General features: G+C 62.5%; 106 protein-coding genes, 1 other RNA gene and 4 pseudogenes. 64 read left to right on the top strand and 47 right to left on the bottom strand.

Annotated elements, in window-relative coordinates:
• The first annotated feature begins 317 nt into the window (after positions 1 to 317).
• From H3221_RS20280 to H3221_RS20270, 3 genes are all read left to right on the top strand, one after another.
• On the top strand, positions 318 to 866 hold the full coding sequence (locus H3221_RS20280) for a cupin domain-containing protein (protein ID WP_004423167.1): 549 nt from the start codon (positions 318 to 320) through the stop codon (positions 864 to 866).
• A gap of 113 nt (positions 867 to 979) precedes the next feature.
• Positions 980 to 1402: a c-type cytochrome gene (locus H3221_RS20275; RefSeq protein ID WP_196475118.1), complete on the top strand. Its 423-nt coding sequence runs from the start codon at positions 980 to 982 to the stop codon at positions 1400 to 1402.
• Positions 1403 to 1527: 125 nt separating this feature from the next.
• Positions 1528 to 3660, top strand: coding sequence for an acetyl-CoA hydrolase/transferase family protein (locus H3221_RS20270; RefSeq protein WP_196475119.1), 2133 nt, complete (start codon positions 1528 to 1530; stop codon positions 3658 to 3660).
• Here the strand turns inward: H3221_RS20270 and H3221_RS20265 are convergent.
• The 3 genes from H3221_RS20265 to rep form a co-directional block, all read right to left on the bottom strand.
• Entirely contained in the window at positions 3657 to 4229 is a 573-nt protein-coding gene (locus H3221_RS20265) for a xanthine phosphoribosyltransferase (protein ID WP_072423583.1), read from the bottom strand. The genes H3221_RS20270 and H3221_RS20265 overlap by 4 nt on opposite strands.
• A 166-nt stretch (positions 4230 to 4395) precedes the next feature.
• The gene (locus H3221_RS20260; protein ID WP_196475120.1) at positions 4396 to 4878 is read right to left on the bottom strand and encodes a UPF0158 family protein; all 483 of its coding nucleotides are present in this window, start codon (positions 4876 to 4878) and stop codon (positions 4396 to 4398) included.
• 151 nt (positions 4879 to 5029) lie between these two features.
• Positions 5030 to 7039 (bottom strand): DNA helicase Rep, encoded by a 2010-nt coding sequence (rep, locus tag H3221_RS20255; protein ID WP_196475121.1) that lies wholly within the window; start codon positions 7037 to 7039, stop codon positions 5030 to 5032.
• 271 nt (positions 7040 to 7310) lie between these two features.
• Between rep and H3221_RS20250 the strand changes: the two genes are divergently transcribed.
• Positions 7311 to 8978 (top strand): putative bifunctional diguanylate cyclase/phosphodiesterase, encoded by a 1668-nt coding sequence (locus H3221_RS20250; RefSeq protein WP_196475122.1) that lies wholly within the window; start codon positions 7311 to 7313, stop codon positions 8976 to 8978.
• 58 nt (positions 8979 to 9036) lie between these two features.
• On the opposite strand, the gene H3221_RS20245 is transcribed toward H3221_RS20250, so the two are convergent.
• Positions 9037 to 10422, bottom strand: coding sequence for a NorM family multidrug efflux MATE transporter (locus H3221_RS20245; protein ID WP_196475123.1), 1386 nt, complete (start codon positions 10420 to 10422; stop codon positions 9037 to 9039).
• A 139-nt stretch (positions 10423 to 10561) separates the two neighbouring features.
• On the opposite strand from H3221_RS20245, the gene H3221_RS20240 reads away from it, so the two are divergent.
• The 3 genes and pseudogenes from H3221_RS20240 to H3221_RS25920 all read left to right on the top strand — a co-directional run bounded on the left by H3221_RS20240 (position 10562) and on the right by H3221_RS25920 (position 13765).
• Positions 10562 to 11482 carry a LysR substrate-binding domain-containing protein gene (locus tag H3221_RS20240; protein ID WP_196475124.1) on the top strand — a complete coding sequence of 307 codons (921 nt, stop codon included), beginning with the start codon at positions 10562 to 10564 and terminating at the stop codon, positions 11480 to 11482.
• Positions 11483 to 11788: 306 nt separating this feature from the next.
• Positions 11789 to 12907, top strand: a pseudogene (locus H3221_RS25925) (Cache 3/Cache 2 fusion domain-containing protein); the annotation flags it as partial.
• Positions 12905 to 13765: a methyl-accepting chemotaxis protein gene (locus tag H3221_RS25920; protein ID WP_397428102.1), complete on the top strand. Its 861-nt coding sequence runs from the start codon at positions 12905 to 12907 to the stop codon at positions 13763 to 13765. The pseudogene H3221_RS25925 and the gene H3221_RS25920, both read left to right, overlap by 3 nt.
• 1 nt (position 13766) lies before the next feature.
• Here H3221_RS25920 and H3221_RS20230 read toward each other — a convergent pair whose 3' ends face one another.
• Both H3221_RS20230 and H3221_RS20225 read right to left on the bottom strand, forming a co-directional pair.
• Positions 13767 to 15260, bottom strand: a complete 1494-nt coding sequence (locus H3221_RS20230) for a YifB family Mg chelatase-like AAA ATPase (protein ID WP_196475126.1) — start codon at positions 15258 to 15260, stop codon at positions 13767 to 13769.
• A 103-nt stretch (positions 15261 to 15363) separates the two neighbouring features.
• A complete protein-coding gene (locus tag H3221_RS20225; RefSeq protein WP_160016860.1) occupies positions 15364 to 15624 on the bottom strand; it encodes an accessory factor UbiK family protein in 261 nt (86 codons plus the stop codon).
• A 409-nt stretch (positions 15625 to 16033) separates the two neighbouring features.
• On the opposite strand from H3221_RS20225, the gene glnK reads away from it, so the two are divergent.
• From glnK to sutA, 4 genes are all read left to right on the top strand, one after another.
• A complete protein-coding gene (gene glnK, locus H3221_RS20220) occupies positions 16034 to 16372 on the top strand; it encodes a P-II family nitrogen regulator (RefSeq protein ID WP_003096476.1) in 339 nt (112 codons plus the stop codon).
• Positions 16373 to 16706: 334 nt separating this feature from the next.
• Complete coding sequence (locus tag H3221_RS20215; protein WP_160016859.1) at positions 16707 to 17957, top strand: ammonium transporter; 1251 nt, start codon at positions 16707 to 16709, stop codon at positions 17955 to 17957.
• A gap of 98 nt (positions 17958 to 18055) precedes the next feature.
• Positions 18056 to 18481, top strand: a complete 426-nt coding sequence (locus H3221_RS20210) for a secondary thiamine-phosphate synthase enzyme YjbQ (protein WP_196475127.1) — start codon at positions 18056 to 18058, stop codon at positions 18479 to 18481.
• 77 nt (positions 18482 to 18558) lie between these two features.
• Complete coding sequence (gene sutA / locus H3221_RS20205) at positions 18559 to 18882, top strand: transcriptional regulator SutA (RefSeq protein WP_192983954.1); 324 nt, start codon at positions 18559 to 18561, stop codon at positions 18880 to 18882.
• A 259-nt stretch (positions 18883 to 19141) separates the two neighbouring features.
• Here sutA and H3221_RS20200 read toward each other — a convergent pair whose 3' ends face one another.
• The 6 genes from H3221_RS20200 to lptM are packed head-to-tail and all read right to left on the bottom strand — an operon-like array spanning position 19142 to position 23721.
• On the bottom strand, positions 19142 to 19840 hold the full coding sequence (locus H3221_RS20200) for an HAD family hydrolase (protein ID WP_196475128.1): 699 nt from the start codon (positions 19838 to 19840) through the stop codon (positions 19142 to 19144).
• A complete protein-coding gene (xerC, locus tag H3221_RS20195; RefSeq protein WP_196475129.1) occupies positions 19837 to 20784 on the bottom strand; it encodes a tyrosine recombinase XerC in 948 nt (315 codons plus the stop codon). The genes H3221_RS20200 and xerC overlap by 4 nt, the downstream gene beginning before the upstream one ends.
• 14 nt (positions 20785 to 20798) lie before the next feature.
• A complete protein-coding gene (locus H3221_RS20190) occupies positions 20799 to 21497 on the bottom strand; it encodes a DUF484 family protein (protein WP_017678301.1) in 699 nt (232 codons plus the stop codon).
• Positions 21494 to 22324, bottom strand: a complete 831-nt coding sequence (gene dapF / locus H3221_RS20185) for a diaminopimelate epimerase (protein ID WP_192983960.1) — start codon at positions 22322 to 22324, stop codon at positions 21494 to 21496. Before dapF ends, H3221_RS20190 begins: the two co-directional genes overlap by 4 nt.
• 10 nt (positions 22325 to 22334) lie before the next feature.
• On the bottom strand, positions 22335 to 23582 hold the full coding sequence (lysA, locus tag H3221_RS20180; protein ID WP_196475130.1) for a diaminopimelate decarboxylase: 1248 nt from the start codon (positions 23580 to 23582) through the stop codon (positions 22335 to 22337).
• Between the two features lie 13 nt (positions 23583 to 23595).
• Positions 23596 to 23721, bottom strand: a complete 126-nt coding sequence (gene lptM / locus H3221_RS20175) for an LPS translocon maturation chaperone LptM (protein ID WP_017361215.1) — start codon at positions 23719 to 23721, stop codon at positions 23596 to 23598.
• A 169-nt stretch (positions 23722 to 23890) separates the two neighbouring features.
• Between lptM and H3221_RS20170 the strand changes: the two genes are divergently transcribed.
• The 4 genes from H3221_RS20170 to rnk all read left to right on the top strand — a co-directional run bounded on the left by H3221_RS20170 (position 23891) and on the right by rnk (position 26186).
• Positions 23891 to 24928 carry an AraC family transcriptional regulator gene (locus tag H3221_RS20170; protein ID WP_196475131.1) on the top strand — a complete coding sequence of 346 codons (1038 nt, stop codon included), beginning with the start codon at positions 23891 to 23893 and terminating at the stop codon, positions 24926 to 24928.
• A 68-nt stretch (positions 24929 to 24996) separates the two neighbouring features.
• Entirely contained in the window at positions 24997 to 25329 is a 333-nt protein-coding gene (cyaY, locus tag H3221_RS20165) for an iron donor protein CyaY (RefSeq protein WP_017678304.1), read from the top strand.
• Positions 25319 to 25516 (top strand): DUF1289 domain-containing protein, encoded by a 198-nt coding sequence (locus tag H3221_RS20160; protein ID WP_196475132.1) that lies wholly within the window; start codon positions 25319 to 25321, stop codon positions 25514 to 25516. The genes cyaY and H3221_RS20160 overlap by 11 nt, the downstream gene beginning before the upstream one ends.
• A 262-nt stretch (positions 25517 to 25778) precedes the next feature.
• Positions 25779 to 26186: a nucleoside diphosphate kinase regulator gene (gene rnk, locus H3221_RS20155; protein ID WP_196475133.1), complete on the top strand. Its 408-nt coding sequence runs from the start codon at positions 25779 to 25781 to the stop codon at positions 26184 to 26186.
• 123 nt (positions 26187 to 26309) lie between these two features.
• On the opposite strand, the gene H3221_RS20150 is transcribed toward rnk, so the two are convergent.
• The 8 genes from H3221_RS20150 to argH form a co-directional block, all read right to left on the bottom strand.
• Positions 26310 to 29168 carry a class I adenylate cyclase gene (locus H3221_RS20150; protein WP_196475134.1) on the bottom strand — a complete coding sequence of 953 codons (2859 nt, stop codon included), beginning with the start codon at positions 29166 to 29168 and terminating at the stop codon, positions 26310 to 26312.
• 119 nt (positions 29169 to 29287) lie between these two features.
• On the bottom strand, positions 29288 to 29542 hold the full coding sequence (locus H3221_RS20145; protein WP_021487644.1) for a TIGR02647 family protein: 255 nt from the start codon (positions 29540 to 29542) through the stop codon (positions 29288 to 29290).
• Positions 29539 to 30357: a substrate-binding periplasmic protein gene (locus H3221_RS20140; RefSeq protein WP_224490701.1), complete on the bottom strand. Its 819-nt coding sequence runs from the start codon at positions 30355 to 30357 to the stop codon at positions 29539 to 29541. Before H3221_RS20140 ends, H3221_RS20145 begins: the two co-directional genes overlap by 4 nt.
• 86 nt (positions 30358 to 30443) lie before the next feature.
• Positions 30444 to 30719, bottom strand: coding sequence for a hypothetical protein (locus H3221_RS20135; protein ID WP_017678311.1), 276 nt, complete (start codon positions 30717 to 30719; stop codon positions 30444 to 30446).
• A 26-nt stretch (positions 30720 to 30745) separates the two neighbouring features.
• A complete protein-coding gene (locus H3221_RS20130) occupies positions 30746 to 31498 on the bottom strand; it encodes an endo alpha-1,4 polygalactosaminidase (protein WP_224490699.1) in 753 nt (250 codons plus the stop codon).
• Between the two features lie 71 nt (positions 31499 to 31569).
• Positions 31570 to 32049: a GNAT family N-acetyltransferase gene (locus H3221_RS20125; protein WP_196475135.1), complete on the bottom strand. Its 480-nt coding sequence runs from the start codon at positions 32047 to 32049 to the stop codon at positions 31570 to 31572.
• 21 nt (positions 32050 to 32070) lie between these two features.
• Complete coding sequence (locus H3221_RS20120) at positions 32071 to 32313, bottom strand: hypothetical protein (RefSeq protein WP_196475136.1); 243 nt, start codon at positions 32311 to 32313, stop codon at positions 32071 to 32073.
• A gap of 35 nt (positions 32314 to 32348) precedes the next feature.
• Entirely contained in the window at positions 32349 to 33743 is a 1395-nt protein-coding gene (argH, locus tag H3221_RS20115; protein ID WP_196475137.1) for an argininosuccinate lyase, read from the bottom strand.
• Positions 33744 to 33975: 232 nt separating this feature from the next.
• Here argH and H3221_RS20110 point away from each other — a divergent pair, with 232 nt between their 5' ends.
• The 8 genes from H3221_RS20110 (at position 33976) to H3221_RS20075 (ending at position 41339) form a co-directional block, all read left to right on the top strand.
• Complete coding sequence (locus H3221_RS20110) at positions 33976 to 35058, top strand: sensor histidine kinase (protein WP_074677844.1); 1083 nt, start codon at positions 33976 to 33978, stop codon at positions 35056 to 35058.
• A complete protein-coding gene (locus tag H3221_RS20105) occupies positions 35055 to 35801 on the top strand; it encodes a LytR/AlgR family response regulator transcription factor (protein WP_074677846.1) in 747 nt (248 codons plus the stop codon). The genes H3221_RS20110 and H3221_RS20105 overlap by 4 nt, the downstream gene beginning before the upstream one ends.
• Positions 35802 to 35893: 92 nt before the next feature.
• Positions 35894 to 36832 (top strand): hydroxymethylbilane synthase, encoded by a 939-nt coding sequence (gene hemC / locus H3221_RS20100; protein ID WP_196475138.1) that lies wholly within the window; start codon positions 35894 to 35896, stop codon positions 36830 to 36832.
• On the top strand, positions 36829 to 37599 hold the full coding sequence (locus H3221_RS20095; protein ID WP_074677850.1) for a uroporphyrinogen-III synthase: 771 nt from the start codon (positions 36829 to 36831) through the stop codon (positions 37597 to 37599). The genes hemC and H3221_RS20095 overlap by 4 nt, the downstream gene beginning before the upstream one ends.
• Before the next feature lie 12 nt (positions 37600 to 37611).
• Complete coding sequence (locus H3221_RS20090; RefSeq protein WP_196475139.1) at positions 37612 to 38742, top strand: uroporphyrinogen-III C-methyltransferase; 1131 nt, start codon at positions 37612 to 37614, stop codon at positions 38740 to 38742.
• Positions 38739 to 39986 (top strand): heme biosynthesis HemY N-terminal domain-containing protein, encoded by a 1248-nt coding sequence (locus H3221_RS20085; RefSeq protein ID WP_074677854.1) that lies wholly within the window; start codon positions 38739 to 38741, stop codon positions 39984 to 39986. The genes H3221_RS20090 and H3221_RS20085 overlap by 4 nt, the downstream gene beginning before the upstream one ends.
• A 151-nt stretch (positions 39987 to 40137) precedes the next feature.
• Positions 40138 to 40629, top strand: a complete 492-nt coding sequence (locus tag H3221_RS20080) for a disulfide bond formation protein B (protein WP_074677856.1) — start codon at positions 40138 to 40140, stop codon at positions 40627 to 40629.
• 236 nt (positions 40630 to 40865) lie between these two features.
• Positions 40866 to 41339: an Rsd/AlgQ family anti-sigma factor gene (locus H3221_RS20075; protein ID WP_074677857.1), complete on the top strand. Its 474-nt coding sequence runs from the start codon at positions 40866 to 40868 to the stop codon at positions 41337 to 41339.
• A 207-nt stretch (positions 41340 to 41546) separates the two neighbouring features.
• Here H3221_RS20075 and H3221_RS20070 read toward each other — a convergent pair whose 3' ends face one another.
• Positions 41547 to 42194, bottom strand: a complete 648-nt coding sequence (locus H3221_RS20070) for an FKBP-type peptidyl-prolyl cis-trans isomerase (RefSeq protein WP_196475140.1) — start codon at positions 42192 to 42194, stop codon at positions 41547 to 41549.
• 136 nt (positions 42195 to 42330) lie between these two features.
• Between H3221_RS20070 and H3221_RS20065 the strand changes: the two genes are divergently transcribed.
• On the top strand, positions 42331 to 43314 hold the full coding sequence (locus tag H3221_RS20065; RefSeq protein WP_196475141.1) for an AlgP family protein: 984 nt from the start codon (positions 42331 to 42333) through the stop codon (positions 43312 to 43314).
• On the opposite strand, the gene H3221_RS20060 is transcribed toward H3221_RS20065, so the two are convergent.
• Positions 43311 to 43754, bottom strand: coding sequence for a TIGR02444 family protein (locus H3221_RS20060; RefSeq protein WP_196475142.1), 444 nt, complete (start codon positions 43752 to 43754; stop codon positions 43311 to 43313). The genes H3221_RS20065 and H3221_RS20060 overlap by 4 nt on opposite strands.
• 38 nt (positions 43755 to 43792) lie before the next feature.
• On the opposite strand from H3221_RS20060, the gene H3221_RS20055 reads away from it, so the two are divergent.
• The 6 genes from H3221_RS20055 (at position 43793) to H3221_RS20030 (ending at position 50059) form a co-directional block, all read left to right on the top strand.
• Positions 43793 to 45706, top strand: a complete 1914-nt coding sequence (locus tag H3221_RS20055) for an ATP-binding cassette domain-containing protein (RefSeq protein ID WP_196475143.1) — start codon at positions 43793 to 43795, stop codon at positions 45704 to 45706.
• The gene (locus H3221_RS20050; protein ID WP_196475144.1) at positions 45706 to 46245 is read left to right on the top strand and encodes a mechanosensitive ion channel family protein; all 540 of its coding nucleotides are present in this window, start codon (positions 45706 to 45708) and stop codon (positions 46243 to 46245) included. The genes H3221_RS20055 and H3221_RS20050 overlap by 1 nt, the downstream gene beginning before the upstream one ends.
• Positions 46246 to 46321: 76 nt before the next feature.
• The gene (locus H3221_RS20045) at positions 46322 to 46954 is read left to right on the top strand and encodes a LysE family transporter (protein WP_196475145.1); all 633 of its coding nucleotides are present in this window, start codon (positions 46322 to 46324) and stop codon (positions 46952 to 46954) included.
• A 250-nt stretch (positions 46955 to 47204) separates the two neighbouring features.
• Positions 47205 to 49094 carry an FTR1 family protein gene (locus H3221_RS20040; RefSeq protein ID WP_196475146.1) on the top strand — a complete coding sequence of 630 codons (1890 nt, stop codon included), beginning with the start codon at positions 47205 to 47207 and terminating at the stop codon, positions 49092 to 49094.
• Between the two features lie 127 nt (positions 49095 to 49221).
• Positions 49222 to 49557, top strand: a complete 336-nt coding sequence (locus tag H3221_RS20035) for an enhanced serine sensitivity protein SseB C-terminal domain-containing protein (RefSeq protein ID WP_196475147.1) — start codon at positions 49222 to 49224, stop codon at positions 49555 to 49557.
• A gap of 52 nt (positions 49558 to 49609) precedes the next feature.
• A complete protein-coding gene (locus H3221_RS20030; protein WP_004373364.1) occupies positions 49610 to 50059 on the top strand; it encodes a YaiI/YqxD family protein in 450 nt (149 codons plus the stop codon).
• Positions 50060 to 50149: 90 nt separating this feature from the next.
• Here H3221_RS20030 and H3221_RS20025 read toward each other — a convergent pair whose 3' ends face one another.
• Together H3221_RS20025 and elbB are read right to left on the bottom strand one after the other, a co-directional pair.
• Positions 50150 to 50617, bottom strand: a complete 468-nt coding sequence (locus H3221_RS20025) for a thioesterase family protein (RefSeq protein WP_196475148.1) — start codon at positions 50615 to 50617, stop codon at positions 50150 to 50152.
• A gap of 228 nt (positions 50618 to 50845) precedes the next feature.
• Positions 50846 to 51505 (bottom strand): isoprenoid biosynthesis glyoxalase ElbB, encoded by a 660-nt coding sequence (gene elbB, locus H3221_RS20020; protein WP_196475149.1) that lies wholly within the window; start codon positions 51503 to 51505, stop codon positions 50846 to 50848.
• A gap of 164 nt (positions 51506 to 51669) precedes the next feature.
• Between elbB and H3221_RS20015 the strand changes: the two genes are divergently transcribed.
• Complete coding sequence (locus H3221_RS20015) at positions 51670 to 52950, top strand: sterol desaturase family protein (RefSeq protein WP_196475150.1); 1281 nt, start codon at positions 51670 to 51672, stop codon at positions 52948 to 52950.
• A 59-nt stretch (positions 52951 to 53009) separates the two neighbouring features.
• Here the strand turns inward: H3221_RS20015 and H3221_RS20010 are convergent, their stop codons facing one another.
• The gene (locus tag H3221_RS20010) at positions 53010 to 53564 is read right to left on the bottom strand and encodes a DedA family protein (RefSeq protein WP_196475151.1); all 555 of its coding nucleotides are present in this window, start codon (positions 53562 to 53564) and stop codon (positions 53010 to 53012) included.
• 334 nt (positions 53565 to 53898) lie between these two features.
• Here H3221_RS20010 and hemB point away from each other — a divergent pair, with 334 nt between their 5' ends.
• Complete coding sequence (gene hemB / locus H3221_RS20005) at positions 53899 to 54912, top strand: porphobilinogen synthase (protein WP_192984010.1); 1014 nt, start codon at positions 53899 to 53901, stop codon at positions 54910 to 54912.
• Between the two features lie 19 nt (positions 54913 to 54931).
• Entirely contained in the window at positions 54932 to 57115 is a 2184-nt protein-coding gene (ppk1, locus tag H3221_RS20000) for a polyphosphate kinase 1 (protein ID WP_196475152.1), read from the top strand.
• A gap of 151 nt (positions 57116 to 57266) precedes the next feature.
• On the opposite strand, the gene ppx is transcribed toward ppk1, so the two are convergent.
• The 7 genes from ppx to H3221_RS25915 all read right to left on the bottom strand — a co-directional run bounded on the left by ppx (position 57267) and on the right by H3221_RS25915 (position 62499).
• Entirely contained in the window at positions 57267 to 58769 is a 1503-nt protein-coding gene (gene ppx / locus H3221_RS19995) for an exopolyphosphatase (RefSeq protein WP_192984015.1), read from the bottom strand.
• A gap of 86 nt (positions 58770 to 58855) precedes the next feature.
• Positions 58856 to 59377, bottom strand: coding sequence for an ureidoglycolate lyase (locus H3221_RS19990; RefSeq protein WP_196475153.1), 522 nt, complete (start codon positions 59375 to 59377; stop codon positions 58856 to 58858).
• Complete coding sequence (locus H3221_RS19985) at positions 59374 to 60105, bottom strand: amino acid ABC transporter ATP-binding protein (RefSeq protein ID WP_196475154.1); 732 nt, start codon at positions 60103 to 60105, stop codon at positions 59374 to 59376. The genes H3221_RS19990 and H3221_RS19985 overlap by 4 nt, the downstream gene beginning before the upstream one ends.
• On the bottom strand, positions 60092 to 60742 hold the full coding sequence (locus H3221_RS19980) for an amino acid ABC transporter permease (protein WP_178094578.1): 651 nt from the start codon (positions 60740 to 60742) through the stop codon (positions 60092 to 60094). Before H3221_RS19980 ends, H3221_RS19985 begins: the two co-directional genes overlap by 14 nt.
• On the bottom strand, positions 60739 to 61404 hold the full coding sequence (locus H3221_RS19975) for an amino acid ABC transporter permease (RefSeq protein WP_160016819.1): 666 nt from the start codon (positions 61402 to 61404) through the stop codon (positions 60739 to 60741). Before H3221_RS19975 ends, H3221_RS19980 begins: the two co-directional genes overlap by 4 nt.
• A 20-nt stretch (positions 61405 to 61424) precedes the next feature.
• Positions 61425 to 62210 carry a transporter substrate-binding domain-containing protein gene (locus tag H3221_RS19970; RefSeq protein ID WP_196475155.1) on the bottom strand — a complete coding sequence of 262 codons (786 nt, stop codon included), beginning with the start codon at positions 62208 to 62210 and terminating at the stop codon, positions 61425 to 61427.
• 121 nt (positions 62211 to 62331) lie between these two features.
• Positions 62332 to 62499, bottom strand: coding sequence for a hypothetical protein (locus tag H3221_RS25915; protein ID WP_196475156.1), 168 nt, complete (start codon positions 62497 to 62499; stop codon positions 62332 to 62334).
• On the opposite strand from H3221_RS25915, the gene H3221_RS19960 reads away from it, so the two are divergent.
• From H3221_RS19960 to H3221_RS19895, 14 genes and pseudogenes are all read left to right on the top strand, one after another.
• On the top strand, positions 62498 to 63202 hold the full coding sequence (locus H3221_RS19960; protein ID WP_196475157.1) for a FadR/GntR family transcriptional regulator: 705 nt from the start codon (positions 62498 to 62500) through the stop codon (positions 63200 to 63202). The two genes, H3221_RS25915 and H3221_RS19960, sit on opposite strands and share 2 nt — an antisense overlap.
• 109 nt (positions 63203 to 63311) lie before the next feature.
• A complete protein-coding gene (gene trxA, locus H3221_RS19955; protein WP_003458627.1) occupies positions 63312 to 63638 on the top strand; it encodes a thioredoxin TrxA in 327 nt (108 codons plus the stop codon).
• Between the two features lie 309 nt (positions 63639 to 63947).
• Positions 63948 to 65207: a transcription termination factor Rho gene (gene rho, locus H3221_RS19950; protein ID WP_196475158.1), complete on the top strand. Its 1260-nt coding sequence runs from the start codon at positions 63948 to 63950 to the stop codon at positions 65205 to 65207.
• A gap of 133 nt (positions 65208 to 65340) precedes the next feature.
• The gene (ubiD, locus tag H3221_RS19945) at positions 65341 to 66807 is read left to right on the top strand and encodes a 4-hydroxy-3-polyprenylbenzoate decarboxylase (RefSeq protein WP_196475159.1); all 1467 of its coding nucleotides are present in this window, start codon (positions 65341 to 65343) and stop codon (positions 66805 to 66807) included.
• Positions 66807 to 67772, top strand: a complete 966-nt coding sequence (locus H3221_RS19940; protein ID WP_196475160.1) for a CDP-6-deoxy-delta-3,4-glucoseen reductase — start codon at positions 66807 to 66809, stop codon at positions 67770 to 67772. The genes ubiD and H3221_RS19940 overlap by 1 nt, the downstream gene beginning before the upstream one ends.
• 636 nt (positions 67773 to 68408) lie before the next feature.
• Positions 68409 to 70061: pseudogene (locus H3221_RS19935) on the top strand (ShlB/FhaC/HecB family hemolysin secretion/activation protein).
• Between the two features lie 33 nt (positions 70062 to 70094).
• Complete coding sequence (locus H3221_RS19930; RefSeq protein WP_196475161.1) at positions 70095 to 76436, top strand: two-partner secretion domain-containing protein; 6342 nt, start codon at positions 70095 to 70097, stop codon at positions 76434 to 76436.
• Positions 76437 to 76631 (top strand): hypothetical protein, encoded by a 195-nt coding sequence (locus tag H3221_RS19925; RefSeq protein WP_196475162.1) that lies wholly within the window; start codon positions 76437 to 76439, stop codon positions 76629 to 76631.
• Between the two features lie 291 nt (positions 76632 to 76922).
• The gene (locus H3221_RS19920; RefSeq protein ID WP_196475163.1) at positions 76923 to 77129 is read left to right on the top strand and encodes a hypothetical protein; all 207 of its coding nucleotides are present in this window, start codon (positions 76923 to 76925) and stop codon (positions 77127 to 77129) included.
• A 9-nt stretch (positions 77130 to 77138) separates the two neighbouring features.
• Positions 77139 to 77546: a hypothetical protein gene (locus tag H3221_RS19915; protein ID WP_196475164.1), complete on the top strand. Its 408-nt coding sequence runs from the start codon at positions 77139 to 77141 to the stop codon at positions 77544 to 77546.
• 105 nt (positions 77547 to 77651) lie between these two features.
• Positions 77652 to 79985, top strand: a complete 2334-nt coding sequence (locus H3221_RS19910; RefSeq protein WP_318011465.1) for a DUF637 domain-containing protein — start codon at positions 77652 to 77654, stop codon at positions 79983 to 79985.
• Between the two features lie 14 nt (positions 79986 to 79999).
• Positions 80000 to 80266: a hypothetical protein gene (locus H3221_RS19905; protein ID WP_196475166.1), complete on the top strand. Its 267-nt coding sequence runs from the start codon at positions 80000 to 80002 to the stop codon at positions 80264 to 80266.
• A gap of 229 nt (positions 80267 to 80495) precedes the next feature.
• Positions 80496 to 80879, top strand: a pseudogene (locus H3221_RS19900) (integrase core domain-containing protein); the annotation flags it as partial.
• Between the two features lie 198 nt (positions 80880 to 81077).
• Positions 81078 to 81464, top strand: coding sequence for a hypothetical protein (locus H3221_RS19895; RefSeq protein WP_196475167.1), 387 nt, complete (start codon positions 81078 to 81080; stop codon positions 81462 to 81464).
• A 257-nt stretch (positions 81465 to 81721) separates the two neighbouring features.
• Here H3221_RS19895 and H3221_RS19890 read toward each other — a convergent pair whose 3' ends face one another.
• Positions 81722 to 82702: an NADPH:quinone oxidoreductase family protein gene (locus H3221_RS19890; RefSeq protein WP_196475168.1), complete on the bottom strand. Its 981-nt coding sequence runs from the start codon at positions 82700 to 82702 to the stop codon at positions 81722 to 81724.
• Positions 82703 to 82857: 155 nt separating this feature from the next.
• On the opposite strand from H3221_RS19890, the gene H3221_RS19885 reads away from it, so the two are divergent.
• Positions 82858 to 83262, top strand: coding sequence for a flagellar basal body-associated FliL family protein (locus H3221_RS19885; RefSeq protein ID WP_196475169.1), 405 nt, complete (start codon positions 82858 to 82860; stop codon positions 83260 to 83262).
• Between the two features lie 81 nt (positions 83263 to 83343).
• Here the strand turns inward: H3221_RS19885 and H3221_RS19880 are convergent, their stop codons facing one another.
• The 5 genes from H3221_RS19880 to H3221_RS19860 are packed head-to-tail and all read right to left on the bottom strand — an operon-like array spanning position 83344 to position 90660.
• Positions 83344 to 84468: an ABC transporter permease gene (locus H3221_RS19880; RefSeq protein WP_196475170.1), complete on the bottom strand. Its 1125-nt coding sequence runs from the start codon at positions 84466 to 84468 to the stop codon at positions 83344 to 83346.
• Positions 84468 to 87173: a ribosome-associated ATPase/putative transporter RbbA gene (gene rbbA / locus H3221_RS19875; RefSeq protein ID WP_196475171.1), complete on the bottom strand. Its 2706-nt coding sequence runs from the start codon at positions 87171 to 87173 to the stop codon at positions 84468 to 84470. Before rbbA ends, H3221_RS19880 begins: the two co-directional genes overlap by 1 nt.
• A complete protein-coding gene (locus H3221_RS19870) occupies positions 87170 to 88261 on the bottom strand; it encodes an HlyD family secretion protein (protein WP_196475172.1) in 1092 nt (363 codons plus the stop codon). Before H3221_RS19870 ends, rbbA begins: the two co-directional genes overlap by 4 nt.
• 44 nt (positions 88262 to 88305) lie before the next feature.
• On the bottom strand, positions 88306 to 90162 hold the full coding sequence (locus H3221_RS19865) for a sensor domain-containing diguanylate cyclase (protein WP_196475173.1): 1857 nt from the start codon (positions 90160 to 90162) through the stop codon (positions 88306 to 88308).
• Positions 90163 to 90210: 48 nt separating this feature from the next.
• A complete protein-coding gene (locus tag H3221_RS19860; RefSeq protein WP_196475174.1) occupies positions 90211 to 90660 on the bottom strand; it encodes an EVE domain-containing protein in 450 nt (149 codons plus the stop codon).
• Between the two features lie 193 nt (positions 90661 to 90853).
• On the opposite strand from H3221_RS19860, the gene H3221_RS25660 reads away from it, so the two are divergent.
• Positions 90854 to 90985, top strand: a complete 132-nt coding sequence (locus H3221_RS25660) for a hypothetical protein (RefSeq protein ID WP_256667014.1) — start codon at positions 90854 to 90856, stop codon at positions 90983 to 90985.
• Positions 90986 to 91039: 54 nt separating this feature from the next.
• On the opposite strand, the gene H3221_RS19855 is transcribed toward H3221_RS25660, so the two are convergent.
• The 4 genes from H3221_RS19855 to H3221_RS19840 all read right to left on the bottom strand — a co-directional run bounded on the left by H3221_RS19855 (position 91040) and on the right by H3221_RS19840 (position 92449).
• On the bottom strand, positions 91040 to 91636 hold the full coding sequence (locus tag H3221_RS19855) for a 5-formyltetrahydrofolate cyclo-ligase (RefSeq protein WP_196475175.1): 597 nt from the start codon (positions 91634 to 91636) through the stop codon (positions 91040 to 91042).
• 55 nt (positions 91637 to 91691) lie between these two features.
• Positions 91692 to 91870, bottom strand: a non-coding RNA gene (gene ssrS / locus H3221_RS19850) — 6S RNA.
• Positions 91871 to 91937: 67 nt separating this feature from the next.
• Positions 91938 to 92243: a cell division protein ZapA gene (locus H3221_RS19845; protein WP_196475176.1), complete on the bottom strand. Its 306-nt coding sequence runs from the start codon at positions 92241 to 92243 to the stop codon at positions 91938 to 91940.
• Positions 92240 to 92449, bottom strand: coding sequence for a TIGR02449 family protein (locus H3221_RS19840; protein ID WP_003458652.1), 210 nt, complete (start codon positions 92447 to 92449; stop codon positions 92240 to 92242). Before H3221_RS19840 ends, H3221_RS19845 begins: the two co-directional genes overlap by 4 nt.
• Positions 92450 to 92639: 190 nt before the next feature.
• Here H3221_RS19840 and H3221_RS19835 point away from each other — a divergent pair, with 190 nt between their 5' ends.
• The 13 genes from H3221_RS19835 to H3221_RS19775 all read left to right on the top strand — a co-directional run bounded on the left by H3221_RS19835 (position 92640) and on the right by H3221_RS19775 (position 104736).
• Positions 92640 to 93194, top strand: a complete 555-nt coding sequence (locus H3221_RS19835; protein WP_192984077.1) for a YecA/YgfB family protein — start codon at positions 92640 to 92642, stop codon at positions 93192 to 93194.
• Positions 93195 to 93213: 19 nt separating this feature from the next.
• Entirely contained in the window at positions 93214 to 94548 is a 1335-nt protein-coding gene (gene pepP / locus H3221_RS19830; RefSeq protein WP_196475177.1) for a Xaa-Pro aminopeptidase, read from the top strand.
• 4 nt (positions 94549 to 94552) lie between these two features.
• A complete protein-coding gene (ubiH, locus tag H3221_RS19825; RefSeq protein ID WP_196475178.1) occupies positions 94553 to 95737 on the top strand; it encodes a 2-octaprenyl-6-methoxyphenyl hydroxylase in 1185 nt (394 codons plus the stop codon).
• A gap of 93 nt (positions 95738 to 95830) precedes the next feature.
• Complete coding sequence (locus H3221_RS19820) at positions 95831 to 97048, top strand: 2-octaprenyl-3-methyl-6-methoxy-1,4-benzoquinol hydroxylase (RefSeq protein ID WP_196475179.1); 1218 nt, start codon at positions 95831 to 95833, stop codon at positions 97046 to 97048.
• Between the two features lie 111 nt (positions 97049 to 97159).
• The gene (locus H3221_RS19815; protein ID WP_196475180.1) at positions 97160 to 98161 is read left to right on the top strand and encodes an extracellular solute-binding protein; all 1002 of its coding nucleotides are present in this window, start codon (positions 97160 to 97162) and stop codon (positions 98159 to 98161) included.
• 201 nt (positions 98162 to 98362) lie between these two features.
• A complete protein-coding gene (locus H3221_RS19810) occupies positions 98363 to 99979 on the top strand; it encodes an ABC transporter permease (RefSeq protein ID WP_196475181.1) in 1617 nt (538 codons plus the stop codon).
• Positions 99980 to 100351: 372 nt separating this feature from the next.
• Positions 100352 to 101449 (top strand): glycine cleavage system aminomethyltransferase GcvT, encoded by a 1098-nt coding sequence (gene gcvT / locus H3221_RS19805; protein ID WP_196475182.1) that lies wholly within the window; start codon positions 100352 to 100354, stop codon positions 101447 to 101449.
• Between the two features lie 94 nt (positions 101450 to 101543).
• Entirely contained in the window at positions 101544 to 101933 is a 390-nt protein-coding gene (gene gcvH / locus H3221_RS19800) for a glycine cleavage system protein GcvH (RefSeq protein WP_072423510.1), read from the top strand.
• 325 nt (positions 101934 to 102258) lie between these two features.
• Positions 102259 to 102573 (top strand): metalloregulator ArsR/SmtB family transcription factor, encoded by a 315-nt coding sequence (locus tag H3221_RS19795; RefSeq protein ID WP_196475183.1) that lies wholly within the window; start codon positions 102259 to 102261, stop codon positions 102571 to 102573.
• Positions 102570 to 103004, top strand: coding sequence for a YeeE/YedE family protein (locus H3221_RS19790; protein WP_196475184.1), 435 nt, complete (start codon positions 102570 to 102572; stop codon positions 103002 to 103004). Before H3221_RS19795 ends, H3221_RS19790 begins: the two co-directional genes overlap by 4 nt.
• 2 nt (positions 103005 to 103006) lie before the next feature.
• Positions 103007 to 103426, top strand: coding sequence for a DUF6691 family protein (locus tag H3221_RS19785; protein WP_196475185.1), 420 nt, complete (start codon positions 103007 to 103009; stop codon positions 103424 to 103426).
• A 14-nt stretch (positions 103427 to 103440) separates the two neighbouring features.
• Complete coding sequence (locus tag H3221_RS19780) at positions 103441 to 103629, top strand: YgaP family membrane protein (RefSeq protein WP_196475186.1); 189 nt, start codon at positions 103441 to 103443, stop codon at positions 103627 to 103629.
• Between the two features lie 117 nt (positions 103630 to 103746).
• Entirely contained in the window at positions 103747 to 104736 is a 990-nt protein-coding gene (locus tag H3221_RS19775; RefSeq protein ID WP_196475187.1) for a cytochrome-c peroxidase, read from the top strand.
• Between the two features lie 157 nt (positions 104737 to 104893).
• Here the strand turns inward: H3221_RS19775 and aguA are convergent, their stop codons facing one another.
• The 5 genes from aguA to H3221_RS19750 form a co-directional block, all read right to left on the bottom strand.
• Positions 104894 to 105991 (bottom strand): agmatine deiminase, encoded by a 1098-nt coding sequence (gene aguA, locus H3221_RS19770; protein ID WP_196475188.1) that lies wholly within the window; start codon positions 105989 to 105991, stop codon positions 104894 to 104896.
• Positions 105992 to 106061: 70 nt separating this feature from the next.
• Positions 106062 to 106946 carry an N-carbamoylputrescine amidase gene (gene aguB / locus H3221_RS19765; protein ID WP_196475189.1) on the bottom strand — a complete coding sequence of 295 codons (885 nt, stop codon included), beginning with the start codon at positions 106944 to 106946 and terminating at the stop codon, positions 106062 to 106064.
• A gap of 221 nt (positions 106947 to 107167) precedes the next feature.
• On the bottom strand, positions 107168 to 107809 hold the full coding sequence (locus H3221_RS19760; RefSeq protein ID WP_196475190.1) for a TetR/AcrR family transcriptional regulator: 642 nt from the start codon (positions 107807 to 107809) through the stop codon (positions 107168 to 107170).
• 71 nt (positions 107810 to 107880) lie between these two features.
• Positions 107881 to 108939 (bottom strand): polyamine ABC transporter substrate-binding protein, encoded by a 1059-nt coding sequence (locus tag H3221_RS19755; protein WP_196475191.1) that lies wholly within the window; start codon positions 108937 to 108939, stop codon positions 107881 to 107883.
• A gap of 161 nt (positions 108940 to 109100) precedes the next feature.
• Positions 109101 to 110480, bottom strand: coding sequence for a glutamine synthetase family protein (locus tag H3221_RS19750; protein WP_047591612.1), 1380 nt, complete (start codon positions 110478 to 110480; stop codon positions 109101 to 109103).
• A 795-nt stretch (positions 110481 to 111275) separates the two neighbouring features.
• Here H3221_RS19750 and H3221_RS19745 point away from each other — a divergent pair.
• Together H3221_RS19745 and H3221_RS19740 are read left to right on the top strand one after the other, a co-directional pair.
• On the top strand, positions 111276 to 112634 hold the full coding sequence (locus H3221_RS19745) for a glutamine synthetase family protein (RefSeq protein WP_160016789.1): 1359 nt from the start codon (positions 111276 to 111278) through the stop codon (positions 112632 to 112634).
• A gap of 126 nt (positions 112635 to 112760) precedes the next feature.
• A pseudogene (locus tag H3221_RS19740) lies at positions 112761 to 112952 on the top strand (aspartate aminotransferase family protein); the annotation flags it as partial.

The raw sequence follows: 112952 nt of genomic DNA, 5'->3' as shown, positions 1-112952 counted from the left end.
GACTGCTGCGCGTCGGTCCTGCTGCGTTTAAAAAAGGCTGGTTCGCCAGCCCGGTGCATTGCTCATGTACAGTTCGTACAGTCGAGCGCGACTCCGACCGATCCTCTCCTATGTGATTCGCCGGCGCCCTCCCTTCGGGCCAGCCTTCGGCTGTTGCTCCCGTGGGGCATCGCGCCTTGCATGGCTCTAGCTCGGGGCCTTCTGGCGGGTTCTGTGGAAGGGTGTAAGCGAAGGGTGAACGCAAGTGTTGTAAATTCCGAACGCTATGCCATGATACGGACACTTTCTTGTCTCTTGTCCCAAGGGGGATTCCAGCATTGGACGTCGGCGTTCGACTGCAATCGATTCGTAAGCTCAAAGGCCTATCCCAGCGTGAACTCGCCAAGCGGGCGGGCGTCACCAACAGCACCATTTCCATGATCGAGAAGAACAGCGTCAGCCCCTCGATCAGTTCGCTGAAAAAGGTGCTCGGCGGCATTCCCATGTCGCTGGTGGAATTCTTCTCGCTCGACATGGAGCAGGAGAACCAGACCCAGGTGGTCTATCGTGCCGCCGAACTGACCGATATCTGCAGTGGCGCCATCACCATGAAGCTGATTGGCAAGGCCCACCCGAGTCGCGCCATTTCCTTCCTCGACGAAACCTACCCGGCCGGCACCGACACCGGTGACGAAATGTACGCCCACGAAGGCGAAGAGGCTGGCATGCTGGTCGAGGGCAAGCTGGAGCTGACCGTTGGCAACGAGGTGTTCATCCTCGAGCCGGGCGACAGCTATTACTTCGAAAGCAGCAAGCCGCATCGCTTCCGCAATCCGTTCGATGTACCGGCGCGTTTGATCAGTGCCACCACGCCAGCGAACTTCTGATCAATAACCCTGCGACAATATGGGTTGTTTCGGCCAGGCCCGCTTGCCGTTATACTGTCGCCCGCTCGCGAAACCGTGGCCGCGGGCGTGACTAGCCACGAAGAGGGTGTACCGTGAATCTGATGAAGAAAATGCTGGCAGTACCGGCTGCCGTATTGGCCCTGTGGGCAGTGACTGCTCAGGCCACGACTGATGAAGCCATCGCCGAGCGTCTCAAGCCTGTAGGCGACGTGTGCATCATGGGCGAAGAGTGCAAGGGCGTCGAAACCGTCGCCGCATCCGCCGGTGGTGGTGCACGTACCGCTGACGATATCATCGCCAAGCATTGCAATGCCTGTCACGCCACCGGTGTGCTGAATGCGCCGAAAATTGGCGACACCGCTGCCTGGAAAGAGCGTGCCGACCACCAGGGTGGTCTCGACGGCATCCTGGCCAAGGCCATCTCCGGCATCAACGCCATGCCGCCGAAAGGCACCTGCGCTGATTGCTCGGACGACGAACTGCGCGAAGCGATCAAGAAGATGTCCGGTCTGTAAGACCCGTCTCTTCCCTGAAAAACCGCCCTCCGGGCGGTTTTTTCGTTTCTGCCAGCGGCACGCAACCATGCCGGCGGCCATATAGTCCAAACTCCATTCGTCATGGATGTCGCGAGGAGCGTCAGATGCCGCATACCTGTACCCTCGAACAAGCCGTCGACCGCGTATTGAGCGAGATCGCCGGGCCGATTCATTTGGGTTTACCGCTCGGTCTGGGCAAGCCCAATCGCTGGGTCAACGCGCTGTATGCACGGGTGCGGGAGATGCCCGAGCGACAACTGACCATCTACACCGCGCTGTGCCTGGCGCGTCCGCGTGCCGCCCAGGACTTGCAGCGACGCTTTCTCGAACCTTTCGTTGATCGGGTCTACGGCAATTATCCCGAGCTGGATTTTCTCGCCGACTTGCACGGTGGCAAGCTGCCGGCCAACGTGCGCGTCGAGCAGTTCTTCTTCCAGCCGGGCAGCCTGCTCGACTGCGAGCCGGCGCAGCAGGACTACATCAGCAGCAACTACAGCCATGTCGCCCGTGACCTCAATGCCAAGGGCCTGAATCTGGTCGCCCAGCTGGTGGCCGTCGACGCCGCGCAGCCCGAGCATTTCAGCCTGAGCTGCAACCCGGACGTCACCCTCGATCTGCTGCCACTGCTGGACAAGCGCCGCAAGGCTGGCGAGACCGTGCTCAGCGTCGCTCAGATCCACAGCGACCTGCCCTACATGGCTGGTGATGCCCAGGTGCCGCGCGATACCTTCGATATCCATATCGACGAGGACGAACGCACCACGCTGTTCTCCACACCGAACATGCCGGTGACCCTGCAGGATCATTGCATCGGCCTGTTCGCCAGCACCCTGGTGCGCGATGGTGGCACCCTGCAGATCGGCATCGGTGCGATGGGTGATGCCCTGACTGCTGCAATGATCGCCAGGCAGGACGACAATGCCCGTTACCGCGCGCTGTTGCAGGCGCTGCGTGCCGATGAGTGGGCGGGTGAAATCGCCGCCCATGGCGGTCTCAAGCCGCTCGATCATGGCCTCTATGGCTGCAGCGAAATGTTCGTCAACGGCTTGCTGGCACTGGCCGAGGCTGGTCTGCTGCGGCGTCGGGTCTACCCGGATCTGCGCCTGCAGCGTCTGGCGTTTAGTGGTGCGTTGGATGAACAAGGTCGCCCGCATAGCGTTCAGGCACTGGTCGACGCGGGGCTGCCGACGAAGTTGCAGCCGAGCGATCTGGCCTGGCTGCGCGATAGCGGTCTGCTGCAGGGCGATATGCAACTGGAGGAGGGCGAGTTGCGGTGGCTTGACGGTAGCCGCGTCGCAGCGGATCTCGGTGATCCCCGGACCCAGGCCCGCCTGCAATCCTGTCTCGGCAGCGCGCAGGGCGGCGTGGTGCTGCATGGCGGTTTCTTCCTTGGCCCGGAAAGCTTCTACCGGCGTCTGCGTGAGCTGGATGACGGCGAACGGCAACGCTTTGCCATGACCGGCATCCGCTACATCAACGAGCTGTACGGCCAAGAGGAACTCAAGCGTCTGCAGCGCCGTGATGCACGCTTCATCAATACGGCTTTCACCATGACCCTGCTCGGCGCGGGTGTGGCCGATCAACTGGAGGACGGCCGGGTACTCAGCGGCGTGGGCGGGCAATACAACTTCGTCGCCCAGGCCCATGCGCTGGAGGATGCGCGCTCGATCCTGCTGCTGCGCAGCTGGCGCGAGTCAGGCGGTGAGGTGAATTCGAACATTGTCTGGGACTATGGCCACGCCACCATCCCCCGGCACCTGCGCGATATCGTGGTGACCGAATACGGCATCGCCGATCTACGCGGCAAGACCGACGCGCAGGTGATCGAGGCGCTGCTCAAGATCAGCGATTCACGCTTCCAGAACGGGTTGATCGAGCAGGCCCTGCAGGCCGGTAAGCTGCCGACGGATTTCCGTCTCGATGAGCGCTTCGGCAACAACCTGCCCGAGCGCCTGCAAGCGCTGCGCACTGAGCATTCGTCGCTGTTCGCCGAATATCCGCTAGGCAGCGACTTCAGCAAGGTGGAGCAGGATCTGCTGCGGGCGCTGAGCTGGCTCAAGAGCAAGCTGCGCCTGACCGAGGTGCTGGAGCTGGGCAAGGCCACGCTCGATGCGCCGGAGCCGGCCGCCTATACCGAACATCTGCGGCGCATGAGCCTGGAGGCGCCGGACGGGATGCGTGAAGCCCTCTGCCAGCGCTTGCTGCTGGCGGGGCTGCAAGCCACTCGCGGGGCTTAATCGAGGAAGCGCACCTGGCCGTTTTCCAGCGCGGCAACACGGGCCAGCGACTCGACGCGGTAGCCTTCGCTCTCCAGCAGGTTGCGGCCGTCCTGGAAGGACTTCTCGATGACGATGCCGATACCGGCGATCTGAGCGCCGGCCTGCTGAATCAGGTCGATCAGCGCCTTGGCGGCGTGGCCGTTGGCGAGGAAGTCGTCGATCACCAGCACGCGGTCCGCGGCGGTCAGGTGACGGGCGGAAATGGCGATGGTGCTTTCGGTCTGCTTGGTGAAGGAGAACACCTTGGAGATCAGCAGGTCGTCCTTGAGCGTCAGCGACTGGAACTTGCGCGCGAAAATCACCGGAATGCCCAGCTCCAGGCCCGCCATCACTGCCGGGGCGATGCCCGAGGCCTCGATGGTGACGATCTTGGTGATGCCCTGGCCGGCGAAACGCTGGGCGAACTCGTGGCCGATCTCCTGCATCAGGCGCGGATCGATCTGGTGGTTGAGAAAGGCGTCCACCTTGAGTACATGCTCGGACAGCACGATGCCTTCGCTGCGAATCTTCTGTTTCAACGACTCCACGGTCGATCCTCTGGTTGAGCAGAAAAGCTGCGGATTTTCGCTCAAAACACCCTGCATTGTGTAGTGAAACTGCAGCCTGCCCGACAGTCGTAGCCAATTGACCGGTTAGACAGGTTGTTGGCCGCGGCCAGCTGTGGCCAGGATGCAATCCGGGGGCGTGCTCCGCTCAGGCGCTTTTGGTCAGGCGGCGCAGGATGTCCCTGGGGATTCCACGCGTATCCAGCGGCAGCTTGTCCGGTGCGGGTTCCAGACCCAGCTCGTGGAGCCAGTTGAGCGTGTACTCGCGCAGTTGCTTGAGCTCGTAGGCCTGCCACTGTTCGCGAATCACCGCAAAGGCCTCGATTTCGTAGTCGAATGCACGCAGCGGCCTGCGCCCGGTCAGCGCGGCACTGAGCAGAGGGTGGGCGTGCAGGTCGTCGAGGGTGAACAGGAAGGACTCACGCATGGCCACTCGCTGTGGAATGTCGAGGTTGGGTATCTGGCTGTAGCGCTCGGGATCGAGTTCGATTTGCTGGCGCTCGTCGCTGTAGTGATCTTCCGCAGGCAGGGTCAGGACGGTACCGCTTTCCAGATCCAGCCAGTGTTCCTGCTGTTCACGGCCATTGATCAGCTGAATCAGGGCATCGATGTCGAGCGTGAATGTGCGCATGGTTCCAGCCCCTGTGTCTGAGCGGTATCTTCTTTCTGACTGGCAAATATGGCGACGGTGCCAGTGGCATTGAAGTGGTGGGCTGAAGCGGATCGCCGCCCGGCCCACCCTACACCGCTGAAGAGGATCGCCAGACAGCAAGGCCTGGTTTTCAGCGCTTGAGCAGCGCCCGCATATTGGCCAGGGCGTCGTTGCCGCGTGCCGCCTTGACCTCCACCGGCGCCTCTTCCAGCCCTTCCCACACCAGGTCTTCCGGCGGTAGCTCGTCGAGGAAGCGGCTCGGCGAGCAGTCGATCACCTCGCCATACTGCTTGCGCTTGGCGGCGAAGGTCAGCGCCAGGTTGCGCTTGGCGCGGGTGATGCCGACGTAGGCCAGGCGCCGCTCCTCCTCGATGGTGTCAGCCTCGATGCTGGAACGGTGAGGGAGAATCTCTTCCTCGAAACCGATGATGTATACCGACGGAAACTCCAGACCCTTGGAGGCGTGCATGGTCATCATCTGCACGCCCTCGGCGCCTTCTTCCTCTTCCTGCTGGCGTTCTAGCATGTCGCGCAGCACCAGTTTGCCGATGGCGTCTTCGATGGTCATGTCTCCGTCTTCATCGCGCTCCAGCGTGCTCTTCAATGCGTCGACGAGGAACCAGACGTTGCCCATGCGCGCGTCGGCCACCTTGTCGCTGGAGGCGTTCTGCCGCAGCCAGTTCTCGTAGTCGATGTCCATGACCATGCTGCGGATAGCGGCGATCGGATCGTTCTGCGCGCATTCCTGGCGTACCCGGTCCATCCAGCGGGTGAAGCGCTGCAGGCGCTCGGTGAAGCGCGCGTCGAGATGCTCGCCGAGGCCGATCTCGCCAGCGGCCGCGTACATGCTGATCTTGCGCTCGTTGGCGTAGTTGCCGAGTTTTTCCAGAGTGGCGGAGCCGATCTCCCGGCGCGGCACGTTGATCACCCGCAGGAAGGCGTTGTCATCGTCCGGGTTGACCAGCAGGCGGAAGTAGCTCATCAGGTCCTTCACCTCCTGGCGGGCGAAGAAGCTGGTGCCGCCAGACAGGCGATAGGGAATCTGGTGGTGCTGCAGTTTCAGCTCCATCAGCTTGGCCTGGTAGTTGCCGCGATAGAGGATGGCGAAGTCGCTGTAGGGGCGCTGGGTGCGCAGGTGTTCGGTGAGGATTTCCAGCGCCACCCGTTCGCACTCGGCGTCTTCGTTGCGGGTGCGAATCACGCGAATCTCGTCGCCCATGCCCATCTCCGACCACAGCTGCTTCTCGAAGGCGTGGGGGTTGTTGGCGATGAGGGTGTTGGCGCACTTGAGAATGCGGCTGGTGGAGCGGTAGTTCTGCTCCAGCATCACTACCTTCAGCGAGGGATAATCCTCTTTGAGCAGCATCAGGTTTTCCGGCCGTGCGCCGCGCCAGGCGTAGATCGACTGGTCGTCGTCGCCGACCACGGTGATCTGGTTGCGCATGCCCACCAGCAGTTTCACCAGCAGGTACTGGCTGGAGTTGGTGTCCTGGTATTCGTCGACCAGCAGGTAGCGGATGCGGTTCTGCCATTTCTCCAGGATGTCGGCGTGCTCCTGAAAGAGTTTGACCGGCAGCAGGATCAGGTCGTTGAAGTCCACTGCGTTGTAGGCCTTGAGCGTGCGCTGGTAGTGCAGGTAGACGATGGCGGCAGTCTGTTCCTTGGGATTGCGCGCCTTGGCCAGGGCTTCGTCGGGCAGGATCAGGTCGTTCTTCCAGCTGTCGATGAGATTCTTCACCTCGTCGGCACCGTCGTCGCCGGAATACTCCTTCTGCATGATGTCGCTGAGCAGCGCCTTGATGTCGCCGTCGTCGAAGATCGAGAAGCCGGGCTTGTAGCCCAGGCGCGCGTATTCCTTGCGGATGATGTTCATACCCAGATTGTGGAAGGTGGACACGGTCAGGCCGCGCGCCTCGCTGCCCTTGAGCAGGGTGCCGACGCGCTCCTTCATCTCGCGCGCGGCCTTGTTGGTGAAGGTCATGGCGACGATGTGCTGGGCGCGGATGCCGCAGTTCTGCACCAGGTGGGCGATCTTGCGCGTGATCACGCTGGTCTTGCCGGAACCTGCACCGGCGAGCACCAGAAGCGGGCCGCCGACGTAGTTCACGGCCTCTTGTTGCCGGGGGTTCAGTCGGGACATGGGGTCGTTCGCAGAAAAAGGGCCGCGCATTTTAACAGGCCTGGCGACTTCTGCCGCGACCGTCTGGAACTGTGGCCTAGCGCACGAAATTGCATAGCCATGCACTTGGTTAATCACTTTATTCCAGTACTCTGGTTCCACTTGTCGGTTTACTGGCTATACCTCAGGATGTGCACCACCTTTCGCACGGATGTGATTGATTAGACGCCGATTACGGCGCGTTCAGGCGATGCGATTCGCCATCATTCTTGCGGTCATTGGGGGAGGTTGCTTGTCCACGCTCGTCGAACCCTTGCGGTTGGTTCTGTTGGCTGAAACGCCGGACTGGGCCGAATTGTTGCGCGAGCAGTTGAGCGCCCTGGGCAGCCCATCCCCGCTGATTACCGCGCCGTCCTGGGAGGCGGCCAGCAATCTGTTCGATGATCACGCCAGTGGTCTGTTGCTGAGTACCCCGGATCGCCTTCCCGAACCCCGTCAGTGCCCTTTGCCCATCGTCCTGCTGCTCGACGAGGAACCCGTCGAAGAGCCTGCCGGTGTCAGCGACTGGCTGGTGCGCGGCAGCCTCAACCTTGACGTGCTGCGCCGTTGCCTGCGCTACGTGCGCGAACAGGGCAACCTCAAGCACACCCTGCAGCGCCTGGCCGAACAGGACCCGTTGACCGGCATCGCCAATCGCCAGGGCTTCCAGACCCTGCTCGCCGCGCGCCTGGCCGAGTGTGGCGGTCGTGGCCTGGTGCTGGGGCATCTCGATCTGGACAACTTCCGTCATGCCAACGATGCCCTCGGCTACCAAGCCGGAGACCGCCTGATTCTGCAGGTGGTGGCGCGGCTCAAGGGGCTGCTGCAGCCGTGCGATCAGCTCGCGCGTCTGGGCAGCGACGAATTCGCTCTGTTGCTCGACGCACGCCGCGATCCGCAGCGCGTGGAGCGCCTCGCCGAGCGTGTCACCGAGGTATTGGGCGAGCCTTACTGGGTGGACGGTGAGAGTCTGCTGATCGGCTGCAGCCTTGGCCTGGCGCATGCCCGCACGGGCGAGGGCGCCGATCCGCTGCTGTGGCACGCGCATATCGCCATGCAGCAGGCCAAGAATCAGCAAGGCTGCGTGTTTCATGTCTATGACGAACGCCTGAACCGCAGCGCACGCAGCCAGGCCGATCTGGAAAGCGAGCTGCGCCGTGCGCTACGCCGCGACGAACTGGAGCTGCATTACCAGCCCCGTCTGTGCCTGAAGAGCGGGCGCATCGTCGGCCTGGAGGCCTTGGTGCGCTGGCAGCACAGCGAGCGTGGGCTGCTCTCGCCCAATGAATTCGTACCGTTGGCCGAAGAAACCGGGCTGATCGTGCCGCTCGGCTACTGGGTCATCTCCCGTGCTCTGCGCGATATGCAGTGGCTGCGTGGGCGCGGCTTGCCGGCATTGCACATGGCGGTCAACCTGTCATTCCGCCAGTTTCAGGACAGCCAGTTGCTGTCGACCCTCAGCCGCCTGATCGAAGAACGTGGCGTCGATGCGCAGTGGCTGGAGTTCGAGTTGACCGAAACTGCGGTGATGCGCCGCAGCGATCAGGTGCAGCAGACCATGCTGGAGCTTGGGCGGCTCGGCGTGCGTTTCTCGCTGGACGACTTCGGCACCGGCTTTTCGTCTTTCGTCCATCTCAACAACCTGCCGATCACCCTGTTGAAGATCGACAAGAGCTTTGTCGGTGGTATGGGCGAGCGTGCCGAGAACCGCCAATTGGTGCGGGCGATGATCAATCTGGCGCACAACCTCAATCTCGAGGTAGTGGCCGAAGGGGTGGAGAACATCGAGCAGCTCGACATGCTGCGCCAGTTTGGCTGTGATCAGGTACAGGGTTACCTCATCAGCAAGGCCATACCTCTGGCGGAGCTGGCACGCTTTCTGGTGTTCGGCCTGCGCCAGCCGCTGCTCGGCGGCGGCTGATCCTGGCCCGGATGCAAGCCGGGGAAAATGCGGTACACGATGCCGGCTTGCATCCGGGCTACGACAGGCAGGTCTCGCCTCCCACCGCAGGTGGTCGCTGCAGGCGCGCAGTCTTCCATTGGAAGCCCAGCACCAGGCCGCTTGCCGTTACCGCCAGGCCGGCAGCCAGACCCCACCAGACGCCTTGTGCACCCCAGCCAAGGGCGAAGGCGAACAGCCAGACCAGCGGTGCGCCCACGCACCAGTAACCGGTGAGGCCGATCAGCAGGGTGGTGCGGCCGTCGTTCAGCCCGCGGATCGCGCCCATGGCGATGCTCTGCAAACCATCGAACAGCTCGAACCAGGCGGCGATCGCCAGCAGGCTGACCGCGAGGGTGACGATATCGGCGAAAGCCGGATCGTGACGGTCGAGGAACAGGCCGATGATCCACTCCGGTAGCAGCCAGAACAGCAGGGCGAACAGCAGCATCAACGCCGCTCCCAGGGCCATGCCCAGATGGCCGCTGAGGCGCGACAGGTGCAGGTGCCCGGCACCGTAGTGCAGGCCGACGCGGAAGGTCACCGCATAGGACAGCCCTTGCGGCACGATGAACGCCAGCGCCACCGTCTGCATGGCGATCTGATGTGCCGCCAGTTGCACACTGCCAAGCGCGCCCATGCATAGGGTGGCGAAGGTGAACAGCCCCTGCTCGGCGGCGTAGGTGCCACCAATGGGCAGGCCCAGGCGCAGCAGTGCGCGTATTTCCGCCCGTTGTGGGCGGCCCATGCCGCTGCGCAGTTTGTAGCGGTGATAGGTCGGCGAGAGCAGGATGTACAGCGCCAATGCCAGGGCCATGGCGCTGCTGACCAGCGCAGTGGTCATGCCGATGCCACTCAGGCCCAGGTTGGGCAGGCCGAACCAGCCTTTGATCAGCGCGTAGTTGATGACGAAATTGGCAGCGGTACCGGCGATGCTGATGGCCATCACCGGGCCGGGATGACCAATGGCACTGGTGAAGCCGCGCAGCGCCATGAAGCACAGGTAGCCAGGCAGGGCCAGCGATAGCGGGCGCAGGAAATCCATGGCCTGGCTGGCCGCGCCTGGGTCCTGACCCAGATGCGGCAGCAGCGGGCCCAGGCCGTTGAGACACAGCGCGCTGACGATACCCAACAGCATGGCCAGCCACAGGCCGTTCCGGATCAGGCGCGTGATACCTGCCCGATCGCCCGCACCATGGCGAATGGCGATCAGGCTGCCCACCGCGGCGATCACCCCGGTGCAGAAGATCGAGAAGATGAAATAGCACGTGGCGCCCAGTGCTCCTCCGGCCAACTGCTGCGGGCCGAGCATGGCCATCATCAGCGTGTCGGTGAAAATCATCAGCGCGTGGGCCAACTGTGCGGAGATCAGCGGGCCCGCCAGGCGCAACAGCGCACCCAACTCGTGACCAAGGGAATTCTTCATGATGAGTAAAACTTCGGCAGGGTAAGCACCCCCAGGCTGTCGGGGGATGAGCAATGACCGCTATTCTGTGGTTCCTTTCGATTGCTCACAAAAGGAAAATAGCCATGCCAGGCATGATTAAGACTCATGGTTCGATGCAGTGACGCGTCGTCTTCCTCCGCTTTACGCCCTGCGCGCCTTCGAGGCAGCAGCCCGGCATGCCTCCTTTACCCGCGCCGCCGAAGAGCTGGCGATCACGCAGAGCGCGGTGAGTCGGCATATCCGTACACTCGAGGACTACTTCGCCTGCCGTCTGTTCGAGCGCCGTGGCCGTAGCCTGCACCTGACTGATCCGGCCCGTGCCCTGCTACCGGGGCTGAGCGAGGGCTTCGATGCGCTGGAGCGCGCCAGCGCTGTCTTGCACGCCGACGACGAGGTGCTGCGCCTGAAGGCACCGTCGACCCTGACCATGCGCTGGCTGTTGGCGCGCCTGTCGCACTTTCGTCTGGCCAACCCGGACAGCGAAGTACAGCTCACCAGCGCCTGGATGGATGTGGACAAGGTCGACTTCCGCCATGAGCCCTTCGACTGCGCCGTGCTGCTGTCCGATGGCCAATTTCCAGATGAGTGGGAGAGCGTCCTGCTATTCGAGGAGTGGCTGATTCCGGTGTGCGCTGCCGGCGATTCTGAGGCCGGCCCCTGGTCACTGGCGCGGCTGCGTGCAGCTGAGCAACTGCACCCGACGCCGGATCGTCGCGACTGGCGGCGATGGTTGCAGGCTACAGGCCTGGGTGAGCATGTGCCGCTGAAGGCCGGACAGCTGTTCGACATGCTCGAACTGGGCATCGTTGCGGCGGCACGCGGCTATGGCGTGTCCATTGGGGACCTGCTGATGGTGGCCGAGGATGTGAACGCCGGTCGGCTCGGTGTGCCCTGGCCGACGGCGGTATTCAGTGGTGAAAGCTACTACCTGGTGTGGCCGCGTGGACATCGTGCGCAGACACGTCTGCGGCGTTTGCGTGACTACTTGCTGGCAGAGGTCGCCGCGCTGGCACTGCCCGAGGTTGAACGTTTGCGCTGAACGATCATGGCCAGCGCTCAGGGCTCTGACTGCCATCAAAGACCGGGCAGGTCGACTGTAGTGTGGCTAGGCTGCTCTCTGCAGGCATGAGTGCCATCATCTATTGAATGATCGATAAAACCTATCGACCATCGCTCTGTAACGCTATTTTGATAATAAATGACGACCGTATGGCGCTTTGATATTGACCGAGCTGAACGCTCAAGTATCCTCGCGCCTTTTCGCCGAGTCATATGACGACTGGGTGGTGCCGAAATTGTCTGAGTCATCTGCCCATATGCTCATGGGCGTACACCTGGAGCCCTCATGAATCCTCCTCGCTCTCGTATAGCCCTGCAACTGGCTGCCATGCTGGCTTTGGTGCTGGTGCTGCTGATCAGCGTCAGCACTCTGTTTGCCCTGCGTTCACTCAACGAGGCCAATCTGGTCACTCGCGAAAAGCACCTGGGCAGCGAGGCGGGGCTGCTGGCCGACCAGCTCGAAACCTTCCATGGCAGCCTGCGTGATAGTACGCAGCGCCTGGCCGGACTCTTCGAGCAGCGCTTCAGCAGTGGCTTGCAGGTGCGCAACGACGAGCGTGTCACGGTCGGTAGCCTGCAGACCCCGGCCCTGTATCTGGGCGCGACTCGACTCAACAACGACTTCAGTGAAGTTGACGACTTCACTCGTATGACCGCAGGCGTTGCCACGGTTTTCGTCCGCGACGGTGAAGAGTTCGTGCGCATCACCACCTCGCTGACCAAGCAGGACGGAAGCCGCGCGCTGGGCACCGTCCTCGATCATCAGCATCCGGCCTATCAGCGACTGCTGGCGGGGCAGAACTATGTTGGTCGTGCGCTGCTGTTCGATCGCTACTACATGACTCAGTACACCCCTGTGCGTGACACCGGCGGGCGGGTGATAGCGGTGCTGTTCGTCGGTTTTGATTACACCGATGCGCAGAACCTGCAGATGCGCAACCTCAATGATTTCCGTATTGGTAGCACCGGTTCGCTGGCGCTGCTCGACGAGCAGGGCAAGTGGCTGGTGGCGCCGGCCGGCGCAGCAGCGATGAGCAGCCTGCCCGAATCGCTCAGCACGCTGGTCGCCAACAGCGGCAGAGGCGGTTTCTGGTCCGATGGTCAGGATGAGTTCTACAGCGTCGCCATGCCCTTTGCTGGCGGACCCTGGATGGTGCTGGCGAACATGCCGCGCGAGGAAATTCAGGCCGTCACCTGGCGTGTCGGTACCCAGTTGGCCATCGGCAGCGCACTGACGCTGCTGCTGGCGGTCATTGCCGTGGTCTGGCTGCTGCGACGCAAACTGCGCCCGCTGGGAGACCTGGTACAGCAGGCACAGGCGCTTGGCGCCGGTGATCTTGGCGCGCGTATGGCGCAATCCAGCGATGACGAAATCGGCGAGCTGGCGCGCAGCTTCAACCGCATGGGCGAAGCGCTGGCGAGTATGGTGGCGGGTATTCGCAGCGCTGCCCAGGATGTCAGCGCGCGCTCGCAGGCGATGTCCACGCTGTCGCGCGATGCCTATCAAGGGATCGATCAGCAATCCGGCGAGATCAGCAGCATGGCCGGCGCGGTGGAGGAGTTCAGCGCCACCTCGCAGAACATCGCCGACAACATGCGCAGCACCGAGCGCCTGGCGAGCGACAACGCCCAGCAGACCCGCATCGGGCGCACCTCGATGGATCAGGCTTCCGAAGCGCTGGTGCAGATCGCCGAAGCACTTGAGCAAACCTCCAAGGCGATCAACGGCCTCGGTCAGCGCTCCCAGGAGATCGGCGGTATCGTCAGTGTCATCACCGCGATCGCCGACCAGACCAACCTGCTGGCGCTCAACGCTGCCATCGAAGCAGCGCGGGCCGGCGAGCAGGGGCGTGGTTTTGCCGTCGTCGCCGATGAGGTGCGCAGCTTGGCTGGACGCACCCGCGAGGCGACCAACGAGATTTCCACGATGATCGGCAGCATCCAGAGCGAGACCAGCAGTGCCATCGCCACCATGGAGCAGGGCCGACAGCTGATGCAGGATGGCCTGGAGCGTAACGCCAAGGTGGCGGCGGCACTGGCGCAGATCAGTGAGCAGAGCGCCGAGGCCGGCGAGCAATTCGCCGCCATCACCACCGCTACCAGCGAGCAGAGCAGCACCGCGACCGTACTCAGTGCCAACCTGCAGAGCATCGCCCAGGCCAACGGTGAGCAGCGTGAAGTGGTGGCCAACCTGGCCGATACCGCACGCGAGCTGGATCGCCTTGCCGCTCAGTTGCGTCAGGAGGTCGAGCGCTTCCGCTGATTCATCCTGCGGCGGGGCGATATTGCAGCGCCTCGGCCAGATGCTCCCGGCTGATCTGCTGCTGCTCCGCCAGATCAGCCAGCGTGCGCGCCACCTTGAGCACACGGTGCGCGGCGCGTAGCGACAGGCCGAGACGTTCACAGGCACTTTCCAGCCACTGGCGATCCGCGTCGCTCAGCGCGCAGTGCTGACGCAGGCCGGGCAAGTCGAGAAAGGCATTGGCCACCCCCTGGCGTTGCAGCTGTCGCTCACGAGCCCGTGCTACCTTCGATGCTGCTTGTGCCGTGCTTTCGCCATCTTGCGGCGGGGCCTTCAATATCGTCGTTTCGCGGGCGACCGTCAGGTGCAGGTCGATGCGGTCGAGCAATGGCCCGGACAACTTGGCGCGGTAGCGCTGGATCTGCTCCGGTGTGCAACGACAGCGGTTGCTCGGGTCACCCAGATAGCCGCAAGGGCAGGGGTTCATGGCGGCAACGAGCTGAAAACGCGCAGGAAAACGCACCTTGTCCCGCGCTCGGGCAATGACGATGTGACCGCTTTCCAGCGGTTCACGCAGCACTTCCAGCACTTTTCTATCGAATTCCGGCAGCTCATCGAGGAACAGGATGCCCATATGGGCCAAGGTTATTTCGCCAGGCTGCGGGCGACTGCCACCTCCCACCAATGCCGGCCCGGAGGCGCTGTGGTGTGGCGTGCGAAAGGGGCGCTGCGGCCAGTGCTGCAACGGCAGATGGCTGGCTACTGAATGTATTGCGGCAACCTGCAGTGCCTCGCTCTCGTCCAGCGGCGGCAGCAAACCGGGCAGGCGGCTGGCCAGCAGCGTCTTGCCGGTACCGGGTGGGCCGCTGAGCAGCAAGTTATGTGATCCAGCGGCGGCCACCAGCAATGCACGCTTGGCGGCCAACTGGCCCTGCACTTCGGCCAGATCCGGATAGGGCAGACTCTGCCTGAGCAGACCCTGGGCGGCGTAGGGTTCGAGAGGTGCACTGCCGTTGAGGTGCGCGGCGATCTGCAGCAGATGTTCGACTGCGATTACCTTCAGCCCCGATGCCAGGCTGGCTTCTTCGGCATTGGCCTGTGGCACCAAGAGGGTGCGTCCGGCTGCGCGCGCGGCGAGGGCGGCCGGCAATACGCCCTGCACAGGACGTACCGCACCGGATAGCGCCAGTTCGCCCAGGCATTCGCATTCATCCAGAGAGTGAGCCGGTACCTGGCCGCTGGCCGCGAGAATCCCCAGGGCGATGGCGAGATCGAAGCGGCCGCCATCCTTGGGCAGGTCGGCGGGCGCCAGATTCAAGGTAATGCGTTTACTGGGAAACTCGAAGGCGGCGTTGAGAATGGCGCTGCGTACGCGATCCTTGCTCTCCTTGACCGCAGTTTCCGGCAGCCCCACCAGCGTCAGGGAAGGCAGGCCATTGGCCAGGTGCGCTTCGACGGTGACGGCCGGTGCTTCGACGCCGACCTGGGCGCGGCTGTGGACGATGGCCAGGGACATGATCACTCCTTGATCAGGCCCGCCTGGGCGGCCATTGAAAACGCTCTGCATTGGCGACAAGGGGTTAAACCGTCGTCGCCTGCGTTTTCAACGTTCCGTCGGTTCAGTCGGCGGGCGGGTTCAGCTTGGCTTCCAGTTCGGCGACCTTGGCTTCCAGCGCTTCGAGGCGAGCGCGGGTGCGGGCCAGGACCACCATCTGGCTGTCGAATTCATCACGGCTGACCAGATCGAGCTTGCTGAAACCGCTCTGCAGCAGGGCTTTGAACTGCGCTTCCAGTTCGGCGCGCGGCAGCGGGCTGTCGCCGCTGAAAAGACGCGAGGCGTGGCTACTGAGCGTATCGAGCAAGGCTTTCGGCGGCAGCATGATCAGGTTCCGTAAACAGACGGTCGGCAGTGTAGCACGCAGGTAGGTGCGGGGCGGCTGAGCGGCGACTGCACGATTTTGAGCATCATGGAATGTATCGATGCACCAATTTCGTGCGTGGCGTTTGGCGTGAATGACCGGTCACTGTGGCTGGAAGCTGTTAAAGGCCTGATAGATAGTGCTTTTGCGTGAGCTGGCAAGCTTTCTGCTTAGACCCCAGCGACGCATGCACCGATGCAGTTCTGGTGCTGCAGGCGAAGCGGGGGAGTGTTTCGTCGGGAGCGGTTGGTGGGTATCGACCACGCCAGGCTGGAGCGGTCGGTGCATTACAAAAGCCAGACACTGCGCTTAGACTTGAGTCGGGTTCGCAATTCCTGGGGCAAGTCCACCTTACACGGGAGAAAGTTTCATGAAGCTAGTCACTGCCATCATCAAGCCGTTCAAGCTGGACGACGTGCGCGAGTCGCTGTCGGAGATCGGCGTGCAGGGCATTACCGTCACCGAAGTCAAGGGCTTCGGCCGCCAGAAAGGCCATACCGAGCTGTATCGCGGTGCCGAGTATGTGGTCGATTTCCTGCCCAAGGTGAAGATCGACGTGGCCATCGCTGACGATCAGCTCGATCGCGTGATCGAGGCCATCACCAAGGCTGCCAACACCGGCAAGATCGGCGACGGCAAAATTTTCGTAGTCAACCTGGAACAGGCGATTCGTATCCGTACCGGCGAAACCGATACCGACGCGATCTAACAAGCCTCCGAACCCCACGCCCCAGGAGTATACCCATGACTCTGCGAACTTTCGCAGGGCTAGGAGCCCTTTTGTCCTCGAATTCTGGCTTTACGCTGTTTTCGAGGGCCAAAGCCGGAGCTGGCGATGCCTTCGCCGCTCTGCTGTGCCAGATCCTCTTGAGGTCTTGCGCTTGGCCTAGTGATGGGAATGCCTGGTCGCCTCATGGCGCAGGGGTTCCGGTGATCCAGTACGAGCGTGGCAACGACCTGTAAAGCATGCGGAACGCGTCCTGAGCCAACCTGGACGTTTCAACCGAACAGCGCACAACAAAAGCGCCGGCAAGAGGTGAAAAATGGATAACACAGCATTGACTGCATTGCAGTACGGCTTCGATACCTTCTACTTTCTGATCTGTGGTGCCCTGGTGATGTGGATGGCAGCGGGTTTTGCCATGCTCGAATCCGGCCTGGTGCGTGCCAAGAACACCACCGAGATCCTGACCAAGAACGTGGCGCTCTACGCCGTTGCCAGCGTCATGTACCTGGTGATCGGCTACCACATCATGTACTCCAGCCCGGAAGGCGGCATCCTGCCGAGCCTGGGCTTCCTGATCGGTGACGAAAACAGCGTCGACTCGGTACTTGCCGGTGGTGACGATGCACCTTACTACTCGGCCCGTTCGGACTTCTTCTTCCAGGTGGTGTTCGCCGCGACCTGCATGTCGATCGTTTCCGGTGCCGTTGCCGAGCGCATGAAGCTGTGGGCATTCCTGGCGTTCGCCGTGGTCATGACCGGCTTCATCTACCCGGTTCAGGGCTTCTGGAAATGGGGCTCGGGCTTCCTCAACGAAGCGGGCTTCCTCGACTTCGCAGGTTCCGGCGTGGTTCACATGGCCGGTGCCACCGCTGCTCTGGCGGGTGTCCTGCTGCTCGGTGCACGCAAAGGCAAATACGGCGCCAATGGCCAGGTCAACGCCATCCCGGGTGCCAACCTGCCGCTGGCGACACTCGGCACCTTCATCCTGTGGATGGGCTGGTTCGGCTTCAACGGCGGCTCGCAGCTGAAGATGAGCACTATCGAAGATGCCAACGCCGTCGCCCAGGTGTTCGTCAACACCAACATGGCGGCAGCCGGTGGCCTGATTGCCGCGCTGATCGTTGCCCGCATCCTGTTTGGCAAGGCTGACCTGACCATGGCGCTCAACGGTGCTCTGGCTGGCCTGGTGGCCATCACTGCCGAACCGCTGACTCCGAGCGGCCTGCAGGCGACTCTGATCGGTGGCGTGGGTGGTGTGCTGGTGGTATTCGCCATCCTCGGTCTGGACAAGCTGAAGATCGACGATCCGGTTGGTGCCATCTCCGTGCACGGTGTGGTCGGTATCTGGGGTCTGCTGGCTGTCTGCCTGACCAACAGCGATGCTTCTCTGGGTGCTCAACTGCTGGGTATCGGCAGCATCTTCGCCTGGGTCTTCATCGCCAGCCTGATCGTGTGGAGCATCATCAAGGCGGTGATCGGTCTGCGCGTCAGCGAAGAAGAAGAATACGAAGGCGTCGATATCGCCGAGTGCGGTATGGAGGCCTACCCGGAGTTCACCAACAAGTGATCCTCCGGTAAATCGCAAAGGGCGCCTTCGGGCGCCCTTTGTTTTTTCTGGCAGCACGCTAGAATGCGCGCGCTGGAGCCATCGAGAGTGAGAACGGCATGTGGCAGCAACGCATCATCAGCCTGCGTCCGCGTGAGCGCGGTTTTCATCTGGTGACCGAAGAGGTGCTGGCAGCATTGCCGGAACTGGCGCAGGTACGTGTCGGTCTGTTGCATCTGTGGTTGCAGCACACCTCGGCATCGCTGACGGTAAACGAAAACGCCGACCCTGCGGTACGCCGCGATTTCGAGCGCTTCTTCAATCGTCTGGTGCCGCAGGGTGAGTCGGGCTACGAGCACGATTACGAAGGGCCGGATGATCTGCCGGCGCACTTCAAGGGCAGTCTGCTGGGCTTTCAACTACAGCTGCCGATACAGCAGGGACAGCTGGCGCTTGGGACCTGGCAGGGGATCTACCTCGGTGAGCATCGCGATCATGGCGGTGCTCGGCGAGTGGTGGCGACCTTGCATGGCGAAGCTATTTGAATTTTTTCCGGTCGTGCGGTGCACATCGTGCGACTGGGCTATAACTAACCTGCTTTTCGCAAGTCATGAGGTTGAACATGAGCGACGAAGACCTGGAACAAGACGACCTGGAAGGGGCTGACGAGGACGATGGTGAGGAGCTGGCTGCTGCCGATGACGGCGACAGCGGCGACGATGAAGGCGATGGTGCTGTCGTAGCCAGCGGCAAGAAGAGCAAGGCCAAAGCCGTTGAAGTCGATGAGTTGCCCAGCATCGAAGCCAAGCAGAAGGAGCGTGATGCCCTGGCGCGTGCCATGGAAGAGTTTCTCTCCCGTGGTGGCAAGGTGCAGGAGGTGGAGCCCAACGTGGTCGCCGACCCACCCAAGAAGCCCGACAGCAAATACGGCAGCCGCCCCATCTGAGGACGGCTCGCTGCGAGAACCCGCCCATGTGGCGGGTTTTTTGTTGCCCACCGTATCCATGTAACCGTCCATTCGGGGCTAGTGCGCAAAAGTGCTCTCTACGTAGAGGGTACGGCCAGGCGTAGGGTGCGCCATGCGCACCGATGTCTATCGCATAAAAACCCGTCGTAGCCCGAATCAAATCCGTGGGCATCTCCTGCGGCGAATGGCAGTGGATTTCGGGTGACGAGAAATCCTCTTTCGCCCCGAGGCGGGGCTCCTACGACCAGCTGTAGAGCAGCGTCGGTAGCTCGGCCAGGCTGGCGATCTGCGCGTCCGGCGTGGTTTCGCCTTCCCAGGCTCGTCCTTGCGGGTTGAACCAGATCGCGCGCATGCCGGCGGCCTGAGCGCCGGCAATGTCGTCGCTGGGGTGATCGCCGATGTGCACGGCGCGCTCGGCCGCTACGCCACCTGCGCGGCTGAGCGCTTCACGGAAGGGTTTCGGGTCAGGTTTGCCGATGCCCAGTTCTTCTGCGCACAAGGCGAACTGGAAGTAATCCGACAGGCCCAGGCGACGAATGTCGGCATTGCCATTGGTGATCACGCCGAGCATGAAGCGCTCGGCCAAGGCCTCCAGCGTCGGGTGTACCTCGGTGAACAGTTCGACCTGATGGCGGGCGCTGAGAAAAATCTGGAATCCCGCTTCGGCCAGCGTCTGCGCTTCGCTGTGCGGGTAGCCGGCGTCCTCCAAGGCGTGAAACAGAATGCGCCGGCGCAGCTCGCTGAGGCGATGCTTGAGCATCGGGTCGGCGTCGAGCAGACGGCTGCGTACCGCCCATAGATGCTCGACCGGCACCGCGCCCAGGCGCGGTGCATGCAGGGCCAGCCAATTGCGCAGGGCGGCTTCGGCATCCTGCATCACCGGGGTGACGTCCCACAGGGTGTCGTCGAGGTCGAAGGTGATCAGTTCAATGCTCATTCGGAACCGCCTTTGCGCTTGGCACGTGGATGGGCCTGGTCGTAGACGTTGGCCAGGTGCTGGAAGTCCAGGTGGGTATAGATCTGCGTGGTGGCGATATCGGCGTGACCAAGCAACTCCTGCACCGCGCGCAGATCCTGCGAAGACTCCAGCATATGACTGGCGAAACTATGGCGCAGCATGTGGGGATGCAGGTGTTGGCCCAGCTCGCGCACGCCGGCCTGGCGCACGCGCAGTTGCACGGCGCGAGGCCCCAGGCGACGGCCCTGTTGGCTGATGAATACCGCGCCATCGCTGGGGTTGGCCTGCTTGCGCAGCGCAAGCCACTGCTCCAGCGCCTGTCGCGCCATGCTGCCGACCGGCAGCTCGCGCACCTTGTTGCCCTTGCCGCGTACGCGCACCAGGCCGGCTGGCAGGTCCAGACCGTCGAGATCGAGCCCGACCAGCTCGGACAGGCGCAGCCCGGAGGAATAGAACAGCTCAAGCATGGCCTGATCGCGGCGGGCGATGAAGTCGTCCTCGACTGCGCCGTCGAGCAACTGCGCGCTGCGGTCGGCATCCAGCGTGCGCGGCAGGCGGCGCTCACGCTTCGGAGGGCTCAGGCCGGTCGCCGGATCGTGACGGCACAGGCCTTCACGCAACAGATATTGATACAGGCCGCGGGTGGCCGAGAGCAGGCGGGCCAGGCTGCGGCTTGCCAGGCCCTGCTGATGCAGGCGGGCGACCAGGCGGCGCAGGGTGCGTGTATCCAGCTCGGTCCAGTCGCTCAGGCCCTCCGCTTCGCACAGCGCCACCAGTTTGGCCAGGTCGCGGCGATAGCCATCGAGGGTATGCGGCGATACCTGGCGTTCTCGGCGCAGGTGTTCGAGGTAGGCGTCGAGGTGGGCTTCAAGTGTCACGTGTCGGGTTCCGAACGGGCCGAAGGTGGATGAGCTTCGCGTCATCCACCCTACACGACCTAGCGTACCGAACGCAGCGGTGTGGAGAAGCCGGGCACGACGCGTGCCAGTACTTCGGCGATATAGCCGAGGAACAGGGTGCCGAGCGAACTCTTGTAGTGCTGCGGATCAGCGCTGCCGATGGCGAGAATGCCATGCAGGCCCTGATGATTGAGACTGACCACAGCGGCGGAGCCGACTTGCGCCGCGTCTTCCTTGCCGAAAAGAAATTCCAGCTCGTGCGGGCGCAATACGCCGCAGATGGTCTTGCCGCCGCTGAGCAGGCCGCCAACCTGCTGGTGCGCTTCGGCCGAGCTGACCGAGCGACCGACCGGGAGCTTGTTGTCGCTGAACAGAATCAGGCCGACGAAGGGCACCTGGAATTCATGGCGCAGGCTGTCTTCGACCACGCCGACCACTTCTTCGAGGCTGCCGGCATCGAGCAAGTCGAGCACGAGGCGACGGGTCTTGTCGAACAGGCGGTCGTTGTCGCGCGCCACGTCCATCAGTTGGCCGAGGCGATGGCGCATCTCGATGTTGCGCTCGCGCAGCAGTTTGACCTGGCGTTCGACCAGCGACACGGCGTTGCCGGGCTGGTGCGGAATGCGCAACTCGGGAATCAGTTCTTCGTGGTCGATGAAGAACTCCGGGTGCAGTCGCAAATAGGCCGCGACCGTTTCCGAATCGAGCGGTTTGGGCGAATCCTGCTGGTCGGTCATAGGCGAACCTGTCCTTCGTATACGCGGGCAGCGGGCCCGGTCATCATAACCGGCTGACCTTCGCCTGCCCATTCGATGGACAGTTTGCCGCCTGGCAGTTCCAGTTGCACGGGCGAATCCATCCAGCCCTGGCGAATTGCCGTGACGGCCGCCGCGCAGGCGCCGGTGCCGCAGGCCAGAGTTTCGCCGGCACCACGCTCCCACACGCGCAGGCGTGCACGTTTGCGATCCTGTATCTGCAGGAAGCCGACATTGACCCGCTGCGGGAAGCGCGGATGGTGTTCCAGCTTCGGGCCCAGCTCATGCACGGGTGCGCTGTCGACGTCATCGACGCGCAGCACGGCATGCGGGTTGCCCATAGACAGTGCAGCCAGCTCGACGCTCTGGCCCTCGACATCGACGCGATAGGTCAGCGCCGCCTGCTCGGCCTGGAATGGCACCTGTGCCGGCTCCAGGCGCGGCGCGCCCATGTTGACGCAGACCTGGCCGTCGTTCTGCACGCGCAGCTCGATGATGCCGCTCTTGGTCTCGACGCGAATGACCTTCTTGGTGGTCAGGCGCTTGTCCAGTACGAAGCGGGCGAAGCAGCGCGCGCCGTTGCCGCACTGCTCCACTTCCGAACCGTCGGAATTGAAGATGCGGTAACGGAAGTCGACATCCGGGTGGCTCGGCGGCTCGACGATCAGCAGTTGGTCGAAGCCGACACCGATGTGGCGGTCGCCCCATTGTTTGGCATGTTTGGGTTGCACGTGGGCGTGCTGACTGATCAGGTCGAGGACCATGAAGTCATTGCCCAGGCCGTGCATCTTGGTAAAGCGCAATAGCATGACGTCGCCCTCAGGCCGGCAGCAGGCTTTCGCCGGCATAGAGCTCTTGGACGGTCTCGCGACGACGCACCTCGTAAGCCTGCTCGCCATCTACCAGCACCTCGGCGGCGCGGCCGCGGGTGTTGTAGTTGGAGCTCATGACGAAGCCGTAGGCACCGGCCGAGCGCACGGCAAGCAGATCGCCTTCGGCCAGCACCAGTTGGCGATCCTTGGCCAGGAAGTCACCCGTCTCGCAGATCGGCCCGACCAGATCGTAACTGCGTGCCTCGCCTTCACGCGGCTGCACCGGCGACACCTCCATCCACGCCTGATACAGGGCGGGGCGGATCAGGTCGTTCATCGCCGCATCGACGATGGCGAAGTCCTTGTGCTCAGTGTGCTTGAGGTACTCAACCTGAGTCAGCAGCACGCCGGCGTTGGCGACGATGAAGCGGCCCGGCTCGAATACCAGGCCCAGGTCACGGCCTTGCAGGCGCTTGCGCACGGCGGCGATGTAGTCGCCAGCCAGCGGCGGTTGCTCGTCGCGGTACTGCACGCCGAGGCCGCCGCCGAGATCCAGATGCTTGATGGTGATGCCGCGCGCGGCCAGCTTGTCGATCAGCAGCAACAGGCGATCCAGGGCATCGAGGAAGGGCTCGAGGGTGGTCAGCTGCGAGCCGATATGGCAATCGACGCCGATCACTTCCAGGTTCGGCAGTTCGGCGGCGCGGGCGTAGACCGCTTCCGCCTGCTCGATGTCGATGCCGAACTTGTTTTCCTTGAGGCCGGTGGAAATGTACGGATGGGTACCGGCGTCCACGTCCGGGTTGACGCGCAGCGAGACGGGAGCCTTGACGCCCAGCTCGGCGGCGACCTTCTGCAGGCGCTCCAGTTCGACGCTGGATTCGACGTTGAAACAGTGCACGCCGACTTCCAGCGCGCGGCGCATGTCGTCGCGGCTCTTGCCAACGCCGGAGAAGACGATGCGGCTCGGCTCGCCGCCGGCGGCCAGCACGCGCTCCAGCTCACCGCTGGAAACGATGTCGAAGCCGGCACCGAGGCGCGCCAGCACGTTCAACACACCGATGTTGGAGTTGGCCTTGACTGCGAAGCAGACCAGGTGCGGCATGCCGGCCAGGGCATCGGCATAGGCGCGATACTGCCCCTCGATATGGGCGCGGGAATAGACATAGGTGGGCGTGCCGAAGCGCTGCGCCAGCGCAGACAAGGCAACGCCTTCCGCGAACAGCTCGCCGTCGCGGTAGTTGAAGGCTTCCATGGTGCAGCTCCTGTCAGAGTTCGAAACGGTCTCGGCTGTTGCCGGCGTTGTCGTCGCCCGGCAGGTACAGCGGGCCTTTCTGACCGCAGCCGGCCAGCAGGCAAACGGCGGCGAGGAGCGCGAGGGTCAGTCGCTTCATGGGGCAGTCCTTGAAATAAGCGTGAATTGCGCCGGAGTATACCGACCCCCTGCCACCTTGCCTATGCGCCCGGCGCCCGCCTGGCGGGGCGCCGGCTCGATTTGCGTGCGTCCACCGGAGGCATTCGTACCGGCTTGGGTTAGCATGCAGCGAGTAACGAGGAGCCCCGATGGACAATCCTGCGATTCTGGCCGGCTCGGTCTCTGTGGCCTACCTGCAAGGCCTGGTCGAACACCTGCAGCGCCATGGGGTCGCCCCCGAGGCATTGCTTGCCCATGCCCAGCTCGGCCCTGAAGCTCTGAGCCAGCGCGATCAACGCATCGCGGCCAGTGCTTACCTGACGCTGCTGGGCGAAGGCGTGCGCCTGACCGGCGACCCGGATCTGGGCCTGCATCTGGGGGAATCGGTACGGCCGGGTTATTACGGCGTGCTCGGTTACCTGATCATGAGCTGCGCAACCCTGGCCGACGCGCTGCACCGCCAGGCGCGCTATGCCTCGCTGGTTGGCAATCTGGGGCAGGTCGTGCTCGACGACGAGCCCGCTCGGCCCGACAGCGAGCCACTGGTCGCCCACAGCTGGCAGCCGTTGCTGGCGCAGCAGCAGCGCCAGCTGAGTGAGGAAACCCTGGCCGGCTGGGTCAGTTTCGGACGCTGGATCAGCGGTCTGAACATCGCGCCGACCGAGGTGCGCTTCCAGCATCCGGCGCCGGCCGATACCTCTGAACACGCGCGCATCTTTCGCTGCCCGGTGCTGTTCGATCAACCCGACAATGCCCTGATCTTTCCCAAACGTTTGCTCGCGGTGCCGCTGAACCAGGCCGATGCTCAGGTGCGTGGCATGTTCGATGCCTACGCTGATCGCCTGTTGGCCGAACTCAATCAGGGCAACAGCGTGCTCGATCAGGCTCGCCTGGAGCTGGCGCGCCAGTTGCCGGAGCAGGGGCCTGATCTGGAGGCCATTGCCGCTACCCTGGCGCTGAGCCCCAGGACCCTGCAGCGGCGCTTGCGTGAGGGCGGGCTGTCGTTCAGCCAGTTGGTCGATGAAACCCGCCAGCAACTGGTGTTGCACTACCTGCGTGACCCCGCGCTGGAGCTGGCAGAAATTGCCTTTCTGGTCGGCTTCAGTGAGTCGGGTTCGTTGGCGCGCGCATTTCGTCGCTGGACGGGAACGAGTCCGGGCGAGTACCGTCGCCACCTTTGCGCCTAGGCCGCTACTCTGGTCTTGCGTTTTCGTCTAATTTTTCTGCAGTCGCTGCACCTTGTGAGGACACCCCGATGAGCCTGAGCGAAGCCCGCTTTCACGACCTGGTCGATGCCACCCAGCAAGCGGTGGAGGACATCTTCGACGACAGTGGTCTGGACGTCGATCTGGAAAACAGCGCCGGTGTGCTGACGGTACGTTTCGACAATGGCAGTCAGCTGATCTTCAGCCGCCAGGAACCGATTCGTCAGCTGTGGCTGGCGGCGCGCTCCGGTGGTTTCCACTTCGATTACGACGAGGCCGATGGCCGCTGGATCTGCGATACCAGCGACGAACAGCTGGGTGAAATGCTGGTGCGCATCACTCTCGAGCAGTCGGGCGCCGAGCTGGAGTTCGATGAGCTCTGACCTCGCGCACAAGCCGCTGGATTCGCCGTGTCGGCGCCAGTGTTGCCTCGACGAGCATGAGCAGTGCATCGGTTGCGGTCGTACCCTGCAGGAGATTCTCGACTGGGGCGCAGCCGATAACGCGCGGCGGCGCTTGATCTGCCAGGCCGCCGAGCAGCGGTTGCGCGAACGCCAGCAGAGGCACTGACCACGCAGTCTTGTTTATTTGTCCGGCTGTGTTAGGGTCGGCAGAACATTCAGCTCAACCCCGCCTTCCAGACCGCGTGAAAGCTACTGCGCTCGGCCATGCGGCGTTAAAAAACGGCTCAAAATGCTCATTTACCCCAAGTAAACTGCGCTTTTTCGCCTTTTTTCGCTTTGCCTGACCTTTGCTCGCTACGCTTTCACTCGGCCTGTTTCGGGCGGGGTTTTGCTTTTTTATGGTTTACGCAAGGAGTCCGCCCGGCATCATGAACAGCACAACGACCATCACCATTACTCGCCTCGATCTGCAGCGTCTGGAGCGCCTGCTCGACAGCCTGGACGAGCTCGGCCCTGGCGCAGCAGCGCTGCAGGCTGAGCTGGATCGTGCCGACGTGGTGGGGCACGACGAGGTGCCGGCCGGTGTGGTGACCATGAACTCGCGCGTGCACTGCCGCGAGGAGAGCAGCGGCAAGGACTATCACCTGACCCTGGTTTATCCGCAGGATGCTGGCGGCGAAGGTAAGGTCAGCATCCTCGCGCCAGTCGGCAGCGCCTTGCTCGGTCTGTCCGTCGGTCAGCACATCGACTGGCCCGCGCCGGGCGGCAAGCAGCTCAAGCTGACCCTGCTGGCCGTCGAGTATCAGCCGGAAGCAGCCGGCGAATACGACCGCTAAGCCTTGAGGGCGCAGCTTTGCGCCTTTTCACAGGAACCCGCTGTTGGACCAGTGCACCAATCGCGGGTTTGCCCCTCCTGCGTGGTTCCCCGCGGACAGCTGCAGAACATCCATGTCGCGATACTAGGCCTGCTGCAGCGCCGCGTTCAGTGCATTCTCCAGTTCGCTCTTGTAGCGCAGGTAGTGCACGGTCTGTGCCTGTTGTCCGGCCAGCAGGGCGGACAGATCCAGGTCGGTGATGTAGCAGGGATAGCGCTCGCCGCCGGCACGCTGGGAGAGGATGTGTTGCGCCACGGCGCGATACAGCTCGCGGCCGTACTCCAGCTCGGAAAACTCGCGATGGTTGCAGTACAGGGTGACGTGGCGCTGGCGACCGTCGCCTGGCTCGACGATGGCCTGCACATCGTAGAACGGATGGCTGACCTGCGCCTCGGGCGCCGGTCTGCGCTCGAGGCGCTGAGCGCGTAATGGTGCCGCTGGTAGCAGTTGGTAGTAGAGAATTTCCAGGTGCGGCTCGTTGTCGGTGCCATCCAGCGGCAGCATGGCATTGCGCCGATACAGCAATGACTGCAGGAAACGATGGATCGGTGTCAGGAGGCTCTGCTCATCACGAAATGGCAGGCGCCGACGCCAGAGCGCGTTGCGTTCATCGAGCAGGGTCAGCTCCGCTTCGCCGCTGGTTTCGTGCAGGCGGTAGAACACCTGTATGCACTGCGGGCGGCCCATGGGCAGAATCAGTGCGAGGTCGTCGCCATCGAGGGCATGGCGGTCAAGATGCAGGGGACTGTAAAGCTCCTGCTCGGCGCCGAGGTGCTCCAGCAGTGCCGGCAGATCACCCAGCGCAGCGTGACTGACCTGGCCGGGTGTCAGCTGCAACACGTGGTAATGCTGGCGTACCTGCACCAGATAGCGTGACTGGCGACCTTCGGCATAGGTATTGAGCAGGTCGCGCAGCAGTTCGTCGACGCGTTCTGCGATCGGTTGCGCACGGTTACGGCAGTAGCAGCGCACCTGTACCTGGGGTTGCGGGCCGCCGATCGGCAAGCTGTTGAGCAGGTCGCGCAGGCAGTCGAGCAGAGCGTCGGTGCCGTCATGGCGGCTGACCTGCAGTTCGTTCCAGCTGTTGAGCACCACCTGATCGAGGGTCAGCACCAGGTTCTCGCGTACCCCTGAATAGCCCAGCGCATCGGTGCGCCCGGTGGTCATGTGTACATTCATCTGGCTGTGCTGCCTGAGCGGGTCTACCCCGACATTGACCAGCAACAGCACCTGGCTGGGAACGCTGGCGCGCAACAGGGCGGCTTCTTCGACGCTGGGCTGCGGCAAGGGGAAGCTTTGCTGCAGACTGGCGATCAGGTTGGACAGTTCGAAATCGGTCAGGTCGCTGGCGCCCGGATGTAGCGACAGACGCGTGCTGCTGTCGATCACGCCGTTGCGATGGCACCAGGCGAGCAGTTCGATCAGTTCGCGCGAGCGCTTGAGCGGTGCAAAGTCGCTCCACTCCTGGGCGCCCAGGCTGCCGTTGAACAGCGCCCACTGGTATTCGTTGGGCGCCTCGGGGCTGGGGTGCTGGACCAGGGTCAGTGTGTCTTCGGCCAGGTCCGGGGCGATGCCGGGGTTGATGTACTCCACCTTACCGGCCTTGCGCTCGAAGGCTGCATACAGGCGCCGGCCCAGTACGTTGAGGTCACGGTTGTTCAACGAACTGCCAGTCTCGGCACTGCGGGCGAACTGCGAGAGAAAGCGGTAGCTGTAGGTCAGCTCGTTGACCAGCACGCGGCGCTCGGCGGCGACCTGGCGCACCTTCCACTGGCTGCGACTGTCGAGCACGTTGAGCTGGCGGCTCTGCCAGCCCCATTCCGCCGTCAGGCGCTCGAGCAGCAGGCGTTGCCAGCTTTTTGCGCGGCCGCGTGTCGGTGGACGGCTGACCTTCTTGTTCACCTTCAGGTACAGGCAGCGGCGAATAAGCTCCAGCCTTTCCTGATCGCCACGCGCGCTCAGATACTCTTCCAGGCGACGGTAGACGACGATGTAGGGGTCGAGTTCGTCGAGGTCCAGGCGGCCTTCGAACACCGCCCGCTTGAAACGCAGCGCCAGGCACTCGACCTTTGGATGCTCGCTGGCGTAGACCTCGGTGAGCAAAAGTTTGAGTACCGATTTGTAGGGCGACTCGATGCCCTTGTACAGCTGCCACATGCCGGCGCCGATGAACTCTTCCGGTGGAATATGCGCCAGGTTGCCGAGGTCGAGTACGTCCTCGGCACGTACGAAGCGTTTGCTCAGCAGGGTGCGGCAGTAGTCGTGGTAGCGCGTTTCCTCGTAGACCGGCACCAGCCACCAGAGCGGCGTACGACCGCCGAGCCAGATGGCTGTGCGGTAGAACTCGTCGAGCAGCAGATAGTGCTGCGTGGTACCGCAGTCGTCTGAGGTCAGTTGCGCCTCGCGCGCACCCTGGGTGAAGCGCTGCGGGTCAACCAGAAAGACATGCACCTCGGCGCCCTGGGTGGCGGCCCAGCTTTCCAGCTGATCGCACTTCTTGCGCAGGTCCTGCAGTTCCTGCGCCGTGAGGTTGGGCGAATGGCATAGCCACAGGTCCATATCGCTCTGTTCGGCCTGTGCCACGGTGCCCAGGCTGCCCATCAGAAACAGCCCATGCAATGGCGCCGCGCCCTGGCCACGGCGCGGCTTATAAACGAAGGAACGGGTCAGCCGCTGGACTTCAGCGAGGCTGACATCATCCGGCTCGAAGCCGCTGAGACCGGCCGGCGTGCTGGCCGAGACATAGCCGGGCAGCAGTGGATGATTGACGTGCAGTAGCAGCGGCAACAGCTTGAGGACCAGTTGTTGCCGCGTGGACAGCGCTTCCATGGCCCGCTGCAGGCGACCCTGATTGATCTGCAGAAAGCGCGCGCGCAGTTGCGTCAGCACCTTGCGGTCGATGCCGTCATCGATATCGGGGCGTATTTCCTGCGTGCGCGTCATGCTCGAACTCTACTGCAGATGCGGCAAGCCTATCAGCGGTGGGCTCGCCAGTGCAGTGCCTTTGACGCTATATCGCCCGCCGCGCCTTTCCCTGAAGGGCGGCCAGCGGGCGGCTTGGATCAAGCGGAGGTGGTCTGGCGGGTCGATAGAATGGTCAGCAGCGCCTGTGCATGCTCGGCGGCATCGATGCCCAGGCTGGTCAGGTAGCCGCCGTCGGCTTGGCTCACCAGGCCTTTTTCGTGAAGACGGGTAATGGCGCCTTGCGCCTTGAATGAAGCGTTGTTATGCACCTTTAGCCCCTCCTGATGATTGTCCAGGTTGTACAGGGCGAGGATTTCCAGCTCGTCGATCAGGTCAGCGGTGAATGACTTCATGGTGACTCCGTCTTGTCGTTATGGCGCTCTTGCAGTGTAGAGCCATGTACCGAGCTCTGCCCATCGCTGAGCTGCCAGTTGGTGAGAATTTGCTGGTAGGTGCCATCATGCCTGATGCGCCGCATGCCGGCGTCGAAGTCTCGCAGCAAGGCAGCAGCCTGCGGATGCTGGCGCGAGAACGTCAGATAGAGTGGCGGGCGATGTACCCTGGTCAGCGCCTTGAATTGGCCGACCAAATCGGGGTTCTCGCGCAGCAGTGCGTCGGTAGTGCCTCGAAAGGCGATGACGTAGTCCACGCGGTCGCGTTGCAGCATGCGAAAGCCATTGATATCGCGCCGCACCGCAATGCGCTGGATATCCGCATAGCTGTCGAAGTACTCGCCGTAGGTATAACCGATGGTGACTGCCACGCGTTTGCCGCGGACGGCGTCCAGATCATCTATTGCCGCATCCCCCGCATGGCCCCAGAGCAGAATGTCGTCGCTGAACAACACCTCCTGCGGTAACAGGAACTCCGCGCGGATGTGCGCGTCAGGCGTGGTGTTGAAGCAGCCTGCCAGGCTGCCTGAGCGCGCCAGTTCCATGCAGCGCGAATAGGGGTAGTGCGCCAGCTCGACGGACGTTTCGCTGGCACTGAACGCTGCGCGGACGATGTCTGCCGACATGCCCTCGATCCTGCCATTGCGCAGAGCGGTGTAGGGGTACCAGTCATCCTCGGCACCAATACGCGGCGTTTCGGCGCGAGCAATGCAGGCGCCGCTCAAGCAGAGCGTGAAGACAAGCAGAGCAAGCGCTTGAGTCGACTGACAGGCCATCGCAGACAGTACCTTCCTGGCCGGGGTTGGCACTGACAGTAGCAATCTGCTTGCCAGTCCGGCTATTGGCCTGGATCAATCCTTGCTCAGTTTTCCTCCGGCAGCTCTGGCAGTGCGCGCAAAGCCTGCTCATACCAGGCGCCATCGAAGGGGCGGTCTTCGCGCAGCATGGCGTCGACTTCGTGAGCCAGGACCAGCGCCATCAGCTCGAGGATCTCCTCACGCTCGTAACCGACCAGCGTCAGCTTGTTGTAAACCGCCTTGGCGGCGGCGGGCTCACCGCTTTCCAGCTGGTTTTCGATGGCCTGAATCAGGGTGGCTTCGGCGAAGTCTTCGTCTTCTTGCTCGTTGTTTTGGCTCATGGTTCCTCTCGTGTTCTGACGCAGGCTCAGTCGCAGGGTACGCCGACGCCCTTCAGGCTGACTTTGAAGAATTGCAGACGAAAGCCGGAGTTAGCGGCTCGACTGCAAAGATTCGTATTGAGGGTGCGGTATTCGGCGATGAAGATTGGTTTGCCCTGGCTGCGCATGTGACTGTAACCCTCGCATTCGTTGTAGCGATAGCAGCTCTCGTTGATGGCAAAGTCGAAGTAGTCGCCAAGCTCAGGCAGCAGTTCCACGGCATTCTTCAGGCCGATGCTCAGGTCGCGGCGGTGTGCCTCACTGGCCAGCCAACGATTGAAGTCTATTTGCTCGGCTTCCGTCAGGCTCAGGCCATTGTCATTGCTGTAGCCGTCCACGTTGTCGGGATCGACAGCGTCGCAGCCCTTGTCGACGGCCAGGTCCAGACGTTTGCCGAGCAGTTGGCGTACATCGTCACGGCGATAGTCGAGCCAGCGCTCGCCAGGCCAATCAGGCAATGCTTTGCCCAGCGCCGCCGTGGGGTAAGCCTGAGCGTCGCTGCGCCAATCCTCCCAGGTGCCCGCGCTGAAATAGCAGATAACGATACGGCCGCCCGCCTTGAGATTGGTGATGGTTTGCGTGGGCGTGTCGTACAGGTCGATGTCATAGACCAGACGATTAGGTGTTTGCAGTTTGCCATCGAGCTGCATGTGCCAGGATGCGTTGACGGGAATGGTGACTGGTGTCGCTGCCGTCAGTGCCGGGGCGATAAAGCTGAGCAGTGCAAGGAGTGTGCGCATGATGGTCCAGGGCAGGTGGAGGTGTAATTACCTTAGGCCAGAGGTGTTGCCCCGGCCAGGCGCTGGCTTGCTCAGCCTGCGGCGAAGTCCAGCAAGGCCTGGCCGGCCAGGCGATAGGTCGTCCATTCACTCTGCGGGCGGGCGCCGAAGGACTCGTAGAAGTCGATGGCCGGGGTGTTCCAGTCCAGCACCGACCACTCGAAGCGGCCGCAGCCTCTTTCCACGGCCAGTTGTGCCAGGTGGCGCAGCAGCGCCTTGCCGGCGCCCAGCCCGCGAGCCTCGGGGCTGACGTAGAGGTCCTCCAGATAAAGGCCGTGCTTGCCCAGCCAGGTGGAGTAGTTGAAGAAATACACCGCATAGCCGATGGGCTGGCCGTCGTTCTCGCAGATCAGGCCGTGGGCGGTGCTGCTTTCGGCGAACAGGCTGTCGCGGATGCCGGCTGCGTCGGTCTTCACCTCGTGCTCGGCCTTTTCGTAGATGGCCAGGTCGGTGATGAAGCGCAGGATCAGCTCGGCGTCATCGGGAGTGGCGGGGCGGATGTCTATGGGCATGGAAATGTCTCGTGGCAGCGTTCAGCTGTAAGTGACGGTCAGCCACGTCAGGGGCAGGCCAACCAGGCAGAGGAAGCCGAACGTTGCGACCCAGGCGCTGTGTGAACCCATCGGGTCAGTCACGCGCAGCGGCAGGCGCGGGTAGCGCCCTAATGTCAGCAGTCGCAGCGCCAGCCAGCCGGTCGTGTAGAAGACGTAGCCGACGATGACCTCAAGCGCGATCTCGGCCAGTAGCGCCAAGCCGCGCAGCAGTAAGTCAGGCATGGGAACTCCTTTTCCCGTTTCTCGCCGAGCCGCGCTTAGCGGCTGGCCAGCAGTTCGCGACCGCGCACCACCGCTGCACGCACCTGATTTGGCGCGGTGCCGCCGATGTGGTTGCGGGCATTCACCGAGCCTTCCAGAGTCAGCACGGCGAACACGTCCTGCTCGATCTGGTCGCTGAACTGGCGCAGCTCGTCCAGGCTCATTTCGGCCAGGTCCTTGCCGCTGTCGACGCCGTACTTCACAGCATGACCAACGATCTCATGGCAGTCGCGGAAGGGCAGGCCCTTGCGCACCAGGTAATCGGCCAGATCAGTGGCGGTGGAGAAGCCGCGCAGCGCGGCTTCACGCATGATTTCGCGCTTGGGCTTGATCGCCGGGACCATGTCGGCGAAGGCGCGCAGGCTGTCGCGCAGGGTGTCGGCGGCGTCGAACAGCGGTTCCTTGTCTTCCTGATTGTCCTTGTTGTAGGCCAGCGGCTGGCCTTTCATTAGGGTCAGCAGGCCGGTCAGGGCGCCGAACACGCGGCCGGTCTTGCCGCGCACCAGTTCGGGCACGTCCGGGTTCTTCTTCTGCGGCATGATCGAGCTGCCTGTGCAGAAACGATCGGGCAGGTCGATGAACTGGAACTGGGCGCTGGTCCACAGCACCAGTTCTTCGGAGAAGCGCGACAGGTGCATCATCGCCAGCGAAGCGGCTGCACAGAATTCGATGGCGAAGTCGCGATCCGATACGCCGTCCAGGGAGTTGCCGCCAACGGCATCGAAACCGAGCAATTGTGCAGTGATTTCACGCTGGATCGGGTAGGTGGTGCCGGCCAGCGCCGCCGAGCCCAGCGGCATGCGGTTGGTGCGCTTGCGGCAGTCGACCAGGCGCTCGTAATCGCGGCTGAGCATCTCGAACCAGGCCAGCAGGTGATGACCGAAGGTCACCGGCTGCGCAGTCTGCAGATGGGTGAAACCCGGCATGATGGTGTCCGCTTCGGCTTCGGCCAAGCCCAGCAGGCCCTGCTGCAGACGGTTGATCTCGGCCAGGATCAGGTCGATTTCGTCACGCAGCCACAGACGGATATCGGTTGCCACCTGGTCGTTGCGCGAACGACCAGTGTGCAGTTTCTTGCCAGTGACACCGATACGGTCGGTCAGGCGTGCCTCGATGTTCATGTGCACGTCTTCCAGGTCGACGCGCCAGTCGAACTGGCCTGCTTCGATCTCGCCCTGGATCTGCATGAGCCCATCAATGATGGCGTCCCGCTCGGCATCGGAGAGTACGCCGACCTTGGCCAGCATGCTGGCGTGGGCAATGGAGCCCATGATGTCGTGGCGATACAGGCGCTTGTCGAATTCGACCGAGGCGGTGAAACGGGCGACGAAGGCGTCGACTGGCTCGCTGAAGCGGCCGCCCCAGGATTGGTTGGTTTTTTCGCTGCTCATGATTTGGGCTCGGGATCGGGCAAGCCGCATCGGCGGCCAGCATGGCGGACAAAGTGCGTCGATAATAACAGGGTCCGCAGGGGTTTCGCCGGGCCACGTTCGCCGTTGGGCGTTCGATGGCGGTGTCGGCTGCTTCACAATTTTGTCCGGAAGGCGGCATTTCAGTGCTTTATTTTGTCCGGCTGGTGCCGCCTGGCTTGCCGGCTCACAAGGCGACAAGGAAACTGCGTCGATGCACACACAATCCTCTGCCAAGAAAAAATACAACGCCGCTATTGACGACTTCTTCGTCCCGGAGCTGTGCCAGCCAGAAGCGCTGCTGAGCATGGTGCTGCTTGCCGAGTTGCTGGTGCTGGTGCTGGTGCTCGCCGAGCCGATGACGCCGGTTTTCGACTGGGTACGCCTGGCCCTGACGTCACTGTTCGTGCAGTGGATCGTGCTGCTGTCGGCTGCCGTGCTGTGTCGATTGCGGCCCTTGCTGGCGCGCCTGCGGCCGGCGCTGGCTGGCGGCCTGTGCTGTGCGCTGGTGGTGGTGCTGACCCTGAGTTGTACGGCTGTGGCCGACTATTACGAGCTGGGCGGGCCGCTACCGCGCAATGGAGAAGTAAATCTTTATCTGCGTCATGCGTTGATCAGCCTGATCATGTCCGCACTGCTGCTACGCTATTTCTATCTGCAGAGCCAATGGCGTCGGCAGGAACAGGCCGAGCTGCGTGCGCGGATCGAATCGTTGCAGGCGCGGATTCGACCGCACTTTCTGTTCAATAGCCTCAACAGCATCGCCAGTCTGGTCACGCTCGATCCTTACAAGGCGGAGCAGGCGGTGCTGGACCTGTCAGATCTGTTTCGCGCCAGCCTGGCCAAACCTGGCACGCTGGTGCCGTGGAAGGAGGAACTGGAGCTGGCGAAACGATATCTGTCGATTGAGCACTATCGGCTCGGCGAGCGACTACAGTTGCAGTGGGAGGTAGAAGGTGTGCCGGAGGATCTGCCGATTCCCCAGCTGACCCTGCAGCCTCTGTTGGAGAATGCGCTGATCTATGGCATCGCGCCGCTTATCGAAGGTGGCCTGGTGCGGGTCGAAGCGGATTACCAGGAAGGTGTGTTCAGCTTGTGTGTCAGCAATCCGTATGAAGAGCGGGGCGAGCAGCACCCGTCACGGGGAACGCACCAAGCGCTGAGTAATATCGATGCGCGCCTGGCGGCACTTTTTGGGCCGCGCGCGAGTCTCAGCGTGGAGCGCCGTGACGGCCGTCATTACAGCTGTCTACGCTATCCTTGTGCGAGACTCACGCAGGAAGCCAGAGCAATATGAATGTCCTGATCGTCGATGACGAACCCCTTGCCCGCGAGCGCCTGAGCCGCATGGTCGGTGAGCTCGAGGGTTACCGGGTCCTGGAGCCCGCCGCGAGCAACGGCGAGGAAGCCCTGACCCTGATTGATAGCCTCAAGCCGGATGTGGTCCTGCTGGATATCCGCATGCCTGGCCTCGACGGCCTGCAGGTCGCTGCCAAATTGTGTGAGCGCGAAGCTCCGCCGGCTGTGATCTTTTGCACGGCCCATGATGAATTCGCCCTGGAAGCCTTCCAGGTCAGCGCGGTGGGCTATCTGGTCAAGCCTGTGCGCCCTGAGAGTCTGAGCGAAGCGCTGAAAAAGGCCGAGCGGCCCAATCGTGTGCAGCTGGCCGCCCTGACTCGTCCTGCAGCGGAGACTGGCGGAGGCCCGCGTACCCACATAAGCGCGCGCACTCGCAAGGGCATCGAGCTGATTCCACTGGATCACGTGGTCTACTTCATCGCCGACCACAAATACGTCACCCTGCGCCACGAAGGCGGCGAAGTCCTGCTGGATGAGCCGTTGAAGGCGCTGGAAGACGAGTTCGGTGACCGTTTCGTGCGCATTCACCGCAATGCGCTGGTGGCGCGCGAGCGTATTGAGCGCCTGCAGCGCACCCCGCTTGGACACTTTCAACTGTTCCTCAAAGGTCTGGACGGCGATTCGCTGGTGGTCAGCCGCCGCCATGTCGCTGGTGTACGTAAACTGATGCAGGCTCTATAGAGGGGCGCCGGCTGCGGCCTATGGCCGCCTCCTTCAGCCGGCGTCGGGCGAGCCTGTTATGATTCGCGGCAATCGGTTTACTGGAATTGCCCATGTCCCGCGAAATTCGCATCGCCACCCGTAAGAGCGCCCTGGCCCTGTGGCAGGCCGAACATGTCAAAGCCCGCCTGGAACAGGCTCATCCCGGCCTGAAGGTCAGTCTGGTGCCCATGGTGAGTCGCGGCGACAAACTGCTCGACGCGCCGCTGGCGAAGATTGGTGGCAAGGGCCTGTTCGTCAAGGAGCTGGAAACCGCACTGCTGGAAAACGAAGCCGACATTGCCGTGCACTCGATGAAGGACGTGCCGATGGATTTTCCCGAAGGACTGGGCCTGTACTGCATCTGCGAGCGTGAAGATCCGCGCGACGCCTTCGTCTCCAACACCTATGCCAGCCTCGATGCGCTGCCGCCCGGCAGCGTGGTCGGCACCTCCAGTTTGCGTCGTCAGGCCCAATTGTTGGCGCGTCGGCCTGACCTGAAAATCCAGTTCCTGCGTGGCAACGTCAATACCCGCCTGGCCAAGCTCGATGCCGGCGAGTACGACGCGATCATCCTCGCCGCTGCCGGCTTGATCCGCCTGGGGTTCGAGGATCGTATCCGCAGTTCGATCAGCGCCGAGGACAGCCTGCCTGCCGGTGGCCAGGGCGCGGTGGGCATCGAGTGCCGCAGTACCGACAGCGACGTGCATGCCTTGCTGGTGCCGCTGCATCACCGTGAAACCGCGCTACGTGTCACCGCTGAGCGCGCGCTGAACAAGCATCTCAACGGCGGCTGCCAGGTGCCCATCGCCTGCTATGCCCTGCTCGAAGATGATCAGCTGTGGCTGCGCGGCCTGGTCGGCCAGCCTGACGGTGGCCTTTTGCTGCGCGCCGAAGATCGCGCCGCCAGTAGCGATGCCGAAGCCCTGGGTGTACGTGTTGCCGAGGCGCTCTTGGCGCAAGGGGCCGATGCCATTCTCCAGGCTGTATACGGCGAGGCCGGTCACCCTTGAGCACTTGGCGCCTGTTGCTGACCCGTCCTGCCGAGGACTGTGCGGCGCTGGCGCAGACCCTGGCCGCGCAGGGGATCGCAAGCCACTGCATGCCGCTGCTGGCTATCGAGACGCTGGACGAGACACCCGAGCAGCGCAGCACCTTTGCCGAGTTGCAGCGCTACTGCGCGGTGATCGTGGTCAGTAAGCCGGCAGCCCGGATTGGCCTGCAGCGCCTGGCACAACTTGGGGCCCCGACACCCGATCTACCTTGGTTCAGTGTCGGCGCCGCTACCGCTGCGGTACTCGCCGAGCAAGGCTTGTGCGTGCATTTTCCAGACTCGGGCGATGACAGCGAAGCGTTGCTCGCTCTGCCTGCGCTGCAGCAGGCCATCGCCGCGACATCTATGCCGCGCGTGCTGATCCTGCGTGGCGAGGGTGGCCGAGAATTACTCGCTGAGCGCTTGCGCGGCCAAGGCGTGACGGTCGACTATCTGCCACTGTATCGCCGTGTGCTGCCGCATTATGCGCCGGGCGAGCTGAGCCGACAGGTGCGAGCGGAACGCCTGAATGGCCTGGTTGTCAGCAGTGGGCAGGGTTTCGAGCATCTGCTGCAGCTAGCCGGCGATGACTGGCCGGCGTTGGCTCGGCTACCCTTGTTCGTACCCAGCCCGCGTGTCGCCGAGCAGGCTCACGTTGCGGGTGCACAGATCGTTGTGGACTGTCGCGGCGCCAGTGCCGCGGCCTTGCAGGCAGCTTTGGAGCAGTTTCCGGCTGCCGCCCTCTAAAAGGACGGATACGTGAGCGAAGCATCCACCCCGAACACGCCAGAAGAAAAACCGGCCAACGAAGCCGTGAAACCCACACCCACACCGCCACCGGTGAAGGCATCGCGCAGCGGTGGTAGCGGCCTTGCCGCGTTCGCCCTGCTGATTGGTCTGGCAGGTGCAGGTGCCGGCGGCTGGAGCCTCTGGCAATTGCATGAAATGCAGAGCCGGGACCAGCAGCAGGCCGAAGACCTGCAGCGTACCCGCGACGATAGCGCGAAGAAAGTGGACGAATTGGCTCAGCGCCTCGATTCGCGCCTGTCCGCCCTGCCCAGTGCGGCCGAGTTGGACGAGCGCCGTCGTCTGCTGGCTAACTTGCAGAACGATCAGCAGCGCATGAGTCAGCGCCTGGAAAGCGTGCTCGATGGCAGTCGCCAGGATTGGCGCCTGGATGAGGCTGAACACCTACTGCGATTGGCCACCTTGAGATTGTCCGCGCTGCAGGATGTCGCCAGCGCCGAAGCGCTGGTGCTGGCCGCCGATGAAATTCTCCGCGAGCAGGACGACCCCGCCGCCTTCGCTGCGCGCGAGCAGCTCAGCCATAGTCTCGAAGCCCTGCGTACCACGGCGCGCCCGGATCGTGTCGGTCTGTTCCTGCAGCTGGGTGCCCTGCGTGAGCAGGCGGCAACGCTCAATCCCCTGGCGCCGACCTTCGAAGGGCAGGGCGACGTGCTCTCCGATCTGGCAGCCGAAGGCGGCGGCAGTGCCTGGTGGAGTGAGTGGGTGAAGAAGCTTTCCGACTACTTCCGCATCGAGTTCGACGCCGATCGCAACGTGCGTCCGTTGCTGTCTGGGCAAAGCCTGTCGCAGGTTCGCCTGAGTCTGTCGCTGGCGTTGGAACAGGCGCAATGGGCTGCGCTGCATGGTCAGACCGGTGTGTACAAGCAGTCGCTGAAGCAGGCCGAGGAAATCCTCGACGCCCACTTCAACTTGGACAACCCGGACAGCCGTGCGCTGCGCCAGCGGTTCAGCGAGCTGGCCGACGCCAGTATCGAGGTCACGGTGCCGGACCTGAGCGAGTCGCTCGGTGCATTGCAGGCCTACCTGCAACGCAAACAGGCGCAACGCCGGCAGGGGGCCGCTGCGGCCGAGGAGGCGCAATGAGACGCCTGATCTGGCTTCTGTTATTGCTGGCCGTCGCCGCCGGGCTGTATCTGCTCAGTTTGGCCATCGAGGCTGATCGCGGTTATGTGCTGTTCGCCTACAAGGGCTTTCGCTACCAGTCCGGCCTGTGGGCGTTCCTTGGCTTGCTGGTGGTCGTGGTGGTGCTGTACTACCTGATCAAGTGGATGTTGCGTTTGTTGCTCAGTTCGACGCGGCTGGCCAACCCCTGGTCGCGCCTGCATCGCAACCGCCGTGTGCGCCTGGCTTCCGAGCAGGGCATGCTCGATCTGGCCGAAGGTCGCTGGGCGCGGGCCCAGCGCCAGCTGACCCGTGCCGCCGAAGCCGACAGTCAGCCATTGATGTACTACCTTGGCGCTGCTCGGGCCGCCAGCAAGCTTGGCGATCACGAGCAGAGCGACGCATTGCTCGAACGCGCACTGAACAAGCAACCGCAGGCCGAATTGGCGATCGCTCTGACCCACGCCGAGCTGCAACGCAACCGTGGCGACAGTGATGCGGCGCTGCAAACCCTGCAGGTCATGCGTGAGCGTCACCCGGGGCACCATCTGGTGCTGCGTCAGCTGCAGCGCCTGTATCTGCAGCGCCAGGACTGGTCGGCGCTGCTCGGCTTGCTGCCCGAGTTGCGCAAGGAAAAGGCGTTGCCTGCAGCAGAACTCGATGAGTTGGAGCGCGAGACCTGGCGCGGTCGCCTGGCCGATGCCGGCCTGGCTGGTCAGGGCCATGGCGAAACCGCACTGCAGCCGCTGACGCAAGCCTGGCAGCAACTCTCCGCGCCGCTGCGTCAGGAGCCTGAGCTGATCGCCACCTATGTCGAGCAACTGCGTCGACTGGGGGCGCAGGAAGAAGCCGAAGAAGTTCTACGTAGCGCGCTCAAGCGCGGTTACGACAGCCGTCTGGCCCGTTTTTACGGTGTGCTGCGTGGCGCCGATCCAGCGCGTCAGCTGCAAACGGCCGAGCTCTGGCTCAAGCAGCATCCGCAGGACCCTGCCTTGTTGCTGAGCCTGGGCCGCCTGTGCCTGCAGAACCAGTTGTGGGGCAAGGCGCGTGATTATTTCGAGACCAGTCTGAAAATCGAGCGCCACCCGGAGACCTGCGCAGAGCTGGCGCGTCTGCTGGCGCAACTGGGCGAGTTGGAACGCAGCAATCAGCTGTTGCTGGAAAGTCTCGGCCTGCTGCATCAGGGCTTGCCGCCGCTGCCGCAACCGCAGGGCGTGACAGTCTGAGCGGATGCGGCCGATTGCCACAGCTGGCTCGCTGTGCGGACGGAGGGGCGTTCGGGCATGATGAATAGCCTGCTCTGATTCATGGGGCGCCTTGAAAGGCGCCCTCGCTTTCCTCTACCGTACTGCCCTCGATTTCCCTCCCGGAGCCACCATGCACTTGGCCAGCCCGCGTCCCCTGTTTTTCCTCGCATTCATCGGCTGCGTAATGCTGATGGCGGTTGCCCTTTATCTGGAACATGTCGTCGGGCTGGAACCCTGCCCGATGTGCGTGTTACAGCGTATCTGCGTGATTCTGTTCGGTGTGGTCTGCCTGATCGCAGCGATCCATGGTCCCGGTATTTTCGGCCGCCGCATCTACGCCGTGCTGGCCTTGCTGTTTGCCGGTGCTGGTGCCGCTACCGCCGGCCGGCAGATCTGGCTGCAGAGCGTGCCAGCCGACCAGCTCGAAGCTTGTCTGCCGGGTCTTGAGTACATGATCGAGGCTTTTCCTCTGCAGGAGATCGTCAGCAAGGTGTTCCGTGGTACGGCGGACTGTGCTGAGGTCAACTGGACGCTGTTCGGCATGAGCATCCCCGAATGGAGTCTGCTCGGTTTCATCGGCATGCTCGGGTTTTGCCTGTTCCAGCTGTTGCGTCGCAATTGAGAATGCGAATTGCACAAAGCCGCGCGGGTCGTGGCTTCGGGATTAAACGCTCGTATGAAACTTTCTCGCGGCGATGCCTTGATGGTGGGTGCCCACGAGCATAATCTGGCTCGCACGCACCGCCGGAAAAATGCCATTTTGCGGTTGCCTTCCCAAGGCCAAGCACCGATTGACAGAATAACGTCTCGGGAGCGGACGTATAACAGGCATTATCGATAAGGGAAGCGAGGTTCATCATGCTTGAGAGTTGCCGGAACGCACAGGAACGTTGGGGTGGGGTTCACCAGTTGATTGATCGTTGGCTGGGTGAGCGCCGCGAACTTGTGCTGGCTTACAGCGCCCTTACCAAGGCGCCGCAGGCGCCAGCCATCAACTGTGAGTCTCTGCAGGGGTTTTGCGAGTTGCTGGTGGACTACGTGTCTGCTGGTCACTTCGAGGTCTACGAGCAGCTGACCAACGAGGCCAAGGCCTTCAATGATCAGCGTGGTCTGGAACTGGCCAAGCAGATCTACCCGCGCATCGAAGCCATTACTGCGGTCGCGCTGGCCTTCAACGATCACTGCGACAACGGCGATTGCCGCGACAGCACGTCGCTGGTGGCAGAGCTCAATCATCTGGGGCAGTTGCTGCACGAGCGCTTCGAACTGGAAGACTGCCTGATCGAAGTGCTGCACAACGCGCATCAGGAACAGGCCGCCGAAGCGCTCTGAGCTCGTGCTGGCAATGGCCCGGAGCACTCCGGGCCGTCAGGTTGATGCCAGTCAGCTAAGTGTCGACGCATCAAGTTTGTAGGCGCGCGCCCGGCTGCGAATCAGCGCGGCGCGCAATTGAACGGACTTGAAAAGCTTCGCCCCGGGGCGGGGCTCCTACGCAGGGCCGCGTCTTGTCGGATCGGTATCAGGCCGGCAGGCTGGTCTTCAATCGGCCACGTCGAGCAAGCGTAGATCGAACACCAGTGGCGCATAGGGTGGTATCAGGTCACCCGCGCCTTCCTCCCCGTAAGCCTGATCCGATGGAATCACCAGGCGCCAGTGAGCGCCTTTGGGCATTTGCAGCAGCGCGCTGCGCCAGCCGCCGATCAGACTGTCCAGACGAAACCACTGCGGTGTGCTGCTCTCGTCGAAGACGCTGCCGTCCGCCAGTTCGCCTCGGTAGCTTACCTGCACGCGGCTGCGAGCAGTGGGTGTGGGACCGCTGCCAGGGCTGAGCTCGGTCACCAGCACGCCGTTGGCCAGTGCCTGCACGTTAGGGCGGCGACCTTGCTCGGCGAGAAAACGCTGCTGCGCCTCGATGGCCTTGCTGTGGCGCTGTGGTGAGGTTTCGATACGCGCTTCGTGCTCGTCGAGTAGTTGCTCGATCCGGCTGGGGTCGAGTCGCAGAGGCTTGCCTTCGTAGGCCTGGCGCAAGCCTTCGAGCAACTCGCTCAGCGGCAGATCTGGCACCTCGTCGTGCAGGCGCTCGCCAAGGCGCACGCCGAGACTGTAGGCCAGATCCTGCTGGTGCTGGTCGGCCTGCACGCCCAGGCTGCAACAGATAGCGAGGGCGGCTAGTACGGCGCGGCTCATGACGATGTCTCCCGATCAAGATGCTGCCGATTATGCCAGGCGAGCAGTGCCCTTGCTGTCATGGCTAAAAGGCCTATGGCGAGCCCTCGCGGCTGCGTCTAGTATGGTCGCGTTCACATCCGCCAGGAGGCGCGCCATGTCGGCCAAGAAGAAGTCCATCACTACCCCGCTGCACCTGCTGCACCAACTGTCTACCAGCCTGCTCGAGCACCTGGAAAATGCCTGCTCGCAAGCGCTTATCGACGCCGAGAAGCTGCTTGCCAAGCTGGAGAAACAGCGCGGCAAGGCTCAGGAAAAACTGCACAAGGCTCGTAGTAAACTGCAGGACGCCGCTGTTGCCGGCAAGGCCAAGGCGCAAGGCAAGGCCAAGGATGCAGTCGCCGAGCTGGAGGAGCTGCTCGATGCGCTCAAGGCTCGTCAGAGCGAAACCCGCACCTACATCGCCCAGCTCAAGCGTGATGCTCAGGAAAGCCTGAAGCTGGCGCAGGGTGTTGGCAAAGTTAAGGAAGCGGCCGGCAAGGCGCTGGATGTGCGTGAGGCGAAAGCCGCTGCCCCAGCCGTCAAGCCGACCAGCAAAACGGTCGCGGCGAAGAAGCCGGCTGCTGCGAAGGCACCAGTGAAGACAGCTCCAGCCAAGCCAGCTGCCGCCAAACCGGCGAGCAAACCCGTCGCCAAGCCAGTAGCGAAGCCTGTGGCAACCAGCAAACCTGCGGCCAAGCCAGCTGCCAGCAAGGCAGTTGCGGCAAAACCCGCTGCGCCGAAAGCTGCTGCCAAACCCGCTGCAGCCAAGCCAGCCGCCAAGCCTGCTGCGGCAAAAGCACCGGTCAAGCCCGCAGCGGCCAGTAAATCTGCCTCCAAGCCCGCTGTTAAGCCGGCTGCCAAGGCTGCGCCTGCAAAACCCGCGAGCAAACCTGCCAGCAAGCCGGCTGTAGTGAAGAAGCCAGTCGCTGCGAAGGCGCCGGCGAAGAAGGCTCCGGCCAAGCCAACGGCGGCCAAGCCAGCCGCCGCAGCGGTTGCTCCGGCGGCCAAGCCAGCCGCCGCAGCGGTTGCTCCGGCAGCCCCTGCTGCTCCTGCGGCGACCAATGGCGCCACCGCACCGGGTACTCCGAGCGCGTCCTAAGGGGGCTCAACGGCGCCGCGCAGTACCTGCAGCGCGGCGCTGCTCCCTTCAGCCAGGCGCACCAGCCAATCGTTGTCGCCTGCCTCGTCTGGCCAGTTCTCGGCCAGCGCCTGCAAGCGTCCGAGCAATACCCGCTCGGCCTGCAGCTCTACTGTCTTGATCTGCTCGCGCAAGGCTGTCAGTGCTGCATCCTGGGTTGCGGCCGTACGCCAGTTGCGGCGTGTCTGACGCAAGGGCGTGACTACCTCGCGTTGCCAGGGGCCGGCCAATGCCTGCAGCGCTTGCAGGCGTTCATCCAGACAGCGCACACCACGCCGCTGTAACCAGGCGCCGGTCAGCAGCAGGCAAACGTCGTTACCCGCTTCCTGCAACTCCAGGCAGGCCTGTTCCACGCCTGCTCTGGCGTAGAGTTCGAGGGCGAAATTCCACAGATCCTGCACGCGGCCTCCGGGGCGATTTGGTAGACTCCGCCGCCATTATGATCCGACTCCAGAACCTCACTCTACAGCGTGGCCCGCAGCGTCTTCTCGAAGGCGCCGAGCTGACCCTGCACGCCGGCCACAAGGCCGGTCTGATCGGTGCCAATGGCGCCGGTAAATCCAGCCTGTTCGCCCTGCTGCGCGGAGAGCTTACACCTGATGCCGGTGATTGCCTGCTGCCCGGTGACTGGCGCATCGCCCATATGCGCCAGGAGGTCGACACCCTCGATCGTCTGGCGGTGGATTACGTGCTCGACGGCGACCACAACCTGCGCCGCGTACAGGCCGAGCTGGCGGCTGCCGAACAGGCGCACGACGGCGCCGCCATCGCCCGCCTGCACAGCGAACTGGACAGCGCCGACGGCTATACCGCCGATGCCCGCGCGCGCAAGCTGCTGGCCGGCCTGGGTTTCGAGAATGCGCAGATGGACCGCCGCGTCGGCGACTTCTCCGGCGGCTGGCGCATGCGCCTGAACCTGGCCCAGGCGCTGATGTGCCCGTCCGACCTGTTGCTGCTGGATGAACCGACCAACCACCTGGATCTGGATGCGATTCTCTGGCTGGAAGGTTGGCTGCAAAGCTACCCCGGCACCCTGTTGCTGATCTCCCACGACCGCGATTTTCTCGATGCCGTGGTCGATCACGTCGCCCATGTCGAGCAGCGCAAGCTGACGCTGTACCGTGGTGGCTATACGGCCTTCGAGCGTACCCGTGCCGAGCGTCTGGCCCAGCAGCAACAGGCCTACGAGAAGCAGCAGGCGCAACGCGCCCACATGGAAAAATACATCGCCCGCTTCAAGGCCCAGGCCACCAAGGCGCGTCAGGCACAGAGCCGGATCAAGGCCCTGGAGCGCATGGAAGAGCTGAGCGCGGCGCATGTCGACTCGCCCTTCGACTTCGTCTTCCGCGAAGCCGACAAGATCTCCACGCCACTGCTCAGCCTCAGCGAAGGTCGCCTCGGTTATGGCGACAAGACCGTGTTGCAGCAGGTCAAGCTGAGCCTGGTGCCGGGCGCGCGCATCGGCCTGCTCGGCCCCAATGGCGCGGGCAAGTCGACGCTGATCAAGAACCTCTCGGCCGAACTGCAACCGCTGAGCGGCAGCCTGAGCCGTGGCGAGAACCTGGTGATCGGCTATTTCGCCCAGCATCAGCTCGATGCGCTGGACGACAAGGCCAGCCCGCTGCTGCACCTTCAGCGTCTGGCACCGAGCGAGCGCGAGCAGACCTTGCGCGACTTCCTCGGTGGCTTCGATTTCCGTGGCCCGCGCTGTGACGAGCCGGTGGTGAACTTCTCCGGTGGTGAGAAGGCGCGGCTGGCCCTGGCGCTGATCGCCTGGGGCAAGCCCAATCTGCTGCTGCTCGATGAGCCGACCAACCACCTGGATCTGGAAATGCGCCTGGCGCTGACCATGGCCCTGCAGGAATTCGCGGGCGCCGTGTTGGTGGTATCGCACGATCGCCATTTGCTCAAAAGCACCACCGACGAGTTCCTGCTGGTTGCTGAAGGGCGCGTAGTGCCGTTCGACGGCGACCTCGATGACTATGCGCGCTGGCTGGTCGATTATCGTCAGCGTCAGGCACCACCGAGTGCGCCGGTCGAAGGGGCGGCGGACAAGACCGACAAGCGCGCCCAGCGCCAGGCTGCTGCGGCGTTGCGCCAGCAACTGGCCCCGCACAAGAAACAGGCGGAAAAGCTCGAACAGGAGCTGGGCAAGGTGCAGGAAAAGCTCGCCGCCGTGGAAACCCGGTTGAGTGACAGCGGTCTGTACGAGCCCGCGCGCAAGGACGAACTGCGCGAGTGTCTTGCAGAACAGGCACAGCTCAAGGCTCGCGAAGCCGAGCTCGAGGAGGCCTGGCTGTTGGCGCTGGAAACCCTGGAGGCGTTGCAGCAGCAACTGGAGGAAGCCGAGTAATGGAACAGCTTGAACTGTTGGCGGCCTGGCGCGACCCGCTGATTCGTACCGGCCAGGTGTTGCTGATCATCCTGCTGGCCTGGCTCGCTCAGCGCATTCTTACCCGCGCCATCAGTCGCCTTGGGTCTCGCTACAGCCTGTTGCCGGTCGAAGTGCTGCAGCCGCTGCGGGGCCTGGTGCGCTGGCTGATCATGGGCAGCGCGCTGCTCATGGTGCTGGAGCGCCTGGGGGTTTCGGCGACGGTGTTGTGGACGGCGCTGACCGGTTTCACCGCTGTCGCCGCGGTGGCGTTCTTCGCCATCTGGAGCGTGCTGTCGAACATGTTTTGCGCGCTGCTGATCTTCACCATGGGGCCGTTTCGCCTGGGGGACACCGTCGAGGTCATCGAAAGCGCCGACAAGCCGGGCGTGAAAGGCAAGGTGATCTCCATCAACCTGTTCTACACCACCCTGCAGGATCTCAGTGAGGAGGCTGTCGGCGCCGTGTTGCAGGTGCCCAACAGCCTGTTCTTCCAGAAGTCGGTGCGCCGCTGGCGCTGACCGGCTGGTCGAGGCGCTGGAGCAGGAGTAGGCTGTGATGCTCTTCCCCTGAATTCAGCTTCTCGAGGTACGCATCATGGCATTGGAAACCTGGCTCGCTTTCTTCGTCGCCTGCTGGGTGATCAGCCTGTCGCCGGGTGCCGGTGCAGTGGCGTCGATGTCTGCCGGTATGCAGTACGGCTTCTTGCGCGGTTACTGGAACGCGCTCGGCTTGCAGCTCGGTCTGGCGTTGCAGATCGCCATCGTCGCTGCGGGCGTGGGGGCCATTCTTGCCACCTCGGCCCTGGCCTTCAGCGTGATCAAGTGGTTCGGCGTGGCCTATCTGGTGTTCCTCGCTTACAAGCAGTGGGTCGCGCTGCCCAGCGACCTCGATGCCGGTGCAGCCGAGCGCCCTATCGGCCGGCCTCTGGCTCTGGTGTTGCGCGGCTTTCTGGTCAACTTCAGCAACCCCAAGGCCATTGTGTTCATGCTTGCGGTGCTGCCGCAGTTCATCGATCCGCAGGCGCCGCTGGTGGCGCAGTATCTGGTGATGGGCGTGACCATGATCATCGTGGATCTGATCGTCATGGCCGGCTACACCGGCCTCGCCTCGCGCGTTTTACGCCTGCTGCGCACGCCCCGCCAGCAGCGGGTGATGAATCGCAGTTTTGCTGCGCTGTTCGCTGCCGCTGCGGGCTTGCTGGCGACCGTCAAGCGCGCGGCAGTCTGAGTCTCGTTCGCTATCGTTCAACGCTGGCCGATAGCGTTTGCCAGGGATGTTCTGAAAAAATCATTCATCGCCACTTCCGCGGAAGCGGGAGCCCAGGTGATTCGCAGGTTCTGGATGCCCGTCTGCGCGGGCAGGGCGGTCTTTCAGTTTTCATTCGGCAGTTTGTTACTGAATATTTCATATTCTTCTTGTGCTCGATCGTTAGGCCGGCAACAATTTAATGTCACCCATTCTCGTTTGGGATGCATTGATGATCCGCTTTCGTTTCCCCCTTTCCTGGCTGATGCTGCCTTTGCTGGCCTGTCTCAGCTTTCTCGCCGTTGGCGAGCCCCTCGACGGCGCCGCACAGGCACTGCACCTGATCGGTTACATCGGCGCTGATTACCCGGCCACTGTTGTGGGCGGCCAGGTCGTCGATGCTGGCGAATACCAGGAACAACTGGAATTTCTCGATGTGCTGCAGGGCCTGATCGTCGCCTTGCCCGCTCAGGCCGGCCGCGCCGAACTGGAGCAGGGCGTTGCCAATCTGCGTCAGGCGATTGCCCTGCGCCAGCCGGGCGAGGAAGTCGCTGGCGCCGCGCGCAAACTGGGCGCTCGTCTGGCCGAGCTCTATCAGGTGGCGCAGAGCCCGGTACTGACACCGGACCCGGAGCGTGGTGCGCCGCTCTACGCTCAGCACTGCTCGGTGTGCCACGGCGATACCGGCCTGGGTGACGGGCCTGCCGGCATCGGCTTGGAGCCAGCGCCAGCGAATCTGCGTGATGTCGCACGTCTGGACCGGCTGAGCCTCTTTGATCTCTACAACACCCTCGGCCTGGGCATCGAAGGTACCGATATGCCGGCCTTCGCCGATCAGCTCGACGACCGTCAACGCTGGGACCTGGCGGTCTATATCGCCGGTTTCACAGCAGCACAGACGCAGGGCCAGACACGCTTCGCCATGAGCGAGCTGGCCGGCCGCACGCCTGCCGAAATCTTGGCCGCAGGCGGTGATGTCGCCGCGTTCCGCGCTCAGCGCGCGCATCCGGTGCTGGAACAGCGCGGCCCGCAGCAACTGATCGGCTACACCCGCTCGACCCTGGAGCGCAGCCTGCAGGCCTATCGCGAAGGTGATCGCGAGCAGGCCTATGACCTCTCCGTAGGCGCCTATCTGGAAGGATTCGAACTGGTCGAAAGCGCCCTCGACAACCTCGATGCCCTGCAGCGCAAGACCACCGAGCGCGCTCTGATGGCCTATCGGCAGGCGCTGCAGGATGGCGCGAGTGTTGCGCAGGCTGCCCAGGCACTGGAGCAGGCCAAGGTCGAGCTGGACAAGTCTGCTGCGCTGCTGGCCGATGGCGCGATGGACGATAGCCTGAGCTTTTTCGCCAGCCTGTTGATTCTGCTGCGTGAGGGGCTTGAGGCCATTCTGGTGCTGGCAGCGATTCTCGCCTTTCTGCGTAACACCGGGCAGCAGCAGGCGGTGCGCAGTGTGCACATCGGCTGGGCCCTGGCACTGCTCGCCGGTGTCGCGACCTGGGCGGTGGCGGCCTATCTGATCGACATCAGCGGTGCTCAGCGCGAGCTGCTCGAAGGCGCCACGGCGCTGTTCGCCAGTGTGGTGCTGCTGTGGGTCGGTGTGTGGATGCATGACCGTCGCCACGCCGCTGCCTGGCAGGACTACATCAAGAGCAGCCTGGTCGGTGGCAGTGGTCGTTTTGGCTTCGCCGTGCTGGCGTTCTTCTCGGTGTATCGCGAACTGTTCGAAGTCATCCTGTTCTACGAAACCCTCTGGCTGCAGGCGGGGCCCGCCGGCCATGGCGCCGTTCTGGCTGGTGCCGCTGCCGCTCTGGTGCTGTTGATCGGCCTGGCCTGGGTGATCCTGCGTGGCTCGCGCAAATTGCCGTTGGCGACCTTCTTCGGCGTCAACGCGGTGCTGCTGTGCGTGCTGTCCGTGGTCTTCGCCGGCCATGGCGTGGCTGCGCTGCAGGAGGCTGGCGTGCTCGGTACGCGTCCGGTGGCTTTCTTCGAGTTCGACTGGCTGGGCATTCATGCCGATGCCTGGAGCCTGTCGGCTCAGGGGCTGGCGCTGGCCGGCATCGCGTTGCTGTATGGGCGTAGCCTGCTGGGGGAGCGTCGGCGCATGGCCGAGCAGGCCTAGGTAACCGAATCAGGCATACACGAGGGCGAGCTTTGCCCGCCCTCGCTGCGTCATAGCGTGAACCGCCGCTACGACAGCGAGTCTCAGTGCACCTAGGCTGCTTCCAATCCCTTTGCCGAGTGCGCGCATGTCCTCTTCGATCCACTCCACTCATTACGCCGACAGTCCCGATCTGGCGCTGGCTGTACTGCGTCACCCCGCTCTGGAACAGGCACTTTCAGCGGCCTGTGCCCAACTTGCTGTACGTGAGGCCTTTCTCGCTGCCTTGCGCGATCCAGCCATCGGCCCGCAGCCGCGGCTGCTGTTGGCAATTTCCGGCGCCGACACGAGTGGTCAGCGTCGCCTGGCGGCGCTGGTCGCCGAGCTGCTGCCGGACGAGGTGGAGCTGGATCTGATCGAATTGGCCGAGGACAACCTGTCGCGCGCCGTGCGTGAGCGCTGCGAGCCGTTCTACCAGGCCTGAACCGCGCGCCTGCTGGCATACTGGGCGCTGGTTTCTCTGCGGAAGTTGCTGCATGCGCGTATGGATCGACGCCGACGCCTGCCCTCGGGCGGCGCGGGATCAGGTGGTCAAGTTCGCCCTCAAACGAGGCTTCGAAGTGGTGCTGGTCGCCGGCCAGGCCGTTGCACGGCCGAATTTCGCCTGCGTGAAACTGATCGTGGTGCCCAGCGGGCCGGACGCAGCTGATGATCATCTGGTGGAGCATGCAGTGCCCGGCGAGCTGGTGATCTGCAGCGACGTGCCGCTGGCCGACCGCCTGGTGAAGAAGGGTGTAGCCGCGCTCGACCCGCGTGGTCGCGAGTTCGACGAGCGCAACATGGGCGAGCGCCTGGCGGTACGCAACCTGTTCACCGACCTTCGTGAGCAGGGCCAGGTGGGCGGTGGTCAGGCGCCGTACTCGGAAAAGGACCGGCAGGCGTTCGCCAATGCGTTGGATCGGATTCTCACGCGGCTGAGTCGATAGCTGCCCCGGATTGCATCCGGGCTACGGGGCGTACGGCAAACCCATTTTCAGCGTTGTAGCCTGGATGAAATCCGGGAATGGCGGGCTCGGTCAGCCGCACAGATAGGTACCAGTGCCCACTGCCACCAGCACGCCCTCGTCGTTGTGCAATTCCATGCGGATCACTGCCACCTTGTTGCCGGCGCGCAGCGGTGTGGCCGTGGCGCTGAAGCGCTGCCCCCGGCCCGGGCGGAGGTAATCGATGCGCAGGTCGATGGTGCCGAGCTTGGACAGCCTGCTCATGCGTTCGGCCGGCGGCAGGTGCTGGTGGTTGGCGAAGGCGCCGATCAGCGCCATGGCGCCGCCGCAAACGTCTAGCAGCGAAGAAATAACCCCGCCGTGCAGAATGCCGTGGACGAAGTTGCCGATCAGTTCGGGCTTCATCGGCAGGTGCATGGTCACCCGCTCGGGGCTCAGTTCATCGAGCTCGATGCCGAGCACCTGATTGAAGGGAATACGCTGGAAGAAGCTGGCCACCGCCTGTTGCAGGTCGGGGCTGAGGACGAAGGGCTGGGACATGGCAGGGGCTCCGGGAAATCCTGCCGCCACGCTGCCGCAGCCGGAACGGCTTGACCAGCGGCGCGGCCAGACTGCCCTGACCAATGACCGATGCGCCCTGTAATGGGTGCTAGCCGGTAGGCTGGAACCTTGAACTTTGTAGGGTGGGCTTCAGTCGACACTGATCGATACTGAAGCTCAAGCGGAACGCCTTCCTGCCCACCCTACAAAGTCCCGGCATAGCGTCAGTCAGTGGTGCGTCAGTTCCAGCACACGGTCGACCAGTTTGTTGATGCCCGATGCTGCTTCGGCGATGGACTGGGCGAGCATGTAGGCCGGAGTGGTCACCAGCTTGCGCTGGCTGTCTTCGATGATTTCACTGACCTCGCACTCATGGTGCTCGGCGCCCATCTGGGTCAGGGCGGCTGCGGTGTCGTGGTCGCTGCCTATGGTACAGACCACGCCGGCGCCGAAGATCTTCGCCGCCAGGGCCGGTGCGATGCACATCAGGCCGACCGGCTTGCCGGCATCGACGAAGGCCTTGCAGGCGGCCAGTACATCCGGTTGTACGGTGCAGCCGGCACCACTGGTGGCGAAGTCGGAGAGGTTCTTCGCTACGCCGAAGCCACCGGGCAGGATCAGTGCGTCGAACTCGGCCACATGCAGCTCTTTCACGTCCTTGATCTGGCCGCGGGCAATGCGTGCCGACTCCACCAGGACGTTGCGCGTCTCGTCCATCTCGTCGCCGCTGTAATGGTCGACCACATGCAACTGCGGCACGTTGGGGGCGAAACACTGCACCTCGGCGCCACGCTGGTCGAGGCGCAGCAGGGTGATCACGCTTTCATGGATCTCGGCGCCATCGTAGACGCCACAGCCGGACAGAATCACTGCCACTTTCTTGCTCATGCTCGACTCCTGGTGAGGAAAAACGCGACCGTGAAGCGGGCGCGGGTATTACCAATTCTAGGGTTGTCGCCAAATGCCACTCGGGCTGTCATTTACCGCCGCGAAGGCTGGCGAAGCTGCGCATAGGATGAATAACAGCTCATTCCCGACACAAGTACAACGATATGGCGTTCGTTCTCTACGCAGTGCCCTTCTTCTTCCTGCTGATCGGCCTGGAATTGCTCGCTGACCGCTGGCGCGGTATGCGCACCTATCGCCTGGCCGATGCCCTTAACAGCCTCAGTGCAGGCGTGCTGTCACAGGCGACCGGTGTGTTGACCAAGGTGGTCGGGCTGCTCACCTATGCCTTCGCCTGGGAGCATCTGGCGCTGTTCGAACTGTCCGAAGGCAACCTCTGGGTGTGGCTCTTCGCCTTCGTCTTCTACGACTTCTGCTACTACTGGAATCACCGCCTTGGCCATGAGCGCAACGTGCTCTGGGCCGCCCATGCGGTGCACCATCAGAGCGAGGACTACAACCTGTCCACTGCGTTACGGCAAACCAGCACCGGTTTCATCTTCGGCTGGATCTTCTACCTGCCGATGGCGCTGGTCGGTGTGCCGCCGCTGGTGTTCTTCAGCGTCGCGGCCCTGAACCTGCTTTATCAGTTCTGGGTGCATACCCGGCATATTCCCAAGCTGGGCTGGTTCGAATGGCTGTTCATCACCCCGTCCAACCACCGTGTGCACCATGCACAGAACCCTATCTACATGGATCGCAATTACGGCGGTGTGTTCATTCTCTGGGATCGAATATTCGGCACCTTCCAGGAGGAGCTCGACGAAGAGCCGGTGATCTTCGGTGTGACCGTGCCGCTGGCCAGTTGGAACCCCTTGTGGGCCAACCTGCAGGTGTATGCCGGGCTGTGGCGCGATGCCAAACGCGCAAGCTCCTGGTGGGACCGGCTGCGTATCTGGTTCATGCCCACCGGGTGGCGCCCGGCTGACGTGGCGGCACGCTATCCGCAGGCCAAGGCGGATCTGCGCAATTTCCGCAAGTTCGAGGTCCCTTTGGGGCGTGGCGCGCAGATCTACGCGTTGCTGCAGTTCGTCTGCTACCTGCTGGCCGGCGTGTGGCTGCTGGCGCAGGGTGACACGCTTGCAATCGGCGCTGTGCTGCTGGCGTGCCTGTGGGTGGCCCTGGGTCTTTGCAGCATAGGCATGTGGCTGGAGAATCGTGCCTGGGCGTCGAGATTCGAGTTATTGCGCCTGGCGGCCAATCTGCCCCTGCTGTGGCTGGCCGGTGATCTGGACATGCTGGCCATGAATGCAGCTGTCTGGAGTTGCCTGGCTGGCTACAGCCTGATCAGTCTGCTCGGATTATGCCTGGTGCGGCGCGTAGGGCGGACCGGAACGCCGGCCGATCGGAGCGAAGCGAACAGTCCGCCGTTGGCGCATGAGACCTGAGCCTGCAACGGCGTACTGCCTGCGGCGAGCAGATCGCCGGCCGGTACGCCCTAATGCGCTCAGCCGCGTCGGCGCTGATGCCAGCGGTTTAGCCAGGCGAGTGCGAGCAACAACACCACGGCCGCTAGCAGAATGACCTGGTAGTTGCGCAGTTCTTCAAGCAATCCGCCCATGGCATTGCCCAGGCTGAAGGCCAGCAGGCTGATGCCGCCGGCCCAGACGCCGGCACCGATGGCGTCGAGCAGCAGATAGCGGCGCCACGAATAGCCGGACAGGCCGATGGTCAGCGGCATCACCGTGCGCAGGCCGTAGAGGAAGCGAAAGCACAGCACCCACAGATCCGGGTAGCGCTGGATCAGCGCGCTGGCGCGGTCGCCCAGTGGTTGCCAGCGCGGTTTGCGTGCGAGCAGCGCACGGCCGTGACGGCGGCCGAGGTAGTACCACAACTGGTCGCTGGCGAAGGTGCCGAGAAAGGCGCACAGCGCCACCCATTCGATCTCAAGCACGTTGCGCACGGCCATGTAGGCCGCCAGCAGCAGGGATACTTCGCCTTCGAGGAAGGTACCGAGTACCAGTGCCGGGTAGCCAAACTGGCGGATAAGATCTTGGAGCATGCCGTGAGCTCAACGATGCAGGTGCTGAAGACTACTCTGACCATGGGAAACCCGGAAGGTGGCGTGCCATGCCACAATGCGCAACTGGCTGTGCGACGTGCCGTCGCACGCGGTCATCTGATCGTCATCATTTGGTCATAATGTTCGTAGAACCTATCCACGATCTGCTGCGCGTCGGCTCTGCTGCGTTAAAAACAGGCTCAGACTGCTCATGTGCTGGGGCACACTCCGCTTCCTCGCCTGTTTTTGCCTGGCACAGCTCTAGCTCGCGAAATCGTGCACAGGTTCTATAACCTGTCACACTGGCCCGCCCGTGCGGGCTCTGGAGTCTGCCGTGAGCGTTACCCCCGCCAATCGTCTGTTCCCTGCCACTCGCCTGCGGCGTAATCGCCGCGATGATTTCTCCCGCCGTCTGGTGCGCGAAAATCGCCTGAGCGTCGATGATCTGATTCTGCCGGTGTTCGTTCTCGACGGCGAGAACCGTCGCGAAGCCGTGCCGTCGATGCCGGGCGTCGAGCGTCTGTCCATCGACCTGCTGCTCAAAGAAGCCGAGCACTGGGTCGAGCTGGGCATTCCGGCGCTGGCGCTGTTTCCGGTCACGCCGCTGGAGAAGAAATCCCTTGACGGTGCCGAGGCCTGGAACCCGGACGGCATCGCCCAGCGCGCGATTCGTGCCCTGCGTGCGAAATTCCCCGAACTGGGGGTAATCAGCGATGTGGCGCTCGACCCCTTCACCACCCACGGTCAGGACGGCATTCTCGACGAGTCCGGCTATGTGCAGAACGACATTACCGTCGATGCCCTGGTCAAGCAGGCGCTGTCGCATGCCGAGGCCGGTGCCCAGGTTGTGGCGCCGTCGGACATGATGGACGGCCGCGTGCAGGCGATCCGTGAGGCGCTGGAACTGGCTGACCATGTCAATGTGCGCATCATGGCCTATTCGGCCAAGTATGCCAGCGCCTATTACGGCCCGTTCCGTGATGCCGTGGGCTCGGCCGCCAACCTTGGCAAGGGCAACAAGCTCGGCTACCAGATGGACCCGGCCAACGGCAACGAGGCGCTGCATGAAGTGGCCGCCGATCTGGCCGAAGGTGCCGATATGGTCATGGTCAAACCTGGCATGCCCTACCTGGACATCCTCTGGCGGGTGAAGGATGCCTACAAGGTGCCGACCTTCGTCTACCAGGTAAGCGGCGAGTACGCCATGCACATGGCGGCGATCCAGAACGGTTGGCTCAGTGAGGCGGTCATACTGGAATCACTCACCGCCTTCAAACGTGCCGGTGCCGATGGCATCCTCACCTATTTCGCCGTACGGGCGGCAGAACTGCTAAAACAAGGGCGATGACGCCCTCAGGAACCCAGCGATGAACAGCGAAGGACTCAACAGCGAAGTGCTCGACAACAACCCGCCTCAGGTCGAGGTGGTCGCCGAGACGCCCGTGGTGGAAACCCCGCCGCCGGCTCCGATCCCCAGCCTGGATGACAGCAGCCTGTACATCCACCGTGAATTGTCGCAGCTGCAGTTCAATATCCGGGTGCTGGAGCAGGCGCTGGACGAGTCCTATCCGCTGCTCGAGCGCCTGAAGTTCCTGCTGATCTTCTCCAGCAACCTCGACGAGTTCTTCGAGATTCGCGTCGCCGGCCTGAAGAAGCAGATCAACTTCGCCCGCGAACAGGCTGGCGCAGACGGCCTGCAGCCGCACCAGGCGCTGGCGCGAATCAGCGAACTGGTGCACGAGCAGGTCGACCGCCAGTACGCGATCCTCAACGACACCTTGTTCCCGGCGCTGGCCAAGCACAACATCAACTTCATCCGCCGCCGTTACTGGACCACCAAGCTCAAGGCTTGGGTGCGTCGCTATTTCCGCGACGAGATCGCGCCGATCATCACCCCCATCGGCCTCGACCCGACGCACCCTTTCCCGTTGCTGGTGAACAAGAGCCTGAACTTCATCGTCGAGCTGGAAGGCGTCGATGCCTTCGGGCGCGATTCCGGTCTGGCCATCATTCCGGCGCCACGCCTGCTACCGCGCATCATCAAGGTGCCGGAAGACGTTGGCGGCCCTGGCGACAACTACGTGTTCCTGTCGTCGATGATCCATGCCCACGCCGATGATCTGTTCCAGGGCATGAAGGTCAAGGGTTGCTACCAGTTCCGCCTGACCCGTAACGCCGACCTGTCGGTGGACACCGAGGACGTCGAGGACCTGGCGCGCGCCCTGCGTGGCGAGCTGTTCAGTCGTCGTTATGGCGATGCGGTGCGCCTGGAAGTGGTCGACACCTGCCCGAAACACTTGCGCGATTATCTGCTCAAGCAATTCGGCCTGACCGAGGGCGAGCTGTACCAGGTCAACGGCCCGGTCAACCTGACCCGCCTGTTCAGCATCACTGGCCTGGATAACCACTCGGACCTGCAGTACGCGCCGTTCACCCCGGTGATCCCCAAGCTGCTGCAGAACGCCGAGAACATCTTCAGCGTGGTCAGCAAGCAGGACATCCTCCTGCTGCATCCCTTCGAGTCCTTCACCCCGGTAGTGGACCTGCTGCGCCAGGCGGCGAAGGACCCGCACGTGTTGGCGATCAAGCAGACGCTGTATCGCTCCGGTGCCAACTCGGAGATCGTTGACGCCCTTGTAGAGGCCGCGAGAAACGGCAAGGAAGTCACCGCGGTCATCGAGTTGCGTGCGCGTTTCGACGAAGAATCCAACCTTGCTCTGGCCAGTCGCCTGCAGGCTGCCGGTGCGGTGGTGATTTACGGTGTGGTCGGCTTCAAGACTCACGCCAAGATGATGCTGATTCTGCGTCGCGAGAATGGCGAAATCGTTCGCTATGCCCACCTTGGTACTGGCAACTACCACGCTGGCAACGCCAAGCTGTATACCGACTACAGCCTGCTCACCGCCGACGTCGCGCTTGGTGAGGACGTGTCCAAGCTGTTCAGCCAACTGATCGGCATGGGCAAGACCCTGCGCATGAAGAAGCTGCTGCATGCGCCCTTCACCCTGAAGAAGACCCTGCTCGAACTGATCGCCAAGGAAACCGCGGCCGCTGCTGAGGGCAAGCCGGCGCAGATCATCGCCAAGTTCAACTCGCTGACCGATCCGAAAATCATCCGTGCGCTGTACAAGGCCAGCCAGACCGGGGTGAAGATCGACCTGGTAGTGCGTGGCATGTGCTGCCTGCGACCGGGTATTGCCGGGGTGTCGCACAATATCCACGTGCGCTCGATCATCGGCCGCTTCCTCGAACATACGCGGGTGTTCTACTTCCTCAATGGCGGTGACGAACAGATCTACCTGTCCAGTGCCGACTGGATGGAGCGTAACCTCGACAAGCGTGTCGAGACCTGCTTCCCGGTCGAGGGCAAGAAGCTCATCACCCGAGTGAAGAAGGAGCTTGAAAGCTACCTGACCGATAACACCCAGGCTTGGGTGTTGCAGTCCGATGGCCGCTACCTGCGCCAGCAGCCCACCGGCAACCAGAATCCACGCAGCGCTCAGTCCGGGCTGCTGGAGAAGCTGACTGCGCCGGTGATCATCGCGCGATAAAAAGCGGCTGCGTGCAGTCCTCTGATGCCCCTCTCCCGCTTACGGGAGAGGGTGCCCGAAGGGTGGGAGAGGGGGCTTTTGAGTCCTGGCGGGTTTCACCCGGCCTACAGGTCGAGCCGCGCCCGTAGGGTGCGCCATGCGCACCGGGGTATCAGCGCACGCTCAACGTCAGATCGATACGCTTGAGCCATTCAGCTTCGGCTTCGAAGTCCGCCAGGGTCAGCGGGTTGGCGGCCAGCCAGCCTTCGGGAAAGACGATTTCCAGGCTGTTCTCTCCAACCTTGAACTGCACCTCGGGCATGCTCTGCGTGCCACGAATATGGTGGAAGAGGATGGCGAAGCGCAGCAGCACGCACAGGCGCATCAGCTTCACGCCTTCCTCGCCGAAGTCGGCGAACTTGTCCCTGGGAATGTTGCGACGGTGGCCGCGTACCAGCAAGGCGAGCATCTGCTGGTCCTGGCGCGAGAAACCAGCCAGGTCCGAGTGCTCGATCAGGTAGGCGCCGTGCTTGTGGTACTGGTAATGGGCGATGTCCAGACCCACCTCGTGCACCTTGGCGCCCCAACTCAGCAGTTCGCGATGCCAGTCGTCGGTCAGGCCCCAATCGGCGGACACCTTGTCCAGCGCCGACAGTGCCTTGGCCTCGACCCGCACGGCTTGGTCGACATCGACGTGGTAGCGCTCCATGAAGGCCGCCAGCGTGCGTTCGCGCACGTCCTCGTGCTGGTGGCGGCCGAGCAGATCATACAGCACGCCTTCGCGCAAGGCGCCTTCGGAGTGGCTCATGCGCTGAATCTCGCAGGCGTCGAAGATGGCTTCGAGAATCGCCAGGCCGGCGGGGAAGATGCCACGGCGGTCCGGCTTGATGCCGTCGAGGTCGATCTTGTCCACCTCGCCGAGCTTGAACAGTTTGCGCTTGAGCCAGGCCAGCCCTTCGACGGTGATTTCGCCATTGCTCAGACCCGCAGCCTTGGTCGTCAGGCCGATGGCCTTGATGGTGCCGGATGCACCGACGGCATCTTCCCAGCCGAGGCGGCGCAGGCCCTGTTCGATACCCATCAGTTCCAGACGAGCGGCGGTGTAGGCCTGGGCGTAGCGCGCCGGGGTGATCTTGCCGTCCTTGAAGTAACGCTGGGTGAAGCTCACGCAGCCCATCTGCAGGCTCTCGCGCAGCAGCGGCTCGAAGCGCTGGCCGATGATGAACTCGGTGCTGCCGCCGCCGATGTCGGCGACCAGGCGTTTGCCGGGGGTGTCGGCAATGCTGTGGGAGACGCCCAGGTAGATCAGGCGTGCTTCCTCGCGGCCGGAAATCACCTCGACCTGATGGTTGAGAATCTCCTCGGCGCGGCGGATGAACACAGCGCGGTTGCGCGCTTCACGCAGGGCGTTGGTACCGACGATACGGACGGCGCCTTCCGGCAGCGTGGTGGTGAACTGGGCGAAGCGGCGCAGGCAGTCGAGCCCGCGCTGCATCGCTTCTTCGCTGAGTTGGCGTTCGTCGTCCAGGCCTGCGGCCAGCTGCACCTTGTCGCCGAGGCGCTCGAGGATGCGAATCTCGTGATTGTCGGCCTTGGCCAGCACCATGTGAAAGCTGTTCGAGCCCAGGTCGATGGCAGCGATCAGGGGGAAACTTTCGGCAGGGGCTTTGGGCATGATTACGGCATCTCGTTCGATTTCCGCGCCATCGTGCCACGACTGAGCGCATGAGCCAACGCATACGGATGTCGCATGAAACTGGTCTAGACCTGTGATTGCTGCAGGTTCAGCACGCTCAGTGGCTGTTTCAACACCTGCTCGTCGCAGTTGTGGCCGTCGCCACCACGGTCCACCACGATGAAACGGCCGGGGTGTTGCAGGCACAGCAGCGGGTGGTGCCAGGTGCCGCAGGCGTAGTTTACGCCCTGGTCCGGTGCGCTGATGAACGCGCGGATCTGCGACTCGTCCAGCTCGCCAGGCGGGGCCACGACGACCAGCATACGCCCGCCATCCACCGGGTAGAACGCCTGGCTGCCCAGCGGATGGCGCTCTAGCATGCCGATGGCGATGGGCGTGTGCCAGGCCTTGCCCTCAAACAGGTTGACCAGCGTGCGCGGCGACTCGCCGGCCAGCTCCACCTGCGCCAGGTCGTGGTAGCGCGTGGTGGTGCCGGCGTTGATCGGAAAGGATGTGGCGCCGGCTGTTTCGATCACGTCACCGAAAGGCGCGAAGGCTTCGCGGGTCAGCGGCTCGATGCGCAGCGCCAGGGGCGCTGGCGCGTTCACAGGTTCACCGAGCCGATGAAGTTGCGCAGCTCTTCGGTCTGCGGGGCGGCGAACAGGGCTTTCGGGTCCCCGATCTCGTGCACCTTGCCGTGATGCATGAACACCAGCTTGTTACCCACTTCGCGGGCAAAGCGCATCTCGTGGGTGACCATGATCAGGGTCATGCCCTCGCTGGCCAGTTGCTTGACCACCGCCAGCACCTCGTTGACCAACTCGGGGTCGAGCGCCGAGGTGATCTCGTCACACAGCAGCACCTTGGGCGACATGGCCAAGGCCCGGGCGATGGCTACCCGTTGCTGCTGGCCGCCGGACAGGCGTTCGGGGTAGGCGTCGAACTTCTCCGCCAGGCCGACGCGTTCGAGCATCTGCCTGGCGATCTTCTCGGCTTCGGCGCGCGAGGTCTTCTTCACCACCTGCGGTGCCAGCATGACGTTCTCGCCGACGGTCAGGTGCGGGAACAGGTTGAACTGCTGGAACACCATACCGACCTTCTGCCGCAGGCTGCGCAGGTCGGCGCGGGCAGCGTCGATGTACTCGCCGTCGACTTCGATCACGCCGTCGTTGATCGACTCCAGGCCATTGAGGGTGCGCAGAAAGGTGCTCTTGCCCGAGCCGCTGCGGCCGATGATGGCGATCACTTCGCCTTCTTCGACCTTGAGGTCGATGCCCTTGAGCACGTGGTTGTCGCCGTAATACTTGTGCAGGGCGGTGACGTTAAGCAGTGACATTCAGCCTCCTTTCCAGGCGGTAAGCAGCGAGCGAGAGCGGGTAGCAAAGCAGGAAGTAACCGAGGGCGACGAAGCCGTAGACCATGAAGGGCTCGAAGGTGGCGTTGGCCAGCATGCTGCCGGTCTTGGTCAGCTCGGTGAAGCCGATGATCGAGGTCACTGCGGTGCCCTTGACCACCTGCACCGAGAAGCCGACGGTAGGCGCCACGGCGATGCGTAGCGCCTGTGGCAGGACCACGTGGCGCAGGGTTTCCAGGCGGCTCATGGCCAGGCTTTCGGCGGCCTCCCATTGGCCGCGGGTGATCGACTCGACGCAGCCGCGCCAGATCTCGGCGAGAAAAGCGCTGGTGAACAGCGTCAGTGCGGTGGCTGCCGCCAGCCAGGGCGACACGTCGATGCCCAGCAGGGCGATACCGAAGAACACCAGGAACAGCTGCATCAGCAGCGGCGTGCCCTGGAACAGTTCGATGTAACCACGAGCAAGGATGCGCGGTGCAGAAAGCGGCGACAGCCGGGCCAGCAACACCAGCAGGCCGGCAATACCGCCGCAGACGAAGGCCACCAGCGACAGCAGCAGTGTCCATTGCAGGCCGGTGAGCAGGTTGCGCAGGATGTCCCAGAGGGTGAAGTCCATCAGCGCTCTCCCATGATGAAGCGGCGGCCGAACCAGGCCAGCAGTTGGCGAATCAGGATGGCCATGAGCAGGTACAGCGCGGTGGTCAGCAGGTAGGTTTCGAAGGCGCGGAAGTTACGCGACTGGATGAAGTTGGCGGCGAACGACAGCTCCTCGGTGGAGATCTGCGAGCACACCGCCGAGCCCAGCATGACGATGATGATCTGGCTCGACAGCGCCGGCCACACCTTGCCCAGCGCCGGGCGCAGCACCACATGACGGAACGTCTCGAAGCGGCTCATGGCCAGTGCGCCGGCGGCTTCGAGCTGGCCATGCGGGATGGCCTGGATACCGGCGCGGATGATCTCCGTGGAGTAGGCACCGAGGTTGATCACCATCGCCAGAATGGCGGCCTCCCACTCGCTCAGGCGTACGCCGAGCGAGGGCAGGCCGAAGAAGATGAAGAACAGCTGGACGATGAATGGCGTGTTGCGGATCAGTTCCACGTAGACGCCGAAAATCCGGTCGAACGGACGGATGCGCCAGGCGCGCAGTATCGCCCCGACGATGCCGAGACCGACCCCCAGCAGGGTGCCGATCGCCGTCAGGCCGAGGGTGAAGGCCGCGCCCTGCAGCAGCAGATCGCTGTGCTGCAGGACGGCGGCGAAGTCGAACTGGTACGCCATGGCTCAGCTCCCTGCGCGGCTCAGAGGCCGGTCGGCAGCGGTTGCTTCAGCCACTTCTGGCTGAGCGCATCGAGGCTGCCATCGGCCTTGGCGGCGGTGATGATGGTGTTGACCTTTTCCAGCAGCGCGCTCTGGTTCTTGTTCACGCCGACGTACACCGGCGAATCCTTGAGCTTGAGCTTCATGCTCGGCACGCGCTTGGGGTTGCGCTCGGAGATGGCCACCATCACCACGTTGCCGCTGGCGATCAGCTCCACCTGGCCGGAGAGGTAGGCGGCGATGGTCGAGTTGTTGTCCTCGAAGCGCTTGATGGTGGCGCCTTTCGGGGCGACGTTGCTCAGTTCGATGTCCTCGATGGAGCCCCGGGTGACGCTGATAGTCTTGCCGGCCAGGTCGTCGAGGCTGGCGATGGCGGCGTCTTCCGGGCCGAACACGCCGAGGTAGAACGGTGCATAGGCGGCGGAGAAGTCGATCACCGCTTCACGCTCTGGGTTCTTGCCAAGGCTGGAGATCACCAGATCGACCTTGCCGGTGGTGAGGAAGGGGATACGGTTGGTGCTGTTGACCGGGGTCAGCTCCAGCTTCACCGCCAGCTTGTCGGCCAGCAGTTGCGCGGTATCGATATCCAGCCCGCGCGGTTTCATGTCCGGGCCGACCGAGCCGAACGGCGGGAAATCCTGCGGTACGGCGACCTTCAGCACACCGGCCTTGCTGATGTCCTCGAGTGCATCGGCGTGAGCGGTTCCGGCGCCGAAGGCCAGGGCAGCGAACAGGGTACCCAGCAGGGTGCGGTGAAATTTGCGCATGTCGAACTCCCGATGAATGAACGAAAATTGAAGCGTTTTGCCTGGCTCGTGCAGTGCATCGGCTGTGCCAAGTTCAATGAAATAAGGCCTTTCATCGTTTCAGGCGAGTGGAAACAAGGTCTTACTGGTCTGAACAGTTGACGTAACTGACCAATTGGTCAGAAGCGTTTCTGGGCCATCTCGGTGCGTACGCCTGGTGGTCTGTTCCACAAAGGGGCGTCGCTTGCCTGGAGCAGTGCTCTGGCCGTACAAAGGCGACTTCACTGGACTGACCGGCCCGAACAGTCATGAATGCTTCTGCTCCCCGCGCGGTACCCGAATATGCCCTGCAGGCGATCCGCCGCCTGATCGAGGAAGAGGGCTATCGCCCCGGCGATGCGCTGCCGTCGCAGCGCGATCTGGCCGAGCGCCTGGGCGTGAGCCGGGCATCCTTGCGTGAGGCGTTGTCGTCGCTCAGCGCGTTGGGCCTGGTCAGCGTGCAGGCTGGCAAGGGTGTGTTCGTTCAGGAGGCAAGCAGGGGCGAAGTCTCCGGTGGATTTGTCTGGCCTTTCGCCGCGCAGGTGTCTGCGGCCGATACCTTCCAGCTGCGCTTCGCGCTGGAGGGCTTTGCCTGTGGCCTGGCGGCCGGCGTGATGACCGCCGGGGAGCTGGATATCCTCGAAGACAACGTCGAGCAGATGCGCCGTGAGTTGCGCGCGGGCGACTTCGAGCAGGCGACGCGGCTGGATTTCGAGTTCCACCAGCGCATCCTCGCCGCCAGTGGCAACCAGGCGATGTTTGCCCTGGTCACCTCCAGCGCCGATATCTTTCTGGAGAGCCAGAAGCTGCCGTTCATCCGCCCGGAGCGAGCGATGGAGACCTGGCAGGAGCACCGCAAGATTCTCAAAGCCCTCGCGCGGCATGCCGCTGGCCCGGCGCAAAAGGCCATGCAGCAGCACATCCGCGCCGCCGCGCTGCGCACCGGCATTGCCTTCACCACGCTGGGCGATTGAGGCGTACATGCGACGCTATTGAAAGGCTCAATCGTCAGTGCCTTTCGGTGTCACTCAAGCCGGGCTATGATGGCGCCACTTTTTTGCTTCCGAATCACGGAGACTCCTCATGAGCGAATTCATCACCAACGTCAGCGACGCCAGCTTCGACCAGGACGTCATCCAGGCTGAAGGTCCGGTTCTGGTCGACTATTGGGCTGAGTGGTGCGGCCCGTGCAAGATGATTGCACCGGTGCTCGACGAGATCGCCAAGGAATACCAGGGCAAGCTGAAGATCTGCAAACTGAACATCGACGAGAACCAGGAAACCCCGCCGAAGTACGGTGTGCGTGGTATTCCGACCCTGATGCTGTTCAAGAACGGCAACGTCGAAGCGACCAAGGTCGGCGCGTTGTCCAAGTCGCAGCTGGCGGCGTTTCTCGACAGCAACATCTGAGTCGCAAGCGGTAGGGTGGATCACGCTTCATCGATCCACCATGGCGTCGCAAGTGGTGGATGAAAAAAGCGTCATCCACCCTGCGTAGCCTTTTGAAGGCCCCGCAATTTGCGGGGTTTTTCGTTTTCGGGGCTAGACGCTGTTTTTTCACGGTGTTAAATTCGACCCGGCTGCATCCTCCATGCAGCTCTCTGCACGCCGTCGCCGATTCATTCCTATACGAACTCGTTCGCGATCCTGTCGCCTTCTCTGCGGCGCGGCCTCTCAAGCTAACAGCTTTCTTCTCCTCTCGATGATCACGTCATTCCTATGAATCTGACCGAACTCAAGCAAAAGCCGATTGCCGAACTGCTGGACATGGCCGAACAGATGGGCCTGGAAAACATGGCTCGTTCGCGCAAGCAGGACATCATCTTCGCCCTGCTGAAAAAGCATGCCAAAAGCGGCGAGGAAATTTCCGGTGACGGCGTGCTGGAGATCCTCCAGGACGGTTTCGGCTTCCTGCGTAGCGCTGACTCCTCCTACCTGGCCGGCCCGGACGATATCTACGTCTCGCCCAGCCAGATCCGCCGTTTCAACCTGCGTACCGGTGACAGCATCGTCGGCAAGATCCGTCCGCCGAAGGAAGGCGAGCGTTACTTCGCCCTGCTCAAGGTCGACAGCATCAATTTCGACCGTCCGGAAAACGCCAAGAACAAGATCCTGTTCGAGAACCTGACGCCGCTGTTCCCCAACAAGCGCCTGACCATGGAAGCCGGTAACGGCTCCACCGAGGACATCACCGGCCGTGTGATCGACCTCTGCGCGCCGATTGGCAAGGGCCAGCGCGGCCTGATCGTCGCCCCGCCGAAAGCGGGCAAGACCATCATGCTGCAGAACATCGCCTCGAACATCACCCGCAACAACCCCGAGTGCCACCTGATCGTTCTGCTGATCGACGAACGTCCGGAAGAAGTGACCGAGATGCAGCGCACCGTGCGCGGCGAAGTGGTCGCCTCCACCTTCGACGAGCCGCCGACCCGTCACGTCCAGGTTGCCGAAATGGTGATCGAGAAGGCCAAGCGCCTGGTCGAGCACAAGAAGGATGTGGTCATCCTGCTCGACTCCATCACGCGCCTGGCACGTGCCTACAACACCGTCATCCCGAGCTCCGGCAAGGTCCTGACCGGTGGTGTCGATGCCCACGCCCTGGAGAAGCCGAAGCGCTTCTTCGGTGCCGCGCGTAACATCGAAGAAGGCGGTTCGCTGACCATCATCGCCACTGCGCTGGTGGAAACCGGCTCGAAGATGGACGAAGTGATCTACGAGGAATTCAAGGGCACCGGCAACATGGAGTTGATCCTCGATCGCCGTGTTTCCGAGAAACGCGTGTTCCCGGCCATCAACATCAACAAGTCCGGCACCCGCCGCGAAGAACTGCTGACCGGTGAAGAAGAGCTGTCGCGCATGTGGATTCTGCGCAAACTGCTGCACCCGATGGATGAGATTGCGGCCATCGAGTTCCTCATCGACAAGCTCAAAGCTACCAAGACGAACGATGAGTTCTTCCTGTCGATGAAGCGCAAATAAGCGTTGTGGCTTGCCAAAAGGCCGGGGAAACCCGGCCTTTTGCTGTCTGTCACTTTCACCGGCGCTTCTGAAAGCCCGACTTCGGCGCTAAACTTTGCGGCCGACTCTTGCCTGTCCGACACGAGGCTCCTGCATGCAGTATCGCGACCTGCGCGACTTCATCCGTGAACTGGAAAAGCGCGGCGAACTCAAGCGCATCCAGACCCCGGTATCGCCCGTTCTGGAAATGACCGAAATCTGCGACCGCACCCTGCGCAAGGGCGGACCGGCGCTGCTGTTCGAAAAGCCCACCGGCTTTGACGTGCCGGTGCTCGGCAATCTGTTCGGCACGCCCAAGCGCGTGGCGCTGGGCATGGGCGCCGAAGAGGTGTCCGAACTGCGCGAGATCGGCAAGCTGCTGGCCTTTCTCAAGGAGCCCGAGCCGCCCAAGGGCCTCAAGGATGCCTGGAGCAAGCTGCCGATCTTCAAGAAGGTCATTTCCATGGCGCCCAAGGTGGTCAAGGATGCGCCGTGCCATGAAGTGATCGAGGAAGGCGATGACGTCGACCTGGGCAAGCTACCGATCCAGCACTGCTGGCCGGGTGACGTGGCGCCGCTGATCACCTGGGGCCTGACCATCACCAAAGGCCCGAACAAGGAACGGCAGAACCTCGGTATTTACCGCCAGCAGGTGATCGGCCGCAACAAGGTGATCATGCGTTGGCTCAGCCACCGTGGCGGTGCGCTGGACTATCGCGACTGGTGCAAGACCCATCCGGGTAAGCCCTACCCGGTATGCGTAGCACTGGGCGCGGACCCGGCGACCATCCTCGGCGCCGTCACCCCGGTGCCCGATACGCTGTCCGAATACGCCTTCGCCGGCCTCTTGCGTGGCCATCGCACCGAGCTGATCAAGGCGCGCGGCAGCGAGCTGCAGGTACCGGCCAGTGCCGAGATCGTGCTGGAGGGTGTGATCCATCCAGGCGAAACCGCACCGGAAGGCCCCTATGGTGACCACACCGGCTACTACAACGAGGTCGATACGTTCCCGGTGTTCACTGTCGAGCGCATCACCCGTCGCCGCGATCCGATCTATCACAGCACCTACACCGGCCGGCCACCCGATGAGCCGGCGATCCTCGGCGTGGCGCTGAACGAGGTGTTCGTGCCGATCCTGCAGAAGCAATTCCCCGAGATCACCGACTTCTACCTGCCGCCGGAAGGCTGTTCCTACCGCATGGCGGTGGTGACCATGAAGAAGCAGTATCCGGGCCACGCCAAGCGCGTCATGCTCGGTGTGTGGTCGTTCCTCAGGCAGTTCATGTACACCAAGTTCGTGATCGTCACCGATGACGATATCAACGCACGGGACTGGAACGACGTGATCTGGGCGATTACCACGCGTATGGACCCCAAGCGCGACACGGTGATGATCGACAACACACCAATCGACTATCTCGACTTCGCCTCGCCGATCTCTGGCCTCGGCTCGAAGATGGGCCTGGACGCCACCCACAAGTGGCCGGGTGAGACCACCCGCGAATGGGGCCGCGCCATCGAGAAGGACCCGGCCGTAGTGGCACGTGTCGACGCGCTGTGGAGCGAGCTGGGAATCGATTGATGAACGTCACCCTGCAACCTTCCGGTGTCACCCTTGCGCTGCAGCCGGGCGAACGCATTCTCGATGGCGCCCGGCGCCTGGGCTACGACTGTCCGCAGAGCTGCCGCAATGGCAACTGCCATATCTGCGCCGCGCTGCTGGTCGAAGGTCGGGTCAGGCAGAACGGCATCGAACTGGATCATGGCGAGCTGTTCACCTGCCTGGCCGAGCCGCTGGAAGACTGCGTGTTGCACTGGGACGGCGTGCTGGCGCCGGGAGAGCTGCCCGTGCGCGAACTGAGCTGCCAGGTGATCGAATGCCTGCCCGTTGGCGGCGACGTGTTCCGCGTATGCTTGCGCACTCCAGCCGGCAAGGCTCCGCGCTATCACGCTGGGCAGTACCTGCTGCTGCAGCGCCCGGATGGCGAGATGGCAGCCTTTTCTCTGGCTTCGGCGCCGCATGCCGGGCGTGAGCTGGAGCTGCACATCCTTGCCCGCGAAGACAGCAGCATCGCGCTGCTGGAGTACCTGCGCAGCACTGGCATGGCGCGTGTGCAGATGCCCTACGGTGATACCCACCTCGCCGACCTGCCCGATGGTCCGCTGGTGCTGATCGCTGCCGGCACCGGCATGGGCCAGATGCACAGCCTGATCGAGCATTGCCGCGCGGCGGGGTTTGCCCATCCGGTGCACCTGTACTGGGGCGCGCGTCGGCCCGAGGATTTCTACGAACTGCCACATTGGGCGCAGTGGCAACAGCTGGACAATCTGTTCCTGCACCAGGTAGTCAGCGACTCATGCGGCTGGCAGGGGCGTTGCGGCCTGCTGCACGAAGCCGTGCGCGAGGATTTTCCGGATCTCAAGGCCTTGCACGTTTATGCCAGCGGCTCGCCAGCGATGGTCTACGCCACGCTCGATGCGCTGGTCGAAGCCGGCATGGACGCTCACCAGATGCGTGCCGACGTGTTCGCCTACGCGCCGCGTTAAGGGTCAATGGCGATCAGATAAGGTTGCCAAAGTCTGACGCCAGTCAGTTAGGCCGTACGCGCTTGGCTCCCCTCTCCCGCTTGCGGGAGAGGGGCTGGGGGAGAGGGCTGAAATATCGGCGAAACGGCCGTTAACCCCTTTCCCTAGCCCTCTCCCCAGAGGGGCGAGGGGGCCGACCGTGTTCGACGATATCTGACTGCATGTATGCCAAAGCCGCCTTTCGTAGGAGCCCCGGGGCGAAGCTTTCGTTGCTCGCCCTCTTGGCAGCAACTGGACGAAGTCGAAAAATCTTTCTTCCGGCATGTTTTCGAATTCGTGCTTCCCCTGTTCGCGGCGAGGTGCCGTTCCCGCGTAGGCGGTATGCCTCACTTTCAAGTGTCGTCAGGCACCACTTGGCGGGGGGGTAGCGGCGGTGATCCTAATCGTGAAGTCGTTCAATTTTTTGGCGTTTGACTGTGGAGATTCATATGGTCTAATAGCCGCCATTTTTCTGGCGTCGTTTTTTCTGCTATTCAAAGGACTGAAAGCATGCTTCTTCGTATCAGCCCTTTATGGCCTGCCATCCCTGGCGGCCACCCCAAGGGCCGTCGCTGCGCGACGTTAAAAGTGGCTCCCGGCCTCTCTTGGGCCGTATGGCTGTTCTTTTCCCTTCCCGTTATTGCGCTGGCGCAGACGCCGGGCGACCGTGAGCTGATCCGCGAGCGCCAGGAGCGCCTATTGCAGGAGCAGCAGCGCCGTCTCGACGAGCTGCAGCAACTGCCCGGTGACGCCCCCAAACTGCAAGCCGCCCCGGTCGAAGACGAGCGCTGCTTCGCGATCGAGCAGATTCGCCTGGAAGGCGCCACTCTTCTCGCTGAGGACGACCAGCAGGCTGTTCTGCAGCGCTTCGCTGGCGAGTGTTTGGGCGTTGGCCAGCTCAACGAGCTGCTCAAGGCCATTACCCAGTTCTATATCGACCGCGGCTACGTCACCTCGCGTGCCTACCTGCCGCAGCAGGATCTGTCCTAGGGCGAGCTACGGGTCACCGTGGTCGAAGGCCGCCTGGAAGGGTTGGACCGCTCCGAGCTGGCCAGTGAGCGCGAACTGGCCATGGGCTTCCCCGGTCAGCCAGGTGACGTGCTGGACCTGCGCGAGCTGGAGCAACTGGTCGACCAGCTCAACCGCCTGCCATCGCGCCAGGCCCAGCTGGAGCTGGTGCCGGGCGAAGAAGTGGGCGGTAGTCGCGTGCGCCTGCAAGGCCAGCGCGACAAGCCCTGGCGAGCCGGGCTCAACCGCCACAACGACGGGCAGACGAGCACTGGCGAGCAACAGTGGGGCCTGAGCTTCGACTGGGACAGCCCGCTTGGTTTGGCCGACCAGCTCAGCCTGCGCGCCAACCGCGATGCGGTGAGCGACAGCTACCGCCACTCGCACAGCCAGAGCCTGATCTACCAGGTGCCCTACGGCTGGTGGAACTTCAGCTACAGCTACAGCCAGAGCTACTACCGCACGCAGAGCGAGGGCAATGGCTTTCTCTTCGACCAGGACGGCGACAGCAAGACTCACGCCCTGCGCGGCGAGCGTGTGCTGCACCGCGACAGCGTCAGCAAGACCGCCTTCAACCTCGGTGTCAGCCACCTGCGCACCAACAACTTCATTCTCGGCAACCGCATCGACACTTCCAGCACGCGCTTGTCCGAGGCGCAGCTGGGTTTCAACCATGGCCGCCGTATCGGCAGCGCCTTCGTCAACGCCGATCTCGGCTGGCAACGCGGTATCGGTGCCTTCGACGCCCAGCGCGCCGGCGACCCGCAAGGTAGTCAGCCGGTGGCGCGCTACAACAAATACAGCCTGGCCCTGAGCTACCTGCAGCCCTTCGCGCTGTGGGGCGAATCCTTCAGCTTCGACAGCCTCGCCTACGGCCAGAAGAGCGAAGACGTGCTGTTCAGCCCGCAGCGCATCAGCATCGGCGGCCTCAGCTCGGTGCGCGGTTTCAAGGACGAATCCTTGTCCGGCGACACCGGCGGCTATTGGCGCAATCAGCTGCGCTGGCGCCGCTCTGTCACCTGGGAGGCGCTGCGCCCCTTCGTGCACGAATACAGCCTGGCCTTCGCCTATGACGTTGGCGTGATTCACGGCGGCCGGCACAACCCCGAGCAACGCGGCCGCATGAGTGGCAACGCCCTCGAGTTCGCCCTGCGCGGCCAGCATCTGGCGGCCTCGGTGAGTTTCGCCCATGCCCTGGAGCGCCCCGACGCCATCGAGCGTGACGAGCGCCCGGTCTATTTCCGATTCGACCTGTTCTTCTGATTGCCCGGCCGGATGGCGGGTTGGAGTACCGACATGGACGTACGCAGTCCCCTGTTTCAGAACATCGCCCTCATCGTTGCCGGCGTGCTGTTTCTCAACCCCATCGTTGCCACGGCGGCGCAACTGGCGGTTGATCAGGCCGCTGGCGGCAACACCGCCGTGACCCAGGCGCAGAACGGTGTGCCGATGGTCAACATCGCCACGCCCAATGGCAGCGGCCTGTCGCACAACAAGTTCACCGACTACAACGTCGGCCAGCAGGGGCTGATCCTCAACAACAGTGCGCAGAACGTGGTGCAGACCCAGTTGGGCGGCTACGTGGTCGGCAACCCGAACCTGAAGAACGGCGCCGCCGGGCTGATTCTCAACGAAGTCACCGGTGGCAACGCCAGCCAGCTCAAGGGCTACACGGAAGTGGCTGGGCGCTCGGCAGCGGTCATCGTCGCCAACCCGCACGGCATCACCTGCGATGGCTGCGGTTTCATCAACACCCCGCGCGTCACCCTCAGCACCGGCACCCCGATCATCGAAAATGGCCACCTGCGGCGTTTCGACGTCGACGGCGGGCAGATCGCCATCGAAGGCCAGGGCCTCAATGCCGGCAACGTCGACCAGTTCGACCTGATCACCCGCAGCGCGCAGATCAACGCCGAGCTGCACGCGAAGAAGCTCAACATCATCACCGGCCGCAACGAAGTGGATGCCACCACCCTGGCCGCAACCGCCAAGGCCGACGATGGCTCGGACAAACCCATGCTGGCCATCGACAGCTCGGCCCTCGGCGGCATGTACGCGGGCGCCATCCGTCTGGTCGGCACCGAGCAGGGCGTGGGCGTGAAACTGGCCGGCGACATGGCCGCCAGTGCCGGGGATATCCAGATCGATGCCAATGGCAAGCTGAGCCTTAACCGTGTGGCGGCCAGTGGTGACGTTGCGCTCAAAGCCACCAGCATCGAACTCAACGCTGACACCTACGCGGGCCGAAACGCCACGCTCGACGCGCAGCAGGTCGAAGTGCGGGAAAGCCTGGCCGCCGGCCAGCGCTTGGCCGTACAGGCTGAGCAACTGAACAACGCCGGGATCATCGAGGCGGGTGTCGGTGCCAACGGCAGTGTCAGCAGCGCCGGCCATCTGCAACTTGATGGCGGCAAGGTGCGTAATGCCGGGCAGATGACCAGCCATGGCAGCATGGCGACCGATCTGCAAACGCTGGACAACGCCGGCGGCAAGATCGCCACTGCCGGTAGCGCCGCGCTCAAGGCTGAGCAGCTCGACAACCGCGAAGGCGAGATGCTCGCTCAGGGTAATCTGACGCTTGCCACCCAGGTTCTGGATAACCGCCAGGGCAGCGCTCTGAGCGGCCAGGCGCTGAGCATCGAGGCCGAGTCTGTCGACAACGCAGCCGGCACCCTGGCAGCGGGCGGCAACATTCAGCTCGGGGTCAACGAGCGCCTCAACAACACCACAGGCCTTATCGAAGCCGGCGGCGCGGTGAGCCTGCAGGCGGGCGCGCTGGATAACCGCAGCGGGCAGCTTCGCGCCTTGGGGAGTAGTGGCGAGAGTCGTCTCACGGTCGATGAACAGTTGAACAACCAGGCTGGCGAGATCGAAATCGGCAGTGCCAGCCTGGCGGTCGAGGCCGGCAGCCTGATCAACAGGGACGGCCTGATTCGCCATGTCGGCACGCAAGCGCTGGACATGAGTCTTGAGCAACTGGGCCAGGCCGGTGGCCGCATCCAGACCAACGCACAACTCGATCTGAAGGCCGACACCTGGACCAACACCACCGAGCTGCAGGCCGGACGTCTGACGCTCGATATCGCAGAGCTTACGCAAACGACAGGTGCTGCCTTGCTGTCACGCGACAGCATCGAGGCCAAGGGCAGTACCTGGCGTAACGACGGGCGCATCGAAACCGACGGTAACCTCAGTCTGGAGCTGGAAGATGGTTACGCAGGTGACGGCACTCTCATCACCCAGGGCGACCTGAATGTCAGCGCCGCTGCAGCCGAGCTGGGCACCCATGCCAAGTGGCTCGCTGGTGGTTCGTCGAAGCTGAGCGTGCTGGGTGATCTGGTCAGCCGTGGCCAGATGACAGCGGGTACCTGGCTGCAGCTTGCCGCGCAGAATCTGCGCAACAGCGGCACCCTCGGTGCGGCAGGTCAAATGTCTCTGCAGGCGGCGGATATTCGCAACGAAGAAGGCTTTTTGTTCAGCGGCGCCTCCATGCTGCTGGTAGCGAATCGTTTCACCAACCAGCGCGGTGACCTCTACAGCGTAGGTGACCTGCAGTTCGTCGCCAACGAGCAGGGCGATGCCCCTGAGCTGTTCGCCAACCTGTCCGGGGTGGTGGAAAGTGAAGGCAACGTCGCGATTCGCGCGAAGCAAATCACCAATGCCCATGAAGTCGAAAACCTGGTCGTCAGCCGCAAGATCGCGGCGCTGTTCTACAGCCCCGATTGCACCGACTGCAGTGGCGACAAGGAAAACGTGCGCTACCGTCTGCGCCAGATCGACCGTACCGAAGCCACCAGTGATGTGCGTACCGCCTCGCTGCTGGCTGGCGGCGATCTCACCCTCAGCGGCGAGGCCATCAATAATCGCTACAGCATGCTCGCGGCCAACGGCGCGGTGCGTATCACGGGCGACACCTTCACCAGTGTCGGCGCCGAGACCGGCGAGTATGTTTCCGAAGGCCGCGCCACCAGCGAACGCGAGAAATCCCAGGGCTGGATTCACGATCACGTGAGCTGGTTCAACGCACGCAACTGGCCCACGGGTAGTGCGACTGTCGAGGCCGACCTCAATAACGTCCTGACAAACACCCTCAAGGGCAGCTTCGAGCATTTTGGCACCACCTACACGCCCGATGCCGAACAGAGCTATGCAGCCATCGTGCAGGCCGGTGGTGAAGTCACCATCGATGCCACACAAATCGGCAATGCCAGTATCCGCCCGTCATTCAGCTTCGTGAATGGCGGCACGCGGGTGGATACCGATGTGCCGGGCAGCGATATCGCCACTTTCGTCACCCTCAATCCTCAACTGCCGCCCGACCTGCAGCAGAAGGCCGTCGACCCGCTGTCACTGCCGGGCTTCTCCCTGCCTGCTGGTCAGAATGGACTGTTCAGTCTGAGCAACGACCCTGGCCATCGCTACCTGATCGAAACCAACCCGGCCTTCGCCAACCTGGGTAACTTCCTCAACTCCGACTACATGCTCGGCCTGCTGGGCTTCGACCCGGACGAGATGCAGCGTCGCCTGGGCGATGGCTTTTACGAGCAGCGCTTGGTGCGTGAAGCGGTGCGGGCGCGTACTGGCCAGCGTTATCTGGCCGGCCTGACCAGCGACGAGGCGCAGTTCAAGTACCTGATGGACAACGCCATCGCCAGCAAGGAGGCCTTGAACCTCAGCCTGGGCATTGCCCTGAGCGCCGAACAGGTGGCAGCCCTGACCCACGACATCGTGTGGATGGAAGAGCGCGAAGTGCAGGGACAGAAAGTCCTGGTGCCAGTGCTCTACCTGGCGCAGGCCGAAGGTCGTCTGGCGCCGAGTGGCGCGCTGATCCAGGGACGCGACGTGGCGCTGATCTCCGGTCGTGACCTGATCAACAGTGGCACCTTGCGTGCGACCCAGAATCTGACCGTGACCGCGCAGCAGAGCATCGCCAACAGCGGGCTGATGCACGCGGGTGAGCGCCTGTCGCTGCTGGCCGGCAACAGCATCCGTAACACCCAGGGCGGTATCCTCAAAGGCCAGGAGGTGAGCCTGGTCGCGGTTACCGGCGATGTGGTCAACGAGCGCACCGTCAGCACCCACCACAGCACCACGCGCCACACCGACCGCCAGCAGAGCTTCGTCGACAGTGCGGCGCGTATCGAAGCCGGTAATGAGCTGCTGGTCAGTGCCGGCAACGACCTCCGCAACATCGGCGGCGCCATCAGTGCGGGCGGCGATGCCAGCTTGCAGGCGGGCAATGACCTGATCCTCGGTTCGGCCGAGGCCGAGAACCGGCAGAACAAGTGGGACCGCAAAGGCCACGCCTATCACACCGATATCACTCAGTACGGCAGCGACGTACAGGTGGGTGGCGACCTGACGGCCGTTGCCGGTCGCGACCTGCTGGTGGTCGGCAGTACCGTCAAGGCTGGTGGTGATATCGGTCTGGATGCTGGCGGCGACATGACCATCGCCTCGGCGGCGAACGAGAGCAGCGCCGACTACTACCGCAAGAGCGGTGGCAAGACCGTCATCGCCCAGGAGCAGCACGTCAAGCAGATCGCCTCGGTCATCGAGGCCGGTGGCAATCTCGACATGCGCACCGATGGCAATCTGGTGCTCTCCGCCAGTCAGCTCAAGGCGGGTAACGAAGCCTATCTGTATGCCGGGCAGCAACTTGCCCTGCTGGCGGCGCAGAACAGCGACTACTCGCTGTACGACAAGAAGAAAAAAGGTGGCTGGGGCAGTAAGGAAACCCAGCGAGACGAAGTCACCACCGTGCGCAACGTCGGCAGCTCCATCACCACTGGTGGCAACCTCAGCTTGATCAGCGAAGGCGACCAGCTCTACCAGAAGGCACGCCTGGAAAGCGGCAACGACCTGATCCTCGACAGCGGCGGCAGCATCACCTTCGAAGCGGTCAAGGATCTGGATCAGGAGAGCCACGAGAAGAGCAGCAACAGCCTGGCGTGGACCTCAGCCAAGGGCAAAGGCACGACGGATGAAACCCTCTACCAGAGCCAGCTGATCGCCAAGGGTGATTTGGTGATACAGGCCGTGGACGGCCTGAAGATCGACGTCAAGGAGGTCAACCAGCAGTCCGTCACCCAGACCATCGACGCCATGGTCAAGGCCGACCCCGAACTGGCCTGGCTCAAGGAGATGGAGCAGCGCGGAGATGTCGATTGGCGGCAGGTGAAGGAGATACATGACTCCTTCAAGTACAGCCATTCGGGGTTGGGGGCTGGGGCGCAGTTGGTGATTGCGATTGTGATGGCTGCCGTGGTTGGCCCGATGGCTGCCGGCGCTCTTGGCGGCGCTGCTACGGGAGCAGCTGCGACCAGCCTGGCAACGACCGGAGTGATCAGCACGATTAACAATAAGGGCAACCTAGGCGCCGCGCTCAAAGACACCTTTAGCAGCGATAGCTTGAAAAATGCTGCTGTGGCAGGAGTGACGGCGGGTCTTACGGAAGGCCTGTATGACAGCATGCTTAACACCAAGACCAACGCGATCACTGGCAAGGTCACGGTTGATCTCAGCAATCTTGATGGCATTGGCCGCTTTGCCGGCAATCAGGTGCTGCAAGGCGGAACCTCTGCCGCGTTGAATAAAGCCCTTGGTCGGGACGTGGACTTCAAGGATGTGCTTCAAAGTGCGCTGTTCAATACTTTAGCAGCTGCTACCTTCAATGCCGTGGGAGACCACACGCAAGGTGTCTTAGATGATGGCAGCGCAGGAAAGGTTGCTATTCATGCGTTTGTGGGTGGTCTGCTCAGCGAAGCGACAGGCGGTGACTTTGTTACCGGTGCGCTTGCGGCAGGTGCGAATGAGGCACTCGTCAATCAGCTAAACGCTCTCGTTGACAGCAATGAAAGCCTGCTGCTGATGATGTCCCAGTTGGTGGGTGTGGCTGCTGCTGCGATGACAGATGGGGACATGGAGAATGCGGCGTGGGTGACGAAGAATGCTACGCAGTACAACTTCATGGGTCATCAGGAACTGGATGAGTTTGTTGCAGACGCTCAAGTGTGTGAAGCAAGAGGAAACTGTGACGAGGTAAGGCAAAAATTCAGGGACATTTCTCTCGGTGGCGATGATGCGTTAGGTGCCCTCTGTGCTACTGATCCGGCTAGTTGTATTGAGCTGTATGGTGATCTGGCTCATGATCGCCTAAGTTTGCAGGAGAGAATCAGCAAGCTCTATTTCGACGACAGTATTCCCTCGGTACTCAAACGTGATCTGCATGTTTATCAAATGCAGAATATGAGTGCGGTTGGTACACTGACGAAGGCACAGGTGCAGATCAGTCTTGAGAACCAAGGTCTCTCTAGTGATACCGCTCAGCTAGGCGCTATGGTGGCTGCGGCAGCAGCGTCTGGCGGCCTAGTGGGTCGAACTGGTGGGGCAAAAGAACCTATATTTAAAACCACTAGAGAGGCCAGGGTTGCTGCTGAGGGCTTAGGGTTCAAGAAAATTAATGAAACGGTTCATGGAGGGCAGGCTGTATTTAGAAAAGGAAATTTATATATCACGCGAGACTTGGACGGTCATAATGGTGGGGCTTGGAAAATGGCGGCTTCAGTTAAAGATTTGTCTAGCAGAAGTACTCGTATGGGGACTTATGACTCAAGCCTAAATCGTATAGGTGATTAGATGGGAAATGATGCGACAGAAAGTGGCGCGTGGGTGTCAGTTGGAAAGACAATTAAGCAGCTGATTGCTGAATTAGAGTCGTTTGAAAACAAAGATCTAATCGTTGAGTTATCAGTTGACGGTGGTGGTAGTAGTGTGCCGATAAGTTTGGTTGGTAAGAAGGATGGCAAGTGTATTCTTATGTATACTGGTTGAAGGATCAATGGGGTCAGAGTCTGAGGAATCCCCACAAATCTACCCCGGTGCCTGCGCCTGCCGGTGAACCTCCTCACGCAGCAAAAGCTCCATCTTCGCCAGAGCCGAGCATGATAAATCGCTGGCCGAGCGCCTGAGGTATTCGAGGCCGATACGCCAGAGCGACAGCACGGGTTTATGCCTGACGCTGTTGCTCTGAAAGCGGCATGACCTGCCTGTCGTTTGAGCCTGAAGGCCGGCCAAGTACAGAAAGTATTAGGGGACAGACCACGATTTAACTAGGAAGAAAACGTGGTCTGTCCCCTATTGTTTGCGAAGCCTTGGTCAGTTGCAGAACAATCCAAGATGGTAGATCAAGCGAAGAAATATTCATCAGGCTTTGAAGGCAGCGTTGTTTACCATACGAATAGCCCAGAGCTTGCTAGTCAGTATTCAAAGATATTTAAAGAGGCAGGCGTTACAAACTTCAAGTTTGTGATTACTCCTGTGAAAAATTGAGGTTCCGTTATGAGCGATAAACTCGAAGAGCTGGAGGTAACACTCGGTGGGAAGCTGGAGAGGGTAGATGCTAGGGTTGTTCCTGGAACTGATGGCGCATCTACTCGTGAGGCTATTTATTTTTCCGATGACGGGAGAAATAAGTTTAGAAAGCAGTTTAAGAATATAACGTGCTTTACTGAGCCGCCTAATGCGACTTGTGGCGGTATCAATGAGGCTGGGTGTGATGTTACACCTCCCGATGGCCCACTTTTTCATGCAGCCATATATCACGGCGATCTTTCCGGCTGGCGGAAGGATATGGAAGAGGGGGCCAGGGGGCTTGGTTTACTTCTTGCTAGAATAGAAGGCGATCAATTTGTTATCTCAGATGGACGCTCATTCCCTCTGTCAGAATGCAAGATAGAGTTCACCTGAAATAAATAGCCCCGGCACTGCCGGGGCTATTTATTTGAAAGAATAATAGGGGGCAGACCACGTTTTCTTCCTAGTTAAATCGTGGTCTGTCCCCTAATACTCATGGTGCTCTCCGCCAGTCAGCTCAAGGCGGGTAACGAAGCCTATCTGTATGCCGGGCAGCAACTTGCCCTGCTGGCGGCGCAGAACAGCGACTACTCGCTGTACGACAAGAAGAAAAAAGGTGGCTGGGGCAGTAAGGAAACCCAGCGAGACGAAGTCACCACCGTGCGCAACGTCGGCAGCTCCATCACCACTGGTGGCAACCTCAGCTTGATCAGCGAAGGCGACCAGCTCTACCAGAAGGCACGCCTGGAAAGCGGCAACGACCTGATCCTCGACAGCGGCGGCAGCATCACCTTCGAAGCGGTCAAGGATCTGGATCAGGAGAGCCACGAGAAGAGCAGCAACAGCCTGGCGTGGACCTCAGCCAAGGGCAAAGGCACGACGGATGAAACCCTCTACCAGAGCCAGCTGATCGCCAAGGGTGATTTGGTGATACAGGCCGTGGACGGCCTGAAGATCGACGTCAAGGAGGTCAACCAGCAGTCCGTCACCCAGACCATCGACGCCATGGTCAAGGCCGACCCCGAACTGGCCTGGCTCAAGGAGATGGAACAGCGCGGGGATGTCGATTGGCGCCGCGTGAAGGAGGTGCATGACGCCTTCAAGTACAGCCATTCGGGGTTGGGTGGGGCTGCGGCGATGGTGATTGCCATCGTAGTCGCCTACTTCACGGCGGGGGCGGCGAGTGGCTTGGTGGCGAGTGGCGCCTCGGCCGCTGGCGCCACAACCGCTACTGCCGCCGGAGGTGCCTGGGCAGCGGGCACAGGGGCAACTTTATCAGGTATCGGTTGGGCAAATGCGGCCGTAACGGCTGGTTTGACGGGGATGGCCAGCAATGGCGCTGTCAGCACTATTAATAACCGAGGGAATCTAGGCGCGGTATTCAAGGACGTAACCTCTGAGGATGCATTACGTGGCTACGCTGTGGCGGGCATTACTGCAGGCCTAACCAATGGACTTTATGACCGCTGGTTGGGAACAGAAACAGGCTCAGCGGGAGCTATCCAGAACGGCGGCAAAGTCATTGCCAATGGTGGCTTATCCACTGTGGAGGGCATCGGTCGCTTTGCCGGTAACCAGTTACTGCAAAACGGTACTTCCACCGTCCTTGATCGCGCTCTGGGAGGTGATAGCTCGTTCAGCGATGCCTTGCGCAGCAGTCTGGCCAATACCTTTGCAGCGGCGGGTTTCAACTGGGTTGGGGATCAAACGTCAAAATCTCAATGGGATTTGAAAGACGGTAGCCCGGCCAAGATCGCGATGCATGCCGTGATGGGAGGCTTGGCGGCAGAGGCGGCAGGTGGTGACTTCAAGACTGGGGCATTGGCGGCAGGGGTGAATGAGCTGCTGGTTGCTGAGTTGGATGCCCAGTACAAGAAGATGAGTATTGAGGACAGAAACGCGCTGCTGGTGATGAACTCGCAGGTGATCGGGGTGCTGGCCGCTGCGGCACAGGGCGGGGATGAGAAGGCGCTGCAGGTGGGGGCGCAGGTGGCGGGGGCAGCTACGCAATATAACTATCTGTTCCATGCCGAAATAGAACAGATGCTGGCTGAGCAAGACGGCTGTGCAAACCAGACTTGCAAGAGCCAGATTGCTGAACGTTACGCAGAGCTGGACAGCTCTAGGAATGCTGAGCTTGCAGCTCTCTGTGACAGTTCTCCTGGTACCTGTGATGCTATTCTCACACGGCTCATGGCTGAAGAGCCTGCGATCTTGGAAATGGCCAAGAACCTGGCCGGTGAGGGAAAAATTGGCGCTGCCTTGGTTATTGGCGCGTCTATAGCGCCAAGTAACTCATCGGCGATGTTGACCATTGCTTCCGAACTAGGTGCTAACTCGGAGTTTCAAGCTGCCCTTGGTGATCTTGTACTTGCTGGTGCTACGGGCGGACTTGGTAGGGCTGGGGGGACAAAGCGGCCGTCAGCAGTGGGTGGGGATGGCAGTGGTCCAAAAGGAACTGGAACGGTGGGAGTCGCAGATGATGCGATCAAAGCTTTGCCAGGGCCAAGACAAATAGATGCATCTTGGAGTGCGAGCACGTACAACAAGGGCGGCTTGATGACTGGTATTGAGCATGTGTTCTACCGCCATGGGCCAGATTCAGGCTTCTCGAACGTTAGTAAGTTTTCTCAGGGAACATCTCTTAAGGATGTCTCCAGCTATGTAGATAGCGCGCTGAGATACGGGAAGGTATCTCCCAATGGTCCTGGCGGTTATGTTATCGAGTACAACGCTGGAAAGATCATCGGGACTAATGCTGCGGGCGCCCCAACTTCCACGATTAAGGTTAATGTTCGTGACGGGGTGATTCAGACGGCGTTCCCGCTCTAATTGAGGAGATGATAATGACTAACGGTGGTTCTCTAATGGAGCAATTTATTGCTCAGGAATTGAACGCTAGTGTGCGCTCTGTTTTGAATAGGGCGCTTGATGAAAGGGCGTGCTCGGATAATGTTTTAATTAGAGAATTTGAATTTAATTGTTTTGATGTTGTTCTTGATTTCGAGAGAGGGGTGGTTAAGTTGCAGGACGCCCTTTCGTCAGGTGTTGAAAGCTCTACTGAGTTGCCAATGTCAGACTTTATCTCTGCATGTGGTTTGGGCTTGTTGTAATCGCAGATAAATAGCCCCGACATGAACACCCTGAATCGTCAGAATCCGGTGCTCTGGCTGGGCCTGCTGTTGCTGGCTTGGCTGGTCCTGGAGTATTAGGGGACAGACCACGATTTAACTAGGAAGAAAACGTGGTCTGTCCCCTATTGTTTCCCAAGCTGCCCTTGGTGATCTTGTACTTGCTGGTGCTACGGGCGGACTTGGTAGGGCTGGGGGAGACGTCGACTCGTTGACACGCATTCTGGATCGTCTTGCGATGTCACGAGGGCTGCCCAAGGCCATCCGCACGGACAACGGCAAGGAGTTCTGCGGCCGCGCCATGCTGACCTGGGCTCATCTGCGGGGCGTTCAGTTGTTCCTGATTGAACCGGGAAAGCCCAATCAGAACGCCTACATCGAATCGTTCAATGGGCGCTTTCGTGATGAATGCCTGAACGAGCACTGGTTCACCAGCCTGCCGCATGCCAAGGTGGTTATTGAATCCTGGCGACGGGAATACAACGAAGAGCGACCCAAGAAAGGGCTTGGAGGGTTAACCCCATCTGCCTATGCCGAGCAACTGGCTTTGAAAACCGTTACATTGCCCCAGGACTCTAAAGCCAGCTGCTACTGAAGACGGGGGGACGTCGGTCCGTGACGCAAATGGTAAGTTACACGGTCTTGAGGTCAAAAGCGGAACTGCTAGTAAGACCAGCTATCAAGAATTCACCGATTATTTTGTCAATCAGTTTGGGGCGCAAGGGAAGGGACGGCTAAAAGGCGAAGTCATCGAAAGCGCTACAACAGTTTATGTGCCGTGAAGGTGAGGAACATGAAGCTCGAAGCCGAAAATAGTCCCGTGATAATTGACGTTAACCAGGCGCAGCTTGTAAAAGTGTTAAAAAAATTAAAAAGCTACGGTCCTAGCTCATACGCATGCATTACTGACGACGACGGTAATTATGTGCAAGTGGCAGGAGGCAGATTTACTTGCTTTATTGAGAGATATGACGCAGAAAGTAAAGCTCTGTTTAGAGGGTATCATTCAAATTCCAGCACGAACTTTGAAGATGGGAGCTTGCTGTCGTTTGGTGCAGGGCGTGTTCAATTAAAGAAAGATGAGTGGTTTAATATTGACGATGTGATCGAAGTTTTCTCCCGATTCAATCAGAATCAGCCCTTACCAGAAAATATTTACTGGCGCGAGGTAGAACAATAGGGGACACCCATTAGCCGGTCTGGCGTCAAGACTCAAAGCAACCTGCTCTGCTTTTTAGCGGCAGAGTTTCTCCAGTGCCGAACCTGATGAATTGACCCGGTCGAGCCCGTTTCCTCGTTCTTGGCTGCGACCGAATCGCGCCAGTCATCCATAGGGATCAAACGGCGGCTGAAACCCTGCGCCGCGTTGGCAAAAGGCCGCCCCGAGGGCGGCCCTGTTTACGTCATTGCGAATAGCTTCGGTGCGCGCGGCGCACCCTACCTGACTTCCACTACCACCTTGCCGACGGCTTTGCGCTGGCCAAGCGCATCGATCGCTTCACCGCCGCGCTCCAACGGGAAGGTCTGCGACACCAGCGGCTTGAGCTTGCCTTCGGCATGCCAGGCGAACAGTTGCTGGAAGTTGTCGGCGTTGTCCTGCGGTTGGCGCTGAGCGAACGAACCCCAGAACACGCCGACCAGCGAAGCGCCCTTGAGCAAAGGCAGGTTGGCCGGCAGGGCAGGGATGCCACCGCCGGCGGCGAAGCCCACGACCAGGAAGCGACCATTCCAGCCGATGCTGCGGAAGGCTTCCTCGAACAGTGCGCCGCCCACCGGGTCGTAGATCACGTCCACGCCCTGGCCGCCAGTGAGTTTCTTCACTTCGTCCTTCAGGCTCTGCTCGCTGTAGTTGATCAGCTCGTCGGCGCCGGCTTTGCGCGCCACTTCCAGTTTCTCGGCGCTACTCGCCGCAGCGATGACCTTGGCGCCCATGGCCTTGCCGATTTCCACCGCCGCCAGGCCGACGCCGCCGGAGGCGCCGAGCACCAGCAAGGTTTCCCCGGCTTGCAGGTTGGCGCGTTGCTTGAGGGCATGCATCGAGGTGCCATAGGTCATGCCGAAGGCAGCTGCGGTGGTCAGGTCCATGCTCTTGGGCACCGGCAGCACGTTGTAGGCCGGCACGGCGACTTCTTCGGCGAAGCCGCCCCAACCAGTCAGCGCCATGACCCGGTCACCGACGCGCAGGTGGCTGACCTTCTCGCCAACGGCCTTGACCACGCCCGCTACCTCGCCACCCGGGGCAAAAGGGAAGGGTGGCTTGAACTGGTATTTGCCTTCGATGATCAGCGTGTCGGGGAAGTTGACCCCGGCGGCCTGCACCTCGATCAGCACCTCGTTCTTTTTCGGTTCAGGGTTTGGCAGGTCTTCCAGTACCAGGGTGTCGGCGGGGCCGAAGGCTTTGCACAGCAGGGCTTTCATCAAGGTCATTCCTCTTGCAGGGTGCCTTGCAGTGTAGAAAGCGCCCGCCGAGGGTCAACGAGCATGCCGGAGCCTGATAGCTTGGCATAAGCACCGGGCTTGGGTGCAGACTTGTGGATGGCTATGCTAGGCACATCCCCGATGGAGTGCCGAACGTGAAACTGTTGACCGCCCTGCTGCTGAGCCTGTCGATTTGCCTGCCTGCCCTGGCCTCTTCGGAGGAGAAGGAGGAGGTACCTACGACGATTTATCACAACCTGTTCCCGGCGCTGATCGGCAACCTGGCGGATCAGGGCAATCGTCTGAAGTTCTTCAAGGCCGACGTGTCCCTGCGGGTGACTGGCACCGAAGCCGAGGAGAAGCTCAAGCAGCATGAGCCGCTGATCCGTCATCAGTTGGTGATGCTGTTCTCGGCGCAGACCAGTGAGACCATCAACGCCCCCGATGGCCGTGAGAATCTGCGCCTGGAAGCATTGAAGAAGGTGCAGGACGCGATCAACGGCGAAGAGGGCAAGCCCATCGTCGAGGACCTGCTGTTCAACAACCTGATCATTCAGTAGCGGCGAATCCCTGGCGTTCGGGCGCCGCTGCGGCGGTGAAGGCCAAAGTGATTCGCGGCTGAAGCCGCTCCTACAGTTTGTTCAGGCCATCTGCGCCAGGGTCTTGCGAAAGCGCGTCAGCGCCGCGACGAAGAACAGTGTGCCGATGGCGGCGATGGCCAGCATGTAAGGCCAGATGATCGCGAACCCTGCACCGCGATAGAGAATGGCCTGGGCCAGTGCGACGAAGTGGGTGGTCGGTGCCGCCAGCATGATCTGCTGCACCAGCTCGGGCATGCTCTCGCGCGGCGTAGTGCCGCCGGAGAGGATCTGTAGCGGCAATAGCACGATGATGATCAGCAGGCCCAGCTGCGGCATCGAGCGCGCCACGGTGCCGAAGAAAATGCCCATCGAGGTGGTGGCGAACAGGTGCAGCGCCGCACCGAGCAGGAACAGCGCGATGGAGCCCTCTATCGGCACCTGCAGCCAGCCCTGCACCACCAGCAGCAGCGACAGCGTCGCCGCCGTCAGTACCACCAGCCCCATCGACCATACCTTCGCCAGCATGATCTCCAGCGGCGTCACCGGCATCACCAGCAGGTGTTCGACGGTGCCATGCTCGCGCTCGCGAATCAGTGCCGCGCCGGTGAGGATGATCGACAGCATGGTGATCTGGTTGATCACCTCCATCACCGAGCCGAACCAGGCGCGCGTCAGATTCGGGTTGAACTGTATGCGCAGCGCCAGTTCGGCCGGCTGCTGCAGCTCGCCTCGATAGCGACGGACGAACTCGGCTACTTCGCTGGCGCCGATGTTCTGGATGTAGCCGGCACCCGTGAAGGCCATGCTCACCTGGGTGGCATCGACGTTGAGCTGGATCGCCGGGCTGCGGCCGGCGAGTACATCGCGCTGGAAGTTCGGCGGAATGTTCAGGGTGAAGGTGTAGCGTCCGGAGTCCATGCCGCGATCCATCTCGCTCAGGTCGATACGCTCGGGGGTACGGAAATAGGGTTCCTGGAAGGCCTGGATCAGTCGCTCGGAGAGCTGCGACTGGTCTTCGTCGACCACGGCGATGGCAGCGTTATGCAGGCTCTCCGGCATGCTGGTGGCAGCCGAGTAGATGCCCATGCTGAACGCCCAGAGGATCAGCAGCACCAATGCCAGGTCATGTTGCAGGCTGCGCAGCTCCTTGATGCCGAGGTGCAGGATATTGGCCAGGCGTTTCATCAGCGTTCCTGTTTGCGCAGCAGGCCGGCGCTGAGCAGCGTCAGCAGCGGGATGGTCAGCATCAGGGCGGCGAAGCAGTCGGCCAGGTCCTGCAGCTCCAGTGCCTTGGAGAAGATGCCGCGGCTGATCACCAGAAACTGCGAGGTCGGGTAGAGCTGGCCGATCACGGCGCCTGCGCCTTCCAGTGATGCCACCGGGTAGATCAGCCCGGAAAACTGAATGGCTGGCAGCAAGGTGACGATGGCGGTGCCGAACACGGCGGCGATCTGACTCTTGGTAAAGGTCGACATGAGCAGGCCGAGGCCGGTGGAACAGGCCAGGTAGAGCAGGGCGCCGGCCAGCAAGGTCAGCGGATTGCCCTTGAGCGGCACGTCGAACACGGTGACTGCCAGCAGCATCAGGAGGATGAAGTTGAACAGACCCAGGGCGATGTAGGGTAATTGCTTGCCGAGCAGGAACTCCAGGCGTGTGACGGGAGTGACGTAGAGGTTGATGATCGAGCCCAGTTCCTTCTCGCGCACCACGCCAAGCGCGGTGAGCATCGCCGGAATCAACATCAGCAGCAGCGGTATCACCGCCGGCACCATGGCCTTGAGGCTTTCCACGTCCGGGTTGTAGCGATAGCGCACCTCCAGCTCGGCGGCGTTGGCTGCCTGCGGTTGTGACGAGCTGCGCGCCAGCTCGCTCAGGTAGTGCTGGTGCAGGCCGGTGACGTAGCCCTTGATGGTCTCGGCGCGGGTCGGCATGGCGCCGTCGATCCACATGCCGATCTGTGGACTTGCGCCGCGCTTGAGGTCACGACCGAAGTGCGGCGGAATTTCCACCGCCAGGCTGATGTCACCATTACGCAGGCGCCGCTCCAGCTCGGCGTAGTCGGAGAGCGGCGCTTTCTCCAGGAAGTAGCGCGAGCCGGACAGATTGAGGTGGTATTGCTGGCTGGTGGTGGTCTGGTCGCGATCCAGTACGGCGAAGGTCAGGTCCTCCACATCCAGGCTGATGCCGTAACCGATGATGAACAGCAGTAACACCGTTCCGAGCAGGGCCATGCTGCCGCGAATCGGGTCTCTGCGCAGCTCCAGCGCTTCGCGCTGGGCATAGCTGAGCAGGCGGCGCAGGCTGAAGCGTTGACGCTGTGACGGGGGTGTCTGTTCCAGCGGCGGTGCGGTGGTGGTCGGTTGCTCGCCGACCGCCTCCTGCAGGTAGGCGATGAAGGTGGCCTCCAGGCTGTCCAGCCCGCGCTTGTCCATCAGCCCCTGCGGCGTGTCGCTGTCGAGTACCTTGCCAGCGTGCATCAGCGAGATGCGGTCGCAGCGCTGCGCCTCGTTCATGAAATGGGTGGAGATGAAGATGGTCACGCCGTCGTTGCGCGAGAGGTCGAGCATCAGTTGCCAGAAGCCGTCGCGGGCGACCGGATCGACCCCAGAGGTGGGTTCGTCGAGGATCAGGATCTCCGGCTTGTGGATCACCGCAACAGCCAGCGACAGGCGCTGGCGAATGCCAAGCGGCAGGCGTTCGGGGAGCATGTCCATGACGTCGCCGAGGTCGAAACGCTCGGCCATCTGCGCCACCCGTGGGCCAATGTCGTCGCGGGGAACGTGGAACAGCTGGGCGTGCAGCACCAGGTTTTGCCGCACCGTCAGCTCGCCGTACAGGGAGAACGCCTGGGACATGTAGCCGACCCGCTTGCGCGTGGCCATGTCGCGCGGGTCGATCATCTGGCCGAACAGCAGCGCCTCGCCTTCGCTGGCCGGCAGCAGGCCGGTGAGCATCTTCATGGTGGTGCTCTTGCCGCAGCCGTTGGAGCCGAGGAAGCCGAAAATCTCACCACGGCGGATGCGAAACGACACTGAATCGACGGCGACGAAATCACCGAAGCGCATGGTCAGGCCCTTGGCCTCGATGGCGATCTCGTTGCTGTCTTGCAGTGGCGCAATTATCACCTGCTGATGGTCACGCCGGCGCTCCTCGGGCAGCAGGGCGATAAAGGCCTGCTCCAGGTTGGCGCTTCCGGTCTGAGTGCGCAATTCGGCTGGGCTGCCTTCGGCGAGCACGCGGCCCGCGTCCATTGCCACCAAGTGGTCAAAACGCTCGGCTTCCTCCATGTACGCGGTGGCTACCAATACGCTCATCTGTGGGCGCTGTTCACGGATGCGCGCGATCAGCTCCCAGAACTGATTGCGCGACAGCGGGTCGACGCCGGTGGTTGGCTCGTCGAGGATCAGTAGATCCGGGTCATGGATCAGCGCGCAGCACAGCCCGAGTTTCTGCTTCATACCGCCGGACAGTTTACCGGCGGGGCGCTCTCGGAAGGCGGCCATGCCGGTGCTGCGCAGCAGATCGTCGATACGCCGCTCGCGCTCGGCAGCATCCTGGCCGAACAGGCGACCGAAGAAATCCAGGTTCTCGAATACCGACAGCGTCGGATACAGGTTTTTGCCGAGGCCCTGGGGCATGTAGGCGATATGCGGGCAGACGTTGCGCCGATGGCGGGCTTCGGCCATGTCGCCACCGAGCACCTCGACGCAGCCGTCCTGCAACTGGCGCGCCCCGGCAATCAGTGCCAGCAGGCTGGATTTTCCGACGCCGTCCGGGCCGATCAGGCCAACCATGCAACGGGCTGGCAGCGTCAGGTTGACCTGCTGCAGGGCGTGGGTCTTGCCATAGCGCAGGCCGACGCCGGCCAGGCGTGCGACCGCAGTGTTCATTGTGGAACCTTGATCGCCAGATGAGCGGGCCACTCGGCTTCAGGATCGAGGCGCAGGTAGGCCATGCCGGGTACACCGGTTTTTACCTGCTGCAGGTGCTTGCTCAGTAGCTCGGGGTCAATGCGCGCCTTGACCCGGAACATCAGTTTCTCGCGCTCGCTGGCGGTTTCCACGGTTTTTGGCGTGAACTGGGCGACGCTGGCGACATAACTGACCTTGGCCGGAATCACGTATTGCGGCGCGGCGTCGATCACCAGGCGCACCTCGCTGCCCAGGGCGACGCGGCCTGCCTGGCGCTCGGGCAGGAAGAAGGTCATGTAGACATCGGTCAGGTCCACCAGATTGAGCAGTTTGCCGCCGGCGCCCAGCACTTCGCCGGGTTGAGTGACGCGGTATTGCACGCGGCCGGCACGCGGCGCCTTGAGCTGGCTGTCGTCGATATCCACCTGCAGGCGCTCGACGCTGGCGCGGGCCGCTTCGGTCGCCGATTGCGCTTCGATGGCCTGCGATTGCGCGGCGGCAATACCGGCCTCGGCGGAACTGACCTGAGCTCGCGCCGCTGCCAGCGCAGCTTCGGCACTCTGCAGGCGGGCCAGGTCGTCATCCAGCGTCTGCTGAGCCAGGGCGTTGCGCTTGACCAGCGTGGCGCTGCGCGCGTGACGTTTGCGTGCGGCATCCAGTTCCGCCTGGCGCTGGCGCACCACGGCCTCGGCTGCGAGCTTTTCGCTTTGGCGCAGACTGATCTGGCTGGCGGCGGTGATCTGGCCATTCTCTGCCTGGCGCAACTGGGCACGGGCCTGCGCTAACTGGGCTTCGAGCACCTGGGTGTCCATGCGGGCGAGAATCTGGCCAGGCTCGACGAAGTCACCTTCGTCGACGTCGATGCTGGCGACGCGCCCGGCGAGTTTGGTCGCCACATCCACTTCGGTGGCTTCGATTCGTCCGTTACCACTGGCGAAACCCTCGCCCAGCCCGGTCGGGCGCAGTTGCCACCAGGCCGCGGCTGCCAGTACGGCCAGACCGACGGCGATCAGGTAGGACACGTGACGTTTGGCGATGATCATTTCGGCTTCCCTGTAGAGCCCCATGGCTGGGGGCTTTTACGACATGTCCATTGTCTGTCAGATGCGCCTCAGGGGGCTTGATGCACGTCAAGCGGGGGAGGCTGCCACAGACAGGTACGATTGCGACCCTCATGCTTGGCACGATACAGCGCCTGATCGCCCTGGGCGAGCAGCTCACCTGGTTGTTCGTCTTTCACCGGGTCAACCACCGTGATGCCGATGCTCAGGGTCAGCCGACCAAACGGGCTGGCGGGGTGAGGGATATCCAGGCCGGCGACGGCCGCATGAATACGCGCAGCGACCTGCTCGGCACCCTCCAGGTTGGTGTTGGCGAGAATGATGGCGAATTCCTCGCCGCCATAGCGACAGGCCGTGTCGCCTTCGCGTTGCTGGCTTTCGCGCAGGGCTGCACTGACTTTACGCAGCGCGTCGTCGCCAGCGAGATGGCCGAGCGCATCGTTGTAGGCCTTGAAGTGGTCGATATCCAGCATCAGCAGCGCCAGGGGCGCGCCGAGACGGCGCAGGCGACGCCATTCGGCCTGCAGCTGCTGATCGAAGTAGCGGCGGTTGTAGAGCCCGGTCAGGCCGTCGAGCTGTGACAGGCGTTGCAGCTGCGCTTCCAGTTGCAGGCGCTCGCTATTGTCACGGGAAACAGCGATCAGGTATTCGCGGTCATGTAGCTGCACCAGTTGCGTGTTGATTTCCGCGGGCTGGCGACTGCCGTCACGGCGGATCAGCTCGCACTGGGAAATCCGCGAGAGATTGTCGCGCTGCGCCTGGCGTGCCTGCTCCAGCCAACGATGAAAGCCCGGCAGGAGTTTCTCTGGATCATCGCGCAGCAGATCGGCGAACTGCTCCGGGCGATAGCCGAGTGTGGCGTAAGTGGCCTGATTCATGTGCAGCAGTTCGCGGGTGCTGCTATCGAAGATGAACAGACCGTCATGGCTGGAATCGGTCAGATCCAATACCAGTTGCAGGCGTTCGCGGTTTTCGCGCAGGCGCTGCTCGGTCTCTTCGCGGCGTTCGGCCTCCAGCTTGAAGCGGCGGTTGGCCAGTTGCAGGGCATGGGCACGGCGGCTGTTTTCCAGCGCCAGGGCCAGGGCGGCTACCAGTAGCAGGCTGATCGCCAGGCTGGCGCCGAGTACCACGCCGGGCAGGGGCGACTCGAGTTGATCGAGCAATTGTTCGGTAGGGCTCAGGCGCAGACTGAAGTCCTGATTGTTGAGCAGGCTCAGGCCCAGTTGCAGGCTGTGCCGCGCATCGGTGTCCGCTGCACCATGACGGAACAAGCTATGACTGTTCTCCAGCAGCTCGAGGTTGAAGGCTTCGCGATCGATCTGGGTGAGCAACTGCAGCATCAGCGTTTCGACGCGAAAAACGCCCTGGAGGAAACCGTCGAACACCTTGCTGCCGTCCTGTTCGCGGTACAGCGGTGTGTAGAGGACGAAGCCGCGTCCACCCTGGACCAGATCGAAGCTGTTGGAAAAGCGTTGCTCGCCGCTCTCGCGGGCCTCCATCGCCAGCGGGTAGTTCGGGTGATCCGGGGACAGGCGAAAGTTCAGCGCCGCTTCGTTGCCGGCCACCGGCAGCAGCCAGCGCATGCGCAGGTCGTCGCCAACCCACTGGATTGATTGATAGACCGGAAAGCCGCGTATGGCACGCTCTACCTCATCATCCCAGCTGGCGCGCGGCAGACGACCCAAGTTGTTCCACAAGCGGGCGATGCGTTCGAGGCTGGCCACTTCCAGGTGCAGCGTGCTTTCCAGCTGACGTGCCAGGCTGCGTGCCTGGTAGCCGATGCGCTCATCGACGCGCTGCTGCTGCACGGCCTCGATCTGACGCCAAAGCAGGACGCTGGCACCACTCAGCACCATTAGCAGGAACGCCAGCGCAAATCGCGCTGGCCAGACGGAGGGTGCCGGCATGGAAAACTCCTTGGCTCTGTGAGGTGATAGCACAGTGCCGCATGTGACTCAATGCATGGCGAGAATTGCTTTCCACTCAGCATCGCTCACGGGCATCACCGACAGGCGACTGCCACGTTGTACCAATGCCAGTTCGGCCAGGAGTGGATTGTTCTTCAGTTGCTGCAACGCCAGCACTTCCTCGAAAGCTTCGACGAACTCGACGTCCAGGGCGCTCCAGGGATTCTTCTCGGTACTGGCCTTGGGGTCGTGATAGTGGCTTTGCGGGTCCAGTGCGCTGGGGTCCGGGTAGATCTCGCCGGCAATGCGCGCGATGCCGGCGATGCCGGGTTGCGGGCAACTGGAGTGATAGAAGAAGAACAGATCGCCGGGCTTCATCGCACGCATGAAGTTGCGCGCCTGGTAATTGCGTACGCCATCCCAGCGCGCTTTGCCCAGTCGTTGCAGGTCGTGGATGGACAACTCATCGGGTTCGGACTTCATCAGCCAATGAGGCATGAACTTTGCTCCTGCAGGTCTGTCCGTAAACGGACGCTCGTTTGAGGGATATCTCCGACGGCCGGTTGGCGCCAGAAATTGCACAGTGCTTGGCGCTGACGGACAATGCCCGGCTAACGCTTGGCGCCGTCGTATTGCACACAACAATAACGCGCGACCAACGCGCGCATTGCCTTGAAGGGGGAGGCAATAGATGAAACGCAAGCCAGATCTTTTGTGGGTTCTCGTCGTACTGTTCAGCCTGGGCGTGGTTACCACGGGTTACACCCAGAGCTTTTGGGAGCGCCAGAGCGACGCTCCGATCAATGTAACGCAGCAGCCCTGATTCGCGGACTGCCAGCGTAAGCGCCGCAGGGAACGCGGTGCCGCATCTTTCGATTCAATACCACGCCTTGTCCGTCACCGTTGCCTGCAAGGGCACGTCCCAGCTGGCCATCGCCAGTTCTTCCACGCGCTGACATTCATGCGCCAGGCCCAGTAGTGTCGGCATGTGCCAATTTTTGCGCATGCGCAGGTAAGCCAGGCTGCGGTCGTAGAAACCGCCGCCCATGCCCAGGCGGCCGCCGCGATCATCGAAGCCCACCAGCGGCAGCAGCACCAGGTCCAGCGCCCAGACCTTGCGTTGTCGCTTGGGCTGTGTGCGTGGCTCGAGGATGCGGAAGCGATTGCCCGCCAGTTTCTCGTGCCGAGTGACGCGCTGAAACACCATCTTGGTGCGCGGCCAGGCGCTGAGTACCGGCAGGTAGGTGCGTTTGCCGCGCTTCTGTGCAGCGGCCAGCAAAGGCCTTGGGTCGATTTCGCCATCGTTGGGCAGGTACAGGGCGATATGCCTGGCGCGGCGAAACTGCGGGCTTTGTGCCAGCTGGCGATACAGGTTGCGTGCGGCAAGACGTTGCTGGCTGCGGCTGAGCGCGCGACGACGCTGACGCAGCACGCGGCGCAGTTGCGGGCGACTGATCGTGGCTGGCGTAGTCATGAATTGGGGCTTGGACGAGGCGGGTAGCAGCGCTGAAGGTCACTGCTGGAAATGATGACTTCCCGGCGTGCCGCTGTCGGTTTAGCCCTTGAACCCGAAAGTTCAAGGTGGAGGTTGCAGGAGGCGTTAAGGCTTTCCGTCAGGCGGACATGCACACCGGCCCCAACGTGCAACCCCCGTGGTTGTGCGTATCGGCTCAGGGACATCACCGACTGGCGCACACCCCAGGAAGTTGCGCCCAGTATACCCCAACAGAGGGTCTGCGGGGCGGCCTGCGACGAACTGGCAGGCATGACGGTGCTCAGGCGCTCGGGTCGTCGGCCAGCGCATGGTCGACACGATCGAGCAGATCGCGCACCTGCTGGCGGGTGGAGTTGGCGTCCTGATCCAGGCGCTGTTGCTTGTGCAGCAGGTCGTGGGTGATGTTCAAGGCTGCCATCACGGCGACGCGGTCGGCACCGATCACTTTGCCGCTGGTACGGATCTCGCGCATCTTGCCGTCCAGGTAGCGAGCCGCGCTTTCCAGATTGGCGCGTTCGTCCTGCGGGCAGGTGATGCAATATTCTTTGTCCAGAATGTGGACGGTCACGGTGTTCGACTGGGTCATGAGTCCTGCTCCAGGGCTTTAAGGCGCGAAATCATCGATTCGACCTTGTGCCGGGCCATTTCGTTCTTTTCGATCAGATGGGCGCGTTCCTCACGCCAGGCCTGTTCATTCGCCAGCAGGAGTCGGTTGTGAGCCTTTAGCTGCTCGACACGCTGGATCAGCAGTTCCAGCTTGGCGGTCAATGCGTGCAGATCGGCGTCTTCCATGGGCTCTCGCTATGGGATGGCTGGCTGGACTGTATAGGCCTGTCCCGGTTACGGGTCAAACCCAGATAGCAGTGGTGTGATGCAGATGACGGCATCACCCCGGCGGCCTCGGATGGTCTTGCCGCGTCTGCCGGTGCTAGGATACGAGGCCTCCATTCTAGAGATTGCGCCGTCTGGCGCCTAGCTATCTATGTCGATTCCAAGCTCTCCCTACGCCGCCTTCGCCGCCCTGCTCAGCAGCGCCGGGCATTCCGTTTCCCCTGCCGAGCTGCATGGCCTGCTGCTGGGCCGCAGCTGTGCCGGTGCCGGCTTCGATGCCGATGCCTGGCTGCTCGACGCTGCCGACCTGCTCGGTGGCGAGCCGCAGGACAGCGTGCGCCAGGCGTTGATCGGTCTGCAGGAAATGGTCAAGGGTGAGTTGTGCAGCGAAGACGTCACCGTGGTGCTGCTGTTGCCGGATGACGAAACCCCGCTGGCGCAGCGCGCGGTCGCTCTGGGCCAGTGGTGTCAGGGCTTTCTCGGTGGCTTCGGCCTGACCGCTCGCGACGGTGCACTGAGTGCCGAAGCCATGGAAGTGTTGCAGGATCTCTCCGCCATCGCCCAGGTGCAGAGTGCACTGGAAGAATCGGAGGATGGCGAGAGCGACTACATGGAGGTCATGGAGTACCTGCGGGTCGCGCCGCTGCTGCTGTTCACCGAGTGCGCCAAGCCTGCGGCGCCTGCTGCCAAACCGTCCCTGCACTGATTGTTCGCTGGAGCCTGCCTTGATCAGCATCCCCAAGTCCGAATATGCCCGTCGGCGCAAGGCGCTGATGGCGCAGATGGAACCCAACAGCATCGCCATTCTGCCAGCGGCGCCGGTGTATATCCGCAACCGTGACGTCGAGCATGTCTACCGTCAGGACAGCGATTTCCAGTACCTCACCGGTTTCCCTGAGCCGGAAGCGGTGATGGCGCTGATCCCTGGGCGCGAGCACGGTGAGTATGTGCTGTTTTGCCGTGAACGCGATCCGGAGCGCGAGCTGTGGGATGGCCTGCGTGCCGGCCAGGACGGTGCGATCAGCCGGTTTGGCGCCGACGATGCCTTCCCCATTGGCGACATCGACGACATTCTTCCGGGGCTGATCGAAGGTCGCGAGCGTGTCTACTACGCCATCGGCAGCAATCAGGAGTTCGATCATCGGCTGATGGAGTGGGTCAACCATATCCGCGCCAAGGCGCGCCAGGGCGCCACGCCGCCAAACGAATTCGTCGCCCTCAACCATCTGCTGCACGACATGCGCCTTTACAAGTCCTCCGCCGAGGTGAAGGTGATGAAGGAAGCGGCCGAGATCAGTGCGCGTGCCCACATACGCGCGATGCAGGCGAGTCGCGACGGGCTGTTCGAATATCACCTGGAAGCCGAGCTGGACTACGAGTTCCGCAAGGGTGGAGCGAAGATGCCGGCCTACGGAAGTATCGTCGCCGCCGGCCGCAATGCCTGCATCCTGCACTACCGCGAGAACGACGCGGTGCTCAAGGACGGCGACCTGGTGTTGATCGACGCCGGCTGTGAGATCGACTGCTACGCCAGCGACATCACTCGTACCTTCCCGGTCAGCGGCAGGTTTTCCCCCGAGCAGAAGGCTATCTATGAGCTGGTGCTGGCCTCGCAGGAAGCCGCATTCAAGGAAATCGCGCCGGGCAAGCACTGGAACGAAGCCCACGAAGCCACGGTCCGGGTGATCACTGCCGGTCTGGTTGAACTGGGCCTGCTCGAGGGCGATGTCGACGAGCTGATCGTCAGCGAAGCCTACAAACCTTTCTATATGCACCGCGCCGGCCACTGGCTGGGGATGGATGTGCACGATGTCGGCGACTACAAGGTGGGCGGCGAATGGCGGGTGCTGGAAGTCGGCATGGCGATGACCGTGGAGCCGGGCATCTACATCGCCACCGACAACGACAAGGTCGCCAAGATATGGCGCGGCATCGGCGTGCGCATCGAGGACGACGTGGTAGTGACCAAGAAGGGTTGCGAGATTCTCACCAACGGTGTGCCCAAGACCGTTGCCGAGATCGAGGCACTGATGGCGGCCGCGCGCACCGAGGCGGCCTGAGCCCATGTCACGCGTACAGTTGGCCATTATCGGTGGCGGATTGGTCGGCGCCAGCCTGGCGCTGGCCCTGCAGGACACGGCACGCCAGCGTGGCTGGCGCATCGCCCTGATCGAACCCTTCGCGCCGGGCAGCGAGTACCAGCCCAGCTATGACGCGCGCTCTACCGCGCTGTCCTATGGCAGCCGGTTGATCTACGAGCGCCTGGGCCTGTGGCAGAGCATTGCCCAGCGGGCTGAGCCCATTCAGCAGATTCATGTTTCCGACCGCGGCCGCTTCGGCGCCACGCGCCTGCAGGCCATCGAGGAAGGCGTGCCGGCGCTCGGTTACGTGGCGGAGAACGCCTGGCTCGGCCATTGTCTGTGGCAGGCGCTGGATCAGGATGTGATCGAGTGGCGCTGCCCGGCCGAAGTGGTCGGCATGCAGCGCCTCGACGACGGCTATCGCCTGACCCTGAACGACGAAACCTGCCTCGACTGCGACCTGGCGATTCTTGCCGACGGTGGGCGCTCCGGTCTGCGTGAGCAGCTCGGTATCGGCGTCAGCAGCAAGCCTTATGGGCAGAGTGCGCTGATCGCCAACGTCAGCCCGCTGGAAGCGCATCGCGGGCAGGCCTTCGAGCGTTTTACCGATGACGGCCCGATGGCGTTGCTACCCCTGAGCGATAACCGTTGTGCACTGGTCTGGACGCGCGCTGCCGCTGACGCCGAGCGTCTGCTGCGTGCCAGCGAGGCGAGCTTTCTCGGTGAATTGCAGCAGGCTTTCGGTTATCGCCTGGGCGCCTTGAAGCAGGTGGGTGCGCGACATCTCTATCCGCTGAGCCTGGTCGAGGCGCAGGAGCAGGTGCGCCCGCATCTGGTGGTGCTGGGCAACGCCGCGCACAGCCTGCACCCTATCGCCGGTCAGGGCTACAACCTGTCGCTGCGCGATACCCTGGCGCTGGCCGAGGTGCTGATCGGCAGCGAGTCAGCGCTGGGGGATTTCGCCACGCTGCAGCGTTACCAGCAACGGCAAAAGCTCGATCAACAAATGACCGTCGGTTTCTCCGACCAGGTGACGCGCCTGTTCAGCAATGGGCAGCTGCTGCTGACCGCCGGGCGTAACCTGGGGTTGCTCGGCCTTGACCTGCTGCCGCCGGCCAAGCGCTGGTTCGCCCGCCAGGCCATGGGCATGGGAACCCGCAATCTATGAGCAATTCCGTAGAGTGTCGCGGCGCCGCCCAGGCCGTGCACACCAATCGGAAACCATGGTGCGCACGGCGCACCCCAGGGTTTGAGGAGTGATATGCGCGCTGATCTGATCATCGTCGGTGCCGGTATGGTCGGCAGTACTCTGGCCTTGGCACTGGAGCACAGTGGCCTGGAGATCCTGATCGTCGATGGCAGCCCGCTGAGCGTGGCGCCGTTCGATGTGCAGGCGCCGTTCGAGCCGCGCGTCAGTGCACTGTCGATGGCCAGTCAGCGCATTCTCCAGCGCCTGGGTGCCTGGCAGGGCATCGCCGCGCGGCGTGCCTGTCCTTATGGCGAGATGCGCGTGTGGGACGGCTCCGGCACCGGCAGCATCCACTTCGCCGCCGCCAGTGTGCATGCCGAGACCCTTGGTCATATCGTCGAAAATCGCGTGGTGCAGGATGCCCTGCTCGAACGTCTGCACGACAGCCAGATCGGTCTGTTGCCCGGCGCACGCCTGGAGCAACTGCGCCGCTCCGGCGACGACTGGTTGCTGACCCTGGAAGGCGGCCGTCAGTTGCGTGCGCCGCTGCTGGTGGCGGCTGATGGCGCCAATTCCGCAGTGCGGCGCCTGGCCGGTTGCGCCACGCGCGAATGGGATTATCTGCACCATGCCATCGTCACCAGCGTGCGTTGCGAGCGTCCGCATCAGGCCACCGCCTGGCAACGCTTCACCGACGATGGTCCACTGGCCTTCCTGCCGCTGGCAGGGCCTGCCGGCGAGCATTGGTGCTCGATCGTCTGGTCGACCGTGCCGGTGGAGGCCGAGCGTCTGATGGCGCTGGACGATGAAACCTTCTGCATCGAGCTGAGCAAGGCCTTCGAGTCACGCCTGGGCAAGGTGCTGCATGCTGATCGCCGTCTGTGCATCCCGCTGCGCCAGCGTCATGCCAAGCACTATGTGGAGCCTGGGCTGGCGCTGATCGGCGATGCCGCGCACACCATCCATCCACTGGCGGGGCAGGGGGTCAACCTGGGTTTCCTTGACGCTGCTGTGCTGGCCGAGGTGCTGCTGCATGCCGCTGAACGGGGTGAGCACCTCAGCGATGAGCGCGTGCTGAGCCGTTTCGAGCGTCGGCGCATGCCGCACAACCTGGCGATGATGGTGGCGATGGAAGGCTTTCAGCGCCTGTTCCAGGCCGACCCCTTGCCGCTGCGCCTGCTGCGCAATGTCGGTCTCGATCTGGTGGACGGTCAGGCCGAGGCCAAGGCGCTGTTCGTGCGTCAGGCGCTTGGGCTGGCCGGTGACCTGCCGGAATTGGCGCGGGCCTGAGCGGACGTAACTTGTAATAACTGCTGCGTGTTGTCTTGCTGTTTACGTTGAGAAGGCAAATAACATTCACTACTATTCAGCCACTTTGCTCACTCACAAGAGGCTGGTCCCATGAAGGCTCGCAACGCGCTTCTCGCTGCATTCACTCTCAGCACCCTGGCAACTGCCGTTCAGGCTGCCGACGAAGTGGTGGTCTATTCCGCCCGCATCGACGAGCTGATCAAGCCGGTATTCGATGCCTACACCGAGAAAACCGGGGTCAAGGTGAAGTTCATCACTGACAAGGAAGCCCCGTTGATCGCTCGTCTCAAGGCCGAAGGCGCCAACACGCCGGCTGACCTGCTGATCACCGTCGACGCCGGCAACCTCTGGCAGGCCGAGCAGGAAGGCGTGCTGCAGCCGACCAAGTCCGACGTGATCGACGCCAATATCCCCGCCCAGTACCGTTCCAGCACCGACAGCTGGACGGGCCTGTCGCTGCGTGCGCGGACCATTTTCTACTCCACCGAGCGCGTCAAACCGCAAGAGTTGTCCACCTACGAAGCCCTGGCTGAAAAGGACTGGGAAGGCCGCCTGTGCTTGCGCACCAGCAAGAAGGTCTATAACCAGTCGCTGACCGCCACCCTGATCGAAGCCCATGGCGCCGAGAAGACCGAGGAGATCGTCAAGGGCTGGGTCAACAACTTGGCTACCGATGTGTTCCCGGATGACACTGCACTGCTGCAGGCCATCGACGCCGGCCAGTGCGACGTGGGCATCACCAACACCTACTACTACGGTCGCCTGCACAAGCAGCAGCCGGATCTGAAGGTCAAACCCTTCTGGCCGAACCAGAACGACCGTGGCGTGCACGTCAACCTGGCCGGTGCCGGTGTGACCAAGCATGCACCGCACGCCGAACAGGCCAAGAAGCTGCTGGAGTGGATGACCACCCCGGAAGCACAGAGCATCTTCGCTGGCGTCAACCAGGAGTTCCCGGCCAACCCGGCGGTCGCACCGTCCGAGGAAGTGGCTGCCTGGGGTACCTTCAAGGCTGACTCGGTTGCGACCGAAGTGGCGGGCAAGCGTCAGGCTGAAGCCACCATGCTGATGGATCGCGCTGGCTGGCAATAAGGGAGATCGTGCCCACGCTCCGGCGTGGGTACGTCACCAGCGACGCTTCGCGTCACGTCTGTTGGCTTCTGGCGCTGGAGCGTCGAGCGCTGCATTCCCACGCGGAGCGTGGGAACGATCATCGACGAGCACAGCGCTGCCGTTATACTGCGACGCCCCGCCCAGCCGGGGCGTCGTCATTTCCGTAGTCGAGGAATCCGCGTGCCGCATCCCGTCCAGCGTCGCTGGTACCCCATCGTCCTTGCCGTCGCCGCTCTTGTGCTGATGCCCCTGTCGGTATTGCTGCTGAGCTGGCATGAGGTCGATCAGCAAATCTGGTCGCACCTGTGGCAGACGCAGATGGCGCGGCTGATTGGTAACACGCTGACGTTGGTGATGGGGGTCGGTGTGGGTGTGACGCTGCTGGGCGTCAGCCTGGCCTGGCTCACCAGCCTCTGCGAGTTCCCCGGGCGGCGCTGGCTGGACTGGGCGCTGATGCTGCCTTTCGCGATTCCCGCCTATGTCCTGGCCTTCGTCTTCGTGGGCTTGCTGGATTTCGCCGGCCCGGTGCAGACGCTGCTGCGCGAATGGTTCGGCAGCGGCTTGCGCTTGCCACGAGTGCGCTCTACCGGTGGCGTGATCATCGTTCTGGTGCTGGTGTTCTATCCCTACGTCTACCTGCTCGCCCGTGGTGCCTTCCTGGCACAGGGCAAGGGTTTGATGGAGGCCGCGCGGGTGCTCGGGCAGAGCCCCTGGCAGGCGTTCTGGCGCGTGGCACTGCCGATGGCGCGCCCGGCCATCGGTGCCGGGCTGGCCCTGGCGATCATGGAAACCCTGGCCGATTTCGGTGCAGTGTCTGTGTTCAATTTCGACACCTTCACCACGGCGATCTACAAGACCTGGTACAGCTTCTACAGCCTGACCAGTGCCACTCAGCTGGCCAGTCTGCTGCTGCTGGCGGTGGCGCTGGTGCTCTATGGTGAGCGCCGTGCGCGTGGCGCCGCGCGGCCAGCCAACGAGCGTCCACGGGGCAAGGCGCTGTATCAGCTGCACGGCTGGAAGGCCTTCGCCGCCAGCGCCTGGTGCGGCCTGGTGTTCGCCTGCGCCTTCGTCATCCCCCTGCTGCAACTGCTGGCCTGGTTCTGGCAGCGTGGTCGCTTCGACCTCGATGAGCGCTACGCCGGGCTGATCCTGCATACCCTCTATCTGGGCGGCATGGCGGCATTGATCACCGTCAGCGTTGCCATGCTGCTGGCCTTCGCCCGGCGTCAGGCGCCGAATCGCGGCGTGCGTTTTGGCGTCGCGCTGGGCAACCTCGGCTATGCCTTGCCGGGTTCGGTGCTGGCGGTGGCGATCATGCTGGCATTCAGCTTTCTTGATCGTGAACTGATAATTCCACTGTCCACGGCATTGGGCGGTGCTGGCAAGCCGCTATTGCTGGGTAGCCTGGCGGCGCTGTTGGTGGCCTATCTGATTCGCTTCATGGCGGTGGCCTTCGGGCCTCTGGAAACCAGCCTGGCGCGTATTCGTCCGTCCCTGCCCGAGGCCTCGCGCAGTCTTGGCGTCGGTAGCTTCGGGCTGTTCTTCAGGGTCTATCTGCCGCTACTGCTGCCTGGCACGTTGTCGGCGGCGTTGTTGGTGTTCGTCGATGTGCTCAAGGAGATGCCTGCGACCCTGCTGATGCGCCCGTTCGGCTGGGACACGCTGTCGGTACGAGTCTTTGAAATGACCAGCGAGGGCGAATGGGCGCGCGCCTCGCTGCCAGCGTTGACCCTGGTATTGGTCGGCCTGTTGCCGGTGATTTTGCTGATTCGTCGTTCGGCACGCGGTTTCGGTTGATCAAGACAGCGCTGTAGGGCGGGTGCAACCCACCAGTGTCGGGGCATGGCGGATTACACCCGCTCTACGACCTGAAGCCAGGATGACCCCCCGGACGCATGCAGCTACAATGCGCGCCATTCGCGAGCCGGGGTAACCCGACAGGACTCATCTAGAAGCGTAGCCGAGGCAGCCAGTGCAAGGCGCAACGACCAACGGGAGTAACAGCCGCAAGGCTGGCCCGAAGGGTGAGCGCCAGTGAGTAAAGTGGGAGATAAAGCGGAATGTACTTTTGTACATGAGCATTTCGAGCCCACTTTCAACGCAGCAATGGCAACGCAGGTAGCTTCTAGGGGGCTAAATCGCTTCGCCAAGCCCGGAAGGAGATAACCCATGGGACAGCGCACCCCCCTCTATGACCTGCACCTGGCACTGGGGGCCAAGATGGTGGATTTCGGCGGCTGGGACATGCCGCTGCACTACGGTTCGCAAGTGGAGGAGCATCATCAGGTGCGCCGCGAGTGCGGCGTGTTCGATGTCTCGCACATGTGCGTGGTGGACGTTAGCGGCAGCCAGGCCCAGGCCTTTTTGCAGCGTCTGCTGGCCAACGACGTGGCCCGTCTGGACAGCCCCGGCAAGGCCCTTTACAGCGCCATGCTTAATGAGCAGGGTGGGGTGATCGACGACCTGATCGTCTACCTCACCAACTCTTCTTCTCAGGAGCAGGGTTACCGTCTGGTGGTCAACGCCGGTACCCGTGACAAGGACCTGGCCTGGATGCACGCCCAGGCGAGCGATTTCAACGTGCAGCTGCGTGAGCGCCGCGACCTGGCCATGCTCGCCATTCAGGGGCCGAAGGCGCGCGCACGCGTGTCCGAACTGCTGAGCCAGGCACGTGCCGCACTGATCCACGAGCTCAAGCCATTCCAGGGCTTGCCCGAGGGCGACTGGTTCATCGCGCGTACCGGTTATACCGGCGAAGACGGTCTGGAAATCGTGCTGCCGGTGACTGATGTGGTGCCCTTTCTCAACGATCTGGTCGGTGCCGGTATTGCTCCCATCGGCCTGGGTGCACGCGACACCCTCCGGCTGGAGGCGGGCATGAACCTCTACGGCCAGGACATGGACGAGCAGGTCAGCCCGCTGGCCGCCAATATGGCCTGGACCATCGCCTGGGAGCCGGTCGCGCGCGACTTCATCGGCCGCCCGGCACTGGAGGCGCAGCGCGCCGCCGGGTGCCCGAGCAAGCTGGTGGGCCTGGTGCTGGAGGAGCGCGGCGTGCTGCGCGCGCATCAGGTGGTGCGCGTTGAAGGTATCGGTGACGGTGAGATCACCAGTGGCAGCTTCTCGCCTACGCTGAACAAATCCATCGCCCTGGCACGGGTGCCGGCAGCGACCGGGGATCGTGCCGAGGTGGAGATCCGCGGCAAGTGGTACCCGGTGCGTGTGGTCAGGCCAGGCTTCGTGCGCAATGGCAAAACCCTTATCTGAATCATCAGATCGCGGTGCTGGCTTCCCCTGGCGCTGCGGCCTGCTAAATTGTCCTGACGGCCCACTTGCCGTCATCGCTTACGAGGAAAGACACATGAGCAATATCCCCGCCGATCTGCGTTATGCCGCCAGCCACGAGTGGGCGCGCCTGGAGGCTGACGGCAGTGTGACCGTGGGCATCTCCGACCACGCCCAGGAAGCCCTTGGCGACGTGGTGTTCATCGAGCTGCCGGAAGTTGGCAAGCAACTGAACGCTGGCCAGGAAGCTGGCGTGGTGGAGTCGGTCAAGGCTGCTTCCGACATCTATGCGCCAGTCGGCGGCGAAGTGATCGCCATCAACGAAGCGCTGGCCGACAGCCCGGAAAGCGTTAACGGCGATCCGTACGGCAGCTGGTTCTTCAAGCTCAAACCGAGCGACGCCAGCGAGCTGGACAAACTGCTGGATGCTGCAGCCTATCAGGCCGCTGCTGACGCTGACGCCTGATTCATCTGGTCTCGACCCGGAAACCCGCTATGGCGGGTTTCTGCTTTTCTGGGCTCCGCTCATGAATTCGCTTGCAGGGCGCCAGTGGTAGCCCGGATGTAATCCAGGGAGTGACGATACCCCTTGTGGCAGGCGCTTCAGCGGTGAGCTCTTGTCGCGGCTAAAGCCCCTCCGACGATTTGTGCTGTGCATGCATCGGTTGGTGCGGATAGGTGCGCTCCTGTAAGGCCTGTTCAAGCCCCTTCTTAACCGCTGGTCAGCTGTGCTGTCACTTTGCTGAAATACAATATATAATAATACATATTGTATTGACTGAAGGTGTTCCGTGGTCGAATCCATCGATATCCAGCAACTGCGAGCCAATGCCGACGCTGCCGGGCAACTGCTCAAGGCATTGGCCAATCCGGATCGCCTGCTGCTGCTTTGCCAGCTGTCGCAAGGCGAGCGCAACGTCAGTGAGCTTGAGACGCTGCTCGGTATCCAGCAGCCCACGCTGTCACAGCAACTGGCCGTGCTGCGTCGTGAAGGGCTGGTGGCAACCCGTCGCGACGGCAAGCAGATCTTCTATCGCATCAGCAGCCTGGCGGCGCTGGCGGTGATCGAGACCCTGTATCGGCTGTTCTGCGAGGGCCAGCAATGAACATCGACTGGGCCGCTTTCACGCCCTGGAGTGCTCTGGCTGGCGGTGCCCTGATTGGCCTGGCGGCATCCGTGTTCGCCTTGGTAAATGGGCGGGTTGCCGGTATCAGCGGCTTGCTCGGCAGCCTGCTGCAACGCGGTGCCGAGGGGCGCGGTGAAAAGGGGGCGTTCCTTCTTGGCCTGCTTCTGGCGCCTTTGCTCTGGGGAGTATTCGCGGCATTGCCGGAGATTCGGTTCGAGACGGGAAGCCTGGGCTTGATCGTTGCCGGCTTGCTGGTGGGTATCGGCACCCGCTACGGCTCGGGCTGCACCAGCGGCCATGGCGTCTGCGGTATTTCCCGTCTGTCGCCGCGCTCGTTGGTGGCCACGTTGGGCTTCATGGCCAGCGGTTTCGTCACGGTATTTGTCCTGCGTCATCTGCTGGGGGCATGAACATGGTCAGACTCAGTGCATTCGCCTGCGGCCTGCTGTTTGGTTTTGGATTGCTGTTGGCGGGCATGGCCGATCCGGCCAAGGTGCTGGCCTTTCTCGATCTGGCCGGTAACTGGGACCCGTCTCTCGCCCTGGTGATGGCAGGCGCCATTGGCGTCGCGGCGCTGCCGTTGAGTTTGGCGCAGCGGCGCGCCAAGGCACTGCTCGGCGGCGCCATGCAGTTGCCGAGGCGTCGCGACCTCGATGTTCGTCTGATTGGTGGCAGCCTGCTGTTCGGGGTTGGTTGGGGTATCGCCGGCATCTGTCCGGGGCCGGCCGTGGCCATCCTGCTGAGCGGGCACTGGCAGGCTCTACTGTTCGTCGCGGCGATGCTCGCCGGCATGCTGATCTTTACTGCGCTGGAAGGCCGGCGCGGACGTTGACCTGGAGAAACTCGATGAAAGCCAATGTTGGAACGCTCGACCGCAGTCTGCGCATCGTCGCAGGTCTGATTCTGATCGCGCTGAGCCTGGCCGGCGTGATCGGTCTGTGGGGCTGGATCGGTGTAGTGCCACTGGCAACCGGCATCTTCCGTTTCTGCCCGGCGTATCCACTGCTGGGTATCAGCACCTGCAAAATGAAATGAAACAAATCCACTGAGGTGGCATGCGTGTGCGGCTTGATGTAGATCAAGCCACCCCGGGTGTGCGCTGGGCATGGTCAAGGCATAACCAGAACAGCCAATACACGAGGAGATATACGCATGCGCACTCTGAGCCTGATGGTCGGCTTGTGCCTGGGCGCCAGCGCCTGGGCCAGTGTACCGATCAACGAACCCGTCGAGCCTATCCCACCGGCCGAGATCACCGATCCGGCCAAGGTGGAGTTGGGCAAGCAGCTGTTCTTCGATCCGCGCCTGTCGCGCTCGGGGTTCATTTCCTGCAACGCCTGCCACAACCTGTCGATGGGCGGCAGCGACAACTTGCCCAGCTCCATCGGTCATAACTGGCAGCAAGGGCCGATCAATTCGCCCACGGTGCTCAACTCCAGTCTCAACCTCGCGCAGTTCTGGGATGGCCGAGCCGCCGACCTCAAGGAACAGGCTGCCGGCCCCATCGCGAACCCGATGGAGATGGCCTTCACTCACATTCTCGCCATCGACGTGCTGCGCTCGATCCCGCAATACCGCGAATCGTTCAAGGCCGTGTACAAGACCGATGAAATCATCCTCGATGAGGTGACCGACGCCATCGCCGAGTTCGAAAAGACGCTGGTCACGCCCAATTCGCGCTTCGACCTGTGGCTCAAGGGCGACCGGCAGGCCATCACCCAGACCGAACTGGAGGGCTACGAGCTGTTCAAGTCCATTGGCTGCGTCGCTTGTCACAACGGCCCGGCGCTGGGCGGCAACTCGTTCCAGAAGATGGGGCTGGTCGAACCCTATGAAACCAGCAATCCGGCCGAGGGCGTTGCGGGCCTGACCGGCAAGGATGCCGATCGCTTCAAGTTCAAGGTGCCAACCCTGCGCAATGTCGAACTGACCTATCCCTACTTCCACGACGGCGCCTACTGGAAGTTGGAGGAATCGGTGGACATCATGGCGCGCTTGCAGTTGGGTCGTCAGTTGAGCGAGGAGGAGATCGGCAAGATCACCGCATTCCTCAAGACACTGACCGGCGAGCAGCCGAGCTTTGCCCTGCCGATCCTGCCGCCGTCGAACAACGATACGCTGCGGCCGCAGCCGTTCGAGTGAGTCGGCGGTCATGTAAACGCCCGGCATGTGCCGGGCGTTTACAGGCGGAGGCGGGTAAATCCGCCGTAGGGTGGATAACGCTGTGTTTATCCACCATTGCCGAAGGCAGGGGTGCCGCCTTTGGTGGACAAGCTTCGCGTTGTCCACCCTACGTTGCTCAGCCTTTGGGCTGCTGCTGGGTGATGCAGTGGATATTGCCGCCGCCGAGCAGAATCTCGCGGCCAGGCACCATCACCACGCGATGCTCGGGGAACACGCGTTGAAGAATGGCACGGGCTTGCTCGTCCTTCGGGTCATCGAAGCTCGGCGCGACGATGCCGCCGTTGACGATCAGGAAGTTGACGTAGGAGCCGGCCAGGCGAACTTCCGGATTACGCTCCTGGCTGCCGTCGACGATGTCGACGCCTGCGCATTCTTCTGCGGTGGCGTGAAGCGGGCCAGGGATTGGCATCTTGTGCACGGTCAACTGACGACCCCTGGCGTCGCGCGCGGTTTCCAGCACGCGCATGGCGGCCTGGCAACGCGGATAGTTGGGATCATTCACATCGTCGGTCCAGGCCAGTAGCACTTCACCAGGACGCACGTAGCAGCAGAAGTTATCGACGTGGCCGTCGGTCTCGTCGTTGAACAGGCCGTCCGGCAACCAGATCACCGTGTCGATGGCCAGGTGCTCGCGCAGCACGGCCTCGATTTCCTCACGCGACAGGTGCGGGTTGCGGTTCCTGTTCAGCAGGCACTCCTCGGTGGTGATCAGGGTGCCCTCGCCGTCGACGTGGATCGAGCCGCCCTCGAGCACGAAACCTTCGGTGCGATAGCGCTTGCAGCCTTCGATCTCGAGAATCTTGCGCGCCACCTGGTCGTCACGCAGCCAGGGCCAGTAAAGACCGCCGTCGAAGCCGCCCCAGGCATTGAACGCCCAGTCCACGCCGCGCACTTCGCCGTTGGCGTTGCTGACGAAGGTCGGGCCGGTGTCGCGCACCCAGGCGTCGTCGGTGGTGATTTCCACCAGGCGGATGTTGGCGTCATCCAGGCGCGCGCGGGCGTTTTCGTATTGCGCGGCGGACACGCAGACGGTTACTGGCTCGAACTGGGCGATGGCCTTGGCCACCGCGGCGAAGGCGGCCTGGGCCGGCTTGCCGCCGTTGCGCCAGTTGTCCGGGCGCTCGGGCCAGATCATCCAGGTCTGGCTGTGTGGTTCCCATTCTGCCGGCATGCGAAAGCCATCGGCGCGTGGTGTGGTGGTCAGCGTGGTCATGTCCTGGTTCCGTAGGGTGCGCCATGCGCACCGGCAAAGTGTTTGGAGGATGAGGTGCGCACAGCGCACCCTACGGCATCGACGGCGTTTCACCATCGAGCGTCGAAAGTGGCCAGTATAGGTTCGGGCGACGGTCACGGAACACACCCCAGGCCGTGCGCACCTTCTCCAGCTCGCTCAGGTCGAAGCTGTGCACCAGCACGCCTTCCTCGGTCTGGTTCAGTTCCTCGACCTTCTCGCCGTACTGGTTGGCGATGAACGAGCTGCCGTAGAAGGTGATGTCGTAACCGTCCTGTTCCTCGTGGCCAATACGGTTGCTGGCCACCAGCGGAATCAGGTTGGCGCCGGCATGACCCTGCTGCACGCGCTGCCAGTGGTCGCGCGAGCTGATGTTCGGGTCATGCGGCTCGCTGCCGATGGCGGTCGGGTAGAAGAGAATTTCCGCACCCATCAGGGCCATGCTGCGTGCGCACTCCGGGAACCACTGATCCCAGCAGATGCCCACGCCGATGCGCGCGTAGGCGGTGTCCCAGACCTTGAAGCCGGTGTCTCCCGGGTTGAAGTAGTACTTCTCGTGGTAGCCGGGCCCATCAGGGATGTGGCTTTTTCGATAAATACCGAGGTTGCTACCGTCAGCGTCGAGGATGGCGATGCTGTTGAAGCGGGCGCGGCCGGCACGTTCGAAGAAGCTGATCGGCAGCACCACCTTCAGCTCGGCGGCGACCTTCTGGAAGTGCTGGATGGCTGGATTTTCCTCCACCGTGGTAGCCAGCTGGGTGTGGTCGGCGTTCGGTTTCTGGCAGAAGTAGGGTGCCTCGAACAGCTCCTGGATCAGGATGATCTGGGCACCCTGGGCGGCAGCCAGGCGCACCAGCTTCTCGGCATTGGCGATATTCGCGGGAGTATCCCAGGTGCAGGCCATCTGGGTCGCAGCGACGGTAACGATACGGGACATGAAGCACCTCTTGTGAGCCGGCGCAGCCGGCCAGTCTTCTGCGGAGTGCCATGGCTGGAAGAGATCGACCACAGCGTGCTGGTCGATTTATATCCGATAAATATCGACATTAGAAGAGAGGTGGATGCCATTTGGTCAATATTTTTCGATTTATATCGATTTTTATTGGGCGTACACCCGCGGGCCGCCGCCTGGGCAGGCAGTAGCGGTAACGCTTCGGGTCAGTCGAGCGGGATCGTGCGTTTCGGCAGGGCAGCCGGCAGATAGAGGCCCAGGTAGGCATCGAACACGCGCATGCCTTCCTCGGCCAGGCGTGGCGTGATTTCGCCGTGCAGCTGTACCGAACGGGCGTAGACACGGTCGCCAAGCTCCATGGCCAGGGCGAATACATCGATATCCGTCGGCAATTGCGGCAGAGGGAAGTGGCGCTCGAACAGGGTCTGCATCAGGCGACCCAGCTCGATGTCATGTTGGTGATCCGCCTGGGTCACCTCGGCCAGGCCGTGCTGGGCGAGAATCAGCTGGCGTGCCGCCGCATCGCGGGCATAGATGGCCAGCATGCGTCGCTCGATGATGTGAGACAGGTCATGCCAGCTGCGCAGGCTGGCGTGCTCGACCGGCACCTGCAGGCAGGCGCGGAAGGCGGCGTGCACGTCGGCGGTCAGGCCTTCGAGCAGTGCCGGTACGCTGGCGAAGAAGTGGTAGACCGAGGAGGGCGGAATCTTCGCGTGCTCGGCCACGGTGTATATCGACAGATTGGCCACGCCTTGCGCGGCCAGCAGTTCGCGTGCTGCCGCAAGAATCACGGCGATCCGTGCCTGACTGCTGGCGCGCGGCTTACGGGTGCTGGCAGGGCGCGACATGGTGAGCTCCTCGGTGGGCGAGGTGCTATTGGACGTCAGGCGGTGTTGGCGAGGCAAGCCTCGCCATCCGTTCAACTGCCGTCGCGGAAGCGCTGCCAGACGTTGTTGCGTACCTGGGCATGCTTCTGCGAGAGAACCTCCAGTGGATACAGGCGGCGCTTGGTGTCCTGATCCGGATAGAGCCCGGGTTGTTCCAGCAGGGCGCTGTCGATGAACTGTGCCGAGTCGGCATTGCCGTTGGGGTAGAGCGTCTCGGCGGTGATCTGCGCGATCACCTGCGGCTGCATCAGGTAGTTGATGAAGCGGTGGGCGAGCTCCGGGTGGCTGGCATTGGCAGGGATCACCAGGTTGTCGATGAACAGTACCGAGCCCTCGTCCGGCACCACGAAGCGCACTGGCTGGCCGGCCTGCGCTGCGGCCAGTGCATCGCCGACCCAGGCCATGGCCAGGCACAGGCGACCGTTGTTGAGGTCTTCGATGTAGCGCTCACTATCGACATAGCGCAGGCTCGGGCGCAGAGCGTCGAGTATCTCTCCGGCGCGCTCGATGCGGCTTGGTGCGCTGCGTGCCAGGCTGCGGCCCTGGTAGTTGAGCAGCAACGACAGGGTTTCATCCGACGCATCCAGCACGCTTATGCCGCAACTGGCCAGGCGCTTGCTCTGTTCGGCGTCGAACAGCAAGCTCCAGCTGTCCGGCAGCGGGCCGCCATAGGCCGCTTCGGCCTGCGGGGTATTGATCGCCAGGCCGACAGCGCCCCACAGGTAGGGGATGGCGTGCTGGTTCTGCGGGTCGACTGCGGCCAGCTTGCTCAGCAACTGCTTGTCCAGATGCGTGCGATTGGGCAGCAGGTTGAAGTCCAGTGGACGAATGCGGCCGCTGGCGATCAGCCCTGGCAGTTCATTGTGCGAGGGCACGGCGATGTCGATGGGCTGACCGCTTTCCAGCGCTTGCGCCAACTCCTCGGCACTGGCGAAGGTGTGGTACTCGACCCCGATACCGGTGTCGCGGGTGAAGTTTTCCAGCACCTGCGGCGCGATGTAATCGTTCCAGTTGTAGACACGGATGCTGTCGGCGGCCTGAGCCAGGCCGCAGCTCAGGCCCAGTAGGATGGCGGCAAGAGCGCGTTGCATGAGTAACTCCCCGATTGATCGAAGCAACAGTATCCGGCGGTGGTGGTCGCCGGGGGTTGATGCATGTCAGTGCGGTCGCCGTGCGGTGAACCGCAAGATGCCGGAGCAGGCGGTAATTGGCAGGCAAAAATAAGCCGGCTCTACGGCCGGCTTTCTCGGTGTTACACGGTGTGCAGGTACCAGTTGTACTCGAGGTCGGAGATGGTGGTCTCGAACTCCTGCAGCTCGGCTTCCTTGCATGCGACGAAGATGTCGATGTACTTCGGATCGATGTACTTGTTCAGCACTTCGCTGTCGTCCAGCTCGCGCAGGGCATCGCGCAGGTTATTCGGCAGGCTGGGTTCGAGCTGCTCGTAGGAGTTGCCCTCGATCGGCTCGCCCGGTTCGATCTGGTTGGTCAGGCCGTGGTGGATACCGGCGAGAATCGACGCCAGCATCAGGTAGGGGTTGGCATCGGCACCCGCCACGCGGTGTTCGATGCGGACCGCGTCGGCGCTGCCGGTCGGTACGCGTACGGCCACGGTGCGGTTGTCCAGCGCCCAGCTTGGTGCGTTGGGCACGTAGAACTGCGCGCCGAAGCGGCGGTAGGAGTTGACGTTGGGGCAGAGGAAGGCCATCGACGCCGCCATGGTGTCGAGAATGCCGCCGACGGCATGACGCAGCGAGGTGTTCTGCAGTGGATCGTCGGCGGCGAAGATGTTCTTGCCGGTCTTCTTGTCGAGCAGCGAGATGTGCACGTGCAGGCCATTACCCGCCTGGCCCGGATAGGGCTTGGCCATGAAGGTGGAATCCATCTCATGGTCGTAGGCGATGTTCTTGATCAGGCGCTTGAGCAGCAGCGCGTAGTCGCAGGCCTTGATGGCGTCTTCGACATGGTGCAGGTTGACCTCGAACTGCGCCGGGGCACTTTCCTTGACGATGGCATCGGCCGGGATGTCCTGCTCCTTGGCGGCTTCGAGCATGTCCTGCAGGCAGTCGACGTACTCGTCGAGGTCGTCGATCAGGTAGACCTGAGTGGAATGCGGGCGCTTGCCGGAGATCGGTGAGCGCGGCGGCTGCGGCCGACCGTTCACGTTCTCCTGGTCGATCAGGTAGAACTCCAGTTCGAAGGCTGCGCAGATACGCAGGCCCAGTTCGTCGAACTTCTGCACCACCTGTCGCAATACCTCGCGCGGGTCGGCGAAGAAAGGCGTGCCGTCCAGCTCGTGCATGGTCATCAGCAGTTGCGCAGTGGGGCGCTTCTGCCAGGGCTCGTTGCACAGGGTATTGGGGATGGGGAAGCAGATACGGTCGGCGTCACCGATATCCAGGCCAAGGCCGGTGCTCTCGACGGTGGAACCATTGATGTCAAGGGCGAAGAGCGAGGCCGGCAGGTTGATGCCTTTCTCGTACACCTTGTGCAGGGCGTTTCGATCGATGCGCTTGCCACGCACCACGCCATTCATATCTGCAATAAGAAGGTCGACGAACTGGACCTCGGGATGTTCCTTGAGGAACGCGTTCGCTTCGTTAAGCTGAACGGCACGCGGGGGTACCGACATGATGCAACACCTTTTTGTTAAATATATCAATCATGCGACTGCATGGGTGTGAGTCAATCCGAAACGCACTTTACTGTCAAGCTGGCCTCATGATGCCCTGTAGTGGGGCGTGATGGCCATTTTTGGGGCATTTAAAGGCCTTTCGGCGTGCTCCAGGCGTTGATCTTTCAGGCTGCTCAGTGGGGTGTGTTCAATTTTTTACAGAGCTATTGTGTAAAAAAATGAACAAGGCTAAGCTCGGTCCAAACCCACTAACAGCAATAATACGGGTGTCTCATGTTTTGCCTGCCGACCATCGGCGTCAGCGCTTGCACCAGGACCAACGGTCACGTGACCTCTTTCCTCGTCAGCGAGGCGAGTCTGCTCATCATGCGGGCTCGATCAGTCATGAGCATGGCCGCTGCAGCGCAGCAACAGCTTTCCTTTGCGGCTTCTGCGCCGCGCGGCCTGTCTCACCAGGCCGTTCGCTCATTCCATACCCTGCACGATAGCGTACGTGGCTGCGCAACGCCCCTTGGCGTCCGCTCAGGCCCACGCTCGGCAACACACAAGCCACTCGCTGGCTTCGCTGGGCTCGCGCCATGCCGCGAAACAGACAGCTCGGTGTTCGTGGGAAAGGGTGAGCGATTTTATTTCGGTGGAGTGAAATGCCAGGTGCCGGAGGTGCCGCACCCCTAGTAGCATCCACCCGAATATCTCGCCTTCTTTCAGGCCTTTGGTGAGGCTTGCAGGGAGAAGGCGGGGCAACGCTGAACCCGCTATAACTCAAGCTGGTTCTACAACCCTGAGGTCTCTATGAGTACCAAGTTAGACCAGCTCACGAGCTGGCTGAAAGAACGCAAAATCACCGAAGTCGAATGCCTGATCAGCGACCTGACCGGCATTGCTCGCGGCAAGATCTCGCCGACCAACAAGTTCCTCGACGAGAAGGGCATGCGCCTTCCCGAGAGCGTGCTGCTGCAGACCGTGACCGGCGACTACGTCGAGGATGACATCTATTACGAGTTGCTGGATGAGGCGGACATCGACATGTTCTGCCGCCCGGACGCCAATGCCGTATTCCTCGTGCCCTGGGCCATCGAGCCCACCGCGATGGTGATCCACGACACCTTCGACAAGCAGGGCAACCCCATCGAGCTGTCGCCGCGCAACATTCTCAAGCGTGTGCTGCAGATGTATGCCGACAAGGGCTGGAAGCCCATCGTCGCGCCTGAGATGGAGTTCTACCTGACCAAGCGCAACAGTGACCCAGACTTCCCGCTGGTAGCGCCGATGGGGCGTTCCGGTCGTCCAGAGGTGGGGCGGCAGTCGTTCTCCATCGATGCCGCCAACGAATTCGACCCGCTGTTCGAAGACGTTTATGACTGGTGCGAACTGCAACACCTGGATCTCGACACCCTGATCCACGAAGACGGTCCGGCACAGATGGAAATCAACTTCCGTCATGGCGAAGCCCTGCATCTGGCCGACCAGATCACCGTGTTCAAGCGCACCATGCGCGAGGCCGCGCTCAAGCATGACGTGGCGGCGACCTTCATGGCCAAGCCGATCACCGACGAGCCGGGCAGCGCCATGCACATCCACCAGAGCGTGGTCGACATCAAGACCGGCAAGAACCTCTTCTCCAATGATGATGGGACGATGAGCGAGCTGTTCCTGCACCACATCGGTGGCTTGCAGAAATATATCCCCGAGCTGTTGCCGCTATTCGCCCCGAACGTCAATTCGTTCCGCCGTTTCCTGCCCGATACCTCGGCACCGGTGAACGTGGAGTGGGGCGAGGAGAACCGTACCGTGGGCCTGCGGGTCCCCGAAGCCAGCCCGCAGAATCGTCGAGTGGAAAATCGCCTGGCCGGTGCTGATGCCAACCCTTACCTGGTGCTGGCGGCATCGTTGCTTTGTGGCTACATCGGCATGGCCGAGGGCATCAAACCCGGAGCGCCGGTCAAGGGCCGTGGCTATGAGCGCCGTAACTTGCGCCTGCCGCTGACCATCGAAGCCGCACTGGAGCGGATGGAAGCATGCAAGGTGGCCGAGAAGTACCTCGGCGAGAAGTTCATGCGCGGCTATGTCGCGGTCAAGCGTGCCGAGCACGAGAACTTCAAGCGGGTGATCAGCTCCTGGGAGCGCGAGTTCCTGCTGCTGTCGGTGTAACGCTGCGTAGCCTCTGACGGCTCTGTGGGAGGGGCTTTAGCCGCGAATACCGCCGCTGAAACGCCTCCCACGATCCAGACGTTTTTCGCGAGTTGTCGAGACGGCTCGCACAAACAAGGTGTTGTGATGAATCAGCAAGCCAAGAACCCCAAGACCGCCCACTGGCAGGCCCTCAGTCAGGCCCACCACCTGGCGCCGTTCAGTGATTACAAGCAACTGGCCGAGAAGGGCCCGCGCATCATCACTGAAGCCAAGGGTGTGCACCTGTGGGACAGCGAGGGCAACAAGATCCTCGATGGCATGGCCGGTCTGTGGTGC

It is taken from the genome of Pseudomonas chaetocerotis, from assembly GCF_015712105.2.
GTDB classification, from domain to species: Bacteria; Pseudomonadota; Gammaproteobacteria; order Pseudomonadales; family Pseudomonadaceae; genus Aquipseudomonas; species Aquipseudomonas chaetocerotis.
This window is presented reverse-complemented; position numbering and strand designations above follow the sequence as displayed.

Bases quoted from the DNA above. Each gene is read 5' to 3' on its own strand.
- H3221_RS20270 (WP_196475119.1), top strand. From the start codon at position 1,528: ATGCCGCATACCTGTACCCTCGAACAAGCCGTCGACCGCGTATTGAGC.
- H3221_RS20260 (WP_196475120.1), bottom strand. From the start codon at position 4,878: ATGCGCACATTCACGCTCGACATCGATGCCCTGATTCAGCTGATCAAT.
- rep (WP_196475121.1), bottom strand. From the start codon at position 7,039: ATGTCCCGACTGAACCCCCGGCAACAAGAGGCCGTGAACTACGTCGGC.
- H3221_RS20245 (WP_196475123.1), bottom strand. From the start codon at position 10,422: ATGAAGAATTCCCTTGGTCACGAGTTGGGTGCGCTGTTGCGCCTGGCG.
- H3221_RS25920 (WP_397428102.1), top strand. From the start codon at position 12,905: ATGGGCGAAGCGCTGGCGAGTATGGTGGCGGGTATTCGCAGCGCTGCC.
- H3221_RS20230 (WP_196475126.1), bottom strand. From the start codon at position 15,260: ATGTCCCTGGCCATCGTCCACAGCCGCGCCCAGGTCGGCGTCGAAGCA.
- H3221_RS20225 (WP_160016860.1), bottom strand. From the start codon at position 15,624: ATGCTGCCGCCGAAAGCCTTGCTCGATACGCTCAGTAGCCACGCCTCG.
- glnK (WP_003096476.1), top strand. From the start codon at position 16,034: ATGAAGCTAGTCACTGCCATCATCAAGCCGTTCAAGCTGGACGACGTG.
- H3221_RS20215 (WP_160016859.1), top strand. From the start codon at position 16,707: ATGGATAACACAGCATTGACTGCATTGCAGTACGGCTTCGATACCTTC.
- H3221_RS20210 (WP_196475127.1), top strand. From the start codon at position 18,056: ATGTGGCAGCAACGCATCATCAGCCTGCGTCCGCGTGAGCGCGGTTTT.
- sutA (WP_192983954.1), top strand. From the start codon at position 18,559: ATGAGCGACGAAGACCTGGAACAAGACGACCTGGAAGGGGCTGACGAG.
- H3221_RS20200 (WP_196475128.1), bottom strand. From the start codon at position 19,840: ATGAGCATTGAACTGATCACCTTCGACCTCGACGACACCCTGTGGGAC.
- xerC (WP_196475129.1), bottom strand. From the start codon at position 20,784: ATGACGCGAAGCTCATCCACCTTCGGCCCGTTCGGAACCCGACACGTG.
- H3221_RS20190 (WP_017678301.1), bottom strand. From the start codon at position 21,497: ATGACCGACCAGCAGGATTCGCCCAAACCGCTCGATTCGGAAACGGTC.
- dapF (WP_192983960.1), bottom strand. From the start codon at position 22,324: ATGCTATTGCGCTTTACCAAGATGCACGGCCTGGGCAATGACTTCATG.
- lysA (WP_196475130.1), bottom strand. From the start codon at position 23,582: ATGGAAGCCTTCAACTACCGCGACGGCGAGCTGTTCGCGGAAGGCGTT.
- lptM (WP_017361215.1), bottom strand. From the start codon at position 23,721: ATGAAGCGACTGACCCTCGCGCTCCTCGCCGCCGTTTGCCTGCTGGCC.
- H3221_RS20170 (WP_196475131.1), top strand. From the start codon at position 23,891: ATGGACAATCCTGCGATTCTGGCCGGCTCGGTCTCTGTGGCCTACCTG.
- cyaY (WP_017678304.1), top strand. From the start codon at position 24,997: ATGAGCCTGAGCGAAGCCCGCTTTCACGACCTGGTCGATGCCACCCAG.
- H3221_RS20160 (WP_196475132.1), top strand. From the start codon at position 25,319: ATGAGCTCTGACCTCGCGCACAAGCCGCTGGATTCGCCGTGTCGGCGC.
- rnk (WP_196475133.1), top strand. From the start codon at position 25,779: ATGAACAGCACAACGACCATCACCATTACTCGCCTCGATCTGCAGCGT.
- H3221_RS20150 (WP_196475134.1), bottom strand. From the start codon at position 29,168: ATGACGCGCACGCAGGAAATACGCCCCGATATCGATGACGGCATCGAC.
- H3221_RS20145 (WP_021487644.1), bottom strand. From the start codon at position 29,542: ATGAAGTCATTCACCGCTGACCTGATCGACGAGCTGGAAATCCTCGCC.
- H3221_RS20140 (WP_224490701.1), bottom strand. From the start codon at position 30,357: ATGGCCTGTCAGTCGACTCAAGCGCTTGCTCTGCTTGTCTTCACGCTC.
- H3221_RS20135 (WP_017678311.1), bottom strand. From the start codon at position 30,719: ATGAGCCAAAACAACGAGCAAGAAGACGAAGACTTCGCCGAAGCCACC.
- H3221_RS20130 (WP_224490699.1), bottom strand. From the start codon at position 31,498: ATGCGCACACTCCTTGCACTGCTCAGCTTTATCGCCCCGGCACTGACG.
- H3221_RS20125 (WP_196475135.1), bottom strand. From the start codon at position 32,049: ATGCCCATAGACATCCGCCCCGCCACTCCCGATGACGCCGAGCTGATC.
- H3221_RS20120 (WP_196475136.1), bottom strand. From the start codon at position 32,313: ATGCCTGACTTACTGCTGCGCGGCTTGGCGCTACTGGCCGAGATCGCG.
- argH (WP_196475137.1), bottom strand. From the start codon at position 33,743: ATGAGCAGCGAAAAAACCAACCAATCCTGGGGCGGCCGCTTCAGCGAG.
- H3221_RS20110 (WP_074677844.1), top strand. From the start codon at position 33,976: ATGCACACACAATCCTCTGCCAAGAAAAAATACAACGCCGCTATTGAC.
- H3221_RS20105 (WP_074677846.1), top strand. From the start codon at position 35,055: ATGAATGTCCTGATCGTCGATGACGAACCCCTTGCCCGCGAGCGCCTG.
- hemC (WP_196475138.1), top strand. From the start codon at position 35,894: ATGTCCCGCGAAATTCGCATCGCCACCCGTAAGAGCGCCCTGGCCCTG.
- H3221_RS20085 (WP_074677854.1), top strand. From the start codon at position 38,739: ATGAGACGCCTGATCTGGCTTCTGTTATTGCTGGCCGTCGCCGCCGGG.
- H3221_RS20080 (WP_074677856.1), top strand. From the start codon at position 40,138: ATGCACTTGGCCAGCCCGCGTCCCCTGTTTTTCCTCGCATTCATCGGC.
- H3221_RS20075 (WP_074677857.1), top strand. From the start codon at position 40,866: ATGCTTGAGAGTTGCCGGAACGCACAGGAACGTTGGGGTGGGGTTCAC.
- H3221_RS20070 (WP_196475140.1), bottom strand. From the start codon at position 42,194: ATGAGCCGCGCCGTACTAGCCGCCCTCGCTATCTGTTGCAGCCTGGGC.
- H3221_RS20065 (WP_196475141.1), top strand. From the start codon at position 42,331: ATGTCGGCCAAGAAGAAGTCCATCACTACCCCGCTGCACCTGCTGCAC.
- H3221_RS20055 (WP_196475143.1), top strand. From the start codon at position 43,793: ATGATCCGACTCCAGAACCTCACTCTACAGCGTGGCCCGCAGCGTCTT.
- H3221_RS20050 (WP_196475144.1), top strand. From the start codon at position 45,706: ATGGAACAGCTTGAACTGTTGGCGGCCTGGCGCGACCCGCTGATTCGT.
- H3221_RS20045 (WP_196475145.1), top strand. From the start codon at position 46,322: ATGGCATTGGAAACCTGGCTCGCTTTCTTCGTCGCCTGCTGGGTGATC.
- H3221_RS20040 (WP_196475146.1), top strand. From the start codon at position 47,205: ATGATCCGCTTTCGTTTCCCCCTTTCCTGGCTGATGCTGCCTTTGCTG.
- H3221_RS20035 (WP_196475147.1), top strand. From the start codon at position 49,222: ATGTCCTCTTCGATCCACTCCACTCATTACGCCGACAGTCCCGATCTG.
- H3221_RS20030 (WP_004373364.1), top strand. From the start codon at position 49,610: ATGCGCGTATGGATCGACGCCGACGCCTGCCCTCGGGCGGCGCGGGAT.
- H3221_RS20025 (WP_196475148.1), bottom strand. From the start codon at position 50,617: ATGTCCCAGCCCTTCGTCCTCAGCCCCGACCTGCAACAGGCGGTGGCC.
- elbB (WP_196475149.1), bottom strand. From the start codon at position 51,505: ATGAGCAAGAAAGTGGCAGTGATTCTGTCCGGCTGTGGCGTCTACGAT.
- H3221_RS20015 (WP_196475150.1), top strand. From the start codon at position 51,670: ATGGCGTTCGTTCTCTACGCAGTGCCCTTCTTCTTCCTGCTGATCGGC.
- H3221_RS20010 (WP_196475151.1), bottom strand. From the start codon at position 53,564: ATGCTCCAAGATCTTATCCGCCAGTTTGGCTACCCGGCACTGGTACTC.
- ppk1 (WP_196475152.1), top strand. From the start codon at position 54,932: ATGAACAGCGAAGGACTCAACAGCGAAGTGCTCGACAACAACCCGCCT.
- ppx (WP_192984015.1), bottom strand. From the start codon at position 58,769: ATGCCCAAAGCCCCTGCCGAAAGTTTCCCCCTGATCGCTGCCATCGAC.
- H3221_RS19985 (WP_196475154.1), bottom strand. From the start codon at position 60,105: ATGTCACTGCTTAACGTCACCGCCCTGCACAAGTATTACGGCGACAAC.
- H3221_RS19975 (WP_160016819.1), bottom strand. From the start codon at position 61,404: ATGGCGTACCAGTTCGACTTCGCCGCCGTCCTGCAGCACAGCGATCTG.
- H3221_RS19970 (WP_196475155.1), bottom strand. From the start codon at position 62,210: ATGCGCAAATTTCACCGCACCCTGCTGGGTACCCTGTTCGCTGCCCTG.
- H3221_RS19960 (WP_196475157.1), top strand. From the start codon at position 62,498: ATGAATGCTTCTGCTCCCCGCGCGGTACCCGAATATGCCCTGCAGGCG.
- H3221_RS25915 (WP_196475156.1), bottom strand. From the start codon at position 62,499: ATGACTGTTCGGGCCGGTCAGTCCAGTGAAGTCGCCTTTGTACGGCCA.
- trxA (WP_003458627.1), top strand. From the start codon at position 63,312: ATGAGCGAATTCATCACCAACGTCAGCGACGCCAGCTTCGACCAGGAC.
- rho (WP_196475158.1), top strand. From the start codon at position 63,948: ATGAATCTGACCGAACTCAAGCAAAAGCCGATTGCCGAACTGCTGGAC.
- ubiD (WP_196475159.1), top strand. From the start codon at position 65,341: ATGCAGTATCGCGACCTGCGCGACTTCATCCGTGAACTGGAAAAGCGC.
- H3221_RS19940 (WP_196475160.1), top strand. From the start codon at position 66,807: ATGAACGTCACCCTGCAACCTTCCGGTGTCACCCTTGCGCTGCAGCCG.
- H3221_RS19930 (WP_196475161.1), top strand. From the start codon at position 70,095: ATGGACGTACGCAGTCCCCTGTTTCAGAACATCGCCCTCATCGTTGCC.
- H3221_RS19925 (WP_196475162.1), top strand. From the start codon at position 76,437: ATGGGAAATGATGCGACAGAAAGTGGCGCGTGGGTGTCAGTTGGAAAG.
- H3221_RS19915 (WP_196475164.1), top strand. From the start codon at position 77,139: ATGAGCGATAAACTCGAAGAGCTGGAGGTAACACTCGGTGGGAAGCTG.
- H3221_RS19905 (WP_196475166.1), top strand. From the start codon at position 80,000: ATGACTAACGGTGGTTCTCTAATGGAGCAATTTATTGCTCAGGAATTG.
- H3221_RS19895 (WP_196475167.1), top strand. From the start codon at position 81,078: ATGAAGCTCGAAGCCGAAAATAGTCCCGTGATAATTGACGTTAACCAG.
- H3221_RS19890 (WP_196475168.1), bottom strand. From the start codon at position 82,702: ATGAAAGCCCTGCTGTGCAAAGCCTTCGGCCCCGCCGACACCCTGGTA.
- H3221_RS19880 (WP_196475170.1), bottom strand. From the start codon at position 84,468: ATGAAACGCCTGGCCAATATCCTGCACCTCGGCATCAAGGAGCTGCGC.
- rbbA (WP_196475171.1), bottom strand. From the start codon at position 87,173: ATGAACACTGCGGTCGCACGCCTGGCCGGCGTCGGCCTGCGCTATGGC.
- H3221_RS19870 (WP_196475172.1), bottom strand. From the start codon at position 88,261: ATGGGGCTCTACAGGGAAGCCGAAATGATCATCGCCAAACGTCACGTG.
- H3221_RS19865 (WP_196475173.1), bottom strand. From the start codon at position 90,162: ATGCCGGCACCCTCCGTCTGGCCAGCGCGATTTGCGCTGGCGTTCCTG.
- H3221_RS19860 (WP_196475174.1), bottom strand. From the start codon at position 90,660: ATGCCTCATTGGCTGATGAAGTCCGAACCCGATGAGTTGTCCATCCAC.
- H3221_RS25660 (WP_256667014.1), top strand. From the start codon at position 90,854: ATGAAACGCAAGCCAGATCTTTTGTGGGTTCTCGTCGTACTGTTCAGC.
- H3221_RS19855 (WP_196475175.1), bottom strand. From the start codon at position 91,636: ATGACTACGCCAGCCACGATCAGTCGCCCGCAACTGCGCCGCGTGCTG.
- H3221_RS19845 (WP_196475176.1), bottom strand. From the start codon at position 92,243: ATGACCCAGTCGAACACCGTGACCGTCCACATTCTGGACAAAGAATAT.
- H3221_RS19840 (WP_003458652.1), bottom strand. From the start codon at position 92,449: ATGGAAGACGCCGATCTGCACGCATTGACCGCCAAGCTGGAACTGCTG.
- H3221_RS19835 (WP_192984077.1), top strand. From the start codon at position 92,640: ATGTCGATTCCAAGCTCTCCCTACGCCGCCTTCGCCGCCCTGCTCAGC.
- ubiH (WP_196475178.1), top strand. From the start codon at position 94,553: ATGTCACGCGTACAGTTGGCCATTATCGGTGGCGGATTGGTCGGCGCC.
- H3221_RS19820 (WP_196475179.1), top strand. From the start codon at position 95,831: ATGCGCGCTGATCTGATCATCGTCGGTGCCGGTATGGTCGGCAGTACT.
- H3221_RS19815 (WP_196475180.1), top strand. From the start codon at position 97,160: ATGAAGGCTCGCAACGCGCTTCTCGCTGCATTCACTCTCAGCACCCTG.
- gcvT (WP_196475182.1), top strand. From the start codon at position 100,352: ATGGGACAGCGCACCCCCCTCTATGACCTGCACCTGGCACTGGGGGCC.
- gcvH (WP_072423510.1), top strand. From the start codon at position 101,544: ATGAGCAATATCCCCGCCGATCTGCGTTATGCCGCCAGCCACGAGTGG.
- H3221_RS19790 (WP_196475184.1), top strand. From the start codon at position 102,570: ATGAACATCGACTGGGCCGCTTTCACGCCCTGGAGTGCTCTGGCTGGC.
- H3221_RS19785 (WP_196475185.1), top strand. From the start codon at position 103,007: ATGGTCAGACTCAGTGCATTCGCCTGCGGCCTGCTGTTTGGTTTTGGA.
- H3221_RS19780 (WP_196475186.1), top strand. From the start codon at position 103,441: ATGAAAGCCAATGTTGGAACGCTCGACCGCAGTCTGCGCATCGTCGCA.
- H3221_RS19775 (WP_196475187.1), top strand. From the start codon at position 103,747: ATGCGCACTCTGAGCCTGATGGTCGGCTTGTGCCTGGGCGCCAGCGCC.
- aguA (WP_196475188.1), bottom strand. From the start codon at position 105,991: ATGACCACGCTGACCACCACACCACGCGCCGATGGCTTTCGCATGCCG.
- aguB (WP_196475189.1), bottom strand. From the start codon at position 106,946: ATGTCCCGTATCGTTACCGTCGCTGCGACCCAGATGGCCTGCACCTGG.
- H3221_RS19760 (WP_196475190.1), bottom strand. From the start codon at position 107,809: ATGTCGCGCCCTGCCAGCACCCGTAAGCCGCGCGCCAGCAGTCAGGCA.
- H3221_RS19755 (WP_196475191.1), bottom strand. From the start codon at position 108,939: ATGCAACGCGCTCTTGCCGCCATCCTACTGGGCCTGAGCTGCGGCCTG.
- H3221_RS19750 (WP_047591612.1), bottom strand. From the start codon at position 110,480: ATGTCGGTACCCCCGCGTGCCGTTCAGCTTAACGAAGCGAACGCGTTC.
- H3221_RS19745 (WP_160016789.1), top strand. From the start codon at position 111,276: ATGAGTACCAAGTTAGACCAGCTCACGAGCTGGCTGAAAGAACGCAAA.